Origin of the sequence: Pseudomonas sp. Z1-14 (assembly GCF_051132005.1) — a bacterium.
Taxonomy (GTDB): Bacteria; Pseudomonadota; Gammaproteobacteria; order Pseudomonadales; family Pseudomonadaceae; genus Aquipseudomonas.
The window spans coordinates 1182560-1294720 of record NZ_CP071646.1 but is presented as its reverse complement, the minus strand read 5'-3'; the positions used below and the strand labels follow the sequence as shown (position 1 = coordinate 1294720).

113 protein-coding genes, 2 tRNA genes and 1 pseudogene (2 of these 116 only partly in view) are annotated in these 112161 nt (G+C 61.4%); 45 read left to right on the top strand and 71 right to left on the bottom strand.

Annotated features, from left to right (window positions below):
• The 3 genes in view from J3P89_RS06135 to J3P89_RS06125 are tightly spaced (each overlapping or abutting the next) and all read left to right on the top strand, a layout consistent with a single transcriptional unit that may run on beyond the window.
• Positions 1-453, top strand: the end of a protein-coding gene (locus J3P89_RS06135; protein ID WP_434697008.1) for a high-affinity branched-chain amino acid ABC transporter permease LivM. It extends 804 nt beyond the left edge of the window; 453 of the gene's 1257 nt are visible here — the last part of the coding sequence; the start codon falls outside the window, past its left edge; its stop codon occupies positions 451-453.
• Positions 450-1217: a high-affinity branched-chain amino acid ABC transporter ATP-binding protein LivG gene (livG, locus tag J3P89_RS06130; protein WP_434558356.1), complete on the top strand. Its 768-nt coding sequence runs from the start codon at positions 450-452 to the stop codon at positions 1215-1217. Before J3P89_RS06135 ends, livG begins: the two co-directional genes overlap by 4 nt.
• Positions 1218-1919, top strand: coding sequence for an ABC transporter ATP-binding protein (locus J3P89_RS06125; protein ID WP_186613630.1), 702 nt, complete (start codon positions 1218-1220; stop codon positions 1917-1919). It abuts the gene before it with no gap.
• A gap of 169 nt (positions 1920-2088) precedes the next feature.
• Here J3P89_RS06125 and J3P89_RS06120 read toward each other — a convergent pair whose 3' ends face one another.
• Positions 2089-2997, bottom strand: a complete 909-nt coding sequence (locus J3P89_RS06120; RefSeq protein ID WP_434572255.1) for a LysR family transcriptional regulator — start codon at positions 2995-2997, stop codon at positions 2089-2091.
• Between the two features lie 105 nt (positions 2998-3102).
• Between J3P89_RS06120 and J3P89_RS06115 the strand changes: the two genes are divergently transcribed.
• From J3P89_RS06115 to J3P89_RS06105, 3 genes are all read left to right on the top strand, one after another.
• Positions 3103-3702 carry a short chain dehydrogenase gene (locus J3P89_RS06115; RefSeq protein ID WP_434697006.1) on the top strand — a complete coding sequence of 200 codons (600 nt, stop codon included), beginning with the start codon at positions 3103-3105 and terminating at the stop codon, positions 3700-3702.
• Positions 3703-3761: 59 nt separating this feature from the next.
• Positions 3762-4436: a COG3650 family protein gene (locus tag J3P89_RS06110; protein WP_434605197.1), complete on the top strand. Its 675-nt coding sequence runs from the start codon at positions 3762-3764 to the stop codon at positions 4434-4436.
• 110 nt (positions 4437-4546) lie between these two features.
• Complete coding sequence (locus J3P89_RS06105) at positions 4547-6160, top strand: NAD(P)/FAD-dependent oxidoreductase (protein WP_434697005.1); 1614 nt, start codon at positions 4547-4549, stop codon at positions 6158-6160.
• A 121-nt stretch (positions 6161-6281) separates the two neighbouring features.
• Here J3P89_RS06105 and J3P89_RS06100 read toward each other — a convergent pair whose 3' ends face one another.
• Positions 6282-7376 (bottom strand): PLP-dependent cysteine synthase family protein, encoded by a 1095-nt coding sequence (locus tag J3P89_RS06100; protein WP_434697003.1) that lies wholly within the window; start codon positions 7374-7376, stop codon positions 6282-6284.
• 266 nt (positions 7377-7642) lie between these two features.
• Here J3P89_RS06100 and nhaA point away from each other — a divergent pair, with 266 nt between their 5' ends.
• On the top strand, positions 7643-8830 hold the full coding sequence (gene nhaA, locus J3P89_RS06095; RefSeq protein WP_434697001.1) for a Na+/H+ antiporter NhaA: 1188 nt from the start codon (positions 7643-7645) through the stop codon (positions 8828-8830).
• 468 nt (positions 8831-9298) lie between these two features.
• On the opposite strand, the gene J3P89_RS06090 is transcribed toward nhaA, so the two are convergent.
• Positions 9299-9763 carry a glycine zipper 2TM domain-containing protein gene (locus J3P89_RS06090; protein ID WP_003184697.1) on the bottom strand — a complete coding sequence of 155 codons (465 nt, stop codon included), beginning with the start codon at positions 9761-9763 and terminating at the stop codon, positions 9299-9301.
• A 172-nt stretch (positions 9764-9935) separates the two neighbouring features.
• Between J3P89_RS06090 and J3P89_RS06085 the strand changes: the two genes are divergently transcribed.
• Positions 9936-10220, top strand: a complete 285-nt coding sequence (locus tag J3P89_RS06085) for a hypothetical protein (protein ID WP_434572245.1) — start codon at positions 9936-9938, stop codon at positions 10218-10220.
• On the opposite strand, the gene pdxH is transcribed toward J3P89_RS06085, so the two are convergent.
• From pdxH to dinG, 4 genes are all read right to left on the bottom strand, one after another.
• Positions 10168-10815 (bottom strand): pyridoxamine 5'-phosphate oxidase, encoded by a 648-nt coding sequence (pdxH, locus tag J3P89_RS06080; protein WP_434696999.1) that lies wholly within the window; start codon positions 10813-10815, stop codon positions 10168-10170. The two genes, J3P89_RS06085 and pdxH, sit on opposite strands and share 53 nt — an antisense overlap.
• Positions 10816-10839: 24 nt before the next feature.
• Positions 10840-11958 carry an OmpA family protein gene (locus J3P89_RS06075; protein WP_434656176.1) on the bottom strand — a complete coding sequence of 373 codons (1119 nt, stop codon included), beginning with the start codon at positions 11956-11958 and terminating at the stop codon, positions 10840-10842.
• Between the two features lie 118 nt (positions 11959-12076).
• Positions 12077-13222, bottom strand: coding sequence for a serine hydrolase domain-containing protein (locus tag J3P89_RS06070; protein ID WP_434572239.1), 1146 nt, complete (start codon positions 13220-13222; stop codon positions 12077-12079).
• Between the two features lie 258 nt (positions 13223-13480).
• Positions 13481-15625, bottom strand: coding sequence for an ATP-dependent DNA helicase DinG (gene dinG, locus J3P89_RS06065; protein ID WP_434696998.1), 2145 nt, complete (start codon positions 15623-15625; stop codon positions 13481-13483).
• Positions 15626-15724: 99 nt separating this feature from the next.
• On the opposite strand from dinG, the gene J3P89_RS06060 reads away from it, so the two are divergent.
• Positions 15725-16189: a CopD family protein gene (locus tag J3P89_RS06060; RefSeq protein ID WP_305499219.1), complete on the top strand. Its 465-nt coding sequence runs from the start codon at positions 15725-15727 to the stop codon at positions 16187-16189.
• Positions 16190-16313: 124 nt separating this feature from the next.
• On the opposite strand, the gene J3P89_RS06055 is transcribed toward J3P89_RS06060, so the two are convergent.
• The 4 genes from J3P89_RS06055 to J3P89_RS06040 form a co-directional block, all read right to left on the bottom strand.
• On the bottom strand, positions 16314-17072 hold the full coding sequence (locus J3P89_RS06055; protein WP_434696996.1) for a collagen-like protein: 759 nt from the start codon (positions 17070-17072) through the stop codon (positions 16314-16316).
• Positions 17065-17337, bottom strand: a complete 273-nt coding sequence (locus tag J3P89_RS06050; RefSeq protein WP_434628836.1) for a DUF1145 domain-containing protein — start codon at positions 17335-17337, stop codon at positions 17065-17067. The genes J3P89_RS06055 and J3P89_RS06050 overlap by 8 nt, the downstream gene beginning before the upstream one ends.
• Before the next feature lie 145 nt (positions 17338-17482).
• Entirely contained in the window at positions 17483-18208 is a 726-nt protein-coding gene (locus J3P89_RS06045) for an OmpA family protein (RefSeq protein WP_434696993.1), read from the bottom strand.
• A 90-nt stretch (positions 18209-18298) separates the two neighbouring features.
• Positions 18299-19000, bottom strand: a complete 702-nt coding sequence (locus J3P89_RS06040) for an OmpA family protein (RefSeq protein ID WP_434696991.1) — start codon at positions 18998-19000, stop codon at positions 18299-18301.
• A gap of 192 nt (positions 19001-19192) precedes the next feature.
• Here J3P89_RS06040 and J3P89_RS06035 point away from each other — a divergent pair, with 192 nt between their 5' ends.
• The 4 genes from J3P89_RS06035 to J3P89_RS06020 all read left to right on the top strand — a co-directional run bounded on the left by J3P89_RS06035 (position 19193) and on the right by J3P89_RS06020 (position 20946).
• The gene (locus tag J3P89_RS06035; RefSeq protein WP_434601665.1) at positions 19193-19690 is read left to right on the top strand and encodes a DUF6231 family protein; all 498 of its coding nucleotides are present in this window, start codon (positions 19193-19195) and stop codon (positions 19688-19690) included.
• 14 nt (positions 19691-19704) lie between these two features.
• Positions 19705-20181: a YchJ family protein gene (locus J3P89_RS06030; protein WP_434631174.1), complete on the top strand. Its 477-nt coding sequence runs from the start codon at positions 19705-19707 to the stop codon at positions 20179-20181.
• A 70-nt stretch (positions 20182-20251) separates the two neighbouring features.
• On the top strand, positions 20252-20737 hold the full coding sequence (locus J3P89_RS06025) for an LEA type 2 family protein (protein ID WP_434601666.1): 486 nt from the start codon (positions 20252-20254) through the stop codon (positions 20735-20737).
• 5 nt (positions 20738-20742) lie between these two features.
• On the top strand, positions 20743-20946 hold the full coding sequence (locus J3P89_RS06020; protein WP_003198420.1) for an SEC-C metal-binding domain-containing protein: 204 nt from the start codon (positions 20743-20745) through the stop codon (positions 20944-20946).
• Positions 20947-21086: 140 nt separating this feature from the next.
• Here the strand turns inward: J3P89_RS06020 and J3P89_RS06015 are convergent, their stop codons facing one another.
• Positions 21087-21644, bottom strand: a complete 558-nt coding sequence (locus J3P89_RS06015) for a cysteine hydrolase family protein (protein WP_434696989.1) — start codon at positions 21642-21644, stop codon at positions 21087-21089.
• Positions 21645-21829: 185 nt separating this feature from the next.
• On the opposite strand from J3P89_RS06015, the gene J3P89_RS06010 reads away from it, so the two are divergent.
• The 10 genes from J3P89_RS06010 to pdeM all read left to right on the top strand — a co-directional run bounded on the left by J3P89_RS06010 (position 21830) and on the right by pdeM (position 35214).
• Positions 21830-24280, top strand: a complete 2451-nt coding sequence (locus J3P89_RS06010; protein WP_434696988.1) for a penicillin acylase family protein — start codon at positions 21830-21832, stop codon at positions 24278-24280.
• Between the two features lie 324 nt (positions 24281-24604).
• Positions 24605-25636, top strand: a complete 1032-nt coding sequence (locus J3P89_RS06005) for a ligase-associated DNA damage response exonuclease (RefSeq protein ID WP_434696986.1) — start codon at positions 24605-24607, stop codon at positions 25634-25636.
• On the top strand, positions 25633-27321 hold the full coding sequence (locus J3P89_RS06000) for an ATP-dependent DNA ligase (protein WP_434696984.1): 1689 nt from the start codon (positions 25633-25635) through the stop codon (positions 27319-27321). Before J3P89_RS06005 ends, J3P89_RS06000 begins: the two co-directional genes overlap by 4 nt.
• A 340-nt stretch (positions 27322-27661) precedes the next feature.
• A complete protein-coding gene (locus tag J3P89_RS05995) occupies positions 27662-28444 on the top strand; it encodes a transporter substrate-binding domain-containing protein (RefSeq protein ID WP_434696982.1) in 783 nt (260 codons plus the stop codon).
• Positions 28445-28501: 57 nt separating this feature from the next.
• Positions 28502-29230, top strand: coding sequence for an ABC transporter permease (locus J3P89_RS05990; protein ID WP_434572215.1), 729 nt, complete (start codon positions 28502-28504; stop codon positions 29228-29230).
• Positions 29227-29937 (top strand): ABC transporter permease, encoded by a 711-nt coding sequence (locus J3P89_RS05985; RefSeq protein WP_434628821.1) that lies wholly within the window; start codon positions 29227-29229, stop codon positions 29935-29937. The genes J3P89_RS05990 and J3P89_RS05985 overlap by 4 nt, the downstream gene beginning before the upstream one ends.
• Before the next feature lie 28 nt (positions 29938-29965).
• On the top strand, positions 29966-31084 hold the full coding sequence (locus J3P89_RS05980; RefSeq protein ID WP_434628819.1) for a succinylglutamate desuccinylase/aspartoacylase family protein: 1119 nt from the start codon (positions 29966-29968) through the stop codon (positions 31082-31084).
• Between the two features lie 13 nt (positions 31085-31097).
• On the top strand, positions 31098-31862 hold the full coding sequence (locus J3P89_RS05975; protein WP_434696980.1) for an ABC transporter ATP-binding protein: 765 nt from the start codon (positions 31098-31100) through the stop codon (positions 31860-31862).
• Positions 31863-32071: 209 nt separating this feature from the next.
• Positions 32072-34558, top strand: coding sequence for a ligase-associated DNA damage response DEXH box helicase (locus J3P89_RS05970; RefSeq protein WP_434628817.1), 2487 nt, complete (start codon positions 32072-32074; stop codon positions 34556-34558).
• A complete protein-coding gene (pdeM, locus tag J3P89_RS05965; protein WP_434628815.1) occupies positions 34558-35214 on the top strand; it encodes a ligase-associated DNA damage response endonuclease PdeM in 657 nt (218 codons plus the stop codon). The genes J3P89_RS05970 and pdeM overlap by 1 nt, the downstream gene beginning before the upstream one ends.
• Positions 35215-35252: 38 nt before the next feature.
• On the opposite strand, the gene J3P89_RS05960 is transcribed toward pdeM, so the two are convergent.
• Together J3P89_RS05960 and dcd are read right to left on the bottom strand one after the other, a co-directional pair.
• A complete protein-coding gene (locus J3P89_RS05960; protein ID WP_305499193.1) occupies positions 35253-35459 on the bottom strand; it encodes a hypothetical protein in 207 nt (68 codons plus the stop codon).
• 100 nt (positions 35460-35559) lie between these two features.
• Positions 35560-36126, bottom strand: coding sequence for a dCTP deaminase (dcd, locus tag J3P89_RS05955; protein WP_434696979.1), 567 nt, complete (start codon positions 36124-36126; stop codon positions 35560-35562).
• A gap of 353 nt (positions 36127-36479) precedes the next feature.
• Here dcd and J3P89_RS05950 point away from each other — a divergent pair, with 353 nt between their 5' ends.
• Positions 36480-36689, top strand: coding sequence for a cold-shock protein (locus tag J3P89_RS05950; RefSeq protein WP_002554837.1), 210 nt, complete (start codon positions 36480-36482; stop codon positions 36687-36689).
• Positions 36690-36882: 193 nt separating this feature from the next.
• Here the strand turns inward: J3P89_RS05950 and J3P89_RS05945 are convergent, their stop codons facing one another.
• Positions 36883-37890, bottom strand: a complete 1008-nt coding sequence (locus tag J3P89_RS05945) for a DUF481 domain-containing protein (protein ID WP_305499191.1) — start codon at positions 37888-37890, stop codon at positions 36883-36885.
• A 146-nt stretch (positions 37891-38036) separates the two neighbouring features.
• Here J3P89_RS05945 and J3P89_RS05940 point away from each other — a divergent pair, with 146 nt between their 5' ends.
• The 4 genes from J3P89_RS05940 to J3P89_RS05925 all read left to right on the top strand — a co-directional run bounded on the left by J3P89_RS05940 (position 38037) and on the right by J3P89_RS05925 (position 42831).
• Complete coding sequence (locus tag J3P89_RS05940; RefSeq protein ID WP_434574110.1) at positions 38037-38399, top strand: MGMT family protein; 363 nt, start codon at positions 38037-38039, stop codon at positions 38397-38399.
• A gap of 44 nt (positions 38400-38443) precedes the next feature.
• Positions 38444-40015: an AmpG family muropeptide MFS transporter gene (locus tag J3P89_RS05935; protein WP_434572208.1), complete on the top strand. Its 1572-nt coding sequence runs from the start codon at positions 38444-38446 to the stop codon at positions 40013-40015.
• Positions 40016-40144: 129 nt separating this feature from the next.
• Positions 40145-41860, top strand: coding sequence for a proline--tRNA ligase (locus J3P89_RS05930; protein ID WP_434601678.1), 1716 nt, complete (start codon positions 40145-40147; stop codon positions 41858-41860).
• Positions 41861-41877: 17 nt separating this feature from the next.
• Positions 41878-42831: a hypothetical protein gene (locus J3P89_RS05925; RefSeq protein WP_434572207.1), complete on the top strand. Its 954-nt coding sequence runs from the start codon at positions 41878-41880 to the stop codon at positions 42829-42831.
• A 74-nt stretch (positions 42832-42905) separates the two neighbouring features.
• On the opposite strand, the gene dinB is transcribed toward J3P89_RS05925, so the two are convergent.
• Positions 42906-43967, bottom strand: coding sequence for a DNA polymerase IV (gene dinB / locus J3P89_RS05920; protein ID WP_434696977.1), 1062 nt, complete (start codon positions 43965-43967; stop codon positions 42906-42908).
• A gap of 282 nt (positions 43968-44249) precedes the next feature.
• On the opposite strand from dinB, the gene J3P89_RS05915 reads away from it, so the two are divergent.
• From J3P89_RS05915 to J3P89_RS05900, 4 genes are all read left to right on the top strand, one after another.
• Positions 44250-44326, top strand: a tRNA-Met gene (locus tag J3P89_RS05915).
• A gap of 219 nt (positions 44327-44545) precedes the next feature.
• Positions 44546-44622, top strand: a tRNA-Met gene (locus J3P89_RS05910).
• Between the two features lie 150 nt (positions 44623-44772).
• Positions 44773-47415, top strand: a complete 2643-nt coding sequence (gene mprF, locus J3P89_RS05905) for a bifunctional lysylphosphatidylglycerol flippase/synthetase MprF (RefSeq protein WP_434601680.1) — start codon at positions 44773-44775, stop codon at positions 47413-47415.
• Positions 47415-48704 carry a virulence factor family protein gene (locus tag J3P89_RS05900; RefSeq protein ID WP_434572203.1) on the top strand — a complete coding sequence of 430 codons (1290 nt, stop codon included), beginning with the start codon at positions 47415-47417 and terminating at the stop codon, positions 48702-48704. The genes mprF and J3P89_RS05900 overlap by 1 nt, the downstream gene beginning before the upstream one ends.
• Before the next feature lie 265 nt (positions 48705-48969).
• Here J3P89_RS05900 and J3P89_RS05895 read toward each other — a convergent pair.
• Positions 48970-50812, bottom strand: a pseudogene (locus tag J3P89_RS05895) (potassium transporter Kup).
• 335 nt (positions 50813-51147) lie between these two features.
• Here J3P89_RS05895 and rimO point away from each other — a divergent pair.
• From rimO to tsaA, 5 genes are all read left to right on the top strand, one after another.
• Complete coding sequence (gene rimO, locus J3P89_RS05890) at positions 51148-52488, top strand: 30S ribosomal protein S12 methylthiotransferase RimO (RefSeq protein WP_434696976.1); 1341 nt, start codon at positions 51148-51150, stop codon at positions 52486-52488.
• Between the two features lie 315 nt (positions 52489-52803).
• Entirely contained in the window at positions 52804-53277 is a 474-nt protein-coding gene (locus J3P89_RS05885) for a GNAT family N-acetyltransferase (protein ID WP_434628805.1), read from the top strand.
• 82 nt (positions 53278-53359) lie between these two features.
• Positions 53360-54070: an rRNA pseudouridine synthase gene (locus tag J3P89_RS05880; RefSeq protein ID WP_434628803.1), complete on the top strand. Its 711-nt coding sequence runs from the start codon at positions 53360-53362 to the stop codon at positions 54068-54070.
• 64 nt (positions 54071-54134) lie between these two features.
• Positions 54135-54596, top strand: coding sequence for a DUF1456 family protein (locus J3P89_RS05875; RefSeq protein WP_305499176.1), 462 nt, complete (start codon positions 54135-54137; stop codon positions 54594-54596).
• 197 nt (positions 54597-54793) lie between these two features.
• Positions 54794-55492, top strand: a complete 699-nt coding sequence (tsaA, locus tag J3P89_RS05870) for a tRNA (N6-threonylcarbamoyladenosine(37)-N6)-methyltransferase TrmO (RefSeq protein ID WP_434656137.1) — start codon at positions 54794-54796, stop codon at positions 55490-55492.
• Positions 55493-55679: 187 nt separating this feature from the next.
• Here tsaA and fpr read toward each other — a convergent pair whose 3' ends face one another.
• On the bottom strand, positions 55680-56459 hold the full coding sequence (gene fpr, locus J3P89_RS05865) for a ferredoxin-NADP reductase (protein WP_003198368.1): 780 nt from the start codon (positions 56457-56459) through the stop codon (positions 55680-55682).
• Between the two features lie 122 nt (positions 56460-56581).
• On the opposite strand from fpr, the gene J3P89_RS05860 reads away from it, so the two are divergent.
• Positions 56582-57508, top strand: a complete 927-nt coding sequence (locus tag J3P89_RS05860) for a LysR family transcriptional regulator (protein WP_181289263.1) — start codon at positions 56582-56584, stop codon at positions 57506-57508.
• A 3-nt stretch (positions 57509-57511) separates the two neighbouring features.
• Here J3P89_RS05860 and J3P89_RS05855 read toward each other — a convergent pair whose 3' ends face one another.
• From J3P89_RS05855 to J3P89_RS05845, 3 genes are all read right to left on the bottom strand, one after another.
• Positions 57512-57874: a diacylglycerol kinase gene (locus tag J3P89_RS05855; protein ID WP_305499171.1), complete on the bottom strand. Its 363-nt coding sequence runs from the start codon at positions 57872-57874 to the stop codon at positions 57512-57514.
• A 70-nt stretch (positions 57875-57944) separates the two neighbouring features.
• Complete coding sequence (erdR, locus tag J3P89_RS05850; protein WP_434628797.1) at positions 57945-58598, bottom strand: response regulator transcription factor ErdR; 654 nt, start codon at positions 58596-58598, stop codon at positions 57945-57947.
• Between the two features lie 213 nt (positions 58599-58811).
• A complete protein-coding gene (locus tag J3P89_RS05845; protein ID WP_434696974.1) occupies positions 58812-59558 on the bottom strand; it encodes a tRNA-uridine aminocarboxypropyltransferase in 747 nt (248 codons plus the stop codon).
• A gap of 183 nt (positions 59559-59741) precedes the next feature.
• Here J3P89_RS05845 and J3P89_RS05840 point away from each other — a divergent pair, with 183 nt between their 5' ends.
• Complete coding sequence (locus tag J3P89_RS05840) at positions 59742-60164, top strand: quorum-sensing-regulated virulence factor family protein (protein ID WP_305499165.1); 423 nt, start codon at positions 59742-59744, stop codon at positions 60162-60164.
• Here J3P89_RS05840 and J3P89_RS05835 read toward each other — a convergent pair whose 3' ends face one another.
• On the bottom strand, positions 60165-60359 hold the full coding sequence (locus tag J3P89_RS05835; protein ID WP_434696973.1) for a hypothetical protein: 195 nt from the start codon (positions 60357-60359) through the stop codon (positions 60165-60167).
• A 262-nt stretch (positions 60360-60621) separates the two neighbouring features.
• Here J3P89_RS05835 and J3P89_RS05830 point away from each other — a divergent pair, with 262 nt between their 5' ends.
• Together J3P89_RS05830 and J3P89_RS05825 are read left to right on the top strand one after the other, a co-directional pair.
• Entirely contained in the window at positions 60622-60954 is a 333-nt protein-coding gene (locus J3P89_RS05830) for a hypothetical protein (protein WP_434696972.1), read from the top strand.
• Positions 60935-62053, top strand: coding sequence for a TIGR00730 family Rossman fold protein (locus tag J3P89_RS05825; protein ID WP_434696970.1), 1119 nt, complete (start codon positions 60935-60937; stop codon positions 62051-62053). The genes J3P89_RS05830 and J3P89_RS05825 overlap by 20 nt, the downstream gene beginning before the upstream one ends.
• A gap of 44 nt (positions 62054-62097) precedes the next feature.
• Here the strand turns inward: J3P89_RS05825 and recX are convergent, their stop codons facing one another.
• The 26 genes from recX to J3P89_RS05695 form a co-directional block, all read right to left on the bottom strand.
• Positions 62098-62565 (bottom strand): recombination regulator RecX, encoded by a 468-nt coding sequence (gene recX, locus J3P89_RS05820; RefSeq protein WP_434696968.1) that lies wholly within the window; start codon positions 62563-62565, stop codon positions 62098-62100.
• An 8-nt stretch (positions 62566-62573) separates the two neighbouring features.
• Positions 62574-63626 carry a recombinase RecA gene (gene recA, locus J3P89_RS05815; RefSeq protein WP_079303629.1) on the bottom strand — a complete coding sequence of 351 codons (1053 nt, stop codon included), beginning with the start codon at positions 63624-63626 and terminating at the stop codon, positions 62574-62576.
• An 83-nt stretch (positions 63627-63709) separates the two neighbouring features.
• Positions 63710-64210: a CinA family protein gene (locus J3P89_RS05810; RefSeq protein ID WP_434696966.1), complete on the bottom strand. Its 501-nt coding sequence runs from the start codon at positions 64208-64210 to the stop codon at positions 63710-63712.
• Positions 64211-64281: 71 nt separating this feature from the next.
• On the bottom strand, positions 64282-64818 hold the full coding sequence (locus J3P89_RS05805) for a lysis system i-spanin subunit Rz (protein WP_434696965.1): 537 nt from the start codon (positions 64816-64818) through the stop codon (positions 64282-64284).
• A complete protein-coding gene (locus J3P89_RS05800; RefSeq protein ID WP_434696964.1) occupies positions 64800-65363 on the bottom strand; it encodes a glycoside hydrolase family 19 protein in 564 nt (187 codons plus the stop codon). The genes J3P89_RS05805 and J3P89_RS05800 overlap by 19 nt, the downstream gene beginning before the upstream one ends.
• A gap of 24 nt (positions 65364-65387) precedes the next feature.
• A complete protein-coding gene (locus J3P89_RS05795; protein ID WP_434696963.1) occupies positions 65388-65834 on the bottom strand; it encodes a phage tail assembly chaperone in 447 nt (148 codons plus the stop codon).
• A complete protein-coding gene (locus J3P89_RS05790) occupies positions 65835-66731 on the bottom strand; it encodes a gp53-like domain-containing protein (protein WP_434696962.1) in 897 nt (298 codons plus the stop codon).
• Between the two features lie 110 nt (positions 66732-66841).
• Positions 66842-67402, bottom strand: a complete 561-nt coding sequence (locus J3P89_RS05785) for a tail fiber assembly protein (RefSeq protein WP_434696960.1) — start codon at positions 67400-67402, stop codon at positions 66842-66844.
• Between the two features lie 7 nt (positions 67403-67409).
• A complete protein-coding gene (locus tag J3P89_RS05780) occupies positions 67410-68507 on the bottom strand; it encodes a phage tail protein (RefSeq protein WP_434696958.1) in 1098 nt (365 codons plus the stop codon).
• 25 nt (positions 68508-68532) lie between these two features.
• Positions 68533-69042, bottom strand: a complete 510-nt coding sequence (locus J3P89_RS05775; RefSeq protein WP_434696956.1) for a phage tail protein — start codon at positions 69040-69042, stop codon at positions 68533-68535.
• Complete coding sequence (locus J3P89_RS05770) at positions 69039-70208, bottom strand: phage tail protein (RefSeq protein ID WP_434696955.1); 1170 nt, start codon at positions 70206-70208, stop codon at positions 69039-69041. The genes J3P89_RS05775 and J3P89_RS05770 overlap by 4 nt, the downstream gene beginning before the upstream one ends.
• Before the next feature lie 11 nt (positions 70209-70219).
• Positions 70220-70819 carry a YmfQ family protein gene (locus J3P89_RS05765; RefSeq protein WP_434696954.1) on the bottom strand — a complete coding sequence of 200 codons (600 nt, stop codon included), beginning with the start codon at positions 70817-70819 and terminating at the stop codon, positions 70220-70222.
• A complete protein-coding gene (locus tag J3P89_RS05760) occupies positions 70807-71847 on the bottom strand; it encodes a baseplate J/gp47 family protein (RefSeq protein WP_434696953.1) in 1041 nt (346 codons plus the stop codon). Before J3P89_RS05760 ends, J3P89_RS05765 begins: the two co-directional genes overlap by 13 nt.
• Positions 71837-72235: a phage GP46 family protein gene (locus tag J3P89_RS05755; RefSeq protein WP_434572167.1), complete on the bottom strand. Its 399-nt coding sequence runs from the start codon at positions 72233-72235 to the stop codon at positions 71837-71839. The genes J3P89_RS05760 and J3P89_RS05755 overlap by 11 nt, the downstream gene beginning before the upstream one ends.
• Positions 72235-72744 carry a phage baseplate assembly protein V gene (locus J3P89_RS05750; RefSeq protein WP_434656101.1) on the bottom strand — a complete coding sequence of 170 codons (510 nt, stop codon included), beginning with the start codon at positions 72742-72744 and terminating at the stop codon, positions 72235-72237. The genes J3P89_RS05755 and J3P89_RS05750 overlap by 1 nt, the downstream gene beginning before the upstream one ends.
• A gap of 209 nt (positions 72745-72953) precedes the next feature.
• The gene (locus tag J3P89_RS05745) at positions 72954-73994 is read right to left on the bottom strand and encodes a phage baseplate assembly protein (RefSeq protein WP_434696952.1); all 1041 of its coding nucleotides are present in this window, start codon (positions 73992-73994) and stop codon (positions 72954-72956) included.
• A 3-nt stretch (positions 73995-73997) separates the two neighbouring features.
• Positions 73998-75236 (bottom strand): DNA circularization protein, encoded by a 1239-nt coding sequence (locus tag J3P89_RS05740; RefSeq protein ID WP_434696950.1) that lies wholly within the window; start codon positions 75234-75236, stop codon positions 73998-74000.
• Positions 75223-76797, bottom strand: coding sequence for a phage tail protein (locus J3P89_RS05735; RefSeq protein WP_434696949.1), 1575 nt, complete (start codon positions 76795-76797; stop codon positions 75223-75225). Before J3P89_RS05735 ends, J3P89_RS05740 begins: the two co-directional genes overlap by 14 nt.
• Positions 76798-76927: 130 nt before the next feature.
• Positions 76928-77224 (bottom strand): phage tail assembly protein, encoded by a 297-nt coding sequence (locus J3P89_RS05730; protein WP_434572159.1) that lies wholly within the window; start codon positions 77222-77224, stop codon positions 76928-76930.
• Positions 77221-77568, bottom strand: coding sequence for a phage tail tube protein (locus J3P89_RS05725; RefSeq protein WP_024780162.1), 348 nt, complete (start codon positions 77566-77568; stop codon positions 77221-77223). Before J3P89_RS05725 ends, J3P89_RS05730 begins: the two co-directional genes overlap by 4 nt.
• A gap of 66 nt (positions 77569-77634) precedes the next feature.
• The gene (locus J3P89_RS05720) at positions 77635-79131 is read right to left on the bottom strand and encodes a phage tail sheath subtilisin-like domain-containing protein (protein WP_434696948.1); all 1497 of its coding nucleotides are present in this window, start codon (positions 79129-79131) and stop codon (positions 77635-77637) included.
• Positions 79131-79313 carry a DUF2635 domain-containing protein gene (locus J3P89_RS05715; protein WP_434601704.1) on the bottom strand — a complete coding sequence of 61 codons (183 nt, stop codon included), beginning with the start codon at positions 79311-79313 and terminating at the stop codon, positions 79131-79133. Before J3P89_RS05715 ends, J3P89_RS05720 begins: the two co-directional genes overlap by 1 nt.
• A complete protein-coding gene (locus J3P89_RS05710) occupies positions 79310-79894 on the bottom strand; it encodes a phage tail terminator protein (protein ID WP_434696945.1) in 585 nt (194 codons plus the stop codon). Before J3P89_RS05710 ends, J3P89_RS05715 begins: the two co-directional genes overlap by 4 nt.
• A 195-nt stretch (positions 79895-80089) precedes the next feature.
• Positions 80090-80434, bottom strand: coding sequence for a phage holin family protein (locus J3P89_RS05705; protein WP_434572152.1), 345 nt, complete (start codon positions 80432-80434; stop codon positions 80090-80092).
• A gap of 131 nt (positions 80435-80565) precedes the next feature.
• Complete coding sequence (locus J3P89_RS05700; protein WP_434696943.1) at positions 80566-80994, bottom strand: hypothetical protein; 429 nt, start codon at positions 80992-80994, stop codon at positions 80566-80568.
• A gap of 532 nt (positions 80995-81526) precedes the next feature.
• A complete protein-coding gene (locus J3P89_RS05695; protein WP_305501185.1) occupies positions 81527-82261 on the bottom strand; it encodes a LexA family transcriptional regulator in 735 nt (244 codons plus the stop codon).
• A gap of 548 nt (positions 82262-82809) precedes the next feature.
• On the opposite strand from J3P89_RS05695, the gene J3P89_RS05690 reads away from it, so the two are divergent.
• From J3P89_RS05690 to fdxA, 3 genes are all read left to right on the top strand, one after another.
• Positions 82810-83085 (top strand): DUF6124 family protein, encoded by a 276-nt coding sequence (locus J3P89_RS05690; RefSeq protein WP_434628724.1) that lies wholly within the window; start codon positions 82810-82812, stop codon positions 83083-83085.
• 565 nt (positions 83086-83650) lie between these two features.
• Positions 83651-86218, top strand: coding sequence for a DNA mismatch repair protein MutS (gene mutS, locus J3P89_RS05685; protein WP_434628719.1), 2568 nt, complete (start codon positions 83651-83653; stop codon positions 86216-86218).
• A gap of 144 nt (positions 86219-86362) precedes the next feature.
• Entirely contained in the window at positions 86363-86686 is a 324-nt protein-coding gene (gene fdxA / locus J3P89_RS05680; protein WP_003184854.1) for a ferredoxin FdxA, read from the top strand.
• Positions 86687-87174: 488 nt separating this feature from the next.
• Here the strand turns inward: fdxA and rpoS are convergent, their stop codons facing one another.
• From rpoS to J3P89_RS05640, 8 genes are all read right to left on the bottom strand, one after another.
• Entirely contained in the window at positions 87175-88182 is a 1008-nt protein-coding gene (gene rpoS / locus J3P89_RS05675; protein WP_003198289.1) for an RNA polymerase sigma factor RpoS, read from the bottom strand.
• A gap of 106 nt (positions 88183-88288) precedes the next feature.
• Positions 88289-89134, bottom strand: coding sequence for a peptidoglycan DD-metalloendopeptidase family protein (locus tag J3P89_RS05670; RefSeq protein WP_305499117.1), 846 nt, complete (start codon positions 89132-89134; stop codon positions 88289-88291).
• A gap of 226 nt (positions 89135-89360) precedes the next feature.
• Positions 89361-89996 (bottom strand): protein-L-isoaspartate(D-aspartate) O-methyltransferase, encoded by a 636-nt coding sequence (locus tag J3P89_RS05665; protein WP_161796107.1) that lies wholly within the window; start codon positions 89994-89996, stop codon positions 89361-89363.
• A 41-nt stretch (positions 89997-90037) separates the two neighbouring features.
• Complete coding sequence (surE, locus tag J3P89_RS05660) at positions 90038-90787, bottom strand: 5'/3'-nucleotidase SurE (RefSeq protein WP_305499115.1); 750 nt, start codon at positions 90785-90787, stop codon at positions 90038-90040.
• Entirely contained in the window at positions 90775-91833 is a 1059-nt protein-coding gene (truD, locus tag J3P89_RS05655) for a tRNA pseudouridine(13) synthase TruD (RefSeq protein ID WP_434696941.1), read from the bottom strand. Before truD ends, surE begins: the two co-directional genes overlap by 13 nt.
• A complete protein-coding gene (gene ispF, locus J3P89_RS05650; protein WP_434696938.1) occupies positions 91830-92303 on the bottom strand; it encodes a 2-C-methyl-D-erythritol 2,4-cyclodiphosphate synthase in 474 nt (157 codons plus the stop codon). The genes truD and ispF overlap by 4 nt, the downstream gene beginning before the upstream one ends.
• Before the next feature lie 43 nt (positions 92304-92346).
• Entirely contained in the window at positions 92347-93192 is an 846-nt protein-coding gene (gene fghA / locus J3P89_RS05645; protein WP_434696935.1) for an S-formylglutathione hydrolase, read from the bottom strand.
• Between the two features lie 8 nt (positions 93193-93200).
• The gene (locus tag J3P89_RS05640; protein ID WP_214915574.1) at positions 93201-94313 is read right to left on the bottom strand and encodes an S-(hydroxymethyl)glutathione dehydrogenase/class III alcohol dehydrogenase; all 1113 of its coding nucleotides are present in this window, start codon (positions 94311-94313) and stop codon (positions 93201-93203) included.
• A 107-nt stretch (positions 94314-94420) separates the two neighbouring features.
• Here J3P89_RS05640 and J3P89_RS05635 point away from each other — a divergent pair, with 107 nt between their 5' ends.
• Positions 94421-95317 (top strand): LysR substrate-binding domain-containing protein, encoded by an 897-nt coding sequence (locus J3P89_RS05635; protein WP_434696933.1) that lies wholly within the window; start codon positions 94421-94423, stop codon positions 95315-95317.
• A gap of 168 nt (positions 95318-95485) precedes the next feature.
• Here J3P89_RS05635 and ispD read toward each other — a convergent pair whose 3' ends face one another.
• The 15 genes from ispD to bamA form a co-directional block, all read right to left on the bottom strand.
• Positions 95486-96193, bottom strand: a complete 708-nt coding sequence (gene ispD, locus J3P89_RS05630) for a 2-C-methyl-D-erythritol 4-phosphate cytidylyltransferase (RefSeq protein WP_434696931.1) — start codon at positions 96191-96193, stop codon at positions 95486-95488.
• Positions 96190-96468 carry a cell division protein FtsB gene (gene ftsB / locus J3P89_RS05625; RefSeq protein WP_003184873.1) on the bottom strand — a complete coding sequence of 93 codons (279 nt, stop codon included), beginning with the start codon at positions 96466-96468 and terminating at the stop codon, positions 96190-96192. Before ftsB ends, ispD begins: the two co-directional genes overlap by 4 nt.
• 168 nt (positions 96469-96636) lie before the next feature.
• Positions 96637-97926, bottom strand: a complete 1290-nt coding sequence (gene eno / locus J3P89_RS05620; RefSeq protein WP_258631378.1) for a phosphopyruvate hydratase — start codon at positions 97924-97926, stop codon at positions 96637-96639.
• Positions 97927-98080: 154 nt separating this feature from the next.
• On the bottom strand, positions 98081-98926 hold the full coding sequence (kdsA, locus tag J3P89_RS05615) for a 3-deoxy-8-phosphooctulonate synthase (protein ID WP_041022908.1): 846 nt from the start codon (positions 98924-98926) through the stop codon (positions 98081-98083).
• A gap of 4 nt (positions 98927-98930) precedes the next feature.
• A complete protein-coding gene (locus J3P89_RS05610; protein ID WP_434572132.1) occupies positions 98931-100562 on the bottom strand; it encodes a CTP synthase in 1632 nt (543 codons plus the stop codon).
• A gap of 274 nt (positions 100563-100836) precedes the next feature.
• Positions 100837-102162 carry a tRNA lysidine(34) synthetase TilS gene (gene tilS, locus J3P89_RS05605; protein ID WP_434696930.1) on the bottom strand — a complete coding sequence of 442 codons (1326 nt, stop codon included), beginning with the start codon at positions 102160-102162 and terminating at the stop codon, positions 100837-100839.
• Positions 102163-102295: 133 nt separating this feature from the next.
• Positions 102296-103243: an acetyl-CoA carboxylase carboxyltransferase subunit alpha gene (locus J3P89_RS05600; RefSeq protein WP_434696929.1), complete on the bottom strand. Its 948-nt coding sequence runs from the start codon at positions 103241-103243 to the stop codon at positions 102296-102298.
• A gap of 149 nt (positions 103244-103392) precedes the next feature.
• Entirely contained in the window at positions 103393-106914 is a 3522-nt protein-coding gene (dnaE, locus tag J3P89_RS05595) for a DNA polymerase III subunit alpha (RefSeq protein WP_305499098.1), read from the bottom strand.
• A gap of 190 nt (positions 106915-107104) precedes the next feature.
• A complete protein-coding gene (rnhB, locus tag J3P89_RS05590) occupies positions 107105-107743 on the bottom strand; it encodes a ribonuclease HII (RefSeq protein WP_434697950.1) in 639 nt (212 codons plus the stop codon).
• A gap of 11 nt (positions 107744-107754) precedes the next feature.
• Positions 107755-108885, bottom strand: a complete 1131-nt coding sequence (lpxB, locus tag J3P89_RS05585; protein WP_434696928.1) for a lipid-A-disaccharide synthase — start codon at positions 108883-108885, stop codon at positions 107755-107757.
• A 2-nt stretch (positions 108886-108887) separates the two neighbouring features.
• Entirely contained in the window at positions 108888-109664 is a 777-nt protein-coding gene (gene lpxA, locus J3P89_RS05580) for an acyl-ACP--UDP-N-acetylglucosamine O-acyltransferase (RefSeq protein ID WP_434572124.1), read from the bottom strand.
• Positions 109661-110101, bottom strand: coding sequence for a 3-hydroxyacyl-ACP dehydratase FabZ (gene fabZ, locus J3P89_RS05575; RefSeq protein ID WP_008154051.1), 441 nt, complete (start codon positions 110099-110101; stop codon positions 109661-109663). Before fabZ ends, lpxA begins: the two co-directional genes overlap by 4 nt.
• Before the next feature lie 111 nt (positions 110102-110212).
• Positions 110213-111268, bottom strand: a complete 1056-nt coding sequence (lpxD, locus tag J3P89_RS05570) for a UDP-3-O-(3-hydroxymyristoyl)glucosamine N-acyltransferase (RefSeq protein WP_434696927.1) — start codon at positions 111266-111268, stop codon at positions 110213-110215.
• A 3-nt stretch (positions 111269-111271) separates the two neighbouring features.
• A complete protein-coding gene (locus J3P89_RS05565; protein WP_003184901.1) occupies positions 111272-111775 on the bottom strand; it encodes an OmpH family outer membrane protein in 504 nt (167 codons plus the stop codon).
• Between the two features lie 45 nt (positions 111776-111820).
• Positions 111821-112161, bottom strand: partial view of an outer membrane protein assembly factor BamA gene (bamA, locus tag J3P89_RS05560; protein ID WP_434628705.1) — the 3' portion only. Its footprint extends 2047 nt past the window's final position; the window shows 341 of its 2388 coding nt (coding positions 2048-2388); the start codon falls outside the window, past its right edge; it ends in the stop codon at positions 111821-111823.

Below are 112161 nucleotides of genomic sequence, written 5' to 3'. Positions count from 1 at the left end.
GCCTTGTTGCTGGCCCTGGCCGCGTTGTTCGTCATCAACCGCCTGCTGCGCATGCCGATCGGCCGTGCGTGGGAAGCCTTGCGCGAAGACGAAATCGCCTGCCGTGCGCTGGGTCTCAACCCGACCGTGATCAAATTGTCGGCCTTTACCCTGGGGGCTGCTTTCGCCGGTTTCGCCGGTAGCTTCTTCGCCGCTCGCCAAGGCCTGGTGACGCCCGAATCCTTCACCTTCATCGAGTCGGCGATCATTCTCGCCATCGTCGTACTGGGCGGGATGGGCTCGCAGTTGGGTGTGATCCTGGCGGCGATCGTGATGATCCTGCTTCCCGAAATGATGCGTGAATTCAGCGAATACCGCATGTTGATGTTCGGCGCCTTGATGGTGCTGATGATGATCTGGCGTCCTCAAGGTCTGCTGCCTATGCAACGCCCGCACATGGAGCTGCGCAAATGAGCCGCGAGATCCTGAAAGTCGAAAATCTGAGCATGCGCTTCGGCGGACTGCTGGCGGTCAACGGCGTGGCCCTGACCGTGCAAGAGAAACAAGTGGTTGCCTTGATCGGGCCGAACGGCGCGGGCAAGACCACCGTGTTCAACTGCCTGACCGGTTTCTACCAGCCTACCGGCGGCACCATCCTGCTGGACGGCGAGCCGATCCAGGGCCTGCCCGGTCATCACATTGCCCGCAAGGGCGTGGTGCGGACCTTCCAGAACGTGCGGCTGTTCAAGGACATGACGGCGGTCGAAAACCTGCTGATCGCCCAGCATCGTCACTTGAACACCAACTTCTTTGCCGGTCTGTTCAAGACCCCGGCGTTCCGCAAGAGCGAACGCGAGGCCATGGAGTACGCCGAGTACTGGCTGGACAAGGTCAACCTCACCGAGTTCGCCAACCGTACCGCCGGGACCCTGGCCTACGGTCAGCAACGGCGCCTGGAAATCGCCCGCTGCATGATGACCCGTCCGCGGATCCTCATGCTCGACGAACCGGCCGCCGGCCTGAACCCGAAGGAAACCGAAGACCTGAAGGCGCTGATCAGCGTGCTGCGCGAGGAGCACAACGTGACCGTGCTGCTGATCGAGCATGACATGAAGCTGGTCATGAGCATTTCCGACCACATCGTCGTGATCAACCAGGGCACGCCCCTGGCCGACGGTACGCCGGAACAGATCCGCGACAATCCTGAAGTGATCAAAGCCTACCTGGGGGAAGCGTAAATGCTGCAGTTCGAAAACGTTTCCACCTTCTACGGTAAGATCCAGGCGCTGCACAGCGTCAACGTCGAGGTCCGCCAGGGCGAAATCGTCACGCTGATCGGTGCCAACGGTGCCGGCAAGTCCACCCTGCTGATGACACTCTGCGGTTCGCCGCAGGCCCACAGCGGCAGCATCCGCTACATGGGTGAGGAACTGGTGGGCCAGGACTCGGCGCAGATCATGCGCAAGAGCATCGCCGTGGTGCCTGAAGGCCGTCGGGTATTTGCCCGGCTGACCGTGGAAGAAAACCTCGCCATGGGCGGTTTTTTTACCGACAAGGGCGACTTTCAGGAACAGATGGACAAGGTGCTGCACCTTTTCCCACGCCTGAAAGAGCGTTTTACCCAGCGCGGCGGCACCATGTCCGGCGGCGAACAGCAGATGCTCGCCATCGGTCGTGCACTGATGAGCAAGCCCAAGCTGCTGCTGCTCGACGAGCCGTCGCTGGGCCTGGCGCCGATCATCATCCAGCAGATCTTCGACATCATCGAACAGCTGCGCAAGGATGGGGTGACGGTGTTCCTGGTGGAGCAGAACGCCAACCAGGCGCTGAAGATCGCTGACCGGGCGTACGTGCTGGAGAACGGTCGCGTGGTGATGCAAGGCACCGGTGAAGCACTGCTGACCGACCCGAAAGTGCGCGAGGCGTACCTGGGCGGTTGAGTCTGTCGCGATAGAAAAAACGGCCTTCGGGCCGTTTTTTTTTGCTCGGATGTTGGACGTAGATCCCTGTGGCGAGGGAGCTTGCTCCCGCTGGGCTGCGTAGCGGCCCTAAGATTTTTCGGTCGCTGCGCAACCGAGCGGGAGCAAGCTCCCTCGCCACAGGGACCGACTACAACCGATCCAGCGCCTCCCCGCTGCGTTTGAACCATTCAATCAGATAATCAGCCAGCACCTGCGTCCGCTTGGGCAACCCGCCCTGATATGGATGCACCAGGTACATCGGCATGCGACGGGTCTGAAAGTCCCGCAGCAACCAGCGCAGGCGGCCGTCGGCCAGTTCCTGGTCAAGCAGATACGACGGCAGACGGGCGATTCCAGCGCCGGCCAGGGCGGCTTTTTTCAACAGGCTGTAATGGTTGCTGGCAAACGGCCCGGACACCCGCACCCGCAGCAATTCATGTTGCTGGTGGTACAACCATTCCTCACGGCCGCTGTAATGACTGTTGAGCAGGCATTTGTGCTCCGCCAGGGCCTGGGGAACCGCGGGCTCACCGAAGCGTTCCAGATAGGCCGGGCTGGCGCAGGTCAGTTCATGCCAGGCCAGCAGCGGGCGAGCCACGAGCCGCTCGTCGATCGCCGCATCCGAGCGGATCGCCAGATCAAACCCATCGCGCGATAAATCGCGGTAACCGTTATTGAGCTCCAACTCGATCTGCACGTCGGGGTAGGCGAGAGCGAACTCGGTCAGCAGCCCTTCAAAAAAGGTTTCGCCCAACGAAACCGGCACCGTCATCCGCACCGGCCCGGAAATTTCACCCTTCAAGCGGGCCAACGCCTGACGCGCCCTTTCCACTTGCACCAACAAGGCCTGGGCCTGGGGCAACAGCGCCGCACCCGCCGCCGTCAGGCTCAGACGTCGCGTCGTGCGCTGGAGCAGGATCACTGAAAACCGCTCCTCCAGCAGGCTGATGCGCTTGGACAGTTGCCCCTTGCTGCATCCCAACCGCTGCGCCGCCAGGGTAAAACTGCCGGCCTCGACCAGCACGGCAAACGCTGCCAGATCATCGATCTCGCTCAATTGATTGTTTCCAAATGAAAACCAAAGGTTTCCTATTAGCACGCTTATCCCGAGGAAAATCCACTCTAGACTGCAACCTCGTCTACCCCATTTGAGGATCAGCCCATGAAAATCCTGTTGATCGGCGCCAACGGAACCATCGGTTCGGCCATCGCTAACGAGTTGTCGCCCCGTCATGAAATTGTCCGTATCGGCCGCCACAGCGGTGATGTGCAAGTGGATATCAGCGACAGCGCCTCGATCCGCGCCCTTTTCGAAAAAACCGGCCGCTTCGATGCTTTGGTTTGTGCGGCGGGCAACGTCACTTTCGCGCCGCTGGGCGACATGACCGAAGAAAGCTTCGCCCTCGGTTTGAAAGACAAGTTGATGGGTCAGGTCAATCTTGTATTGATCGGCCGCGAATTCGCCAATGACGGCGCAGCCTTTACCCTCACCACCGGCGTACTCAGCCACGACCCGATCAAGAGCGGCGCCTCGGCGGCCCTGGTGAACGGCGCCCTCGACAGTTTTGTGCGCGCTGCGGCAATCGAGCTGCCCCGGGGCCTCAGGCTCAACTCGGTAAGCCCGAACGTATTGCTGGAAGCGATGGACAAATATGCGCCGTACTTCCGCGGCTACAAGCCGGTTCCTGCGGCTGAAGTGGCATTGGCCTATGCCAAGAGCGTCGAAGGCCTGCAAACCGGGCAGACTTTTCACGTCGGCTGACCCCTTGTGATGAAGGATCAGTCTGAGTAACGTGGCGGCACTTGTCTGGAGACCCAATGATGCGTGCCGCCCGTTCCCTGTTGTGTATTGCCTCGCTTGCGCTTTTCGCCGGCTGCCAGTTGCTCGACGCCCCGCGCCAGAGCGCCTCCCATGCCGGCCAGACGCGCATGCAGGGCGAACTCACGGCGGCCGATGGCAAGCTGGTGTTCCAGCCATGCCAGGAACAGCGCCGCTACATCGTCAACGACACCGGCGGCACCAGTGTGCTGCAACAAGCCGCCACCCTGGCGGATGATCGCGGCAAACTCTTCGCCGATTTGCGCGGGCGTATCGTTTCCAGCGCGGCGGCCGGCACCGACAGCCAGCTGGACGTCGAGCAGCTGTATCGCCTGGAACGCTCCGGGACCGCTTGCGATGATGTTGACTTCAAACGAGTGATTCTGCGGGCAGCGGGACATGCCCCTGAATGGACACTCAAGGCCAGCGGCAAGGGCCTGGTCCTGGACCGCCAAGGGCAGCCGCCGCTGGCGGTGCCTTACGTCGAGGAGCAGTTGGGCGATGGCCGCTTCAACCTCGGCACCGAGGCCAACGGCCAGAAGGTCGAGTTGTGGGTCACGCCGCAACGCTGCGTCGACAGCACCAGTGGCAGCGTGCAGCACATGAGCGCCGAGTTGCGGGTCAACGGTCAGGTCCAGCGCGGTTGCGCCTACTTTGGTGGCGCGCGCGACGACTGATTCGACGCATGACGGGTTTTAACCTCACGGAAAACCGGGATTGCGGCTTATAATCGCCGGTTTGAAGAACGCCTTGGCGCAGTTGTGCGCCCCGCGAACCGGACCCCGTCATGTTACGAATCACCGAACTCAAGCTGCCGATCGACCATCCCGAAGAAGACTTGCGCCCTGCCATCGTGCAGCGGCTGGGCATCGCCAGTGATGACCTGCTCGACTTCACCCTGTTCAAGCGCAGCTACGACGCCCGCAAGAAATCCTCCGAGCTGTGCTTCATCTACACCATCGACCTGTCGGTGCGCGATGAAGCCGGTGTGCTGCGCAAGTTCGCCGATGACCGTAATGTCAACGAAGCGCCGGACATCAGCTACAAGGTGGTTGGCCAGGCACCGGCGGACTTGAGCGAGCGGCCGATCGTGGTCGGCTTCGGGCCGTGCGGCATCTTCGCCGCCATGCTGCTCGCGCAGATGGGCTTCAAGCCGATCATCCTTGAGCGCGGCCCGGAAGTACGCCAGCGCACCAAGGACACCTGGGGCCTGTGGCGTAAAAGCGTGCTCAACCCCGAGTCCAACGTGCAGTTCGGCGAAGGCGGCGCGGGGACATTCTCCGACGGCAAGCTCTACAGTCAGATCAAGGATCCGAAATTCCTTGGACGCAAGGTCCTGCATGAGTTCGTCAAGGCCGGGGCCCCTGAAGAAATCCTCTATGTCAGCAAGCCGCACATCGGTACGTTCCGTCTGACCGGCGTCGTCGAAAACATGCGTGAGCAGATTCGCGCCCTGGGCGGTGAAGTGCGCTTCGGCGAGCGAGTTACCGACGTTTTGATCGAGGACGGCCAACTGGTTGGCGTCGAGCTGGCCAGTGGTGAGCAGATCCGTTCGAAACACGTGATCCTTGCGCTGGGCCATAGCGCCCGGGATACCTTCCGCATGCTCCACGGCCGTGGCGTGTACATGGAAGCCAAGCCGTTCTCGGTGGGTTTTCGTATTGAACATCCGCAATCGCTGATCGACAGCGCACGCCTGGGCAAGTACGCCGGCCACCCGAAACTCGGCGCCGCCGACTACAAACTGGTGCACCACGCGAAGAATGGTCGCTCGGTGTACAGCTTCTGCATGTGCCCGGGCGGCACCGTGGTGGCGGCGACCTCCGAGCCGAACCGCGTCGTGACCAATGGCATGAGCCAATACTCGCGCAACGAGCGCAACGCCAACTCGGGCATCGTCGTCGGCATCACGCCGGAAGTGGATTATCCGGGTGGCCCGCTGGCGGGCATCGAGTTGCAGGAGCGCCTGGAGTCCCACGCCTTCGTGCTCGGTGGCAGCAACTATGAAGCCCCCGCGCAACTGGTGGGTGATTTCATCGCCGGCAAGCCGTCCACGGCGCTGGGCAGCGTCGAACCGTCCTACAAGCCTGGGGTTGCCCTGGGCGACCTGGCCCTGGCTCTGCCGGATTTCGCCATCGAGGCCATCCGTGAAGCGCTACCGGCGTTCGAGAAACAGATCCGTGGTTATTCACTGCATGATGCGGTACTCACCGGCATCGAGACTCGCACCTCATCGCCGCTGCGCATCACCCGCAACGAAACGCTGCAGAGCTTGAATGTCAAAGGCCTGTTCCCGGCTGGCGAAGGTGCCGGTTATGCCGGCGGGATCTTGTCGGCGGGCGTGGACGGGATCCGGATCGCCGAAGCGGTGGCGCGGGATATTCTTGGCTTGAAGGACTGACATCCATTCACTGTGGGAGCGAGCCTGCTCGGGAAAGCGATGAATCATTCAGCATGTATATTGAATGTTAATCCGCTTTCGCGAGCAGGCTCGCTCCCACAGGGTTTTCTGAGTGTTCCAGTCAGATATTGGCCCGCAACACGCTCTCCGGCAGCGCTTCTCCGCGCTCCGCACATGCCGCCACCGCATCGATCAATGGGTCCAACTCATGCCCCTGGGCCTTGAGCCACGCCGGATCGTAATAAGTCGTGGCATAACGCTCCCCGCCATCACACAGAATCGCCACGATCGACCCCGACTCACCGCCCTCCACCATTCGCTTCGCGGCGATCAGCGCGCCGATCAGGTTGGTGCCGCTGGATCCGCCGACCCGCCGTCCCAGCCGCTGGGCCAGGTAGTGCATGGCCGCGAGGGACAGGGCGTCCGGCACCTTGACCATCGCATCGATCACCTTGGGCAGGAACGAGGCTTCGACCCGTGGCCGACCGATCCCTTCGATCCGCGACCCGCAATCCAGGCGCAGGCTGGCATCGCCGCTGCGGTAGTAGTCGAAAAATACCGAACGCTCGGCGTCGGCACACAGCACACGGGTACTGTGCTGGCGGTAGCGTACGTAGCGCCCCAAGGTGGCCGTTGTACCGCCCGTGCCAGGGCTGGAGATCAGCCAGGTAGGCTCCGAATGCCGCTCGAAGCGCATCTGCTGGAAAATCGACTCGGCAATGTTGTTGTTCGCCCGCCAGTCCGTGGCCCGCTCGGCGTAGGTGAACTGGTCGATGAAATGCCCGTCATGCTCGCGGGCCAGACGTTCGGATTCGGCGTAGATCTGCGTAGGGTCATCCACCAGATGGCTTTGGCCACCATAGAAGGCGATCTGGGCGATTTTTTCCCGGGAGGTAGTGGCAGGCATCACCGCGATGGAAGGCAGGCCCAGCAACCGCGCAAAATACGCCTCGGAAATCGCCGTCGAGCCGCTGGAGGCCTCGATCACAGGTGCACCGGGCTTGAGCCAGCCATTGCACAATGCATACAGGAACAGCGAGCGGGCCAGTCTGTGCTTGAGGCTGCCGGTGGGATGGCTGGACTCATCCTTGAAATACAGCTCGATGCCCGGCAGTCCGGCCAACGGCAATGGGATCAGATGCGTATCGGCACTGCGTTGGAAATCCGCCTCGATGATACGGATGGCTTCACGCGCCCATTGGCGGGGATTGTTCATGGTGTTTTCTCGCAGGGCCGGTAGGACTTTCAGGCAGACCGATGGCCGGGGGCACGATCTATTCAGGAAATACGAGACACCAGCTTAGGAAAAAACCGACATCCCGCACAGGTACAGCTAAGGTCCAATGTGCCCGGCAACTGCCAGAATGCCCGGCGCAGGCGCTGTAACGACATATAACAAAAAAGAATATAACTTTTGTTTTAACAACAAACAGTACGGGTTAGGGTGTGCCATCTTTTTGATTTGATGAATGGAGAGCAACCTTGGCTCTACGTAACTCACTGACGCGGTTTTTCCAGCTGGAAGCTGCCAGCGGCCTGCTCTTGATTGCCGCCGCCGTGCTGGCCCTGGTCATCAACAACTCTCCGCTGTCCTGGCTGTATGGCGGCCTGCTGGACACGCCCGTGGTCGTCCAGGTCGGTGCGTTGAAGATCGCCAAACCGTTGCTGCTATGGATCAATGACGGCCTGATGGCGCTGTTCTTCCTGCTTATTGGCCTGGAGGTCAAACGCGAGGTGCTCGACGGGCAACTGTCGAAACCTTCGCAGATCGTCCTGCCTGGGGCCGCGGCCATAGGCGGCATGCTGGTGCCGGCGCTGATCTACTGGTTTCTCAATCGCGACAACCCCGCCGCGCTCGCTGGCTGGGCGATTCCTACGGCTACTGATATTGCCTTTGCCCTCGGCGTGCTGGCCTTGCTTGGCAAGCGTGTACCGGTATCGCTCAAGCTGTTCCTGATGACGCTGGCGATCATTGATGACCTGGGCGCCATCGTCATTATCGCGATGTTCTACTCCGGCGAGCTGTCGACCCTGTCGTTGGGGCTGGCCGCGGCCTGCATCGCAACCCTGGTGGCAATGAATCGGCTGGGCGTGGTCAAGCTCGGGCCGTACATGGTGGTCGGCTTGATTCTCTGGGTCTGTGTGCTAAAGAGCGGCGTGCATGCCACGCTGGCGGGGGTGACGCTGGCATTCTGCATCCCACTGCGCACGAGAAACGCTGAAACCTCCCCCCTGCTGACGCTTGAGCATGCGCTGCATCCTTGGGTGGCCTACATTATCTTGCCGCTGTTCGCATTCGCCAACGCTGGCCTTTCGCTGAGCGGCGTCACGGTCGAGAGCTTTACCCATCATGTCCCGATGGGCATCGCAATCGGCCTGTTGCTGGGCAAGACTGTCGGCGTGTTCAGCCTGACCTGGCTGGCGGTGAAAATCGGCATCGCCAGTCTGCCTGCCGGGGCCAATTGGGGGCAGATACTTGGCGTGGCGATTCTTTGTGGCATTGGTTTTACCATGAGCCTGTTCGTCGGCTCCCTGGCGTTCGTGCCGGAGGTGAGTGAGTATGCGGGAATGGATCGGATGGGGATTCTCACCGGGTCGATCCTGGCGGCGCTGATTGGATATGGGGTGACGGCGATGGCTAGTCGCAGGTCTGCTGTGGTGGCTTCCTGATGGGGTGTATATCCGTTGCTGCGGTCACGGCTGCTTAGGGTTTCGCCCTTACGGCGAGTCACTTTTGGAGAGCGCCAAAAGTAACCAAAAACGCTCTGCCCCACCACTCGGCACCTCGCTTGGGCTCGGTGTGCCGAGATCAAAGTCAAAAGCAGAGCAACAGCAACAGCAACAGCAACAGCAACAGCAACAGCGCGACAAGCGCTTAGCATCTCCGTAGCTGAGCCACCGCCATCGCGACCGGGATGGAATCCCTGTGGGAGCGAGCCTGCTCGCGAAGGGGCCAGCCCTACCAATATATTCATTGGCTGACACACCGTCTTCGCAAGCAAGCCCGCCCCTACTGCGAAAACGCAAACCTATCAAACCAGGTCGGTTTTATATTTTTGCGCTCTTCAAGAATGACCCGCTGTAAGAGCGGAACCTCCAGCAGCCATTACCGCAGCAACGGATACATACCGATAGCCTTTAGTGCGATACGCGACTCGTACCATCGACAGTCGAAATCCGCACCCGCTCACCTACACGGAACACTTCGTTCTCCTGAACCTGCTGGACATAGGCACGCATGCTGCCGTCATCCTCACGCACAGTGATCTCTACACCCTGGGTACGGGTCAGGCCTTCTTCAGTGGCGGAGCCGATCAGGCCACCGGCCACGGCGCCGATCACGGCTGCCACGATGCTGCCACGACCACCGCCGATAGCGCTGCCGCCAACACCGCCCACCACCGCGCCGGCTGCGCCGCCGATCGGGGTCTTGGTGCCTTCGATCTTGACCGGGCGCAGGGACTCGATGGTGCCCATGCGAATCGTCTGCACGCGACGCGCTTCGTCACGGGAATAGGAGTCACCGGTCAGGCTTGACTGGCAGCCTGTCAGTAACATCGCCATCGTGGAAAAGGAAGCAACCAGCAAAACAGACTTGCGCATAGCATCAAACTCCAAAAGACAGTGATCCATTAAACTCCCCCGGCTTGATGCCTGTCACGGCCTTGCCGGGGAAAAATTGTTTTCATTCAGGTGGGATACAGGCGCACCCGAAAAATTCACCCAACAGTAGCGCCAATTTCGAAAGTTCGCGTCATCGATACCGGGATTTTCCATGGATTACTTCATCATAGTCGCCACCACCGTCGCCGGTCTGTACTTTCATGGATGGCTCTACGTACGTATCAAACGCTGGATGGACCGCGACCTGGCCTTGTCGTTGGCGGGGCAGGATGGACGGAAGCGAGACTACATGCTGCAACAACTGGCCCTCGCCCGCGAACAAGGGATCAAGCGTCGGGACCTGCCGCACTGGCTCCAGGCCGCTGCGGCAGGTTACTCCGACGTCAGGGCGCCAGACGCTCGCGAATCCAGTCCGCGCCTTGCAGGCGATAGTTGAGGCGATCGTGCAGGCGGCTCGGGCGGCCTTGCCAGAATTCGATGCGCTCGGGCAACAGGCGATAGCCGCCCCAATGCTCGGGGCAATGGGGTTGGCTGTCGCTGAAGCGTTGCTCAGTGGCCTTGAGCAAGTCTTCCAGCTCACCGCGCCCGGCGATCACCCGGCTCTGGGGTGAGGCCCAGGCACCGAGACGGCTGCCCAGCGGTCGTACCTGGTAATAAGCGTCCGACTCTTGTGGGGTGACCTTCACGACCTTGCCTTCAATGCGCACCTGGCGCTCCAGCGTCGGCCAGAAAAACGTCATGGCCGCGAACGGATTCGCGGCCAGTTGCTGGCCCTTGGCGCTGTCGTAGTTGGTGAAGAACGTGAAGCCCTCGGCATCGAGCCCCTTGAGCAGCAGGATCCGGCAGTGAGGCCTGCCGTCTGCGTCCACCGTCGCCAGGGTCATGGCGTTGGCTTCCACCGGTGCCTGTTCGGTTTTCACCGCCTCGGCAAACCATTGGTGAAACAAGGCGAACGGCTCGGCTGGGGCTTGCGCCTCGGTCAGGCCATCGCGGGTGTAGTCACGGCGCATATCAGCCAGGGTTTGGGTCATGGCGCGTTCCTTGTGTTCAGCCAATCACTGTTTGGCGGTATCGGCGGCAGCGACTTTCTTGCCGTCGGCAGCGGCCTTGGCCGGCTCGGGCTTCTTCGCGGGCGTAGCCTTCTTGGCCGGGGTCTTCTTCGCGGGTGCCTTCGCCGGAGCCTTCTTGGCCGCTGCTTTCTTGGCAGCCGGAGCGGCAGCCTTTTTCGTCGCCGGGGCCGGGGCCGGCGCGGCGGGTTTCACGTCCTGGGCAGCTACCATGGTTACTGGCGCGGGGGCCGGCATGTTGTACTTGCTCAGCAATGCAACCATGGTGTTCGCTGGCGTAACCAGCAACTCGACGCGACGGTTCAAGGCCCGGCCTTCAACGCTGTCGTTGGCCGCACGCGGAGCCACCGAGCCCATGCCACGCAGCATCAGGCGATCACGCTGCAAACCGCTGAGACGGAAAATCGCCGCCACCGATTGAGCACGTTCCTGGCTGAGCTTCAGGTTGGCCGGCGCCGCGCCCGACGTATCGGCGTGACCGAGGATCAGTACGGCGGTTTTCGGATCGGCTTCAAGAATCTTGGCGACGCGAGTGAACGGACCGAGTGTCACCGGCAGCAGCATGGCCGGACGATCAGGGTTGAACGAACCGTCCGCGGGAGCGGTAACCACCAGCACGTTATCGCGACGCTCGAGTTCGAGCTTGCTGTCCTTGATCGCCGTACGCAGCTTCGGCTCATAGTCGTCGAGCCAGGCCTGGGTGACTTTCGGGTCGGGCATCGGCACCGCCTTGGCGGTCTCCTGTTCCTTGCCGCCGAACGGCCACCACCATTTGCCGTTGCTTTCGGCTTCGGCCTTGGCCACGGCTGGCGCCTTGGCTTCAGGTTTGGCTTCAGGTTTCAGCGGTTCTTTTTTGGCGACATCATCCGCGGCGGATTCATCCGAAGAGAACGGCCACCACCAGTGTGTGGCTCCCTCGGCCTTGGCCTGCGGTGCCTGGGCGGTGGGTTTCAAAGGAGCCGGTGGCGCCGCATCCTTGCTCGCAACCTTGTCGGACGAGCCGAACGGCCACCAGCCACCGCCGCCCTCGGCATCATTTTGTGGGTTTTGTGCGCAACCGGTAATAGCGAAGCACAGCGCCAGAGCGAGGGTTTTATTCGATGACATTGGATATCCACAAAATGATCAGGATGAAAAAACAGAGGCCATGTTCCGGCCGCATAAACAGACGCTTGGAAACCGCAAAGGAGCCGAGGTTCCTGTATGCATTACCGACAACCACTATTTACAGACAAGTGGCAAGCACCCGCGCGAGATTCTGCGCGCGCGGGTCCATCAGGACGTAAGGTCCCAATGTGTTGGTCACGAAACCGAACGCAACGTCATGCTCGGGATCGGCAAAACCGATGGAGCCCCCTGCCCCAGGGTGACCAAACGCCCGCGGCCCGAGGCCGTAGGTCGCGTTGGGCACATCCGCCTGGTCGAGCATGCAACCCAGGCCGAAACGGGTCTGGGTCAATAAAGTCTTGTCCTCGCCGAAGCTGTGCTGGCGGGTCAGTTCGTCGAGCATTTCGCCTTCCAGCAGGCTGCCGTCGAGCAGACCGGCGTAGAACCCGGCGATGCTCCGGGCATTGCCGTGGCCGTTGGCGGCCGGTTGCTGCATGCGGCGCCACTCGGGTTTGTTGGTGCTGGTCATGATCGATGGCGGGTTGGTGAAGGCTCGGGTGGTCATGGCCGAAGGTTCACGCATCGTCACCTGCAACAGGCGCTGTGCCGCCGCATCTCCGGCGTTGCCTTTGCCACGGGCGATATGCGCCACGCGATGAAATTCTTCGTCCGCCAGGCCGACATGAAAATCCAGCCCCAGCGGTCTGGCGACCCGAGCCACGATGGACTCACCCGGCCCTCGGCCATCAGCCCTGCGCAGCAACTCGCCGATCAACCAGCCGTAGGTGATCGCGGCATAACCGTGGCCCTCGCCAGGCGTCCACCAAGGCGTTTCAGCCGCCAGGGCATCGGTCATGGCCTGCCAGTCATAAAGTGCTTCAGGCGCCATCAACTCTCTCAGCGCCGGTAGTCCGGCCTGATGGCAGAGCAATTGCCGCAGGGTGACGGACTCCTTGCCGGCGGCCGCGAACTCGGGCCAGTAGCGGGCGACCGGCGCATCGAGCTGCAGCTTGCCCTCGGCTACCAGTTGCAAGGCAGTTACGGCGGCGAATGTCTTGGTGCAGGAAAACAGATTGGCGATGGTGTCGCTGTGCCAGGCTTCATGACCATCCTTGTCGGCGGTGCCGGCCCAGATGTCGACGACGGTGCGGCCGCTCACCTGAATGCATAACGCCGCGCCGCGCTCCTGGGAATTGTCGAACAGCGCCGCAAACGCTTCACGCACGGCCTCGAACTGAAGCTCGTAATGACCTTGAATTTGCACCCGTAACTCCCTTGGAACAAAAGCTTTTTTGTCAATGGCTGGCATTGTTTCAGCGATTGGGGCTTTTGGGAACCGCCGCAAGACGGCTGGTTGAACGCAGCCCCCTGTGGCGAGGGAGCTTGCTCCCGCTGGACTGCGTAGCAGGCCTTGGAAAATTCAACGCGTTTGGCCTGATACACCACCGCGTCAGGTTTTGGGGCTGCTGCGCAACCCAGCGGGAGCAAGCTCCCTCGCCACGCAAGCCCCCTCGCCAGACGTCTAGGAAATCTCCCGCCGAAACGGCGGCAGCGCGTTGAGGATCGCCTTGCCGTAGCGTTGAGTCACCAGCCGGCGATCGAGCAGGGTGATGGTGCCGCGGTCTTCCTCGGTACGCAGCAAGCGGCCACAGGCCTGGACCAGCTTCAGCGAGGCATCCGGCACGGAAATCTCCATGAAGGGGTTGCCGCCACGGGCTTCGATCCATTCGGCCAACGCGGCTTCCACCGGATCGTCCGGCACCGAGAATGGAATCTTCGCGATCACCACGTGTTCGCAATAGGCCCCCGGCAAATCGACGCCTTCGGCAAAGCTCGCCAGGCCGAACAGCACGCTGGAATCGCCGCCATCGACCCGGGCCTTGTGCTTGTTCAAGGTTTCCTGCTTCGACAGGTTGCCCTGGATGAACACCTGCTTGCGCCAGTCACGATCGAGACCGTCAAAGACGTCCTGCATCTGTTTGCGCGAGGAAAACAGCACCAGGGTGCCGCGCGAACCTTCCACCAGCGCAGGCAGCTCGCGAATGATCGCGGCAGTGTGGGCGGCGGCATCGCGCGGATCGGCCTTGAGGTCCGGCACTCGCAGCACGCCGGCGTCGGCATGGTGGAAGGGGCTCGGGACCACGGCGGTCACGGCTTTTTTCGGCAGGCCGGCGCGCATGCGGAAACGGTCGAAAGTGCCCAGGGCCGTCAGCGTGGCGGAGGTTACCAGCGCGCCGTAGGCGACGTTCCACAGGTTGCGCCGCAGCATGTCCGCCGCCAGGATCGGACTGGCATTGACCTCGATGTCGAACAGCGAGCCGCTCTCGGCCAGCGTCAGCCAACGCGCCATCGGCGGATTGTCTTCCGGGTCTTCGGTGGTGAACGCGGTCCACAGCTCCCAGTTACCCTGGGAGCGGGACAGCAAGCTGCCGAACAATGGATACCACTCCTCGGCCTGGTTGCTGGCGATGCCGATATTGACCTCGCCATCCATGCCTTCCTTGAGCAGATCGGTCAGGCGCGTGAACAGGTCGGTCAGGCGCGCGAAGCCCTTCTTGAGTTCGATGCCCATCTCGCGCATATGCTCGGGGATCACCCCGCCGACAAACCGATGGCGTGGCCGCTCGCGGCCCTCGACATCTTCGCCGGGCTTGAAGTCGGCCACCTGCTCGCAGGCGGTGAACATGAACTGCTGGTTCGTCTTGATCTCCCGCGCCAGCTCCGGCACCTGCTCGATGAACTTGCCCAGGTCGCCGGGCAACGGATGCTGGGCGAGCAGTTTGGTGAGATTCTTGGCAGTGGTTTCCAGCCAGTCGGCGGTTGAGCGCAGCCGGGTGTAATGGGCGAAATGGCCGATGGCCTTGTCCGGCAGGTGATGACCTTCGTCGAACACATAGATCGTGTCGCGCGGGTCCGGCAGCACGGCGCCGCCGCCCAGGGCCAGGTCGGCCAGGACCATATCGTGGTTGGTGACGATCACGTCGACCTTGCCCATGCCTTCGCGAGCCTTGTAGAAAGCGCACTGGCCGAAGTTCGGGCAATGGCGATTGGTGCATTGGCTGTGGTCGGTGGTCAGGCGCGACCAGTCAGCGTCTTCCAGGGCCGTGGACCAGCTGTCGCGGTCGCCGTCCCACTTATTGCCGGCGAGCTTTTCGATCATGCTGGTGAACAGCTTCTGGCTGGCCTCGTCGACCTCGATCTTGAAACCTTCCTCCTCGAACAGCTGGGCGGTGGCGGTCTGCGCGTGGCCTTCCTGCAACAGCATGTCGAGTTTGGACAGGCACATGTAGCGCCCACGACCCTTGGCCAGCGCGAAACTGAAATTCAGCCCGCTGTTGCGCATCAGGTCGGGAAGGTCCTTGTAGACGATCTGCTCCTGCAGGGCGACGGTGGCCGTGGCGATCACCAGGCGCTTGCCGGCGGCCTTGGCGGTGGGGATCGCCGCCAGGCTGTAGGCCACGGTCTTGCCGGTACCGGTGCCGGCCTCCACCGCGACGACGGCAGGCTCGCCGCTGCGCCGGCCTTCGTCGTCGGTGTCGATGTCACCTAGGACTTTTGTCACTTCGGCAATCATCAGGCGCTGGCCATATCGCGGCTTGAGGCTCTTGGCTTCGAGAAAACGCGAATAGGCGCCCTGGATCGTGGTTTTGAGTTCGGTGCTGATCATGAATGGTCGGGCGCAAAAAACGCTGGATAAATTTTCAGTGGTTCGGATCGGCGGCTATCATACCCCGCTAATTAATCCTGCGCAGAACGGAGTGACCCAATGACACCCTTTGCCCTCGTCTACACCCTGCATTTGCTGGCGGCCCTGGTCTGGGTTGGCGGTATGTTTTTCGCCTGGATGATCCTGCGACCCGCCGCAATCACGGCGCTTGAGGGTCCTGCCCGGCTCAAGTTGTGGGTAGAAGTGTTTCAGCGTTTTTTCGTCTGGGTCTGGGTGGCCGTAGTGCTTTTGCCGATCAGCGGCGTGGGGCTGATCCACATGCGCTTCGCCGGTTTTGAAACCGCGCCGCGTTACGTGCAGGTAATGATGGGGTTGTATGTGGTGATGGCGGCTTTGTTCATCCGTATCCAGGGCCTGCAACTGCCAGCATTGCGTAACGCTGTGACGGCGCAGGATTGGCCGACGGGTGCGGCGGTGCTGGGGAAGATTCGCAGGCTGGTGGGGATCAATCTGTTGATCGGGTTGCTGGTGGTGGCGATCGGCGCGGCTCGGCCGATGTTCTGAAACAGTTATCCAACCCTGTGGGAGCGAGCTTGCTCGCGATGGCGTTTTGTCAGTCAGTGGAATATTGACTGATACACCGTCATCGCGAGCAAGCTCGCTCCCACAGGTTCAGGGCAAGTTTTCTTCAGAACCGCTGCACCGTCACCGCACCCGCCGCGCCGGCAGGCCCTGGCTGGCCATCGGCACCGGGACGGCCGCTCTTGCCGCCGTCGGCGGTGTAGACCAGGCAGCCCTTGGCCTTGCCTCCCGCGCCAGGCTTGCCGCCAGGCCCGGCCGCGCCACCAGCGCCGCCATCTACCATTACCTTGATCTGTTCGTCGGGATAAGCGCGGGGCAATTGCAGCCGAACCAGCGCGCCGGCCGCGCCCGGCTGGCCATCCGCGCCGTTGCTGCCGTCGGCGCCGCGACCGGCCGAACCCCAGGTGCAACCCGGTGCCTGGCCGTTGGCGCCGTCAAGGCCCACGTAACCTGGCGCACCGGTACCGCCGCGGGCATCCACCGACAGCAGCGGCGCGTTCAACGCCTCGAAGCGCAGATTGAGGTTACGCCCCGGGCGCGCCGCCTTGGTATAGGTTCCCGGCGCGCCACGGGCGGTGATCTGGCTGCCTTCAGCCAGTTCGGCCTGGGTGACTTTCATCTCCAGCGCCTGTTGTGCCGGAACGATCGCGATCCTTGCCTCCCGCCCCAGGTGCAATTGGCCAATGGACAGCTCAGTGACGTTCGAAGGCACCAGCAGCGTGCCGTAGTCGGCCACGTCCAATCGCTCCAGGGCAAGCGTGCTGGTGGTGTTGGGCAAGCGCATCAACGAGTGGCTTTCCACCTGGACCACTTGAGCGCTGGCCCACGGGCATACGAGTAATGCGAGCAGACACAGTTTACGCATGGGAGGCCTCTGGCGCGGTCGGGAGGGTTTGCAGGTGAAAGATGCCGAACAGCAGCACCCTGAGGCGATCACGGCCAGGAGCGGGACGACCACGAAACCGAGCCCTGAACAATAGAAGTTCGAGCAGATGGATCGCCAGTAACGACACCCCGGCCAGATTGACCAACAGATGCAGCGGATGGACGAACGGCATGACCAGATTGACCAGCACCACCAGCCAGAACAGCAGGGTCAGCACGCGCCCCAGCCACCAAAACACCTTCATACGCCCCCCGTTCGAGAATTATTCTTTGCGCGCACAGTAACGGCTTGCGCGCAGGATATGCCAGAGGGCCCGGCAAATTTAATCCAGGCCCAGCGGACCGCCTTCCTGGCGATCCGACGGCTCTGGCCCGCTTGGGCGATGATGTTTAACGCTGGATATGCAATTCGACCCGACGGTTCTGGGCCCGCCCCTCATCAGTCTCGTTGTCGGCCACCGGTTGGCTTTCGCCCTTGCCTTCACTCGTGAGTTTTGCCGGGGCCACGCCCTGGGTCAGCAAATACTCCACCACGCTACCGGCCCGACGTTCCGAGAGGCCCTCGTTATACGCCTCGGTACCGACACTGTCGGTGTGGCCCACCACGCGGATACTGGCGACGTTGGCGTGACTCAGTTTTGCCGTCAGCTCATCGAGCTGGCTTCTGGCCGCGGCGGTGAGGTCGGACTTGTCAAAATCGAACAGCACCTTGCCAGCGTCGTTCAGGGTAATGACTTCGCTGGTAGGCATGTCCGGCTCGGCCGGTGGCGTGCTGGCCGGGTATTGCGGCAGCGGGCAGCCGTGATGTTCGACGGGGGTATTGGCCGGTGTATCGGGACAACGGTCGCGACGATCGAATACACCATCGTCGTCTTCGTCGCCGTCCTGGGCGTAACAGATCAAACCACCGCCCAGCAGCCCCAAGGCAGCGCCACCGGCGGCCCAGCCACCGCTTTCGATGGCCCCGAGACCACCGCCGACAAGCCCGCCGATCAAGCTGCAGATCGGCCAGGTACGCTGATTGAGCGAGGCACTGCCATCACTGTGAGTGGCGCATCCGGACAGCAGGCTGCTTGCCAGCAGTAGCGGTAAGGCGGCCTTGATTAGAACGTTCATGGTGAATGCTCCTGTGTCACCGGCCCATACCGGTCACACAGGAGTAAAGACCCGCATCCGCGACTGTACAAGCCGCGGAGAACGAGGGGTTCAGCGGTTTATCTTGATTTCGGTGCGACGGTTCATTGCGCGACCATCGGCGGTTTTGTTATCCGCCACCGGTTGGCTTTCCCCGGCGCCGGCCACCGAGACGAAACTGGCGCGAGGCACGCCGCTTTCGACCAGGTATTGAACCACCGAGTTGGCGCGTTTTTCCGACAGTTTCTGGTTATAGGCATCGCTGCCGACGCTGTCGGTGTGCCCGGTCACTCGCAGTTGTGCGGTGGAGGTTTCCTGCTTCAGCCGGGTCGCGATGGTGCTCAGCACTTCTTTATCCGTCTGCGTGAGGGTGGCCTTGTTGAATTCGAAATGCACGTCGCGGACCACGATCGTTTCTTCCTGGACCATCACGGGCGCTTCAGCCACCGGTGTCGGTGCGGGTGCCGGTGGTGGGCAGCCGTCGGCATCAACCTGCACGCCCTTCGGCGTGCCCGGGCATTTGTCACGACTGTCCGGCACGCCATCGCCGTCCTCGTCGCCATCGCCATGGGCCCAGCACCAGCCTGCCGCCACCGTACCGGCGACCAGTGCGCCCGGGCCGATCCAGGAACTGCTTTCGATGGCGCCCAATCCTGCGCCGACCACACCACCGGTGGCCGCACAGATCGGCCAGTCGGTTTTTTGCAAACCTGCGCAACCAGTCAACACACTGGTTAGCAGAACCAGGGGTAACGCTGTCCGAACTATGCTCATCGGGTTTTCTCCTTGAAGGATCGGCTTCGCGCCGATTCAGGGGAGTAAAGACCCGACTCGGGTTCTGCGCCAGCGTGACGCAACCACAGCTTTGGCCGCCTGTTTACGGCGGATCGCGGCGTTCGAAGACAAACCGCTCTAGGCCCGTGCGTCCACGCGCGCTATCGTGGCGGTTCTGACTGAGGAACTTCGATGACCGTTGCCATTTCTTCGCGCACGCCCCAGCAGGCGCTGGCCGCCGTGCTTGACCGCTATGCCCCGCAAAAGCTGCTGCTGATCGGCGCCGGCAGCTTCCCCGCGCTCGAGGCATTCCAGCAGGCGCATCCCGACACCGAGGTGGTCCATGCTGCCCCCGGCCCCTTGCCGGCGGATCTGGCTGCGCGGCGTTTCGACCTGGCCCTGGCGCTCGATTGCCTGGAGCATTTGCCCAAGCGCGACGGTCTGAACCTGTTGGGCGGCATTCGCAACCTCAACGCCAGCCGGATTGCCGTGCTGGCCGACCTCAACGCGTGCGGCTGGCAGGAAACCGACTTCTTCTCCCTGGCCCTGCAGGCCAGCGAACGCTTCCAGCGCGAAGATCAGGTGCTGACCCTGTTTACCTACGATCTGCTTGAATACAAGCAGGTCCCCGACTGGCTCAACTCACGTTTCTGGGCCAACCCGGAAAACTTTGGAAAATATTGGTGGTAGCTGTGGACACTAGCCTGCATACAACCATTTGCCCCTGCGGCAGCGGCAACCCGTTGGACGCCTGCTGCGGCCATTATCACGACGGTCATCCGGCGCCCTGCGCCGAAGCCTTGATGCGCTCGCGCTACAGCGCTTATGTGCTGGGCCTGGTGGATTATCTGGTGAGCACCACCCTGCCCGCCCAGCAGGATGGCCTCGACCGCCAGGCCATCAGCGAATGGAGCGCCGGCAGCACCTGGCTGGGCTTGGAGGTGGAGAGCAGCGAGGTATTCGGCGGCCAGCCGGAACATGCCTTCGTCACTTTCACCGCACGCTGGCACGACGGCCAGGGCGAACACAGCCACCGCGAACAATCTTCGTTTGTGCAGAACGGCGGGCGCTGGTATTTCATCGACCCGACCGTGCCGGTCAAGACGGGACGCAACGACAGCTGCCCGTGCGGTAGCGGGCAGAAATTCAAGAAGTGCTGCGCCAGTTACTTCATTCGTTGATTTTCGGAAACGTCCGACGCTCGTCCACCGACCAAGGGGGCTAGACTGGAAACAAACCAGAGGCACGGACATGACCCAGACATCTCGATTGCTGCGCATCACTTGCCTGCTGCTGTTCGTCGGGCTAGGGGCGTGTGCGTCCTGGCGAGGTGAAGAGGCACCCGAACCACAGGTGCATCTGGTCAAGGTGGAGGTGGTGCGGGCCCGGTTGCTGGAGCAGAAGTTCATGTTGCACTTTCGCGTCGACAACCCCGGCGAAGACGACCTCACCGTACGCGGCCTGACCTACCGGATCCACCTGGACGACTTGCTGCTGACCGAAGGAGAACATGAACACTGGTTTACGGTGCGCCCCGGACACAGCGCCTATTTCAAGGTGCCGATCCGCACCAACCTGTGGCCGCAGGTGCGCGAACTGGTGAAAATGCTGAAGAAACCCCGGCAACAGATTCCCTATCGTCTGGAGGGGGAGCTGGAAACCGGTTTATTCATCGCCGACTACGTGCACCTGGAGCGCAATGGCGTGATAATCGCCGCCGATCTAATTGCGGAGTAACCCCGATGACCCAACAACCCCACGTCCATGGCCCTGATTGCAACCACGACCATGATCATCACCACGACCATGATCACGGCCATGTCCACGGCCCGAACTGCGGCCACGCCCATCAGGAACCCGTGCGCAACGCCCTGAAGGACGTCGGTCGCAACGACCCTTGCCCGTGCGGCAATGGCAAGAAATTCAAGAAGTGCCACGGGGCTTGATGGACCAGGCAAAAAAATTTTTCGCCTGCTAGGCCGCCTTGGCGAGCAGGCTCGCTCCCACACTGGTTCTGCGGTGCACCACTTTTCCCTGTGGGAGCGAGCCTGCTCGCGAAGAGGCCAGCACATTCAATCTCGGTTTATCAGCCCGCCGCCAGAATCCGCTCCACGCTGATCACCGTCGCATACTCCCCATGCAGATTCCCCAGGGACATCGCATGCACCTCGGCAGCCGAACGGGCATAACCGAAGAAGTCGGGCTTGTCGAAGGTGTAACAGGCATTCTCGGCTACCCACGTATCGAACCCCAGGTTGCCAGCCGTGCGCGCGGTGGACTCCACCGAATTGTTCGTGGCCACGCCAACAATCACCAGTTGCCCGATACCCGCACTGCGCAAATCCGCCTCCAGGGTCGTGCCGCAAAACGCATCGGGCATCTGCTTCTGGACCAGCCCTTCCCCAGCCATGGGCCTGAACCGCTCCTGAACCTCCACGCCTGATTGTCCAGGCCAGAAGACTGACGCCTCGGACCGGGACAAATGGTGGACATGGATGATTGGCCGCGCCGACTCTCGCCAGCATCCGAGCAATTCCAGCATGCGCAGCTCCGCCCCGGGATTGTTGCGCGGGCCAAGCCTGGGATGGAGGATGCCTTTCTGCTGATCGATAAGGATCAGCGCCGCGTTTTTCTGTAGCTCCATTCCGGATCTCTCGGTCGTCGGTTTTTCCCACACTTGAGCACCACCTTCTCTTACAAGCAAGTCTCTGGTGGCCCGGGCTTTCATCGCAAAACATCAAATAACCCCAAAGCCCGCTTGCGCGCCCTTCTCCTGCTCACTAACGTAGCGCCTTTATTGGTGCCACCCCCTCCCGCAGGAGCTTTGCCATGGCCTCGCCAGCCTCGATTTCTTTCTTTCCCAAGCTCGGCGTTGCCGCAGCAGTGGCCAGCCTGCTCGGTTTGAGCGGTTGCCAGGCCTGGAATACCCAGGACACGGTCGCGCCCACCACCGGCGTACAACCGCTCAAGGGGCTGGCGCAGAATGTCTCGGTCCGGCGTAATGCCTTGGGCATGCCGCTGATCGAGAGCAACAGTTTTCATGACGCCCTGTTTGCCCTCGGCTATGTGCATGCCAGCGACCGGATCACACAGATGGCCACCCTGCGCCTGCTCGCCCAGGGCCGCCTGGCGGAAATGTCCGGCGCCGAACGGCTGGACGTCGACCGCTACATGCGCGCCGTCAACCTGAAGAAAAGCGCAGATGAGCTGTACAAGGCATCTTCGCCACGCCTGAAGCGCTTTTTCGAAGTCTATGCGCGAGGCGTCAACGCCTACCTGTTCCGCTACCGCGACAAGCTGCCGGCGGACCTGGCCGCCACCGGCTACAAACCCGAATACTGGAAACCGGAAGATTCGGCGCTGCTGTTCTGCCTGCTTAACTTCACCCAATCGGCGAACCTGCCGGAAGAAGTCGCCGCCCTGGTGCTGGCCCAGAGCGTAACCAACGATAAACTGGCCTGGCTGAGCCCGTCCTACCCGGACGAGCCATTGCCCTTGACCGAAGCCGAAAAGCTGCAGGGCGTCCGGCTCAATGGGCAGATTCCCGGTTTGAACGAAATCAGCAAGGCCAGCGCCGAGTTGGCCAACCTGAACCTGCTGGGCGCAGCGTCTTCGAGCAACTGGGCCATCGGCCCGCAGCGCAGCCGCAACGGCAAGAGCCTGTTGGCCGGCGACAGCCATGGCCCGCTGGGCGTGCCGTCGCTCTGGAGCCCGGTGCAGATTCGCGCGCCCAAATATCAGGCTGCCGGGCTTTCCGTGGCGGGCATCCCGATGATCCTCGCGGGCTTCAACGGTAACGTCGCGTGGAGCATGACCAGTGTTCTCGGCGACAACCAGGACCTGTACCTGGAAAAGATCCGACGCCAGGGCAACGGGCTCTCCTACGAAGCCAACGGCAAGTGGGAGCAGGCGACCGTGCGCAACGAGACCTACTTCATCAAGGGCCAACGGTCGATCAGAGAAGCGGTGTACGAAACCCGCCACGGTCCGTTGCTCAACAGCGCCCAAGGTCCGGCCATGGCCAACGGTCTGGGCCTGGCCCTGCAATTGCCGAGCTTCACCGACGACAAGACCCTGGACGCGCTCTTCGATCTGTCGCGCGCGCAGAACGTCGAGAAAGCCTCCGACGCGAGCCGGGAGATCCGCGCCCTGGCAGTGAACATGGTGTTCGCCGACGCCCGCAATATAGGCTGGCAGGTCACCGGTCGCTACCCGAACCGCCGCGAGGGCGAAGGCCTGTTGCCGTCGCCGGGCTGGGACAGCCGTTACGATTGGGACGGTTACGCCGATCCGATGCTGCACCCCTACGACCAGGATCCGGCGCAGGGTTGGCTCGGCACCGCCAACCAGCGCGTCATTCCTCATGGCTACGGCATGCAACTGTCCAACTCCTGGGCGGCGCCGGAACGTGGCGAGCGCCTGGCCGAACTGGCCGGCGCAGGCAAGCACGACGCGCGCAGCCTGATCGCCATGCAATACGACCAGACCACGACATTCGCCGCCAAGCTGAAAAAGGTCTTCGAAGCCCCGGGCATGGCCCAGCCACTCAAGCAAGCCATCGAAGCCCTGCCGGTGGCGGACCGCACCAAGGCACGCGAGGCCTATACCCGCCTGATGGCGTTCGATGGCAGGCTCAGTCCGGTTTCTGCCGACGCAGCGATCTATGAGTTGTTCCTGCAAGAAAGCATGAAGCAGACGTTCCTGGATGAACTGGGCCCCGAGGGCAGTCCGGCGTGGAAAGCGCTGGTCGCCAACGGCCAGCTGTCTTATTCGGCCCAGGCCGATCATTTGCTTGGTCGTGAGGACAGTCCGTTCTGGGACGATGTGCGCACGCCGCAAAAAGAAGACAAGGCCGTTATCCTGGCTCGCAGCCTCGCGGCGGCCGTCAGCGCCGGTGACAGTCTGCTGGGCACTGACCACAGCGCCTGGCAGTGGGGCAAGCTGCACCGCCAGGAATGGAAAAACGCCAGCGGCCAGACCGTACGCGGCCCGCTGGCAGCCGGCGGCGATGGCAGCACGCTCAATACCGCCGCGTTCGCCTGGGGCCAGGATTTCAACACGACCCTGGCGCCGGCCACGCGCTTTATCGTTGATTTCAGCCAGCCTGAGCCATTGACGATCCAGGGCGGCGCCGGCCAGTCGGGCAACCCGGCCAGCCCGAACTATCTGAACGGCCTCGACCCGTGGCTCAAGGGTCAATATCAAAGCCTGCCCTTGCAACCGCAGAATTTTGATCGGGCGTATGGCAAGACTCGTTTGACCTTGGTGCCGGGAAAATAGGCCGATCTGCCTCTAATGCTATTCACTTAAGGCAATCGAGGATCCCGTGGCGAGGGAGCTTGCTCCCGCTGGGCCGCGAAGCGGCCCCAAAAACCTGCCATGTGCGGAGCATCAGGCACACCGCACCCGCCGGTTCACGACTGCTTCGCAGCCGAGCGGGAGCAAGCTCCCTCGCCACAAGTGCATCCTTTCTTAAATGAACCGAATTAACCTGTGGGAGCGAGCTTGCTCGCGATGGCGTCAGCCCATCCCACCAGGAAAACCGATCGAACTTCTCCCTCCTCCGTTGCCTCTACCGGACAAACCCATCGCCCCGGTAACCGCATGGATCTGGTCATTGCCCGCCCCGAAGGCCTGTATTGTCCGCAGGGAGATTTCTACATCGACCCATGGCGTCCGGTGGACCGCTCGGTCATCACCCACGCCCACGGCGACCACGCCCGCGGCGGCAACCAGCACTACCTGGCAGCGGCACCCGGCGAAGGCATCCTGCGCTCCCGGCTGGGCCAGGACATCAATCTGCAAACCCTGCCCTACGGCGAACGGCTGCTGCACCATGGCGTGACCTTGAGCTTTCATCCCGCCGGCCATGTGTTGGGTTCTGCCCAGGTGCGGTTGGAATACCAAGGCGAGGTGTGGGTCGCGTCCGGCGATTACAAAGTCGAGCCCGACGGCACCTGCGCACCGTTCGAGCCGGTGAAGTGTCATACGTTCATCACCGAATCCACCTTCGGCCTGCCGATCTATCGCTGGCAGCCCCAGGCGCAGGTGTTCGATCAGATCAACCAGTGGTGGCGCGGGAACATCGCCGCCGGCCGGGCCAGCGTGTTGTTCTGCTATTCCTTTGGCAAGGCCCAGCGAATCCTCCACGGCATCGACGCGAGCCTGGGGCCGATACTCGCCCATGGCGCGGTGGAGCCGCTGAACCGGGTCTATCGCGAAGCCGGCGTGCACCTGCCGCCGACGATCTATGCCGGCGATGTGAAAAAGACTGATCCGATCATGAGCCAGGCGCTGGTCATCGCCCCGCCCTCCGCCGGTGGCAGCACCTGGATGCGACGTTTTGGCGATTACAGCGACGCCTTCGCCAGCGGCTGGATGCGCTTGCGCGGCACCCGTCGGCGACGGGGCGTGGATCGGGGCTTCGTGCTTTCCGATCACGCCGACTGGCCCGGCCTGCTCTGGGCCATCGAACAGACCGGCGCCGAACGGGTCATGGTCACCCATGGATCGGTGGCCGTGCTGGTGCGTCATCTCTGCGAACAAGGCCTCGACGCCCAGGGCTTCACCACGGAATACGGCGATGACGAAGAGGACGTCGCGGTGGCGAGCGACAGCGGCGAGGACGCTTCATGAAAGCCTTTGCCGAGCTGTACGCCGAACTCGACGCCACCACCTCAAGCAACGCCAAGCTCGCGGCCATGCAGGATTACTTCAGCAAGGCGCCACCCGAGGACGCCGCCTGGGCGGTGTATTTTCTCTCGGGCGGGCGTCCCAGGCAGTTGGTACCGGTGAAAATCCTCCGGGAGCTGGCGGTCCAGGTGTCCGGCCTGTCTCTTTGGCTGTTCGAAGAAAGTTACCAGGCCGTGGGCGACCTGGCCGAAACCATTTCGCTGGTACTGCCCGAATCGCCCCACAGTTCCGATGAAGGCCTGGCGGTGTGGATCGAGGAAAAACTCCTGCCGTTGCGCGGTGAGTCGCCAGAGGTACTGGCGCAGCGGCTTCCGGCGCTGTGGGCAGAACTTGACCGATCCAGCCTGATGCTCTGCATCAAGCTCATCACCGGCAGTTTCCGCGTCGGGGTGTCCAAGCTGTTGGTCACCCGGGCGCTGGCTACGATGGCCGGGCTCGACAGCAAACGGGTGGCCCAGCGGCTGGTGGGCTACACCGATCTGTCCCATCGCCCGACCGCGGCCAGTTACCTCAAGCTGATCGCCGGCGAATCCGCCGATGAACATGCCCAGCGCGGCGGCCAGCCTTATCCGTTTTTCCTGGCCCATGCCTTGTCACAACCGATTGAGCAATTCGACACCTTGTTGGGGCCGGCCAGCGACTGGCAGGTGGAGTGGAAATGGGACGGAATCCGCGCCCAGGTGATCAAGCGTGACGGCCATTTGTGGGTCTGGTCCCGTGGCGAGGACCTGGTGACCGAGCGCTTTCCTGAATTGCATTGCCTGGCGCAGGCGTTGCCCGACGGCACGGTGATCGATGGCGAAATCGTGGTCTGGAAAGCCCCGCAGGCGATCACCGAGGATGCCTTTGATCCGGACGCGCCGCTGCAGCCGGCGGTGCAACCTTTCGCCCTGTTGCAACAGCGCATCGGTCGCAAGACCTTGAGCAAGAAAGTGCTGGAAGACGCTCCCGTGGTGGTGATGGCCTACGACCTGTTGGAATGGCAAGGCGAGGACTGGCGCAGCCGGCCCCAGGCCGAGCGTCGCGAGCAACTGGAGGCCCTGATTGCCCGCTGCCACAGTCCGGTGCTGTTGCCGTCGCCCATCGTCACTGGCCAGGATTGGTTCGACCTTGCCCGCCAGCGCGAAGCGTCCCGCAGCCTCGGCGTCGAAGGCATGATGCTCAAGGCGCGCAACGCGCTGTACGGCGTCGGCCGGACCAAGGACATGGGCGTGTGGTGGAAATGGAAGATCGACCCGTTCAGTGTCGACGCGGTGCTGATCTATGCCCAGCGCGGCCATGGCCGGCGCGCCAGCCTCTACAGCGACTACACCTTCGCCGTGTGGGACAACCCGCCCGGCAGCCGCGAACGCACGCTGGTGCCTTTCGCCAAGGCCTATTCAGGGCTGACCGATGCAGAAATGCGCCAGGTCGACAGCATCGTGCGCAAGACCACGGTGGAAAAGTTCGGCCCGGTGAGCAGCGTCACGCCGACCCTGGTTTTCGAGCTGGGCTTCGAAGGCATCGCCTTGTCCAAGCGCCACAAGAGCGGGATCGCGGTACGTTTCCCACGGATGCTGCGCTGGCGCCAGGACAAGACCGTCGAAGAGGCGGACACGCTGGCGACGCTTCAGGATCTTCTCAAGTAACCCCGCTCTCGTGGCGAGGGAGCTTGCTCCCGCTGGGCGCGAAGCGCCCCCTGATTCTGAAGGACGCACCGCAGAGGGAGGCTGCGCCTCCAGCGGGAGCAAGCTCCCTCGCCACGAAGAGCAAAACCGGACAAACGCACGCTCCATCCCGGTGCGCTTTTTGATGTACGCTCACCCCCGCGCACCATTGCGTTCCGTCTCTCGCCGCCAGTGCTTTTAAAACACTTGTTCGGCACTATGGTTCGGAAATTGCTACCTTTATGCCGTCATACCGTTCAGACCTTCACCGGTAACAATCTTACGCGCCACAAGCGCTCAAATTGGTTTTAGGGACTCAATAATGAAAAAAGCACTGCTGACCCTTTCTGCACTGGCGTTGTGCATGGCCGCCGGCGTCGCCACGGCCAAGGAATACAAGGAACTGCGTTTTGGTGTCGACCCGTCCTACGCCCCGTTCGAATCCAAGGCCGCCGATGGCAGCCTGGTGGGTTTCGACATCGACCTGGGCAATGCGATCTGTGAAGAACTGAAGGTCAAATGCAAATGGGTCGAAAGCGATTTCGACGGAATGATTCCGGGCCTCAAGGCCAATAAATTCGACGGCGTGATCTCCTCCATGACCGTTACCCCGGCCCGTGAAAAGGCTATCGACTTCTCCAGCGAGTTGTTCTCCGGCCCAACGGCCTATGTATTCAAGAAGGGTTCGGGCCTGAGCGCAGACGTTGCCTCGCTCAAGGGCAAGACCGTTGGCTACGAGCAAGGCACCATCCAGGAAGCCTACGCCAAGGCCGTGCTGGACAAGGCCGGCGTCAAGACCCAGGCCTACCAGAACCAGGACCTGGTCTATGCCGACCTGACCTCGGGTCGCCTCGATGCCGCGATCCAGGACATGCTCCAGGCCGAACTGGGCTTCCTGAAGTCGCCAAAAGGTGAAGGCTACGAAATCAGCCAGCCGGTAGACAGCGAACTGCTGCCATCCAAGACCGCCATCGGTATCAAGAAAGGTAACAAAGAGCTGAAGGCACTTTTGGATAAAGGTATCAAAGCGTTACACGACGACGGCAAATACGCCGAGATCCAGAAAAAACACTTTGGCGATCTGAATCTGTACAGCGGCAAATAATGCGCGGCGCCCACCCTGAACCGGGTGGGCGCTTTTTTCCTGCCAAAGGCAATGTCCATGTTCGAACAATTCCTACAAAGTCTGGGGCTCTCGGCCTTCAGCCTGCAGGGCTTTGGCCCGCTGCTGATGCAAGGCACCTGGATGACCATCAAGCTGTCGGCCCTGTCCTTGCTGCTTAGCGTCCTGCTCGGGTTGCTCGGCGCCAGCGCCAAATTGTCCAGCGTCAAACTGCTGCGTATTCCGGCCCAGCTCTACACCACGCTGATTCGCGGCGTACCCGACCTGGTGCTGATGCTGCTGATCTTCTACAGCCTGCAAACCTGGCTGACGTCTTTTACCGATTTCATGGAATGGGAATACATCGAGATCAACCCGTTCGGCGCCGGGGTCATCACCCTGGGCTTCATTTACGGTGCGTACTTCACCGAAACCTTTCGCGGCGCGATCCTCGCGGTGCCTCGCGGGCAGGTCGAAGCGGCCACGGCCTACGGTCTCAAGCGTGGCCAACGTTTCCGTTACGTGGTGTTCCCGCAAATGATGCGCTTTGCCCTGCCGGGGATCGGCAACAACTGGATGGTCATGCTCAAGGCCACCGCCCTGGTGTCGATCATCGGCCTGGCCGACCTGGTCAAGGCCGCCCAGGATGCGGGCAAAAGCACCTACCAGCTGTTTTATTTCCTGGTGCTGGCGGCGCTCATCTATCTGCTGATCACCAGTGCATCCAACTTTATCCTGCGCTGGCTTGAACGCCGCTACGCCGCCGGAGCCCGGGAGGCCGTGCGATGATCGAACTCCTGCAAGAATACTGGCGACCGTTTCTCTACAGCGACGGCGTCCACATCACCGGCCTGGCAATGACCCTGTGGCTGCTCAGCGCCGCGCTGTTGATCGGCTTTGTGGTGTCGATTCCGCTGTCCATTGCCCGGGTTTCACCCAAGGTCTACGTGCGCTGGCCGGTGCAGTTCTACACCTATCTGTTTCGCGGTACGCCGCTCTATATCCAATTGCTGATCTGCTACACCGGCATCTACAGCATCGAGGCGGTGCGTGCCCAACCCGTGCTCGACAGCTTCTTTCGCGACGCGATGAACTGCACCATCCTGGCGTTCGCGTTGAACACCTGCGCCTACACCACGGAGATCTTTGCCGGGGCGATTCGCAGCATGAACCACGGCGAAGTCGAAGCGGCCAAGGCTTACGGATTGACCGGCTGGAAGCTCTACACGTACGTGATCATGCCGTCAGCGCTGCGTCGTTCGCTGCCTTATTACAGCAACGAAGTGATATTGATGCTGCATTCGACGACCGTGGCGTTCACCGCTACCGTTCCAGACGTGCTGAAGGTCGCCCGGGACGCCAACTCGGCCACCTTCCTGACGTTCCAGTCGTTCGGGATCGCCGCGTTGATCTACCTGACCGTCACGTTTGCACTGGTGGGCCTCTTCCGTCTCGCCGAACGCCGCTGGCTGGCCTTTCTCGGGCCGACCCACTAAGGCTTCCGTTCCCAGGACATACATGTAAATGCGCCACCAGATTCATGACCTGCTGGCCCCGCTGCCGGGGACCGCACGCAAGATCCACAGCTTTCACTTCGGCCCGGAAAAAGCCGTCGGCAAAATCTATATCCAGTCGTCCCTGCATGCCGATGAATTGCCCGGCATGCTGGTCGCCTGGCACCTCAAGCAGCGCCTGGCCGAACTCGAGGCTTCGGGCCACCTGCGGCACGAAATCGTGCTGGTGCCGGTCGCCAACCCGATCGGCCTCGAACAGGTACTGATGGACGTGCCCCTGGGCCGTTACGAACTGGAGAGCGGGCAAAATTTCAACCGCCGGTTCGTCGACCTGAGCGAAGAGATCGGCAACGAAATCGAAGGCCTGCTGACCGACGACCCGCAGCACAACCTGATGCTGATCCGCACCAGCCTGCGCGACGCCCTGAGTCGGCAGACCGCCAGCACCCAACTGCAATCCCAGCGCCTGGTCCTGCAACGCCTGGCGTGTGATGCCGACATGGTGCTTGACCTGCATTGCGATTTCGAAGCCGTCGCCCATCTCTACACCACGCCCGAGGCCTGGCCGCGGGTCGAGCCGCTGGCGCGCTACATCGGCGCCGAGGCCAGCCTGTTGGCGACCGACTCGGGCGGCCAATCGTTCGACGAATGCTTCACGCTGCTCTGGTGGCAGCTCAAGGAGCGTTTCGGTGAGCGCTTCGAAATTCCCCTGGGCAGCTTTTCGGTAACTGTCGAATTGCGCGGCCAGGGTGACGTCAACCATGGCCTGGCGAGTCTCGACTGTCAGGCCCTGATCGAATACCTGATCCACTTCGGCGCCATTGACGGTGAGCCGGTGCCGGTGCCCGACCTGCCCTACCCGGCCACGCCGCTGGCCGGCGTCGAACCGGTGGCGACACCGGTCGGCGGCCTGCTGGTGTACAGCGCCCTACCCGGTGAGTACCTGGAGGCGGGACAGCTGATCGCCGAAATCATCGACCCGGTCAACGATACCGTCACCCCCGTTCATTGCCGTAATGCCGGGCTGCTGTACGCCCGCTCGCTGCGTCGCATGGCCACCGCCGGCATGGTCATCGCCCATGTCGCCGGGACCGAAGCCTACCGCAGCGGCTACCTACTTTCGCCTTGAGGATGCCTGTTCCATGTACAAACTGACCATCGAAGGCCTGCACAAAAGCTATGGCCACCATGAGGTGCTCAAAGGGGTTTCGCTCAAGGCCAGGGCCGGCGACGTGATCAGCCTGATCGGCGCGAGCGGCTCGGGCAAAAGCACCTTCCTGCGCTGCATCAATTTCCTTGAACAACCCAACGACGGCGCCATGAGCCTGGACGGCCAATCGATCCAGATGATCAAGGATCACCACGGCATGCGCGTGGCCGACGCCGACGAGCTGCAACGCATCCGCACGCGCCTGGCCATGGTGTTCCAGCACTTCAACCTGTGGAGCCACATGACCGTGCTGGAAAACATCACCATGGCGCCGCGCCGGGTGCTGGGCGTCAGCAAGCAGGAAGCCGAGGATCGCGCCCGCCGTTATCTCGACAAGGTCGGCCTGCCGGCACGTGTTGCCGAGCAATACCCGGCGTTCCTGTCCGGTGGCCAGCAACAACGCGTGGCGATTGCCCGCGCCTTGGCCATGGAGCCTGAGGTCATGCTGTTTGACGAACCGACCTCGGCCTTGGACCCGGAACTGGTAGGTGAAGTATTAAAAGTGATCCAAGGCCTGGCCGAAGAAGGCCGGACCATGATCATGGTGACCCACGAAATGAGCTTCGCCCGCAAGGTGTCCAATCAGGTGCTGTTCCTGCACCAGGGCCTGGTGGAAGAAGAAGGCGCGCCGGAAGACGTGCTGGGCAGCCCGAAGAGCGAACGGCTCAAGCAGTTCCTCAGTGGCAATCTGAAATAACCCCCCGCCACCCGTGGCGAGGGAGCTTGCTCCCGCTGGGCCGCGAAACGGCCCCCCTGGCCTTGGCTGACAAGCTGCTGGGGAGGCTGCGCCTCCAGCGGGAGCAAGCTCCCTCGCCACAACAGCGCGCCTGCCACAACCAGGTCATAAAACCTTTCATCTCCTGCCGTGGTCTCTGAAGAAGGACTTTCAGGGCATGCACGGCACCCATGGCGACATCCAGCAACTTCGCGAAACAGTGGTTCGATGCCCGCGGCTGGAAGCCGTTCGCCTTTCAAAAGCAGGTATGGGCTGCGGTCAAGCGTGGCGAGTCGGGGCTGTTGCATGCCAATACCGGCGCCGGCAAGACCTACGCCGTCTGGTTTGCCGCACTCAACCGTTTCGCCCGCAGCGTGCCGCCACCGGACAAGCCTCGTAAACGCAAACCGCCGAGCGAACCGCTGACGGTCTTGTGGATAACGCCGATGCGCGCGCTGGCCGCCGACACCGGCAAGGCTCTCGAAGCGCCCCTCGATCCGCTGCAGATTCCCTGGAGCGTAGGCCTGCGCACCGGTGACACCAGCGCCAGCGAACGCGCCCGGCAAGGCCGGCGCTTGCCCACGGCGCTGATCACCACGCCCGAAAGCCTGACGCTGATGCTCGCCCGCGCTGATGCGCAAACGGCCGTGTCGACCCTGCGCATGGTCGTGGTAGATGAGTGGCACGAATTGCTCGGCAACAAGCGCGGCGTGCAATTGCAACTGGCCCTGGCTCGCTTGCGCTACTGGCACCCCGACCTGATCGTCTGGGGCGTATCCGCGACCCTGGGCAACCAGGCCCACGCCGAGCAGGTATTGATCCCACAAGGCAGCGGAATTAGTGTGCAGGGCGCCGATGCCAAGGCGTTGCAGGTCGATACGCTGTTGCCGCCAACCCTCGAACGGTTTCCATGGGCGGGGCATATCGGCCTGAAAATGTTGCCCCAGGTGGTCACTGAAATCGACACCAGCAGCAGTTGCCTGGTCTTTACCAATACTCGCGCGCAAGCGGAAATCTGGTACCAGGCCATTCTTGAGGCGCGCCCGGATTGGGCCGGGCTCATCGCGTTGCACCATAGTTCTCTGTCCCGCGACACCCGCGACTGGGTGGAACGGGCGTTGAAGGACGGCCAGCTCAAGGCAGTCGTGTGTACCTCCAGCCTCGACCTGGGGGTGGATTTTCTGCCCGTGGAACGCGTGCTGCAGATTGGCTCGGCTAAAGGCGTCGCCCGCTTGATGCAACGCGCCGGACGCTCCGGTCATGCGCCGGGGCGGACCTCGCGAATAACCTTGGTGCCAACCCACAGCCTGGAACTGATTGAGGCCGCCGCCGCCCAGGACGCCGTGGCGCAGCGGCGAATCGAGCCGCGTGAATCGCCCCACAAGCCTTTGGATGTACTGGTCCAACATCTTGTCAGCATGGCCCTGGGTGGCGGTTTTGTTCCAGATGAGCTGTTTGATGAGGTACGCGGCGCCTGGGCCTACCGCGACCTGAACCCGGCCGAGTGGGCCTGGGCGCTGGCGTTCGTGCGCCACGGCGGCCTGTCGCTGACCGCCTACCCTGATTATCGGCGGGTCGAACCGGATGAACAGGGGATCTGGCGCGTGCCTGACGCCCGTCTGGCACGGCGCCATCGCATGAGCATCGGCACTATCGTCAGTGACGCCAGCCTGCAACTGAAATTCTGGAGCAAGGGCGGCGGCGGCAAGACCCTGGGCAGCGTGGAAGAAGGCTTCATCGCACGCTTGCGCCCCGGCGACGGATTCCTCTTTGCCGGGCGGTTGCTGGAGTTGGTCCGGGTCGAGGACATGACCGCTTACGTACGCCGCAGCCAGGCGAAAAAAGCCGCCGTGCCGCGCTGGAATGGCGGACGCATGCCGCTTTCCAGCGAGCTCGCTGCCGCGGTCGTCGCGCGCTTGAGCGAAGCCGCCAAGGGCCGTTTCGACGGACCGGAAATGCAGGCCGTAGAGCCGCTGCTGTCAACGCAGCTACGTTGGTCCGGCCTGCCGACGCAGGGAACGCTGCTGGCCGAAGCGCTCAAATCCCGGGAAGGTTGGCACCTGTTCCTGTATCCGTTCGCCGGGCGCCAGGTACATCTGGGTCTGGCCAGCCTGTTGGCCTGGCGCGTCAGCCAGCGCCAACCGGTGACGTTCTCGATTGCGGTCAATGACTACGGCCTGGAATTGCTCAGCGCCACCGAACTGGATTGGTCAACGCATCTGAACCCGGCGCTGTTGCGCACCGATGGCTTGCTGGCCGACGTTCTCGCCAGCCTGAACGCCGGAGAACTGGCCCTGCGCCGCTTCCGCGAAATCGCCCGGATCGCCGGGCTGGTGTTCGCCGGCTACCCCGGCGCACCGAAGAGCACCCGCCAAGTGCAGGCTTCCAGCGGGTTGTTCTATCAAGTGTTCAAGCAATATGACGCCGATAACCTGCTGCTGGCCCAGGCCGGCGAGGAAGTTTTGCGCGAAGAATTGGATATACGCCGACTGGAGCAGACCTTGGAACGGCTCGATACCTTGAAGCTCGACCTGCATCTCATCAAGCGCCCTACTCCGCTGGGCTTCCCCTTGCTGGTGGAGCGATTTCGCGAAAGCATGAGCTCGGAAAAGCTCGCCGATCGTATCCGGCGCATGGTCAGCGAACTGGAAAAAACCGCTGATCGAGGAAGCGCCTGATGCCCGCGCCGTATCCCGTCAACCTCGCGGGCGAAGAGCTCTGGCTGTTGCCGCAAAAAGCCCTGTACTGGCCGGCCCAGGAAACCCTGATGGTGGCCGATGTGCATTTCGGCAAGGCCGCGGCCTACCGTAGCCTCGGCCAACCGGTACCCCACGGCACCACGGCGAACAACATCGCCATGCTTGACGAGTTGCTGGCGAGCCTGCCGTGCCGACTGCTGATATTCCTCGGGGACTTCCTGCATGGGCCCGGTTCTCATGCCCCAGGCACTTTGAAGGCCCTTGCCGACTGGCGTGAACGGCATCGCAAACTAGCCATCACGCTGATCCGCGGCAATCACGACAAGCGCGCCGGCGATCCGCCAGCGGCACTCGATATCCGCGTCGTCCCCGAGCCGTTGCTGTTGGGCCCTTTCGCCGTGCAACACGAGCCTACCCCGCATCCAAGTCGACACGTGCTCGCCGGTCACGTACACCCGGTCTACCACCTGAGCGGCAAGGGGCGTCAACGCCTGCGCCTGCCATGTTTCCGCCTCGGTAGCGAGATCAGCCTGCTACCGGCCTTCGGTGCCTTCACGGGAGGCTATCGGGTCGATCAGGACAACGACTGCAAGATCTTCGTGGTGGGCGACAACGAAATATGGCCCGTCAGTTGAAGCGATCAGGCTTCAACAACTGAGGGGCCATTGGCTGATCAGGCTACGGGCGCGGGAGGCGGTTCGTCCGGAAGAGTCGGTTCGCCGGGTTCGGTAGGCTGTTCGTTAGGGGTATCGGGATCGGGCTGGCCAGGGATGCCGCCCGCCGCTTCAGCAGGGTGGGCCAGTAATGACCAAGCCAGGACGCCGATCTGATTGGGCTCAAGCCTTGCCAGTTCGGCACTGATTCGCGGATCGATCTTCATAGAGCAACTCCTGAGCGAAGGCCCGTTGCGCAGACGCAAAAACGGGCAGTACACCCAATAGAGTGCCTGCCCGCTCAGGAATTCCAACAGCTCGTCAGAATCAGGTACGCGGCAGGGTCACACCGCGCTGGCCCTGGTATTTACCGCCACGGTCCTTGTAGGAAACTTCACATTCCTCATCGGACTCAAGGAACAACATCTGCGCCACGCCCTCGTTGGCGTAGATCTTCGCCGGCAGGGTCGTGGTGTTGGAGAACTCCAGGGTCACGTGGCCTTCCCATTCAGGTTCCAGAGGTGTCACGTTGACGATGATGCCGCAGCGGGCGTAGGTGCTTTTACCCAGGCAGATGGTCAGCACGTTGCGCGGGATGCGGAAGTACTCGACGGTGCGGGCCAGGGCGAAAGAGTTCGGCGGAATGATGCAAACGTCGCTCTTGATGTCGACGAAGCTCTTCTCATCGAAATTCTTCGGGTCGACGGTGGCCGAATTGATGTTGGTGAACACCTTGAATTCATCGGCGCAGCGCACATCGTAGCCGTAGCTGGAAACGCCGAAGGAAATCAGCCGCTCGGCGCCTTCGCCACGCATCTGGCGCTCTACGAAGGGCTCGATCATGCCGTGCTCTTGCGCCATGCGGCGAATCCACTTGTCCGATTTGATGCTCATGGCGGGTTTCCTGAAATAGCGAGGTGGAAAAAACTGTCCGGCATCTTACCGGGCCGCGGGGCGGGTTCAAAGTGCGAGACGCAACTCTCGCCGATCCGCCTTGATTTCCGGGCTCTGACGGCTATCGCCATTGCCGTCAGTCATTAAAACCGAGAAACCTTCGCAAAGACCATTGGCACGTTTCGGAAAAAGGGGTAAGGTGGCGTCACTGTGTTGCTTGTGTCACTGAGAATCTCTACACGATATGTTGAATTTCGATCCAACCATCTACAAGAATTTTTCCTGCTCTTTGCACTCAGTCTCGGCCAGGGTTCTTCCTGAGTCGCAGTTATCTTTGTTCAAGGAGTTACACCATGTCTAATCGCCAAACCGGTACCGTTAAGTGGTTCAACGATGAAAAAGGCTTCGGCTTCATCACCCCACAGTCCGGTGACGATCTGTTCGTTCACTTCAAAGCTATCCAATCCGACGGCTTCAAAAGCCTGAAAGAAGGCCAACAGGTTTCTTTCATCGCTACCCGCGGTCAGAAAGGCATGCAAGCTGAAGAAGTTCAAGTTATCTAACTTGTCCTTGCTTTAGTAAGAAGCCCCGCCCTCAAAAGCGGGGCTTTTTTGTGCCTGGGTGTTTTTGGAAACCGAAAACAGTGTGGGAGCGAGCCTGCTCGCGAAAGCGACGGACCAATTGCATCTGTGACAACTGGTGTACCGCTTTCGCGAGCAGGCTCGCTCCCACAGGGTCTGGTGGTGGATACCGCGGTTACCAGGTCACGCCAAACCCGGCGGTGTAGCGCGTCTTGCTCAGGTCGCTGTCTTCGGTCCCTTCGATGACGTCCTTCTCGGCCTTGAGATTGAGCGACGCCCAGTCAGTGACCTTGTAGCGCAACCCGATTTCGGCGTCATAGGCGTATTCAGCCACGCCGGACAGCGGCTTGCCCACTTCGCCGTTGGTAAACAGCTCGACGCGCTTGCCGATCAGGTAACGGTTGTAGTCCCACTTCATCGCCACGGAATAGAAGTTGTCCTTGCCGCCATCGCGGTATTCATAATCGGTGCGGTTGAGCAGCGAACCCAGGGAGAAAGCGCCCAGTTCGTCGTCCCAGAACTGATAACCCGGACCAGTACCAACCACGCGCTGGCGTGCCAGGTCTTCGACCTTGTCACGCTTGTAGTTCAGGCGACCTTGCCAAAACCATTTTTCCGTGAGGAAGCGGTCGAGGGAATACTCCAGCCGCCAGTTGTCAGCCGACACCACATCATCCTGAAATTCGCGGTTGTATTCGCCTTCGGCGGTGTGCCGCCATCTGCCGTGGCGCGCCGAGGTCTTGAAGTCGATGTCGTAATCGTCGGTATCGGCTTCCGCGCGCTGGTAATCCAGTGCAGCGTCGATGTTGCCCTTCCACACGAGGTCCTCGACCACCGGCTTGGGCTTGAGGATCTGCTGGATGCTTGCCAGCTCGACGGTCTTGGGCGCATCACCGTTGGCCAGGGTCACCTTGCCATCCTCGGCCGCCTGCAACGCCTTGGCTTTTTCGCCGGTATAGGCATCCTGCTTGACCAGCAGTTGCTGGTCGCTCTCAAGCGTCTTGACCTGCTTCCAATCAATCGGGATCGCGCCCGCGTAATCGGTCTGGATCAACAATTTGCCGCCGTCGAAAACGGTTATCTTGCCACTGAGCTTGTCGCCGTTCTTCAACCAGACGGTATCGGCAAGCAAAGGCATGGAGGCACTGGTAACAGCTAGGCACAACAGGGTTCTGGACAACATAAGCGATAATGGGCTCAGGTTTGCGAGGAAAAGGCGGCATTATCCCCCAGGATGACACCTCAGCAACGACTGACCTGCATAAGAATGATGAGTTCATTTATCAATTGGCCCGGCAGGCACTAATCTACAGACGGACATTTCCAGGAATCCTCTACGTGACCGACACCCCAGCGGCCCCCGAAAACGCCGCCCAGATCCGCCGCACCACGCTTTACCTGACCCTGGCCCAAGTGCCGGCCGGCCAGGTCGTCACCTATGGTCAGCTCGCCGAAATGGCGGGTCTGGGCCGCGCCGCGCGCTGGGTCGGACGAACGCTCAGCCAGTTGCCGAACGACACGAAGCTGCCGTGGCATCGAGTCCTCGGTGCCGGTGGTCGGATCAGCCTGCCGGCAGGCAGCGCCTCGGGGGACGAACAGCGCGCACGCCTGCGCATGGAAGGGATCAGTGTCCTGAATAATCGTGTTGATATTCAGCGTCATGGCTGGCGCCCGGTAGAGCACAGCGGTTAGAGTGCGCGCTTTGTTTTCGCAATTTTTGAGGCAGACTCCAGCCCATGCCCCGTAAAACCTGGCGCGCCGCCCTTGCCGCCTATGCCAGTCCTTCGACGCTCGTGCTGTTGCTGCTTGGCTTCGCCGCCGGCCTGCCTTACATGCTGGTGTTTTCCACGCTGTCGGTCTGGTTGCGCGAGGCCGGCGTGGCCCGCGAAACCATTGGTTATGCAAGCCTGATCGGCCTGGCCTATGCCTTCAAATGGGTCTGGTCGCCTCTTCTCGACCAATGGCGTCTGCCATTGCTCGGCAAACTGGGACGTCGACGCTCGTGGCTGGTGCTCTCCCAGGCTTTGGTGATCCTCGGCCTGGTCGGCATGGGTTTCTGTGACCCACAAAAACACTTGTCCTGGCTGATCGCGATTGCCGTCATCGTGGCCTTCGCCTCGGCCACCCAGGACATCGCCGTCGATGCCTACCGATTGGAAATCGCCGACGACACCCGCCAGGCCGCCCTGGCTGCCAGCTATATGTCCGGCTACCGCGTCGCCGCGTTGCTGGCCACCGCCGGCGCGCTGTTTTTCGCCGAGGGGTTCGGCTCCACCGGGTTCAGCTACAAGCATTCGGCCTGGGCCGGTACGTACCTGCTGTTTGGCGTACTGATGGTCCCGGCGCTGCTGACCTCGCTGTTCATGCGCGAGCCGCCAGTACCGTTGCGTACTCAATTGCAGGCCGGCCGCTATACCTTCGTTCATCAGTTGGCTTCGGTATTCGTATTGATCGTGCTGCTGGTGTCGGTCCCGGCGATGTTCACCCAGCTCTACAACACCGACTTTGCCAGCGTGCTGTTCGAAGGCGTCAGCCTGCTCGACCTGCTGCTCCAGGACCGCGCCTTCCTGCGCGCCATCCTCTATATCATCCTGACCGCCCTGTGCCTGTCGTCCATGGGGCGTCGCGGCCTGGCGCCGGTGCTGACGCCGGTCAACGATTTCATCCTGCGCTACCGCTGGCAGGCCCTGCTGCTGCTCGGCCTGATCGCGACCTATCGCATGTCCGACACGGTCATGGGCGTCATGGCCAACGTTTTTTATATCGACCAGGGTTTCACCAAGGACCAGATCGCCAGCGTCAGCAAGATCTTCGGGCTGATCATGACCCTTGTCGGCGCCGGCATGGGCGGCCTGCTGATCGTGCGTTTCGGCATCCTGCCGATCCTGTTCATCGGCGGCGTGTCGTCGGCCGCCACCAACATCCTGTTCCTGATGCTGACGGACATGGGTGCCAACCTGAAGATGCTGATCGTCACGATCTCCCTCGACAACTTCAGCTCCGGCCTGGCCACCTCGGCGTTCGTCGCCTATCTGTCGAGCCTGACCAACCTGAAATTCTCCGCGACCCAATACGCCCTGCTCAGCTCGATCATGCTCTTGTTGCCGCGCCTGATCGGCGGGTACTCAGGGGTCATGGTGGAAAAATTTGGCTATCACGATTTCTTCCTGATCACCGCGTTGCTCGGCGTTCCGACCTTGCTGCTGATCGCCTTGCATTGGTATCAGGAGAATCGCCGAGAGGGCTCGACGCCTGAATCGGCGCCAGAGTCGGAATCGCCGCCGACCCGGCCCGCTCAAGAGTTGTAGGAAATCTCAACAGGCGCCGACGAAAGCGGCGCCTGAATCCGGCGACCGGCCACGCGCCTGTACGCCAGGGCATCTCGCCCGTACAATGCTGCGTCACTTCTCGTCATCAGCAACCGACAACGGCCAACCATGCGCACCAGTCAATTTTTGCTCGCCACACAGAAAGAAACGCCTTCCGACGCCGTCGTGATCAGCCACCAGCTGATGCTGCGCGCAGGCATGATCCGCAAGCTCGCCTCCGGCCTGTACACCTGGCTGCCGATGGGCCTGCGGGTGATGCGCAAGGTCGAAGCCATCGTCCGCGAAGAAATGGACGCCGCCGGCTCTCTGGAAGTGTTGATGCCGAGCACCCAGCCGGCCGAGCTGTGGCAGGAGTCGGGGCGCTGGGAGGAATACGGCCCGGAGCTGCTGCGCATCAAGGACCGCCATGGTCGCGATTTCTGCGCGGGCCCGACTCACGAAGAAGTGATCACCGACCTGATGCGCAACGAGTTGAGCAGCTACAAGCAACTGCCAATCAACCTGTATCAGATCCAGACCAAGTTCCGTGACGAGATCCGTCCACGCTTCGGCCTGATGCGCGGTCGCGAATTCATCATGAAGGATTCTTATTCGTTCCACGCCGACCTGGCCTCGCTGCAAGTCACTTACGACCGCATGCACCAGGCGTACTGCAACGTGTTCACCCGCCTGGGCCTGAAGTTCCGCCCGGTTGAAGCCGACAACGGCTCCATCGGCGGTGCCGGCTCCCACGAATTCCATGTGCTGGCCGAGTCCGGCGAAGACGACATCGTCTTCAGCAACGGCTCCGACTACGCCGCGAACATCGAGAAAGCCGAAGCCGTGCCACGGGAAACCTCCCGCGCCGCACCGGCCGAAGAATTGCGCCTGGTAGACACGCCGAACGCCAAGACCATTGCCCAATTGGTGGAAGGCTACAACCTGCCCATCGAACGCACCATCAAGACCCTGATCGTGCGCGCGGAAGAAGAAGGCAAGCTGATTGCCCTGATCATCCGCGGCGATCACGAGCTGAACGAAATCAAGGCCGCCAACCAGCCTGGCGTCGCCAGCCCGCTGGTCATGGCCACCGATGCCGAGCTGCGCGATGCCATTGGTGCCGGTGCCGGCTCCCTCGGCCCGTTGAACCTGCCGTTGCCGATCATCATTGACCGCTCGGTGGAATTGATGAGCGACTTCGCCATCGGTGCCAACATCGATGACAAGCACTATTTCGGCGTGAACTGGGAACGCGACCTGCCGGTCCCAACCGTCGCCGATCTGCGCAACGTCGTGGCCGGCGACCCGAGCCCGGACGGCAAAGGCACGCTGGAAATCAAGCGCGGCATCGAAGTCGGGCATATCTTCCAGCTGGGCGACAAGTACAGCAAGGCGATGAAGTGCGAAGTGCTCGGCGAGAACGGTAAGCCCGTCACGCTGCAGATGGGCTGCTACGGCATCGGCGTGTCCCGCGTGGTGGCTGCGGCCATCGAGCAGAACAACGACGAGAACGGCATCATCTGGAGCGACACGCTGGCGCCGTTCCAGGTTGCCCTCGTGCCGCTACGCTACGAAACCGAACAGGTTCGCGAAGCGACCGACAAGCTCTACGCCGAACTGACGGCCGCCGGCTTCGAAGTACTGCTGGACGACCGCGACAAGAAAACCAGCCCCGGCATCAAGTTCGCGGACATGGAACTGATCGGCATCCCGCACCGGATCGTCGTCAGTGACCGTGGCCTGGCCGATGGCAACCTGGAATACAAGAGCCGTACCGAGGCCGAGGCGCAAGCGCTGCCGGTCGCCGACGTGCTGTCCTTCCTTCAGGCCCGTATCCGCCGCTGAGACCAGATAGAGACGTCATGTTCAAGCGAAACACCTTAGGCCTCGGGGGCGCCGCACTGTGCGGCGCCCTGCTGGTCAGCGGCTGCGCCAACCAGATGTCGCAACGCAACGAGCACGAAGAACGGATCGAGCGCAAATTGCTCGACCATAGCCTGCAGATCGATGTGGGCGAACCCAAGGTGCTCGACCTGCCGCAGCGTCGGGTGCGGATCAACGAGCAGAAGACCTTCGAGGTCACCGAGTTCGAGGTCACTCGCCATTACGATCGCTACACGCCGTACCAGCCTTGGCGGGAGGTCTACGAGATCCCGCTGGGCGCGGTGGCGGTAGTGGCCGGCGTCGGCGCGAACGTGGTCAATGTGTTCGCCCTCGGCAGCTTGCCGGACAGTGCGACCCGCGACTGGATCAGCTACGGTTTTGCCGGACTCAATCCGTTCATGAACGTGCCTTCCAATGGCCGTGCCCAGCAGAACCTGGCAGGTATCGATGAGGTCCAGCGCGACAAACGCACGGAGCATTCGAGCCTGCCCTGGAGCGAGCGTCCGGTACAGGTGAAAGCCGCCCGGCAGACCTTCGAGCTGAGCACCGACCGTAACGGCGTGCTGCGCTTGAACCTGCTGGAAAGCCCGTTCGCCGAGCATGACCTGAGCCAGTTTGGCAAACTGCAGATCAGTGTGACGGACGCCCAGGACGAGGTGCACACCGACTCATCCCTGAGCGTCAGCAGTACGTTGCGCAGCAAACTGGTCGAAGCCCACGCCTTGATCTACGACGATCTGGAAGACGACGAAGTGAGCCAATGGGTTCATCGGGTCAAGCGTCTCTCGGAGCTGGGGCTTGAAGAAGAGGCCAGCGAACTCGAACAGAGCCTGATCGAACTGACCCGCAACGATCCGGAACTGCAGGCCGAATTCATCAAAGCCCTGACCAAGGATGGCGGGCGGTTGGTGGCGGACCCGGGCGCGAGCTGACTCTGGATGCTCCCCCCGTGGCGCGGGAGCAAGCTCCCTCGCCACGGGGGTCGTTTATTTGCGCAGTGGCGGCTTTACCGCTCAAACAACTCCAACTGCTCAAACCCGCCCCGCAAATCCTCCAACCTCACCCCTATCCCCAACAATCGCACCGGCTTGCCGCCGCGGTTGAACGCCTGGGTCAACAGTAGCTGGTAACTGCCCAGGTCCCGCCCTGCCCCGGCCTGCTCAAGGGTGGTCTGGGTGAAGTCATGGAATTTCACTTTGACGAACGGCTTGCCCGGTCGATAGCTGCTGTCGATCCGCGCCATGCGCCCGCCCAGGGTTTCCATCAGTTCGGGCAGTTTGTCGAGGCAGCTCTGCAGATCGGGCAAATCGACGTCGTAGGTGTTTTCCACGCTGATGGATTGCCGCCGGCTGTCGTTGTGCACCAGGCGCTCGTCAATTCCACGGGCGAGGCTCCAGAGTCGCTCGCCGAAACTGCCGAATTCACGCACCAGTGCCAACTTGTCCCACTCGCGCAAGTGCAGGCAGTCAATAATCCCGAGCCTGTTCAACTTGTCGGCGGTGACCTTGCCGACGCCGTGCAGCTTGCTCACCGGCAGCGCCGAGACGAAATCTTCCACTTGGTCCGGAGTGATGACGAACAGGCCGTTGGGCTTTTTCCAGTCACTGGCGATCTTGGCGAGAAACTTGTTCGGCGCCACGCCTGCGGAAACGGTGATGTGCAACTGGTTGGAAACACGCCGGCGAATATCCTGGGCGATGCGCGTGGCACTGCCGCCGAAATGCGGACTGGCGGAGACGTCCAGATAAGCCTCGTCCAGCGACAGCGGTTCGATCAGGTCGGTGTAATCGCTGAAAATCGTCTGAATTTCCCTGGAGGCCTCCCGATAGGCGTCCATCCGCGGCTTGACGATGGTCAGGTCGGGGCAGAGCTTCAGCGCGTGGCCAGAAGACATGGCTGAGCGCACACCGTAGGCCCGCGCCTCGTAATTGCAGGTCGCGATGACCCCACGCCGGTCCGCCGAGCCACCGACCGCCAGGGGTATGCCGGCTAGCCGCGGATCATCGCGCATTTCGATCGCGGCGTAGAAGCAGTCGCAGTCGACGTGGATGATTTTGCGTTGCGTCATATAAGCAGCGGTACATGCGATGGATCGGAGCGCCAGTATCTCACTCGAACCTGTACATAGCACCAGTAGTTTGAAAGATCCTTCGACAGATCTGGAAAATGCCTACATGAATGTGTTTCTTCAATCGCAGCGAACCGCCCAATAGAGCGCCAGGCCTTGCCAGGCCTGCGTCACAGCGCTGTCATATTGTCTTGGCGCAGGCTAACCGATTGAAGCTGAACAGGTTTTTCCAGCAAAGGGGTTGACAGTCGGGCGATTCGCTGTAGAATGCCGCCACACAGACGCGGGATGGAGCAGTCTGGTAGCTCGTCGGGCTCATAACCCGAAGGTCGTCGGTTCAAATCCGGCTCCCGCAACCAAACATCAGAAAAGGCTACTCGAAAGAGTGGCCTTTTTTGTGCGCGCCTGTTTTCCCCTGCCGGTGCATTCCATGTCACTACGGCCGTCGCAAAACGTGGAAGTTGTAGGACGATTTCCGTTTGTTTTCGCGCATTTAGGTGAACCGGCCGTTTATTTCATCCGGCGCTCTATTAACGGTTGACAGTCCGGCGTTCGCCTGTAGAATGCCGCCACACAGACGCGGGATGGAGCAGTCTGGTAGCTCGTCGGGCTCATAACCCGAAGGTCGTCGGTTCAAATCCGGCTCCCGCAACCAAATATCAAGAAAGGCTGCTCGAAAGAGTGGCCTTTTTTGTGTGTGCCGAAAAAGCCTCATTACAAATATTTTGTAATTATTTTCCGCCGCAGGGATTGGTAACTTGGCTGGATACCCCCATCCTGTCGCGCATAGCTCAAGAGGTGATTGATGCGCGCCCACTCGTCTGACCCACAAGACACTGTCAATGCGACACAACCGATCAAGGCCGAGCGATTGCGCTGGCTGGACCGGATCAGCCAGTACCGGCAACCGATCGGCCTCGCCGTCACGCTGCTGCTGTTTGCGATTGCCTTGATCGCCTGCCGTCACCTCTTGAGCGAACTCGACCTCTACGCCCTTCACGACTCGATCCTCGAGGTGCCGAGGCCGGCGCTGCTCGGTGCGATAGCCGCCACCGTGGCCGGCTTCATCATTCTGCTGGGCTATGAATGGTCCGCCACTCGCTACGCCGGCGTGAAGCTGCCCACCCAAACCCTGATCCTCGGCGGCTTCAGCGCGTTTGCGATCGGCAATGCGATTGGCCTGTCGCTGCTGTCGGGCGGTTCGGTTCGCTACCGCCTGTATGCCCGCCACGGCCTGGGGGCGGCGGATGTCGCCCACATGACATTGTTCGCCAGCCTGTCACTGGGTTGCGCGCTACCGCCACTGGCGGCCCTGGCGACGTTGAGCAATCTGCCTGCCGCCTCTGCCGCCCTGCACCTTCCCGCCACTTTGCTGGGGGTGATCGCCGTTGCCGTGCTGCTGCTGACCAGTGCGCTGGCCATCGGCATCTATCGCCGCCGCCTGCCGGAACAACCCTATCGGGATGCCCTGCTGGTCAAGGCCGGTCGCCGCACGCTGCGTCTGCCGGGCCGCCGTCTGACGTTCCTGCAACTGATCATCACCGCGCTGGATGTCGCCGCCGCTGCAACGGTGCTCTATCTGTTGCTGCCGGAGGCGCCACCGTTCGGCCCCTTCCTGCTGGTTTACCTGCTGGCGCTGGCCGCCGGCGTCCTCAGCCATGTGCCGGGCGGCGTCGGGGTGTTCGAAGCGATCCTGCTGGCCGCGTTCGCCGACAAACTCGGGGCTGCGCCGCTGGCGGCCGCCCTGCTGCTGTATCGCCTGATCTACGTGCTGCTGCCGATGCTGGTGGCGTGCGTATTGTTGTTGATCAATGAGGCGCAACGGCTGTTCCAGACCCGCCAAACCCTGCGGGCGGCGTCCGGTTTCGCGGCGCCAATCCTGGCAGTGCTGGTGTTCCTGTCCGGCGTGGTGCTGCTGTTTTCCGGCGTGACGCCGGAGATCGACACGCGCCTGGAGCACATCGGTTTCCTGATCCCGCATCGCCTGGTGGACGCCTCGCACTTTGGCGCCAGCCTGGTGGGCGTGTTGTGCCTGTTGCTCGCCCAAGGCCTGCGTCGCCGCTTGTCCGCAGCCTGGATGCTGACCACTGTCCTGTTGCTGGTGGGCGCCCTCCTCTCGCTGCTCAAGGGTTTCGACTGGGAAGAAGCCACCCTGCTGACGCTGACCGCAGCCCTGCTGGCGGTCTTCCGGCGTTCCTTTTACCGCCCAAGTCGCCTGACCGAGCTGCCCTTCTCGCCGTTGTTCCTGATTGCCAGCCTGTGCGTGCTGGGTGCGTCGATCTGGCTGCTGCTGTTTGCCTATCAGGATGTGCCCTACAGCCATCAACTGTGGTGGCAGTTCACCCTGGATGCCGACGCGCCGCGTGGCCTGCGCTCGCTGCTGGGTGCCGCGGTGCTGTTGGTGGTGGTGTCGCTGACCTGGCTGCTGCGCACCGCTCGGCCGGTGATTCATCTGCCTACGGCTGAAGAGCTGGAGCGCGCCAGGACGATTCTCATGGCGTCTTCGCAACCCGACGGCGGCCTGGCCCTGACCGGCGACAAGGCGCTGCTGTTTCATCCCAACGATGAAGCCTTCCTGATGTATGCCCGCCGTGGCCGCAGCCTGGTCGCGCTGTACGACCCGATCGGGCCGACCCAGCAACGGGCGGAAATGATCTGGCAGTTTCGTGACCTTTGCGACATCTACCACGCCAGGCCAGTGTTCTATCAGGTGCGTGCCGAGAACCTGCCTTATTACATGGACATCGGCCTGACCGCGATCAAGCTCGGCGAAGAGGCGCGGGTCGATCTCAAGCGTTTTGATCTCGAAGCCAAGGGCAAGGAGATGAAGGACCTGCGCTACACCTGGAATCGCGGCACCCGTGACGGCCTGTCACTGGAGATCCATGAACCGGGCCAGGCGCCGATGGACGAACTCAAGGTTATTTCCGATGCCTGGCTGACCGGCAAGAATGTGCGCGAGAAAGGTTTCTCCCTGGGGCGATTCAGCCATGATTACCTCAAGCACTTCCGCATCGCGGTGATTCGTTTCGAGGGGCGTCCGGTGGCGTTCGCCAACCTGCTGGAAACCCATAGCCATGAGCTGGCCAGCCTTGACCTGATGCGTGCTCATCCAGAAGCCCCGAAGCTGACCATGGAGTTCATGATGGTCGGCCTCATCCAGCATTACAAAAACCATGACTACGCCCGCTTCAGCCTCGGCATGGTCCCGCTCTCGGGCCTGCAACCGCGTCGCGGCGCTCCATTGACCCAGCGCCTGGGTTCGATGGTGTTTCGCCGTGGCGAGCAGCTCTACAATTTCCAGGGCCTGCGCCGCTTCAAAGACAAATTCCAGCCTGACTGGGAACCTCGTTACATGGCCGTGCCCGCCGGACTCGATCCGCTGGTGGCGCTGGCCGATACCGCCGCCCTGATTGCGGGCGGCCTGACTGGATTGGTGAAACGCTGATGATGCAACGCTCCTGGCGATACGTAGTGGCCGCCCTGCTGGTGCTGGCGGTGATTCTCGGTGGCGGCTACTGGTACTGGAACCGCCCGGCCCCGCAACCGACCCTGGAACAACTGGAGCCGGCCGATGGCGTGCCGATGACCCGAGTCATCCCCGGCACCAAGGCACGCGCCCAGGTGCTGGTGGCGGTCAACGAGGACCAGAAGCTCAGCGACACCCAATTGACGACCCTCAGCCGCAGCGGCTCGGCGCAGATCGTCCAGGTGATCCTGCCCAAGGACTGCATGCTCCAGGGGCGCGCCTTGCAAGCCGGCCTGCGGCAGCTGCACGGCCCGGCCACGCTGGTCAGCGGCATCGGTCCCGGCGCGGTGCTGGCCTGGCGCTGGCTGGCTGAACAGAAGGACGACAAGGCCCAGGCCGTCTCGGTCGACTTGGCCCTGGAAAAACCCGGCTGCACCCACCTGCTGCCCAAAAGCGCCGCCCATGGTCGCTGGCTGGTGGCCTGGAACGATAACCCCGACGATACCAGCGCCGCTTTCGTGCGCGACCAGAAGAATGCCGAAACCAGCATCAGCGACTACGACATCAACCTGGCGCAGGTACTCAACAACGAGCTGCGCAAGATCCTGGTGGGCGCCGACAAGGGCAAGGGCGGCCTGAGCATTCCGGTGGTGGAAGTCCCCGCCAGCCAGGCCCGGGACACCGTGACGCTGTTTCTCTCCGGCGACGGTGGCTGGCGTGACCTGGACCGCGACGTGGCCGATGAAATGGCCAAGGTCGGTTACCCGGTGGTCGGCATCGACACCCTGCGCTATTACTGGCAGCACAAGAGCCCCGAACAGAGCGCGACCGACCTGACCGAGCTGATGCAACACTATCGCCAGATCTGGGGCACCAAACGCTTCATCCTGACCGGCTATTCCTTCGGAGCCGATGTCCTGCCGGCAATCTACAACCGCCTGCCGGCGACAGAACAGCAACGGGTCGATGCGATTATCCTGCTCGCCTTTGCCCGCACCGGCAGCTTCGAAATCGAAGTCGAGGGCTGGCTCGGCAACGCCGGCACCGAAGCCGCCACCGGCCCGGAAATGGCCAAGCTGCCGGCGGAAAAAGTGGTGTGCATCTATGGCGCGGAAGAAGCCAACGAAAGTGGCTGCACCGACAAGACCGCCGTAGGCGAAGCCATAAAGCTGCCCGGCGGCCATCACTTCGATGAAAACTACCCGGCCCTGGCCAAGCGGTTGATCGATGAGATCAACAAACGGCAGACCACACCTGCCGCGCAGTGAGCTGATACACAGCTGACAAAAAGCCCCTGCAACCTCACGGTGCAGGGGCTTTTTTGTTGCCCGCTTGATGCCCCCCCTCTGTGGGAGCGAGCCTGTGTGGGAGCGGGCTTGCTCGCGAAGACATCGGCACAGTCGACATCAATACAACCTGACCCACCGCCTTCGCGAGCAAGCCCGCTCCCACAAGGGTTTCGCCCCGGCATCAGCAGCAGTAGCCAAAAAGCCCCTGCCGCCGCAAGGCAATAGGGGTTTTCAGTCTACAAGCCTACATCTCCACCTGCGTCCCCAACTCGATCACTCGGTTCAACGGCAGATTGAAGAAGCGCAGGTTGCCGTTGGCGTTCTTAAGCATGAAGGCGAACAGCGACTCGCGCCAGCGGGCCATGCCTTCGAGCTTGGAGGCGATGACGGTCTCGCGGCTGAGGAAGTACGTCGTGCGCATCGGGCTGAAATCCAGTTCATCCAGATGGCAGAGCTTGAGCGCCTGGGGCACGTCCGGTTCGTCGGTGAAGCCGAAATGCAGGATGACCCGGAAGAAGCCCTCGCCGTAGGCATCGACCTCGAAGCGCCGCTGCGACGGTACGCGGGGAATGTCCTCGTAGACCACAGTCAACAACACCACTTGCTCGTGCAGCACCTGGTTGTGCAACAGGTTATGCAACAGCGCGTGGGGCACGGCATCCGAGCGCGCGGTCAGGAACACCGCGGTGCCCTGCACACGATAGGGAGGTTGCACGCGGATGCTGCTGATGAAAACCGGCAACGGCAACGCACCTTCGTCCAGGCGCTCCACCAGCAGTTGTTTGCCGCGCTTCCAGGTAGTCATCAGCACGAACAAGGCGATACCGGCAATGACCGGGAACGCGCCGCCCTGGATGATCTTCGGCACGTTGGCGGCGAAGTACAGCCCATCTACCAGCAGGAAACCGAACAGCACCGGCACCGCTAGCAGCGGCGGCCATTTCCATAACAACAGGATCACGGCGGAGACCAGGATCGTGGTCATCAACATCGTACCGGTCACCGCCACGCCGTAGGCCGAAGCCAGCGCTCCGGACGACTCGAAGCCCAGCACCAGCAGCACCACGCCGACCATCAACGACCAATTCACCGCACCGATGTAGATCTGGCCCTGTTCGGCACTGGAGGTGTGCTGGATGTACATGCGCGGGATGTAGCCGAGCTGGATTGCCTGGCGCGTCAGCGAGAACGCGCCGGAAATCACCGCTTGCGAAGCGATCACCGTCGCCAGGGTCGACAGGCCCACCAATGGCAGTAATGCCCAGCTCGGCGCCAGCAGATAGAACGGGTTGCGCGCCGCTTCAGGGTCGCCGAGCAGCAAGGCGCCCTGGCCGAAATAGTTGAGCATAAGGCCCGGCAGCACGAGGATAAACCAGGCGCGAGCGATCGGCTTGCGACCGAAATGCCCCATGTCGGCATACAGCGCTTCAGCCCCGGTCAGCGCCAGCACCACCGCGCCAAGGATCGCCACGCCCATGCCCGGGTGGACGACAAAAAAAACGCACGGCCCAGGCCGGATTCACCGCCTGCACCACCTCCGGATGTTGAACGATGCCGTACACGCCCAAGGCGCCGAGCACGAGGAACCAGGTCACCATGATCGGGCCGAACAGAATGCCGATCCGCGCGGTGCCGTGGCGCTGGATCAGGAACAACGCGACCAGCACCACCACCGAAAGCGGCACCACCCAGTGATCGATGCCTTCAAATGCCAGGCCGAGGCCTTCCACCGCCGACAGTACCGAGATCGCCGGGGTGATCATGCTATCGCCATAGAACAGCGCCGCACCGATCAGGCCGCAGATCACCAGCAACGTGCGCAACCGCGCCCTGCCGGCCGCCGCCCGCCGCGCCAGGGCGGTCAGGGCCATGATCCCGCCCTCGCCCTGGTTGTCGGCGCGCAGGACGAACATCATGTATTTGATCGACACGACCCAGATCAGCGACCAGAAAATCAGCGACAGAATCCCCAGCACCCCGTCATGGTTGACCGGCACGCCATAGCCGCCGGAAAACACTTCCTTCAGGGTATACAGGGGGCTTGTGCCGATGTCGCCATATACCACTCCGACCGCCGCGACCAGCATGCTCAGCGGCTTCGTTGCCGAATGCTCGGCAGTCGCCGCCTGACTACTTGCATGACCCATCCAACACTCCTGATTCCCGATCTGTCTTCTCTGTAAAAGAAGCCGTACGCTTTGTGCCGCAGCATGCGCTGTTTTACGCTTTGTTACAGACGTTTTGTTGACTGTAGCAATCGCCAGAAGGCAAAGGCGCGAAGCATAGCGCAGCACTCGTCGTTTTTCCCTGCATAAAGCTGGTCAAGTGCGCCCGCCATGGATAGAATTGCGCACTTTTTGATCAGAGGCGCGTCAGGCGCCCTGTCTCGCACGAGACGATCCCCCTTATACCGAGGTTAGACATGTCCACCACTCCCGCGCCAGCCAACCCGAAGGTTGGCTTCGTATCCCTGGGTTGCCCGAAGGCTCTGGTCGACTCCGAGCGCATCCTGACCCAACTGCGCATGGAAGGTTATGACGTGGTGTCCACCTACCAGGACGCCGACGTGGTAGTGGTCAACACCTGCGGCTTCATCGACTCCGCCAAGGCCGAATCCCTCGAAGTCATCGGCGAAGCCATCAAGGAAAACGGCAAGGTCATCGTGACCGGCTGCATGGGCGTGGAAGAAGGCAACATCCGCAACGTGCACCCGAGCGTGTTGTCGGTGACCGGTCCGCAGCAGTACGAACAAGTGGTCAATGCCGTGCACCAAGTCGTGCCGCCGCGCCAGGACCACAACCCGCTGATCGACCTGGTGCCGCCGCAAGGCATCAAGCTGACCCCGCGTCACTACGCCTACCTGAAGATTTCCGAAGGCTGCAACCACAGTTGCAGCTTCTGCATCATCCCGTCGATGCGCGGCAAGCTGGTGAGCCGTCCGGTCGGTGATGTACTCGACGAAGCCCAGCGCCTGGTCAAGTCTGGCGTCAAGGAGCTGCTGGTGATTTCCCAGGACACCAGTGCCTATGGTGTCGACGTGAAATACCGCACCGGTTTCTGGAACGGCGCGCCGGTGAAAACCCGCATGACCGAGCTGTGCGAAGCGCTCAGCAGCCTCGGCGTCTGGGTCCGCCTGCATTACGTCTACCCGTATCCGCATGTCGACGAGCTGATCCCGCTGATGGCCGCCGGCAAGATCCTGCCGTACCTCGACATCCCGTTCCAGCACGCCAGCCCGAAAGTGCTCAAGGCGATGAAGCGCCCGGCCTTTGAAGACAAGACCCTGGCACGTATCAAGAACTGGCGCGAAATCTGCCCGGACCTGATCATCCGCTCGACCTTCATCGTCGGCTTCCCCGGCGAAACCGAGGAAGACTTCCAATACCTGCTGAATTGGCTGACCGAAGCCCAGCTCGACCGCGTCGGTTGCTTCCAGTACTCGCCGGTCGAAGGCGCACCGGCCAACGACCTAGACCTGGACGTGGTCCCGGACGAAGTCAAGCAGGACCGTTGGGAACGCTTCATGGCGCACCAGCAGGCGATCAGCTCGGCCCGCCTGCAAATGCGCATCGGCCGTGAAATCGAAGTGCTCGTGGACGAAGTCGACGAGCAAGGCGCCGTGGGCCGCTGCTTCTTCGACGCCCCGGAAATCGACGGCAACGTCTTCATCGACAACGGCAGCAACCTCAAGCCGGGCGACAAGGTCTGGTGCAAGGTCACCGACGCCGACGAGTATGATTTGTGGGCTGAGCAGATCGGTTGAGCAGGGCCTGGACTCAAGGGGTAATGCGGTTCACTCAGGGAAAATGCTGTACCCGTGGCGAGGGAGCTTGCTCCCGCTCGGCTGCGAAGCGGTCGTAAACCGGCGGGTGCGGTGTGACTGACGCTCCGCATGCGACAGTTTTTGGGGCCGCTTCGCGGCCCAGCGGGAGCAAGCTCCCTCGCCACGGGAATGTGCATACTTTTCCGGGTGCCCTGGACTTAAAAAATCATGAAGCCCTGCTCTGTAACAAGATGCGGGGCTTTTTTACGGCTATCGTATGCAGACATAACATTCCACCATAAGGAACAGGCGGACATGCGTCAGCATTCGGTCATCCACACACCGAAACCGAGCGATTACGAGGAATTGACCCGGGTCTGGGAAGCGTCGGTACGCGCTACCCATGACTTCCTGCCGGACAGCTACATCGAGCTGCTGAAGAACCTGGTACTCACCCGTTACCTGGACGCGGTGATGCTGATCTGTACTCGCGACCACCGTCAACGCATCACCGGGTTTGCCGGTGTGGCGGCCGGCAAGATCGAAATGCTCTTCATCGACCCGCAACACCGGGGCCAAGGCCTGGGCAAACAACTGCTGCGCTATGCCATGGAGCACCTGAACGCCAACGAGCTGGACGTCAACGAACAGAACCCGCAAGCCCTGGGCTTTTATCTCAAGCAAGGCTTTGAAGTGGTCGGGCGTTCCGCACGGGATGGCATGAACCAGCCGTACCCGTTGCTGCACATGCGCTACAAACAAGCCGACCTGAAGGCCGGACGCGGCTAAAAGCTGCCTGAGGCAAATGGACCCGCGATTAACCGGCGCCAGACAGGTACAATGCCCACCCTCTTTTTGTTACGGCCCCGTCATGACTGACCCGATTCGTCTCTCCAAACGCCTCATCGAACTCGTCGGCTGCTCCCGTCGGGAGGCTGAGCTGTTCATCGAGGGCGGCTGGGTCACCGTGGACGGCGAAGTGATCGACGAGCCGCAGTTCAAGGTCACCGGCCAGAAGGTCGAACTCGACCCGCAAGCCAAGGCCACTGCGCCGGAGCCGGTGACGATCCTGCTCAACGTCCCGGCGGGCATGGACGTCGACACCGCCATGGCAACCCTCGGACCGGAGACCCTGAGCGACGAACATCGCTTCGGCAAGCGCCCGCTCAAGGGCCACTTTCTGCGCCTGACCGCCAGCGCCGACTTGCAGGCCAATGCCAGCGGCCTGCTGGTGTTCACCCAGGATTGGAAGATCCTGCGCAAGCTCACCGCCGACGCGGCCAAGATCGAGCAGGAATACGTGGTCGAAGTCGAGGGTGAAATGGTCGCCCACGGTCTTAATCGCCTGAACCACGGCCTGACCTACAAAGGCAAGGAATTGCCTGCGGTCAAGGCCAGCTGGCAGAACGAAAACCGCCTGCGCTTCGCCATGAAAAATCCGCAACCAGGCGCCATTGCACTGTTTTGCCAGGCGGTCGGCCTCAAGGTCGTCGCTATCCGCCGCATTCGCATCGGCGGCGTGTCCATCGGCAAGGTGCCGTTGGGCCAATGGCGCTATCTGTCCGCCAAAGAAAAATTCTAGATACGACTTTACTGGCGCCACACCGAGCTGGGGCGCCCACTGCCGATTGATCAGGACTGCACTCATGATTCACAACGACGTACTGCGCAGCGTGCGCTACATGCTCGACATCAGCGACAAGAAAGTCATCGAGATCATCAAGCTGGGCGGCCTGGATGTTTCCCTGGAAGACCTGACTGGCTACCTCAAGAAAGACGAGGAAGAAGGCTTTGTGTTCTGCCCGGACCTGGTCATGGCGCATTTTCTCGATGGCCTGGTGATCTTCAAGCGCGGCAAGGACGAAAGCCGTCCGCCGCAGCCGATCGAAGTGCCGGTGACCAACAACATCATCCTGAAGAAACTGCGCGTGGCGTTCGAGCTGAAGGAAGACGACATGCACGCCATTCTCAAGGCCGCCGAATTCCCGGTATCAAAGCCGGAGTTGAGCGCGCTGTTCCGCAAATTCGGCCACACCAACTATCGCCCATGCGGCGACCAGTTGCTGCGCAATTTCCTCAAGGGCCTGACGCTGCGCGTGCGCGGCTGACTTTCCAGACCTCCTGGGCCTTTGTGGCGAGGGAGCTTGCTCCCGCTGGACGCGCAGCGTCCCCTCGCAGTATGTCAGACAAAACCAGGGGGGCTGCTTCGCAGCCCAGCGGGAGCAAGCTCCCTCGCCACAGAGAACAGAGCCAACCTGGCCCTTCGCGTTATGATGTCTTTTCAACCTCGCTCCGATTCCAACCCATGAGCTACAACGTCTCCCCCATCGGCTTCGTCCGCTCCTGCTTCAAGGAGAAGTTCGCCATTCCGCGCCAGCCACACCTGGCCCCGGCCGCGCGTGGCGTGCTGGAGCTGGTGGCGCCGTTCGACCAGGGCGAAGCGGTGCAGGGCCTGGAGCAGGTCAGTCATGTCTGGCTGCTGTTCCTGTTCCACCAGGCCCTGGAGGAAAAACCAAGATTGAAGGTACGTCCGCCCCGACTGGGCGGCAACAAGTCCATGGGCGTATTCGCCACCCGCGCCACCCATCGCCCCAACGGCATCGGTCAGTCAGTGGTGAAGCTGGAACGGGTCGAAGCGGGTCGGCTGTGGATTTCGGGCATCGATCTGCTGGACGCGACGCCAGTGCTGGACATCAAGCCCTACGTGCCCTACGCCGACATCATCGGCTCGGCGACGAACAGCATCGCCAGCGCAGCGCCTGCATTGATTCCGGTGCAATGGGCGGACTCAGCCCTGCTTCAAGCCCGCGAGCATGCCCTGCGTCTCGAAGAGCCGTTGGTGGAGTTGATCGAACAATGCCTGGCCCAGGATCCACGTCCGGCGTATCAGGTCCCCGCAGCCGAACGGGAATACGGCGCGCAGTTCTGGGACCTGGATGTGCGCTGGCATTATCCGCAGCCGGGATTGATTCGGGTACTGGAAGTGATTCCGGCGCAGGAATAATCGCCGGAAACGAAAAAGCCCGCGCGGCCTGGATCAGGCGGCGCGGGCTTTTTTGTGGGCTACTGCCGAACCGAGTTGCTTTCTTCGCGAGCAGGCTCGCTCCCACATTTGGTCGAGTTGTTACAAAACCTTGTGGGAGCGAGCCTGCTCGCGAAGGCGGTAGGTCAGCCACCGCATGAACCGCGGTTTATTTCTCTACAAACGCCCTCTCGATCAGGTAATCACCCGGCTCACGCATACGCGGCGAAACGGTCAGGCCGAAGCTGTTGAGCACTTCGCTGGTCTCGTCGAGCATGCTTGGGCTGCCGCACAACATGGCGCGGTCGTCCTGCGGGTTGATCGGTGGCAGGCCGATGTCGCGGAACAGCTTGCCGCTGCGCATCAGGTCGGTCAGGCGGCCTTCGTTCTCGAAGGGCTCGCGGGTCACGGTCGGGTAGTAGATCAGCTTTTCGCGGAGCGCTTCGCCGAAGAATTCGTTCTGTGGCAGATGCTCGGTAATGAATTCGCGGTAGGCGACTTCATTGACGTAACGCACGCCGTGGCACAGGATCACTTTCTCGAAACGCTCGTAGGTTTCCGGATCCTGGATCACGCTCATGAATGGCGCCAGCCCGGTGCCGGTGCTGAGCAGATACAAATGCTTGCCAGGCTTGAGGTCGTCGAGCACCAGCGTGCCGGTAGGCTTCTTGCTGATGATGATCTCGTCACCTTCCTTCAGGTGCTGCAGTTGGGAAGTCAGCGGACCGTCGGGAACCTTGATGCTGAAAAATTCGAGATGCTCTTCCCAGTTCGGGCTGGCAATCGAGTAAGCGCGCATAAGCGGGCGGCCGTTGGGCTGCTGCAGGCCGATCATCACGAACTGACCGTTCTCGAAGCGCAGGCCCGGATCGCGGGTGCACTTGAAGCTGAACAGAGTGTCGTTCCAGTGATGAACACTGAGGACACGCTCGTGGTTCATGTTGCTCATGTACGGGGGACTCCTGGAAATGATGCCTGCGCCGATAATCTGCGCAATTGCATCGCATTCTAATCGCGGCGACAATATCTGTTAAATGGATTATTAAGATAAGGGTTATCGGTTATATCGATATGCGATTTACTCTACGTCAACTTCAAGTCTTCGTCGCCGTCGCCCAGCAGGAAAGCGTGTCCCGTGCCGCGGGCCTGCTCAACCTGTCGCAGTCGGCCGCCAGCACTTCCATCACCGAATTGGAGCGCCAGTCCAGCTGCCAGCTCTTCGACCGCGCCGGCAAACGCCTGAGCCTCAACGCCCTCGGCAAGCAATTGCTGCCCCAGGCAGTGGCGCTGCTGGACCAGGCCAAGGAGATCGAAGACCTGCTCAACGGCAAGTCCGGCTTCGGCTCACTGGCGGTCGGCGCCACCCTGACCATCGGCAATTACCTGGCGACCCTGTTGATCGGCGGCTTCATGCAGCGCCATCCGGAAAGCCAGGTGAAGCTGCATGTGCAAAACACTGCCAACATCGTGCACCAGGTTGCTCACTATGAAATTGATCTGGGTCTGATCGAAGGCGACTGCAGCCACCCGGACATCGAGGTGCAGAGCTGGGTCGAGGACGAATTGGTGGTGTTCTGCGCGCCCCAGCATCCATTGGCCAAACGCGGCCAGGCGACCATGGAGGAGTTGACCCGCGAAGCCTGGATACTGCGGGAACAGGGCTCCGGCACCCGCCTGACCTTCGACCAGGCCATGCGTCACCACCGTAGCGCGTTGAATATCCGCCTGGAGCTGGAACACACCGAAGCGATCAAGCGCGCCGTGGAGTCCGGCCTGGGGATTGGCTGTATCTCGCGCCTGGCTCTGCGTGACGCCTTTCGCCGCGGCAGCCTGGTGGCCGTGGAGACCCCGGACATGGATCTGGCGCGGCAATTTTATTTCATCTGGCACAAACAGAAATACCAGACATCAGCCATGCGTGAGTTTCTTGATCTGTGCCGGGCGTTCACCGCCGGGGTGCAGCGTAGCGACGAGATCGTCCTTCCCGCCATCGCCTGAAACTCAGAGCAGTATCAGGCCCCAAACCAACGCAATCATCGTCAGGGCGACCAACTGGGCGGCGCTGCCCATGTCCTTGGCGTTTTTCGACAGTGGGTGCAGCTCCAGGGAAATGCGGTCGATGGCCGCTTCCACCGCCGAGTTCAGCAACTCCACGATCAGGGCCAGCAGGCACACCGCAATCAGCAAGGCCTGCTCGACGCGGCTGACGTTCAGGAAGAACGACAGCGGAATCAGGATGACATTGAGCAGCACCAGTTGACGGAAAGCGGCTTCGCCAACGAACGCCGCACGCAGGCCGTCCAGGGAATAGCCGGAGGCATTGAGGATGCGTTTCAGGCCGGTTTGGCCTTTAAAAGGTGACATAAGGTAGGCACTGATCGAAAGGAATGGAGAAGCTAATGGAACCGCAGTCAAAAAAGCGTGAATTCAGACACTACGACTGCGGCGAAATTGACTCGAGTTGTTGCAGCAACAACGCCGCCTGCGTTCGGGTGCGCACGTTGAGTTTACGAAAGATCGCCGTAACGTGGGCCTTGATAGTCGCCTCGGACACGTTCAGCTCATAGGCAATCTGCTTGTTCAGCAGGCCTTCGCAGACCATGGTCAGCACCCGGAATTGCTGCGGTGTGAGGCTGGCCAGCCCTTCGCTGGCGGCCTTGGCTTCCGCGGAAACACTCACTGCCTCGAACGCCTGGGGCGGCCAGGATACATCGCCATCGAGGACGGCCTTCACCGCTCTTTGAATCATTTCCAGGGAGCTGGATTTGGGAATGAACCCGCTGGCGCCGAACTCGCGGGCCTTGACCATCACCGAGGCCTCTTCCTGGGCCGAGACCATCACCACCGGAATCTGCGGGTATTGCCCACGCAACAGCACCAGGCCAGAAAAACCATACGCACCGGGCATGTTCAGATCCAGCAGCACCAGGTCCCAGTCGGCCTTTTCAGCCAATCGGCTTTCCAGTTCTGCGATGCTGGCCACCTCCGTCAACCGGACATCCGAGCCAAGGCCCAGGGTCACTGCCTGATGCAACGCGCTGCGAAAGAGCGGGTGGTCATCGGCAATCAGGATTTCGTATGTGGCCATTTTTCCAATGATCCTGTTTTTAGTGGCAGGCCCGATGCATTCGCGCCTCGCCGAACAACTCAAGACACCGCCATGCAGCGGTATCAACAGGGGGCACGTTCAACGCCAATCACAGCGTTTCAAACTCCAGCCGCACCCTGGTCGGCGCCCAGCATGCCCAGCGAAGCCGGGGTGGTCAAGCAGCACGGTCACGGCCTTATCCAGTATGGGCCACTACTCGGCCAACAGCGCAGGAGCCGCGCGAACGAAGGGCTGCAGCTCGGCATGGGCCGGCGTGGACTCGTTCACCTCCTGCTGGCGCTTGGCGCCGAGGTAATGCTGGCTGAACACATCGAAATAGGCGTCCAGGGCCGACGCCGCGTCGCTGTCCCCCGCCAGTTCCAGGCACAGCGCCGCCACTTCGGCGGTACACAGGTGTTCGCTGCGGGTCGAGCGACGCAAGCGATAACGAGACAACTTGTCGGGCAACAGGCTCAGAATGGGCAATCGATCGAAATACGGGCTTTTTCGAAACATCTTGCGCGCTTCCGTCCAGGTCGCGTCCAGCAGAATGAACAACGGACGCTTGCCCTGATCGAGCGCCACCGTGTGGGTGACACGGGACGGTTCGACATACTCGCCTGGAAACACCAGATAAGGCTGCCACTGCGAGTCATTCAGCAAAGCCAGCAATTGCCCGTCGACCTCGGTACGCGACCAGATGAAGGCATGGTTGTCGCGCACCACATCGGCGATCAGCCAACCGGTATTGCTCGGCTTGAAGACTTCTTTGTTGGTCATGATCAGGCAGACCCCGGAACGGGTCTCGACGCTCGGGCGCCAGGCACACAAGCAATGGCTTTCGATCACCCGACACGCGCTGCAACGAGGCGCGCGCCAGCCACGGGCCTGGAGCGGCTTGATGCCATCGTCGACGCGCTGGTCGCGCAGGCGGGCTACGGCGTTGGGGGCATGGGTCATAGCGGGCGACGCCCACGGACAAGAGAACTCGACACGAACAACACTCGGCAGGACAACAGAGCCCGGCAGTCTACCAGAGCGCGCAAGCCTGTACCGTCTACCCGGGCTCCCCTATAATCGCCGCCACTGAACGCACAGTCACGTGACCGGTCGAACCCCCTGTCACTGAACCAGGAGAGTTTCATGCTGCGCCTTATCGTCCCAACCGTTGCCGTTCTGCTGGCGACGTCCATCAGCGCTCAGGCCGCGTCGCTGAAAGAACTCGAACTGAACAAGATGCTGCAGAACGTGGCCACGCAAAGCAGCGTCGGCACTCCGCGCGCCATCAACGAAGACATTCTCGACCAGGGTTATACCGTCGAAGGCACCGAGCTGATCAACCATCTCAGCGTGCAAAGCAGCCACGCCCAGAAAATGCGCGCCGACCCCAAGGCGGTCTACTTCCAGCTGGGCTCCACGGTGTGCACCAACCCAGGCTTTCGCAAGCTGATGGCCAAGGGCGCAACCATGCGTTACGAATTCACCGAAGTTAAGACCAATCGTCCGGTCGCCACCGAACGCTTCCAGGAATCGGACTGCCCGAAACCGGCCAAGACCAAGAAATAATCAACCCGAGCTGGCGCGCCGCTGCTCATCGTCGGCGCGCAGTTCCGCCACCAGCGCCTGCAAATAGCGCGAGCGCCATTCCCTGCCCTCCAGCCGACGGCAGCACTCCTCTTCAAGGCTCAACTGATTGGCCTGAGCCGCTTCCAACAGCATCAGGTACAACTGCTTGTCGAATTCCAGAGTTACCCTGGTCATTTCTCCCGCCTCCCTGCCCCCGAAAATGCTTAACTCCCCGGCGTGGACGCCCAACCCTGGACGTCGAATAACGTCAGCACGCTTGTTATTGAGTAAATCAGAGCGGGACGTAGCCAGTCGGTGAACTGACGAGCGGCGCATTACCCACTATCAGAGCTGGAGCGCCGGACGCCTTCGCGAGCAGGCTCGCTCCCATAGGAATTTTGCCGAACGCACACCTGATGTTCACTGGAGATCAATTGTGGGAGCGAGCCTGCTCGTGATGACGGGTTCCAACAAGGCCAGGTTACGGTTGCAAACCGTCATCTGCGAGCGCCATGATCAACAAGAGGCTAGATTCAAAATATCGCCTGTTACCGGGCAGAACGAGGCTGCCCTTGCCAATACCCTGACGCTTGATTTTTTCATCCAAGGGAAACAGCAGAATCCGTTGGCTGGCTTGATCGCCTTGCTGCAATTTGCGTCGAGCCAGGTTGAATGCCCGAGCATACGCCGGGCTGACGACGGCACAGGAAGTGCCGTGGCCCTGACGAATCTCTCGTTCGGGCCAGGTTCTGTTCAGAAGGAGAAGCTGAATGCCTTACAAACCGAATGACCTGCTCAGTCGGCATTTTGAGAACCATGGCCACGACCTCACCCGCAAGGTCGAAGAGCAACTCAACCTGGTATCACCCAACAGTCCCAATCTTCCCATTTACCGCGACATGATCCTGACCGTGCTGCGCATGGCCCAGGAAGATCACAACCGCTGGAACGCCAAAATCACGCTGCAGGCCCTGCGCGAACTGGAACATGCCTTCCGCACCCTCGAACAATTCAAGGGCCGTCGCAAAGTCACGGTCTTTGGCTCGGCCCGAACGCCCATCGAGCATCCGCTGTATGGCTTGGCGCGAGAACTGGGGGCGGCGCTGGCCCGGTCGGACATGATGGTCATCACCGGCGCAGGCGGAGGCATCATGGCCGCCGCCCATGAAGGCGCAGGCCGCGAGCACAGCCTGGGTTTCAACATCACCCTACCCTTCGAACAACATGCGAACCCGACCGTCGAAGGCACGCAGAACCTCCTCCCGTTCCATTTCTTCTTCACCCGCAAGCTGTTCTTCGTCAAGGAAGCAGACGCGTTAGTGCTCTGCCCAGGTGGTTTCGGCACCCTTGATGAAGCATTGGAAGTCTTGACGCTGGTGCAGACGGGCAAGAGCCCATTGGTACCGATAGTGCTGCTGGATGTGCCGGGAGGTAAATTCTGGCAGAGCGCCCTGGATTTCATCCATGAACAATTGGGAGAAAACCGCTACATCCTGCCTACCGACATGAAGTTGATGCGCCTGGTGTACACCGCCGAGGATGCGGTGGAAGAAATCAATCAGTTCTATCGCAACTTCCACTCCAGCCGCTGGCTCAAGCATCAGTTCGTGATCCGCATCAATCATGCGCTCACCGAACAGGCGATGCAGCAGATGCAGGTCCAATTTGCCGATCTATGCCTGAACGACTGCTTCCATCAGCATGCCTACAGCGGCGAGGAGCCGGAGGAGGCGCCTTTCAGCCACCTGACGCGCCTGGCATTCACCTTCAACGCCCGCGATCATGGTCGACTTAGAGAACTGGTTGACTATATCAACCTACCGGAAAACTGGGCCCAGCCTGCCGCCCAGCCCCACCCGTTGACCTGGGAACCAATCGAGGTGACTTGAGCCCAAAAAAAACGGCCCGCTATCGAAATAGCGGGCCGTTTTATCTAGTCATCCATGCTACGACCGCTGAACAGCCGATTGATCATTTCCATGGAGTATCCTCGATACGCCAGGAAACGCCCTTGCCTGGCCCGCTCCTTCGCATCAATGGGCAGATGCCCTAAGAACTTGCGACGCCAGGTATCGATTAACTGTTCCTGCCAATCGATACCGCTTTCACGCAAGGCAAGTTCGATATCCGGTCGTTGCAAGCCACGCTGGCCAAGTTCTTCGCGAATTCGCATCGGGCCATAACCAGAGCGGGCGCGATAAGAAACAAAGCTTTCAAGGTAGCGCGACTCCGACAACAGCCCTTCTTCCGTCAAACGGTCGAGGGCCGTGTCGATCAATTCGTCAGGAGCGCCACGCTGGCGCAGTTTACGCGTCAGCTCGACTCGACCGTGCTCGCGTCTTGCGAGCAGGTCCATCGCGGTTCGCCGCACTGCGACGAGGGTATCGAGTACGGCGGTCATCGGATCGATCAGATGTCAGCGTCAGCCAGATCGTCTGCAGTCTCGCGGTTGGCCACGGCCTTGACGTCTGCAACCGGGCTCAACAGTTTGTCGCGCAGTTGCTTCTCGAGAGCTGCCGCGACTTCCGGGTTGTCCGCCAGGAACTTGGCCGAGTTGGCCTTGCCCTGACCGATCTTGGTACCGTTGTAAGCATACCAGGCGCCGGATTTCTCGACGAAACCGTGCAACACACCCAGGTCGATCATTTCACCGTTGAGGTAGATGCCCTTGCCGTACAGGATCTGGAATTCGGCCTGACGGAACGGCGATGCCACCTTGTTTTTCACGACCTTGACGCGGGTTTCACTGCCGACAACCTCGTCACCCTCTTTCACCGCGCCGGTACGACGGATGTCCAGGCGAACCGAGGCGTAGAACTTCAGCGCGTTACCACCGGTGGTGGTTTCAGGACTGCCGAACATCACGCCAATTTTCATGCGGATCTGGTTGATGAAAATCACCAGGCAGTTGGCATTCTTGATGTTACCGGTGATTTTGCGCAGGGCCTGGGACATCAGGCGAGCCTGGAGGCCCACGTGCATGTCGCCCATTTCACCTTCGATTTCCGCTTTGGGTACCAGTGCCGCTACGGAGTCGACGATGATCACATCAACCGCGTTGGAGCGCACCAGCATGTCGGTGATTTCCAGGGCCTGTTCGCCAGTGTCCGGCTGGGAAACCAGCAGGTCATCGACGTTGACGCCCAGCTTGCCGGCGTATTCCGGGTCCAGGGCGTGTTCGGCGTCGACGAAGGCGCAGGTCGCACCGGCTTTTTGAGCCTGGGCGATCACGGACAGGGTCAGCGTGGTTTTACCGGAGGATTCAGGACCGTAGATTTCAACAATACGACCTTTTGGCAAGCCGCCGATGCCAAGCGCGATGTCCAGGCCCAGGGAGCCGGTAGAGATGGAAGGAATAGCCTGGCGGTCCTGATCGCCCATACGCATTACGGCACCCTTGCCGAATTGACGTTCGATCTGACCCAAGGCCGCAGCCAAGGCTTTCTTCTTGTTGTCGTCCATTAAAGTCCTCACGTAATCAATAAGGCCTGACGGCCAACACCTGTATAAGTAGCCAGTATTATTCCACAGCGATTCAGGATCGCCTACCCCTGATTTGAGATTTCTGTGGCGGCATGTTGTAACAGCCCGTCTAGCGCGGCCTTCACCGTTTGTCGGCGGACCTCGTCGCGGTTGCCTGGAAAGAAGCGCTGCTCGCTGAACACCGCCTCGCCAACACCCCAGGCGAGCCATACGGTGCCCACCGGCTTGCTCGGCGAGCCTCCGTCCGGCCCGGCCACGCCGCTGACCGCCACGGCGAAGCGCGCCAGGCTTTTCTGCTGGGCGCCCCGCGCCATCGCCTCCACCACCTCGCGACTGACCGCGCCGACTTTATCGAACAATTCGGGAGGCACACCCAACTGCTGGGTTTTCTGGCGATTGGAATAGGTGACGTAACCGGCTTCGAACCAGGCCGAACTCCCCGGAATCCGCGTGATCGCCTCGGCAATCCCGCCACCGGTACAGGATTCGGCGGTAGTGACATGGGCATTGAGCACCTGCAAGCGCCTGCCCAGTTCGGCGGCCAGTCCGGTAATGTCATCCATGCTGCTCTCCTGATTCGACGCGGTTGGCGCCTACCGTACACCAGCAGCCGCAGCTTGCAAGGTCCGGCAGATTACCGGCCCAACGCTCTGACATAGGCCTGGCAGGCCTGCAAGGCGATCAGTCCACGGTCGCCCTCGTTGGTGATGGCGATAATTCGTTGAGCATGCGCCGGGTCAAGTCGGGCGCGTGGGGCGCCATGATCCATGCCGCCGGTGCCGGTGGCGGCAGGCATTGCACAACCGGCGGCAACATCGTCGGCGTCGAGGAGGACTGACAGCCGGACATCGGCAGTAGCAAGGCGATCGCGCAGGCGATCCTGGTCACGTTGGGCATCGCTCAAGGCTCGGTAGTGGGTTTGTTCGCTGGCGGAGAGTTGTTGTTCCAGGGCGAGGCGTTTGTCCTGCTCGGCCTTTTGCTGCTTCGCTGCGGCCTGGGTCATTCGATTGAGCGTCTCGGACTGCGACTGCGCCAGTTGCGCCAGTTGCCTGCCGTACCGCCAGTCCTGGAGCCGCCACGCCAACATGGCCGGACCACCGATCAGCAGCGCCACCAATACAACGACACCTAGCGTCCGGCAGGAAAACAGCATCAGGCTGAAGGCTGGCATAACACTTCCCTCGCCCGCGCCCAGAGTTGCAAGCGATCCTGTAAGCCATTCAAGCCGCCATTGATGCGTCGGGTAATGCTGTTGAACTGGTCACGATCAGCCAGCTCGTTCAGGCCGTTCTGCGCCCAGAACCAGGCGGCGGATTGCGCGGCCCATTGCGGTTGTTCGAGCAGTTCGGGCAAGGCCAGCAAGCGCTCGTCACCAAACAACCCCAGGCTGCAACGAAGGTAATTGTCGTGGCCGGTAATCTGGATCAAGCCCCGGCCGCGATACTTCTGACCGTCACCGTCGGGCTGGGGCGAGTTGCCCAGGCGAACGGCCAGGGTTCCGGTGTCGTATTTGCTCAGGTAGTGCTCGCTGCCCAGCTCTCGTACATAACGCAACTGCCCCGATTCGTGACCGACCTGGGCCAGAAATGCGGCGATGCGCTTGGGAGTGTCAATGCGGTAACGAGACATTGCGGTGTTCAACGCTGGAATAAAAACGCCCGCTTGGGCGCGGGCGTCGGGCATGATCTTGATGAGTTGCTGTTGCGTAAGGTCCATGTTCGGGTCATCGCACATACATGATCAAAGCCGCCCGGCCAGCCAGGACGGCGCGGCCGGACGGTGTTCGGCGGCTGGAAAGTGCTCGTCCTGCGGCCATTCCCTCAGGGCCCGGCGATAAGCCTGCAACTGCGTGTACTGCGCCTGGTCCAGCGTCGTGCCACCGCCGTCGTCCATTTCGTCGCGATCGCGCGCTATGAGGCGGTCGGTTGCGGTGAGTTGGGCGTTGCGCCACGCATATTCATTTTCCGAAGCCTGGGCCAATGTCAGAGCAGGGGGATCAACGAGAATGGGATAACCGTTATCGGGGTTGGCTGAAACACGCTTGGGTGAAATGGCGAGTTGCTGAAGCAGCGACAGCCAGTAGGCCCTGGGGATTTCGATCACATCGTCCGGAATATCGGAAACATTGATTCCAAGAGCATAGGCTCCACACGTGCTTGGACTGAACAACAAAGTGAATTCATTCATTCAATAACCCTTCGCAAAATAGTAAACGCCCCATCCCGCGTTGACGTGCCCAGCATAGTCCCGGACTTTCAGGCGCACGCCTTGGCGGGTAGCGGTTCCACTTACCACCATCACCATCGCTCCATCACCGCCCACATGGTTCGCCACAACCGAAACAAAAGTATTGGGGAATGAAATCGGGAACGTAACAAACACCTCCCCATTAGCGTCAGTTGTACCGTAACCCCATTGATCGATGTTTCCGCTCGCGTACCTTTGGTAACCCGGATTTCCTAACTGACCTGAAAACAACGAGGTGTATTTCAAAAGGACGGTGCCGCCTATCAACCGCCATTGATTGTCCAGCTTGACGAACTCTGCCGTTTCGCCACGGCCCAGATCGATGGGTCCAAGAGCTGAAGATGAAGGTCCCAGAGTATCGGTAGGCGAGGCTGTCGATACCTTCACCGCGGTCCCTACGTTGATAAGCGTGAGCGTCGCCCCATGCAAGATTCCCACTGTGTTGGGAAGCGTGACGTCGATTGCGGTGGTACTGGAAAAGCTGACGGCACCGCCGACATGGGCCGGTGTCAACGCTGTACTGACTGCGTACGCGAAAAAACCGGAGTATTGAATCCCGCTGCGCCTTACGAACTCAGTCGTCGCCACGGATCTGTCGTTATCAAATTGAGGCGCCGTGGTGAACAATTCGCTGCCACGCAAGGCCGTTAACAACTGATTGTTCAATTGTTCCGACGGCGTCTGACCGGCAGCTTGAATAACATTAAGCAACTCCAGCGTTACACCATTGCCCCAACTGGCGGGAATCAACGATCCCGGCGTTCCCGCCAAAGGATCTTCATCCACGAACCTGCCGTTCGATAGACCTGCGCTGGGCACACTTTTTGGATAGTCCACTTTTCACTCCTGATGGGCCAAAGACAAAAAACAGGCGAGACAAAGCCTCACCGGCAATACGTGATGGCGTGGGATTGTTTGGGAAATTCTGAGAGGCTGCCCCAGGCTGGTTAAAGGGCAGGCTCGGGCAGGACAGGCCAGGTGATAGCGGTTGGAAAACCAGCTTGATGCTGGATGCGATTCAACTCGACGCTATAAAGCTTCCACTCCATCAGGGCCAGTTGCTCCTGGTCGCTGGCGTCGCCGATGTCTTCGGCGTACTGAAGCGGGGCAATTTTCTGAACAGCCTCACGCAGCAGTTTGTCGCGTTTTGCCAAGACCTCGCGCTTGAGATCAGCCTGCTGAAGCGTCTCGTCAAATACCCAGCTGTTCTCTCGCCAGACATGATAATTGCCAGGCCACGGTTCGGCGGTATAGGTGTCCGGCAACTCGCCGAATTCGGTCCACTGCAGTAGAACGCCGTTGTCCTTGCGGTACACCGCGCCGCGCCAGTCGACCATTTCTCGCGGAACGCCATTAACCATGACCCATGAATGATGATCCTGGGCAGCGGGCAACTGAAAGGAGAGCTGGACGCCGTTGCTTGGAATCTGGATGCCCATGCCCGGCGTGACCGGAAGTTCAACCGGGCCGGACAGAACACCATCGTCGTCAAATAAATAAATGAACATAGTGGCCTCAGATCAACTTGATTCGAGCGGGATAGGCGACGTTTCTGGGGCGAGTTTCGCTGCTGAAACTGCCGATACTGCCGACAGAATCGCCGCCGCTATAAGCCGGATTAGGAAATGTCGTGCCAAGGGTGCCTGACACAGGGGCCGAATTAACGTCATGCGTCAAGTCCCATAGGCTGTCGGGAATACTCGGCGTTGGGCGCACAGTACTGCCCGAACTGGTGGGCAAAAAGTGGTTGTGGTTTTCAAGGGCGTACATTTGCCTGCTGCCCGGCGAACGATCGATATCCACGCCTCTGGCTTCATCCAGCACACGCAGGAATTCGCCACGAATATCGGGAACCCGAAAAGTTGTCGCCCCGTCACCGGTCGTCCACGCGCCTTCATTTCCCGGTCTGCTGGCTTCGCTCACCAACGCACCGGACGACTGCGCGTAATCCCACAACCACGGCCAATCGCTACGCACCAGCAGGTTGCCGTTGAGCACGGCATACCCACCGGGAATGACTTGGCGTGTGCTCTCGAACGAGACGCGCCCCAGCGCCGTTGCATCAAACCGGCCCACCGGCCACCAGGATCCGCTTTCATCACTGCGCAAATGCCACCAATCGCCGCTGCCCATCAACACCAGAAATGGATAACCGCTGGCCGCCAGGTGCGTGTGAAACCGTATCCTGTCGGTACCGGCGGCGCGCACCGTCAGGCGGTTACCACTGTTATCGACGCGTCGCACAATCACATCACGAATGCCTAGCGCCGCGTTGGCCGCCGGCAAGGTCAAGGTACTCGCGCCTGCGCTCGCGTCGATCAACACAAGGCCTGACTCCTCGGCCTTCAGGACTTGAGAGGTGCTGATCCGCGTGATGACTGAACGCATCGGACTGCTACGCCCGATAATGCTTTGCAGCGCCTTGATCAACTGCCCGGTGTCCGCTTCGGACGGGGTCAGGTTTGCGGCGGAAATAACGCCCAGGATCTCCTGCGTGACGCTGTTTCCCCACACAGCCGGAATCAAGGATCCCGGCGAGCCTTCGACGGGATTTTCATCCACGAACCGACCGTCCACCAGCCCGACGCTGGGAACACTTTTTGGATAATCCATGTTTTGTCTCTCTATGAGATGGGAATCAAGCCCGAAGGCGTAGCGTCCGGATGGCCGCGAGCGCGTCATCGGCGGCTTGAGTGGCAAGATCCGATTTGCCCTTGGCTAGGTGCGCGCGAATCTGCGTCTTGGACTTGAGGCGTAACTCGCGAAGCGCCAGCAGGTTCGCGTCGAATTCAGCGGCCTTGGCGAGGATCTGGTCCGCCGCCTGCCTGGCTGTGCGGCCCTTGACGACCCAGGCAGAAACCGACAACGGAACAGCTTTTTTCGGGTAGCCCTGATCCTTGAACGCCTGCGCTTGCAGGGCCGCTTGTTGATATTCCAGGGCCCGTAACGGATCACCGGCCAAAACGCGACGGGCGCTGTCGGCAGCGGCATCGATCTTGTCGCACAGGCGCTCGCCTTCCAGGCGCAGCAGTTCAGCAGCGCTCTCGTCGGTCAGTATCCATGTACCGTCCTCCCAGAAGTGGGCCGCAGAAGGTGGAGGCGGACGCAGTCCCTCTTCGTACTGGTGCAGTTCTTGAACGACTTTCATCGGATCAGCTCCCAGGACAGATGGACATTGACGGCGGTGGTGAAGTTGATGGCGATACCGGCGCTGTAGTCGGTTAACGCCTGATGTCCTTTGATCCCCATGCTAAAGAGCAATTCGTCACTTTCCGCACTGGTTGAGCCCAATGTGTGCTCGGCCTGGTAGGACTGCCAAAGCGAACGCAATTGGTTATGGTCGAAACTCGCGGTGACCGTGGAAACCGTGACGTCATTGACAACGTTGTTGGAAAAGATCGCGCACATTGCCATCGGCACACTTGTAGGGTTCGCCCAACCCACTGAGTTGTTGCCGGGATTTTCCGAGACGGGGGACAGGTAGCTGTAATTGCCCCCAACCCATCCAGCCGGAGCGAACGTCACCGTTGTCACCCCATTCGGTGGGGGTGTCGGATTACCCGCCACAAGCCGCCCCGCACGCGCATGCGGATCCAGCGGCAGGTACACCACCCCGGTGCCATTTACCGTTTGCGTCCAGCTCAATTGAGCACGGTTGTAAATCGTGCGGATCGTCGGCAGGGAGCCAGGCGTCCCGGTCACCACCCAGGCCAGGCACATGTCCAGGGGGGTCGATGGGAACCCACCGCCTGCCGCTCCGTTGACGGTGCCTTTCAGGGATTCCGGAGCAAGGTCATACAGGCTTCCTCGCTGCACATAGAACGTCAGCGCATCACCGACTATCTGCGCCCGCAAAAAATAACTGGCGCTGGGCAACAGATCGGCGCTGCTCCAGGCCGTCGTCACGTAGGTACGTGTCCGCCCCAACCGTCCTGCCACCACCTCTTGCCCGATGCTGACGTACACACCCGCCGGAATCGAGACACGTCCGCCGCTGGTGGACAGCGCTGCTGGAGTGACGGCCAAACGGCTGTCCGCCGTGGCAATCGTCGGCAGCGGCAACGCTGCGATCGGCAGAGCGAAGTCCTGGTTCCAGCCCTTGGCGGTTACCGTCCGAATCGCCGCGAGCAATTGATCGCTGCGGGTCTCATCCGGCGTCAGATCTCCCGCCTTGATGACATTCACGATCTCCTGCGTCACCCCATTCCCCCAATCCGCCGGAATCAACGATCCCGGCGTCCCGGTCAACGGGTTTTCATCGACGAACCTCCCATTCACCAAGCCGGCGCTGGGTACACTTTTCGGATAATCCATCCGTCTACTCCCTAGTCATAGTTGATGTGAACCTTGGTATGCGCCGGTGCACTGCGGTGAATAAGGCACTCCAGCGCCGACCCCGGATTGACGCCAAAACGTTCGCCCCAATAGCTCGCACCAAAGCGCCGTCCCAGCAGCAGCCGGCCGCCGGTGTTGAGGGTCCACATGAACTGCGCCTGCCACGTTCCGAAGTGCGCTTCGCCAAACCGTGCGCGGCCCATGCGCGGCGCCTTGAGTTCGGTAATCGTTGCGTTGGGGTAGCCCTGGCTCCTGGCGATTTCCACGTAATAGGCGATGGCCTGGCTGCCCACCGCCAGCAACCGCCGCCGCACCGCCAGACGGCGATCGTCATACAGCGGCGTGGCGCCAAGGCACGGATCCGGCAGCTCCATCACCCGTTCCCAATCCGGCACCAGCTCGCTCACTCCCGCCGGGTCCATCTCGTTGAGCAGGTCGGCGGCGCGGGCATCCAGGCGCGCCAGCTCCTGGGCGATGCCTTGCAGCACTTCGTCCAGTTCCGGCACGCGCTCCGGGTCCCACGCCGGGCCGCTGGGCAGCAGGCTGCGCAGTTGGGCCTGGTATTGTTCGACGGTTCTTATCCCAGCCATGTGCAGCCTCCGAAGGTCAGCAGCTGGTTGCTGGCGGCGACGACATCGGCGGCGGGTGCGCTGAGCTTGTGGTCGGTTTCGCCGGTGGCGCTGCTGATCGCTTCGGCGATATGACTCAGCAACAGCGTTTCGCCGAGGCCGGCTTCGCGGTTATGCAGGTCGCGCAACTGGGCCTCGATGGCGGCGCGCACGGCGCTGGTGTCCGGGGTGATGCGCAGCTTGTAGTTCACCGGCACCTGGGTCGGGGCCAGCACATGCAGTTCGGCGGTCACCGGGCGCAAGGGCTCGATGTAGGCCTGCACTTCCTCCAGTTGCTCGGTGTTGGGGATCGGTTGCGGATCGTCGTCGCGCATCACGAACAGGCCGACGGTCCCCGGCCCCAGATAACTGCCGCGACACCAGGCGCGGGTAACGCCGGGACACTCCAGAGCCCAGGTCTCGTAGTCCTGGGCCGAACCGCCGTGAGGGATGACCCGATAGGAACGGATCACCCTCGACCGCAGGGATTCAAGGCTTTCCCGGGCGACACCGCCGGTCAGCCCTGGCGCCAGGACGGTGAAGCTGTTGCCGATACCCAACAGCGGCTGCACCGGCGTGAGCACCAGGCCGGCATCGGCATTGCCCAGGCTACCGGCCTCCAGTGCCGCAATGGCGGCGGTGTTCAGGCCATTGCTGGTGGTTCGCGCGGTGGTCACTTTATAAGTACGGCCATCGGCCGCTTGCAGCAGCGTGTCGGCATCCAGCACGGCACCCGCCGTGGCGGTGAAGCTGACGCTGCCGGTGGCCACCTGGGCGGCCTTGCGCGCCTGGTTCAGGCGCAGCGCGGCGATGCGTTCCAGGGTCGATTCATCGGCCTTGTCCGGGAGGATCTGCTCGGCGATCCAATCCAGATAGCCATAAAGGCCATAGGCGGCGCCGCCGAGGGTACGCGCCAGGACCTGGGCGTCGGACTGGCGCAGCGAATCGCTGGCCAGGTCGCTTTGGGCGCGCTTGATCAGCACCGGCAGCGAAGGGGTTTCAAACGGCATAGGTCACCTGCCAGCTGTGGTCGGGGTTGATGTCCAGGCGCTCGCCATTGGCCAGGGTCAGGACCGTGCGCAGGTTCAGACGCTGGGCGTCGAGGCGTTCGCTGATGATGTCGATGGCGCTGCAATGACCGTCATCGATCAACCATTGCAGCGCCTCGCGGGCATAGAATTCGGCGTCGAGTTGGGTCTGGCGGGTCAGCTTGACCCGCCGCAACAGCCACAGCCGTGAGCCGATGCGATCGTCGGCGACCGTGGGAAAGGTGTCGCCCCACCAGCCGAAACGCTCGTCGTCATCGACAGCATCGCCAGCCGCGGCGCGGCGCCAGGTGAACAGGCTGATCAGCACCGAGCGGGTCAGCGCGGCGTGCAGGTTCTGGCTGATGAACATCACTGGCCTCCCGCCGGCGCACCGGTCTGGCCGTTGCCGGCCTGTACGCCGACGTGCACGTGCTTGATCTGGCTGATACCGCCGGCGATCTGGTCGCCCTGGGAAACGATCTTGCCGGTGTGGTTGATGACCGGGCTGTCGATGTTCACCGCGCTGCTGGCGCGGATGTTCAGCGTCGCGGTCTCGATGTCGATGACCCGGCCGCGCTTGAAGTGGAGCTTGTCGCCTTCATCGGTGTAGAGCGCGACTTCGCCCGGGGCCAGGGCCTTGAGACGAAAGCGCCGATCGGCGACCACCAGCACCACCGCGTGGGAGCGGTCGCCGCCGAGAAACGTGGCGATGCCCTCGGCGCCGGCCAGCGGGTTGCTGGTGAAGCCGTAGGGCTCGAAATGCTCCATGTCGTCGCTTACTTCGCCAGCGGTGAGGCGCATTTGCAGTGATTGCAATTTATTCGCCGAATGGGCGAGCACGACAGTGCCGCGCGCCAGGAGGCGGGTCAGTAGGCTCATTGAGTTTTTCCTTCGGAATCGGGTTTAACGGCAGAGCACTGTGGGAGCGAGCCTGCTCGCGAAGGCACCGGCACATTCAACATCGATGCAAGCCGAACCACCGCTTTCGCGAGCAGGCTCGCTCCCACAAGGAATCTGTGCTGGGCAGGAATCTGGGGGCGGGCTCGCTCCCACAAGGGATTTGCCCAGGGCGGGTATCGGCGTCGGGCTCAGGCCTTGGGCGGCACCGGGTTCGCGTCGAAGGTGTGCGGCGGGGCGACTTGCAAGGTGGTGACGGAACCCTGGGCGGACAGCGAATAGGTGACCTTGGAGATCAGCATGTCAGCGTCAAACCCCAGCACCGGATCGATCACCCGCACCAGGGTGTTATGCCGCCAGAGATCGCCGTTGGCCTGGCGCCAGCCCTGCACGCGGTAGGTGGTGGTCAGGGCGCGGCCGCTGCGAATCGCGCTTTCCCAGTCGGCCCGTTGCTGGGCCAGCGCCGGGGTCAACTGAGCACTTTCGCTGATGACGGTCACCCGCTTGCGCTTGAAGCCCAGGTCAGTGGCGGTGCCCGAGACCTCGCTCACCGCCGCCCCGCTCTGCTGGTCATTGCCTTTGTGCTGGCCAATGACCCGGTATTCGGAAAATACCTGGCTGTAGTCCATCGGCGCGTTGCCCGAAAGAATATTCTTGCCCAGTTCCAACACATCGCTGGCCCGCCCACCGCTGCCGGGCTTGGCCAGCAGCACCCGGCCCTGCGGGTCATCGGTGGAGAACACCCGGAACAATGTCAGCAAACGGTCGATGGATTGAAACACCGTTTCTCCAGGCACGATGCTGTGCTCGCTCAGGCGCGCGGTTTCCGGGATCTCGCTGACCACCCCCACGGCATAGGGCGATGCCAGCGCCTGGACGATGCTCAGCAATGTTTGCCCGCGCCATTGCGTCGGGCGGTTGATCGCCGCGCAGTCCACCAGGTCCTGGGTCTTGGAGCCGCCTTCGATGCTCAGGCTGATCTGCCGGCCGTCGTAGCTGATGGGCGCCTTGAACACGTAGCCGCTGAGCAGCAGGTCGGCGCCGATGCGCACCTGGCATTCGTCACCGGGACGAATCGGCACCGCCTGGGTCTGCCCCGGCCATTGCCAGGTGATGTCGAGTTTGAAGGTGCGGAACTGGCGCTCCAGGTCCGCACTGATTTCCACGCTTTTCCAGCCGCCGTAATCCAGCCCGCCGACGGTGAGCGTGACAGCGTTGTCGAGCTCATTCATGGCTCACTCCCCGGAGACTTTCAGGTCGTTGGGCGGCAGGAAGCCAGGATGCGCCACGCCATTGCGCTGGGTCACCTCGGTCACCCGGGTAGCGTCAGCAAATTGCTGATACGCCACCACCAGCGCCGGCAGGCTTTGCTTGAACGACAGGTTGATCAGCCGGACACCGGACGACGCCACGGCCGTCAAGTGCGCGGCCATTTGCTGACGCAGGTTGTTCATTGTCTGGTAGTGATCCGGAGCGGCCTTGAGGGAAGCCTGCCAGATGGCTTCGTTGAGGGCATCGCGCAAGGCGAGCACGTCATCGGCCACCGGCACGTCTCGGCGCTGGACCGGTTGCACCGCCTGTTGCGCCACCGATGGAGTGGCGTCCAGCTTGACCACCGGCGCCGCCACCGGCATCGCCGCAATCCATTGCGCCGCTTGCACCAGCAAGGTGTCCTGGACCAGATCGGCAACCGCCTGGGCCGCCGCCGTGGTGTCCTTGCCGGTGGTGAGTTTGGGCGCGTCCGCCTGACGGATGGCTTCCACCTGTTGCGACACGCTGGCAATCACGCCGCGATAGCCGTCACGGGCAAAATCCTTCAGCTCCCGAATGTCACCCAGCAGTCCCTTGAATTCCGCCGCCACTTCCTTGGGCAGCTCCTTGACCGCCTTGACCAGATCGCTGAGTTGCCGATAGGTCTCGATCAATGGTTTGAGCTCCTGCTCGATGACGCCATAAACCTCCTTGAGGCTGTTGCGCAGATCCGCGATGCCGATCCGCGCCGCCTTGATCAGGCTCATGGCGTCTTCGAAACGCCGCACCGCCGAGCCGAGGAAACTGTCGGCCGAGACCAGCAGCAGTTTCTGGCTATTGATCGCCGCCGAAGGAAACTGCAGCGGCTGGTCGGGGTAGAACTTCAGGGCAAACGTGACCAGCCCGCCGTCCTGGCGGGTCTGGGTCATGTCGCATTCGCCCACTTTGACCTGCAAGCGCCCCAGCCACGGGTGCACCAGTTCACCGCTGCCCTGCTCCAGGGCTGCGAGCAGTTTGTCGCGCTGCTCCAGGCAATCGGGGCCGACGATGAACGCCGTCAACTCGTGGATGCGTGCCTGCCGGCCGAGCCCCTCGAAATACGGCAGGTCACGCTGCGGGTACTCATGCAACTGGCCTTTATGACCGATCGGGGTTTTCGCCTGGTCGACCCAGAACCCGACGCCACGAAACGACGCCGGCAACAAACGATCACGCCAGCTCATTGGAACCTCCTGCGGAAAGTGAGCGATAACCGATGCGCGAACTCACCGCCAGGCCCGGTTGATTGGTCTGGGGCGGGTCGGCGCGCAACCCCGCCGGCGCGTTTTCGAAGCGCACCGTCAGGCCGCCTTCCAGTTGCGTGCGGTTGTTGGCGGCGCTTTGTTGCACCAGGGCTCCGGAAGTTTGCGGCAATGCCCCTGGGGTCAAGGACGCTCCGGGAGACGCCGTGGCAGGCGTCGGCGCAAGGCTTGAAGACAGCCCCGAAGGCTGCTCGCTGGCACCGCCAAAAAACGCCGGTGCCAGCTCACCCTTGCCTTCGGCATTGGTGGCGCGCTGCGCCTCGGCCAATCCCTCGACCTTGCCGGTGAACGAGGCAATCACCTCGCCAAAGCCGCCATTGAAGAACGCCTTGATTGGCGCGATCACGCCCTGCAGCTCGTCCCACCATTGGCTGAACCATTCGCCCACCGGTCCCCACTGCCGGGTCAAGCCCTCGATGGGCGACCAGTCGAACAGGCCGCTGAACACCGCCAGCATGATCGAAACCTGATTGCGAATGCCCTCCCAGATCCCGGCGAAGACTTCGCCAATCGTGCCCCAGTTGGCCATGATCAGCCCCAACGGTGTCCAGTCGAACAGGCCTTTCAGCGCGTCCATCACCGGCACGGTCAAGGCCTTGAGCAAATTCCAGATTGCCGCGAACATCCCGCTCAGGGGCGTCCAGTTGGCAATGATCAACCCCAGGGGCGACCAGGCGAACAGCGTCTGCATGAAACCGATGATCGGCGTCGCCGCCGCCACGATCACATTCCAGAGTGCGCCAAAAAAGCTGCTGATCGGCCCCCAGTTGCTGATCACCTGCCCCATCGGGGTAAAGGCGAACAGCGTCTTGAAGAACTCGACCATTGGCAGGACGATCGGCGCCAACCGTTGCCAGAGCCCGGCAAAAAACGCCGAGATCGGCGTCCAGTGGGCGATGATCATCCCTGCCGCCAAGGCGATGCCCATGGCAATCAAGCCGATGGGGTTCATCTTCAAGGCCAGGTTGATCACTTCCATTGCCTGGCTCGCGCCGCTGACCGCCGTCTGGATCGCGTTGAACGCGACGACGCCATTTGCCAGGCCCTGGACCAGTTGCGGGTTGTCCTGCAGTACCTGGGCCACGCCGCTGACCATCGGCTGCAAACCGACCGCCACCGCGTTGACCGCAGGCCCCAGCGCCGAGCCGAACTGCACCGACACATTGCTGATGGAAGTCTTCAATCCCTCCAGGTTCTGTGCCGCTACGCGAGGCGCTTCCGGCGCCTGGACGGCACTGGCTGCCGCGCTCGCTGCACCAGCTTCGTCCTTGAAGGCCAGTGCCGACTTGAGCCCGTCCATGAACGGTTGGGCCAGGCCGCCGCTGGGCAGCAGCCCGGAAATATCCAGGCTGCCCAGGCCCGTGGCATCGAGGTTCTGCTTGAAACTCGCGACCTTCGCTCGCAGGCTGGCGAGCTTGGGCGACAGCTCGTCGATACCGGTCAGCAGTAGCGCTTTTTTCTCTACCTTCTGTGTCTCTGCCATCACTGCACCTGCTGCATCGCATTGATCCGTTGCGCGTGCTCCAGGGATTCGCGGAGCACATCCAGTGGCCTGGCCATCATCTGTTCGGGGTCAACCTTCCAGAACCAGGCCAGGTCATAGGTGGCGGTGATCAGGTCGCCGATGGCTGCGACGCCGCACTCATGAAAAAACTCGCGACGGCCCAGCTCAGCGCGTTGAGGTCAGCCAGGTCCAACTGGTTGACCGACGATGGTGGAATACCGGCGCAGACCGCGATGTATCTGGCCGCGACATCCATGTCCAGGCTGACCTCCTCGCTCTTGTCGATCTTGTACGGCAGCGCCTTGATCGCACGGACCTCCTGCACCGTCGGACGGCGCAGAGTCAGTTCGCTCAATGGCTCGCCGTGGGCCTCGATGGCCACGCGCAACGCCACGACATCAGTCATTGCCAGGTCCCCTTGATGCCTTCGAATTTCAGCTCGATGGTAGCGTCGTCACCTTTGGATACCGGCTCTTCCACCAGATACGCGCCAGCCAGCACGTAGACCTTGCCGTTGCTGAATTCGCAGGTGACGGTCATGTCAGTGCCGGCGACCAGCTGCTTGAGCGGGAAGTCGGCGGTGTGCAGCGCGGTGACCTTGAACGACGGCGCGATGTCGGTTTCCTTGTAGAAACCCGGTACGACGGTCTCGCGTTTGGTAAACATCAGTGGCGCTTCGCAGCCGCCGTTGATGGTCAGTTGAGCGCCGTCCACTTTGACGTAGCAGGTGCCCGCAATCAGTTGACCCATGGTGTTTCTCCCTTCAATAAAAAGCCCACGCCAGGTGGGCTGAATTCATGCAACTGAGTGCCACTGTCAGGCGGCGGCGTCGTATTGCAGGCGGAATTGGTTGAGCAGCGCGAACACGCGCAGGCCGTTGATGTAATCCGGTGGGAACAGCACGTTGACCCGGCTCGGGTCCTGGCTGTCGCGTTCGACGATCAAGTGCTCGGCAAACAGCTCGGCGTTTTCCACATGGCCTTCCAACTCAAGCTTGGCGTACTGGGCGATCAACTCACCGCGAATGGTGCTCGGGGTGACGATGGGCTGGCCGGCGCCGAAACGAGTGCCGTCGGAGGCCAGTTTGTGGCGACCGTATTTGCTGGTGATCACGCTTTGCAGGCGCCGCACGATGAACGCCGACTGGTGCATGGTTTCGCTGTCCAGGTAGGAGTTGTCCGCCTGGCCGAAGGCATTCTTCTGATAGGTGGTGATGGAACGCTGGATACGAACGTAGCCGCCTTCGTAGTAAGCGGTCGCGATGCCGTAGTTGAGCAACGACTGTCGCTCGGTCAGGGTGAAACGCTCGCTGGCCGATGCCGGATCGAGCCCCGGCAGGCTGCCGCTTTGGGTCGGGCGGCTGGCGTCGGCGGAAATGAACACCGCAGTGCGCGCGGCCAGCGCAGCGGCCTGGACCCAGAACGGTTGCGGCACGCCTGGCTCCAGGGCCTGGATGGTCATGTGCTGGTCGTTGCGGGCCTGCCCGGCGGCGACAAGAGTGCCGAGGGTGCCGCGCTTGGCGCTGTAGACGTGACCGAACAACTGCTTGGCCCAGGACCAGCGACCGGTGCTGTCATCCATGACCGTTTGCCAAGTGTCGAGGCTCGACACGTCGGACCACGGCATGGCGATGAATTCGAACGGCTCATCGCCCAGGGCGGCGACGGCGGCGGTCTGGTCCGGCACGCCGGCGCCGCCGGCCATGGCAGTGATGGCCGTGGTCAAGCCGGCCGGGGTGTCTTCGCCGTTGCTCTTGCCCAAGCGATTGAATTGCAGGCTGATGTCATTGCCGCTGGCGCCGGTCCATTTGGCACTCAGGGTCACCACGCCTTCGGCGGCCGCGGCGGTCACCGGCAGGTCGGCGGATGCGTTGATCTTGAGGGTCAGCGCCGTGGCCGCCTGGGCAGCGCTGGCACCTTTGACGACGGCGGCCTGGACACGCACACCACCGACGTACAGGTTGAGCACGCCGCTCTCCGCAGCGCTGCCGGTCAGCGTCAGCGTACCTTGGGCAATCGCCCCTTCGACGTTATGCAGCGGCAGGCACCAGATCTCACCGATCGGGTCGGTCTTGCGCCAGGTTTCGTACATTGACGCCAGCATCGAGCCTTGCCCGCCAATGCTCTTGGCCAGCGCGACGCTGGACACCAGCACCAGCTTGCCGGCTTCGGCCGGGGCGATGTTGTCGTTGACCTGGGCGACGATCAACCGGCGCATGGCCGACGACGCGCTATTGGCGGCCGAATTGTCCATCTCGGCGTAGAACAGCGGAACACGAATGTCCGCGGGAATGTTGCTGAATCCAATCGCCATTATTTGGCTCCCTTTGGTTTTGCCGCTTGCACGGCTTTGGTAGTGATATCGCCATCGGCCAGACGTCGACGCCACCAGGCGTTGTCCGGCACTTCACGGCCTTCGAGGGGCAACAGATCGCCCGCTTCCGGGTCCGGTACGGCGCGGCCAGGGGCCGGCAGCACGGTGATGCGTTTGCTCATGGGGTTACGTCTCCAGAAAAAGTCAGTTCCAGGCGCCCGTCGGGGCCGGGACGTTTCAGGTTGGGGTCCGCCGGGTCGATGGCATCGACGCGCACGGTGGCCCCGGTAAAGGACGACAAGCCGTCCAGTTCACGCTCATGCCAGCTTTCGGCAAGCTGGCCCGGCAGATTGCGGCCCAGCTGGAACTCGGCGAAAAAGCGCAGCCGGTACAACACGCGACTGCTATTGATGGAAACCAGCTCGCTGCCGTCGTACTCGACGCCGGTGTACTCAGCGCCCGGCTTGAACCCCACCAGCGCGCGCCACAGTTCAGCCCGTAGGTCGTGCAACAGATCCAGCGCTTTTGTCGCGTCAGTCGCGTCGAGCACCAGCACGGCATCGAAACGATCACGCACCGCTTGCAGCGTGACGTTCTGCGCCGCGTTCTTGCTGGCAACGTCGGCGGTTGGCAGGACATAGGCGCAGGGGAGTTGCAGCGGGGCCTCGGCTTGCAGCGTGGCGAGGTCAAAGCCTGCCGCCACGCGACGGGCGAGCGTGGGGCACTGCTCACGCAGTTGCGTGAGGATCGGGGTGATCTTCATGGGGGAATTCCAGTGGTATGGAAAGTAGCGTCAGGGAAACCTGTGGGCGCGAGCCTGCTCGCGAAAGCGGTGTATCAGTCGATGGAGATGTTGGATGTCAGAGTGCAATCGCGAGCAAGCTCGCTCCCACAGGAGATAAGTGGCAGGCCCTGGCATCCAGGCAAGTCGCCTCGATCTTGCAGCGGCGGCGGGAAATCAGTCGGAACGGGAATCGCGCGGCGGTAGCTCACTGATGCCCATCCGCTTGGCGGCCCAACGCTCGTAAAGCCCGATGGCCACGTCAGCCCCGGCCATCGCGGTCAGGCAACCGAAGGCACCGGCGGCCCAGATCGACAGGCCCATGGCGTACAACAGCATGATCGCCGAGACGCCACAGATCATGCAGGCGCCGGAGCGCAGGGCCAGGCGCCGCAGCAGTGACCAGCCACGGGCGCCCTCCTTGTCGGCACGCCACATCTCGCCAGTCACCCCGCCCACCAGGGCGAGCACGATGACCAGCCAGATCGGCATGTCCAGCAACGCTTGTTGCTCGTTTGTCATGTCTCGTTTCCTGGGGGTGATTAAGATTGGGCGGGCAGGTTGTTTGAAGTTGAATGAGATGTGGGTCGGTGCAACCCACTAAGTTGCTAGAAACAACGTTCAACCCTTTGTCAGGTCATTGAAAGCTGACATCACTTTGGCGGAGCGCAGGTCGCGCCTTTGTAAGTCATGGTGTAGGTGTAGTGCCGGTCCCAAGGCAGCGGTAGCGCACTCGGTGCTGCCCATTCCGCGTAGTTGCCCGACATCGAACCAGCCACAACCAACTTACTCGTGCCTATGGTCGCGAGATTGTTGGCGCTCCCGGCACCCGGCATTGGCACACTCCCGTTCCATTGGAAATTGTCCCCATTCTGGAACCATGCGCCCTTCCAACCGGCCTGCGAACTCGAGTACCAGGTATTGTCTGCTTTGAAACAGTACGTTTGGTTGGCATAAAAACCGCCGCCCGGAACGTGGTAGAAAGCGGATTGCCAGGAACCGACAGGTGAAGTTTCGGCAAGCGCGTTAAGAGACTGGGAGGCCAAGACAGCTACGACCAGCACATTGAAAATTTTTTTCATCTGCTACGTCCTTTTAGATAGGTGAGTTTGTTGAAACCATTTTTATCTGGGCATTTCCTTGGCTTCACGGATAAGTGCATGGAAATGCCCCTGCCTGTTTGATGTACCTCGCGGCACAGGCATTCCAAAAAGCCCGGTCGCCCAGGCTTTTCAGTAATGCGCTTGATCTTTCGGCGCGACTGGCGCGGTACGGATCCATTCAAATTGTTCCTCCGACCGCGGTCCCTGCCCGCCGGATAACTGCTTCTGGTGCTTTACGCTGCACACCCGGGTCAGTTGCCAACCCTCTGAACCGTTAAGGCCGGTTCATCGCTGCCTGTTGGTGGAACTAAAGAGCTTTGTTGCCAGCCGCTTTGTCGAGCGGCTTGGACACAGAATATGCATGGATGCATATACAGTCAATGCGTAAATGCATTTATTTATGCGCAAGGAATGCGTAAATGCATGGAGCCCGCGTAAGTACCGGGTTGAAGGTTTTCAGATGGCGAAAAAAAACCCGCACGACGGCGGGTTTTATCTGACAGCGGAAGGATTAACGGGCGTACATGCCCCACCAGAAGACGTGACCGAGGATGACGATCTGCTCGTCCTGCATTTCCTGGAACGTGTAGTCCTCGTCCGGATGCTCATCGCGGTTGAAGCTGCGCAGGCGAATGCCGGTGGGCAGGCGATATAGCTGCTTCACCCGCAGTTGGCCGTTGTGATTGATGGCGTAGAGGTCACCGTCGACGATGTCGCCGATGCCGCATTTGCCCGCGTTCACCCCGACCGTGGCGCCGTCGCGCAGCACCGGCAACATGCTGTTGCCACGCACCGTCACGCACTTGGCCTGGTCGAACTGCACGCCGTTATGGCGCAGGCTGCGCTTGCCGAAACGCAGGCTAGAGCGCTCGCTTTCCTCGATGACGAATCTTCCTGATCCAGCAGCCAATTCAACCTCACGCAGAAAAGGAACGGACACCTCGTCTTCCTCGACGGGCGTGTCATCGTCCCACAGGCTTATGTCCTTGAGTTCGGAATGTGGCTCTTCGCGGCGGCTGTTGCCGGCAGGCGCAACGTCGACCCGCCCACGCAACTGGTCGGTGCTCACGGCGAAATATTCGGCGATCTTCGAGATGTGTTTATCCGAAGGGTCGACGATCTTGCCGCTGAGGATCCGCGAGAGGGTGGACTGAGGCACGCCGGTACGCCGGTGAAGCTCCGTGGGGGAGATCCCGTGCTGATCGAGCAATGCTCTTAATACGGTAGAAACGTTGCGTTTTTGCATAACGCGCATAATGCTTGTTCTTTTCGCGGAAGACAAATGCTGTTTTGCATAAATACGCAAACACTGTGCTTAAGCTCTGCCAGATGCTTTTGTGGCGAGGGAGCTTGCTCCCGCTTGAGTGCGCAGCGCTCACAAAAGGGGCTGCTGCGCAGCCCAGCGGGAGCAAGCTCCCTCGCCACGGGATTTGCCCTACAAAGTTCTAGGAAAAACCTCCCACCCCGTCCTTCAAATGCGAATCGCGAGACTACGTTGCCTTGCGCCTCTGCCTACAACTACGCCAGAATCCGCCGGCTTGTGCGCCTTGGGCCCCAGCGGTACTTTTGATCTTGTCACTGCCCATCAGTGATCGGGTTTAGTCGCTCGGCATTCCAAGGCGCTCATTGCTCCATTCAGTCAGGAACTCATATCCCTGCACTTGATGGTAGCTGTGCGCAGGGCGCCCTCGGGCGCGCCGGTTCCTTGGATCCCCGGTCGACTAACCTGCGTACAGCTGCCACCCCTCGTTTAGTCGCGAGTGAGTGGTGGCTCAACCTCAAGGATCCGAAAAGATGCCCCAGCACACACCCAACTCCCCGGACGAAGACCTCAAGCCAAAAGCCGACGAGGAAAGGTCCGATACCCTCTATCTAATTGCTCCCAACATCGACACCGAATGCCTGCTCGCCAACCTCAGCGAAACCCTGGCCTCGGCCAACGCCATGGTCAGCGATCTCGCGTTTGACCTGGAAGGCTCGCGACGACATATCGCACTAGGGATTTTGCAGATGATCGAGCTGAGCCAGTTGCTGGCGAATCGGGCATTGGATGTGGTGGATCCCAGGTAGCCGCTGTTGACGCGAACCCAAGCGATGCGTCAGCAACAGAGGTGTTGAATTCGCTGCCGTCATCGCGAGCAGGCTCGCTCCCACAGGAGAAACGCGAACCAACCGAAATCAGGTCGGCTATCAGGCCTCCTCGCGGTGGACGTTGATCTCGACGCCCCGTTAACCACGCTGGCTGAACGAAGGTATTGCGCAGTGGGCAACCCGGCATGGATGCCGGGTTAGCCGCGCTGGGCCAAGGATGGCCCTTCGCGGCGTGCCCACGGAGCAATACCTTCGTTCAGGCATGCCGAGCCTAGGCGAGGCACCGAGTGGTGGGGCAAAAGCGTTTTGCTTACTTTTACGCTTCATAAAAGTGAGCCGCCGTAAGGGCGGAACCTTAAGTCGCCGTGACCTAAGAAACGGATATGCACGCATCCTCATCAACCCAATCCCAAAAACCACTCACATATGGGTCGCACCAGACCGCCCATGTTAACCTTGCGCCCATCGCGGAAAAGCCGGGCCAATGCCCCACTTTTGCCCCACACCTTTCAACGAGCTTTGCCTGACACCCATGAATACAGCCGTGAACGACCTGTCCTCCCACACGCCGATGATGCAGCAATACTGGCGCCTGAAGAACCAGCACCCCGATCAGCTGATGTTCTATCGCATGGGCGACTTCTACGAGATCTTCTACGAGGACGCGAAGAAGGCCGCCAAGCTGCTGGACATCACCCTGACGGCGCGTGGGCAATCGGCGGGCATGGCGATTCCGATGTGTGGGATTCCTTACCACGCGGCGGAAGGCTACCTGGCGAAACTGGTCAAGCTGGGCGAGTCCGTGGTGATTTGCGAACAAGTCGGCGATCCGGCCACCAGCAAGGGCCCGGTGGAGCGCCAGGTCGTGCGGATCATCACCCCGGGCACAGTCAGTGACGAGGCATTGCTGGATGAACGTCGGGACAACCTGATCGCCGCCGTCCTCGGCGACGAGCGCCTGTTCGGCCTGGCCGTGCTGGACATCACCAGCGGCAACTTCTCGGTATTGGAAATCAAGGGCTGGGAAAACCTGCTGGCGGAACTGGAGCGGGTCAATCCGGTGGAGTTGTTGATCCCGGATGACTGGCCCAAAGACCTGCCAGCGGAAAAACGCCGTGGCGTACGTCGCCGGGCGCCGTGGGATTTCGAGCGCGACTCGGCGTTGAAAAGTCTCTGCCAGCAGTTTTCCACCCAGGACCTCAAGGGCTTCGGCTGCGAGAACCTGACCCTGGCCATCGGCGCCGCCGGCTGCCTGCTGGCCTACGCCAAGGAAACCCAGCGCACCGCCCTGCCCCATCTGCGCAGCCTGCGTCACGAACGCCTGGATGACACGGTCGTGCTGGACGGCGCGAGCCGACGCAACCTGGAACTGGACACCAACCTCGCCGGTGGCCGCGATAACACCCTGCAATCGGTCGTCGATCGCTGCCAGACCGCCATGGGCAGCCGCCTGCTGACCCGCTGGCTGAACCGACCGCTGCGGGACCTGACGGTACTGCAAGCACGCCAGTCTTCCATTACTTGCCTGCTGGACCGGTATCGTTTCGAGCAGCTGCAACCGCAGCTCAAGGAAATCGGCGATATCGAGCGGATCCTCGCGCGGATCGGCCTGCGCAACGCCCGTCCTCGCGACCTGGCGCGCCTGCGCGACGCCCTCGGCGCGCTGCCCGAACTTCAGCTGGCGATGACCGACCTTGAAGCACCTCACCTGCAGCAGCTGGCGTGCACCACCAGCACCTACCCGGAACTGGCCGCGCTGCTGGAAAAAGCCATTATCGACAATCCGCCAGCGGTAATTCGGGACGGCGGCGTGCTGAAAACCGGTTACGACGCCGAACTCGACGAGCTGCAATCGCTGAGCGAAAACGCCGGCCAATTCCTGATCGACCTCGAAGCCCGGGAAAAGGCCCGTACCGGCCTTGCCAACCTCAAGGTCGGCTACAACCGCATCCATGGCTACTTCATCGAGCTGCCGAGCAAGCAGGCCGAGCAAGCCCCGGCCGATTACATTCGCCGCCAGACCCTCAAGGGCGCCGAGCGTTTCATCACGCCGGAACTCAAGGCTTTCGAAGACAAGGCCCTGTCAGCCAAGAGTCGTGCCCTCGCCCGGGAAAAGATGCTCTACGAAGCGCTGCTCGAAGACCTGATCAGCCAGCTCCCACCGTTGCAGGACACCGCCGCCGCCCTGGCGGAACTGGACGTGTTGAGTAACCTGGCCGAACGCGCGCTGAACCTGGACCTCAATTGCCCACGCTTCGTCAGCGAGCCGTGCATGCGCATCAGCCAGGGTCGTCACCCGGTGGTCGAGCAGGTATTGACCACGCCGTTCGTGGCCAACGACCTGAGCCTGGACGACAATACCCGCATGCTGGTGATCACCGGTCCGAACATGGGCGGTAAATCCACCTACATGCGCCAGACCGCGCTGATCGTGCTACTGGCTCACATCGGCAGCTTCGTCCCGGCGGCCAGTTGCGAACTGTCCCTGGTGGACCGGATCTTCACCCGGATCGGCTCCAGCGATGACCTGGCCGGTGGGCGTTCGACCTTCATGGTGGAAATGAGCGAAACCGCGAACATCCTGCACAATGCCACCGAGCGCAGCCTGGTGCTGATGGACGAAGTCGGTCGCGGCACCAGCACCTTCGACGGCCTGTCCCTGGCCTGGGCGGCCGCTGAACGTCTGGCCCAGTTGCGCGCTTATACGCTGTTCGCCACGCACTATTTCGAATTGACGGTGTTGCCGGAGAGCCAGCCGCTGGTGGCCAACGTCCACCTCAACGCCACCGAGCACAACGAACGCATCGTGTTCCTTCACCACGTACTGCCCGGCCCGGCCAGCCAGAGCTACGGCCTGGCGGTGGCACAACTGGCCGGTGTGCCGAGCGACGTCATCACCCGCGCTCGCGAGCACCTCAGTCGCCTGGAGACCACCAGCTTGCCGCACGAGGTACCGCGCCCGACCAAAGGCAAACCGGCCGCGCCGCAGCAAAGCGACCTGTTCGCCAGCCTGCCGCATCCGGTGCTCGACGAACTGGCCAAGCTCGACCTCGACGACATGACCCCGCGCCGGGCGCTGGATTTACTCTATACATTGAAGACACGGGTCTAACGCACAGGCTTTCAAGCTGTTAGAATCTCGCGCGGTTTGGGATGCTGTGGCCTATTAGCCTGGGTTTGCAGACAATCGCTCCCGAACCTCGCGACCCCTACCGTGATGGGGCTTCGCCGCAGCCGCCTGAGGAGAGAATTAGAAATGACCTTCGTCGTCACCGACAACTGCATCAAGTGCAAGTACACCGACTGCGTAGAAGTCTGTCCGGTGGACTGCTTTTACGAAGGCCCGAACTTCCTGGTCATTCATCCGGACGAGTGCATCGACTGCGCCCTGTGTGAACCGGAATGCCCGGCGAACGCCATTTTCTCGGAAGACGAAGTGCCAGCCGGTATGGAAAACTTCATCGAGCTGAACGCCGAACTGGCGGATATCTGGCCGAACATCACCGAGAAGAAAGACGCCCTGCCCGACGCCGAAGAATGGGATGGCAAGCCTGGCAAGATCGCAGACCTGGAACGCTGATTACCCAGCGTTCGCTGAAAAGGCCCCTTGCGGGCCTTTTTGCTGCCTGGAACAAAATCGCGGGCAAAAAAAAGGGGCGGTTTGACCCGCCCACATTTTTTCCATAATCCCTTTAATCCTTTTCATCGTCCTGATGAATCGCGTCCTGCGATGTCCTTCCTGTCCCATCGTCCTTGACGGGTGTGTCTGTCCGTCGACACAGGATTGATATTAGTGTTTTCCCAAACGAGTGCAATGCCTCGGCGGCGCTCCGCCGGCACTGTCACGAGCCATTCACACTTATGAAAATCTTTTAAAAACAGTTACTTGCATGTTTATGAAACGCTTTATTAGCAATCTGTCCCATCGTCGTGGAACCGAACGCTTACGTAACACTAGGCAAAAGCTTACAAACTGAAGCTACAAAATGGGCTGATGAGAAGTTCTCTCTGCGGCAAAAGCAAAAGCCCCGAACTCAGTCGGGGCTTTCTCTGCTGCGCTTGCCTGATTTACTGGAACAACGACTCGCTAGACAGGCCGTTCTTCTCCAGGATCTCCCGGAGGCGCTTGAGGCCTTCGACCTGGATCTGCCTGACCCGCTCACGGGTCAAACCAATCTCCAGACCCACGTCTTCAAGGGTGCTGCTTTCATGACCGCGCAAGCCGAAGCGGCGGATCACCACTTCCCGTTGCTTGTCCGTGAGCTCCGAAAGCCATTGGTCGATGCTTTGGGACAAGTCATCATCCTGGAGCAACTCGCATGGATCGGTCGGACGATCGTCGGTAAGGGTGTCGAGCAGCGTCTTGTCCGAGTCTGGCCCCAGTGAAACGTCAACCGATGAGACCCGCTCGTTGAGACCGAGCATGCGCTTGACCTCGCCCACCGGTTTTTCCAGCAGGTTGGCGATTTCCTCGGGTGAAGGTTCGTGATCGAGCTTCTGGGTCAACTCGCGGGCGGCTCGCAGGTAGACGTTGAGCTCCTTGACCACGTGGATCGGCAGCCGGATGGTCCGGGTCTGATTCATGATCGCCCGTTCGATGGTCTGGCGGATCCACCAGGTCGCATAGGTCGAGAAACGGAAGCCGCGCTCGGGGTCGAACTTCTCGACGGCGCGAATCAGGCCCAGGTTGCCCTCTTCGATCAGGTCCAGCAGCGAAAGCCCACGATTGACGTAGCGTCGGGCGATTTTCACCACCAGGCGCAGGTTGCTTTCAATCATGCGTTTTCGACCCGCCGGGTCGCCACTTTGCGACAAGCGCGCAAAATGAACTTCTTCCTCGGGGGAGAGCAATGGTGAGAAGCCGATTTCGTTGAGGTACAGCTGAGTGGCGTCCAGCGCCCGGGTGTAATCGATGTACTTATGTTGTTTAAGTGAAGCGGAGTGTTTGGATTTGGCACGAACGGAAGGTGGAGTCGCCCCTTCATCATTCGACATCGAATCCATAGCGATGCCGGTCTCCATAAGGAGGACCTCATCGTCGATGTCAAACTCCGGCACTTCTTTACTGAGAGCCATTGTTATAGTCCTTTGGTGAGTTCGACCTCAAGCTCAAGCGACGCCTTTATCCTTGGCAACGCTGGAGCCTGTTCCCTCTACGCGACGGAACAGGCTGACAAGCAAATCAACGACGTGGCAGGAATTGCAGCGGATCCACAGGTTTACCTTGTCGGCGAATCTCAAAATGCAGTTTCACTCGATCCGTACCCGTTGAGCCCATTTCGGCAATTGTCTGTCCGACCTTGACCTGCTGCCCCTCCCGAACCAACAGCCTGCGGTTGTGACCGTAGGCACTGACGTAGGTATCGCTGTGTTTGATGATCACGAGTTCGCCGTAGCCCCTTAAACCACTCCCGGCGTACACGACCGTGCCATCAGACGCTGCCAAAACAGGCTGTCCCAAATCCCCGGCGATATCAATTCCTTTATTCAAACTACCGTTTGAAGAGAATTTTCCAATGAGAACGCCATTAGAAGGCCATCCCCAGCCGGTCGGGGCGGGGCCCGCCGGAGGCATCGGAGCGGGTGCCGGCTTGTTCGCGACGGACGGTACAGTCGCCGTTGCGGCACCGGCCGGACGACGGATAACCGTGGTTTTGCTCGAGGATGACGGGGTCGAACCCGACTGCGTCACGACCGCGGTAGGCGTTGAGGCACTGCGACCGTCAAAGCGAATTGTCTGACCCGGATGGATCGTATAAGGCGCAGGAATGTTGTTGCGAGCCGCGAGGGCTTTGTAGTCCCAGCCGTAGCGAAACGCGATGGAAAACAGCGTATCGCCGCGACGGACTACATACTGGCCGGTCGTCACTGTAGGCCGCTGCGGTGTCGCATTGTTGCGATCGACCACCCGGACATTACCCGACGGAGTACTGGAACAACCGACCAGCAAGGTACTCAAGAGAAGGCCAGTCACCAGGCGCTTGAAGCTCGTGATACCCATACGCTGCGCAATGACTGTGAGACTCACCCGCCGCTCCCTTTGTGGTGGCTGAAAAAATTGCACACTGCCTGTCCAGGCAGAAATATTGCCCCGTGGCGAGCCGACACCACGCTTCTATATAGGAAGCGCGAAAAGCTGCCGCACACGTTTGCTCGACGCTGTTGAACGCTGTTTGGCAAACCAGCGCTTGTCGAACAGCTGCTGCCGTAAGACACATGTCGTGCCCCGGAATTCAGCGTCTGTCTATAAATGCTCAGGCCAATGGCCCGTTGAGCAACGGCACGAAACGCACCGCCCCGAGGACGTGTCGTGAAAAACCGTGTTCTTCACGCACGATCAACATCAGTTGCTGGACTTCGCCCGCACCCACCGGAATCACCAGTCGCCCGCCGGGAGCGAGTTGGTCCAGCAGAGCCTGGGGAACATCGGTGGCAACGGCCGTGACGATGATGCCGTTATAAGGCGCCAGTGCCGGCCAGCCTTCCCAACCGTCGCCCCAGCGAAACACCACGTTGCGCAGGTTCAGCTCCACCAGGCGCTCCTTGGCGCGATCCTGCAGGACCTTGATTCGCTCCACGGAAAACACCCGCTCCACCAACTGCGACAATACCGCGGTCTGGTAACCCGAGCCCGTGCCGATCTCCAGCACCTTGTCCAGCGGCCCCGCCTCCAGCAGCAACTCGCTCATGCGAGCCACCATGTAGGGCTGGGAAATGGTCTGGTTGTGGCCGATCGGCAACGCCGTGTCTTCATAGGCGCGATGGGCCAACGCTTCATCGACGAAAAGATGACGCGGCGTACGGCGAATCACCTCGAGCACCTGGGCGTTGGACAAGCCTTCTTCGTACAGCCGCTGGATCAACCGCTCCCGAGTCCGCTGGGAGGTCATGCCAATTCCGCGGCGCAGCATATCGTCTTGTTCACGACCCATCAGCGCAGCCCCTCCAGCCAGCCATCGAGACTTCGAAAGGCATCGTTGAAAGTGCGATCGAGCTGCAAGGGTGTGATCGAGACATAGCCCTGCATCACTGCATGGAAGTCGGTGCCAGGCCCGCCGTCTTCGGCATCCCCGGCGGCGGCGATCCAGTAGCCGGCCTTGCCGCGCGGGTCGACGACATGCATCGGCCTGGCGGCACGGGCGCGGTGGCCCAGGCGAGTGAGCTGGATGCCACGGATATGATCAAGCGGCAGATTCGGGATATTCACGTTCAGCACCGTACGCGGCGGCAGGTCCAGCTCGCCGTGGGCCTGCACCAGTTTGCGGGCGAAGTAGGCGGCAGTGGGCAAATTGTCGACCTGCCGTGAAACAAACGAAAAGGCAAACGACGTATGGTTGAGGAAACGACCTTCCAGGGCGGCGGCGACCGTTCCGGAATACAGTACGTCATCGCCCAGGTTGGCCCCCAGGTTTATCCCGGAAACCACCATGTCGGGCTCGCGCTCCAGCAGGCCGTTCAGGCCCAGGTGCACGCAATCGGTCGGCGTACCGTTGAGGCTGATGAAACCGTTGTCCAGGTAGCAGGGATGCAGCGGACGGTCGAGCGTCAGCGAGCTGCTCGCGCCGCTTTTGTCCTGGTCCGGGGCGATGACCACGCACTCGGCAAAATCCGCCAGCGCAGCATAAAGCGCGGCAAGACCGGGTGCTGTCACCCCGTCGTCGTTAGAAATCAGAATACGCATGGGCTGTCCGTCTGCCCCACCGGCACCAGATCGACGAGTTCGCGCACCAAGACAGTGGCGAAACATCCGGCCGGCAGGACGAATTCCAATTGCAGAATGTCAGGCGAGGGATAATGCCACGACAGCCCGCCAATGGGCAGTCGCAGGATGCGACGTTCGTGACTCATTCCCGCGTTTATCAACCAGTCCCGCAGATCGGCCTCGTCAGCGGCGATGGCTTGCTCCAATTCGAAGGTTGCCCCGGCGGCGGGCGAAGGTCCTTCGCCCCACTGCGGCCCGGTCGGGTGCAGATCGAGAATGGCCAGGCGCGGATCGCTGCACTCAGCCTCACCGGCAGGGAAAAAACTGCGGCTGTCGGTAAAGGCGAGCAAGTCGCCCACCTGCGCTTGCCGCCAGGTACCGTCGGCGACTCGCGCCGCCAGCACCCGGTTGAACAGAAAGCTGCGCGCGGTGGACAACAGCCGAGAACGCACGTTGCGCTGCTCCGGCAAAGCCTTGCGCGCCGCCCAGGCACGGGCATCGACGACGTTGCCGCCGTCATGGCCAAAGCGCTGGGCACCAAAATAATTCGGAATGCCTTGAAGGGCGATGTGTTGCAGGCGTGTCTCGATAGACTCTTTGTCGCCTGAGAATTGGGTCAGGCGCAAGGTAAAGCCATTGGCCGAGTGCGCGCCGCGCTGCAGCTTGCGTCTGTGGCGTGCGGTCTTGAGGATCTTCAGCGTATCGTTTTCTGCCGTCGACAGGTCTGGGTCGGCCTTGCCGGGTAATTGCACGCTGAACCATTGCCGGGTCAGGGCCTGACGATCCTTGAGCCCGGCGTAGCTGACCGTGCGCAAAGGCACGCCGGCGGCCTTGGAGATTCGCCGGGCAGCCTCCTCGGTATTCAAGCCGCGTTTTTCCACCCAGATCCACAGATGCTCGCCATCACCGGACAACGGGATATCAAGCACTTCGTCGACCTGGAAATCCTCGGCGGTAGCCTTCAGTACCGCACGGCCCAATGTCTCACCGTAGGCCCGCGGGCCCAAGAGTTCCAGTTCGGTCATGGGCGCTGCAACAAGGCGACGGAATGAACGGCGATGCCTTCTTCGCGGCCAACGAAGCCAAGCTTCTCGGTCGTGGTGGCCTTGACGTTCACCTGGTCCAGCTCAACCTGGAGATCCTCGGCAATCCGCTGGCGCATCGCTTCGATGTGCGGCGCCATCTTGGGGGCCTGGGCAATAATGGTGTTGTCGACATTGGCGACGACCCAGCCCTTGGCGTGGATCAACGCGAGCACGTGGCGCAGCAGTACACGGCTGTCAGCGCCCTTGAATTGCGGGTCGGTGTCCGGGAAATGCTTGCCGATGTCGCCCAGGGCAGCCGCGCCGAGCAGAGCGTCGCTCAAGGCGTGCAGCAACACGTCACCGTCAGAATGCGCAAGCAGCCCGAAGCCGTGTGCGATACGCACGCCGCCCAGAGTAATGAAGTCGCCTTCAGCGAAACGGTGAACATCGTAGCCGTGGCCAATACGCATAAAAAAACGCCCCGATTTTTGTCAGGGCGTGATTCTACCTGCATTAGGCGTTCAGAGCGCGCGCATGATGCTGCAAGTGCTCATCAATAAAGCTGGCGATGAAGAAATAGCTGTGGTCGTAGCCTGGTTGCAGGCGCAACTCCAGCGGATGACCGGCCGCTTTGGCCGCCTGCTGCAGCGCTTCGGGCTTGAGCTGATTGGCCAGGAAATCATCGCGATCACCCTGATCCACCAGCAGTGGCAGCTTTTCCTGCGCCTCGGCAATCAATGCACAGGCATCCCACTCACGCCATTTCGAGCGGTCTTCCCCCAGATAGCGGGAAAAAGCCTTCTGCCCCCACGGGCAATCCATCGGGTTGTTGATTGGCGAAAAAGCCGACACCGAACGGTAGCGCCCAGGGTTGCGCAAGGCGCAGACCAGCGCGCCATGGCCGCCCATGGAATGACCGCTGATGCCGCGTTTATCCGAGGCAGGGAAATGTGCTTCGACCAAGGTCGGCAATTCCTGCACCACATAATCATGCATCCGATAGTGCCGCGCCCAAGGATCCTGCGTGGCGTTCACATAAAAACCCGCGCCCAGGCCAAAATCCCAGGCGCCGTCCGGATCGCCCGGCACGTCGGCCCCACGGGGGCTGGTGTCCGGCGCAACGATGATCAGCCCCAACTCGGCGGCCATGCGCTGGGCACCGGCCTTGTGCATGAAGTTTTCATCGGTGCAGGTCAGTCCGGACAACCAGTACAGCACCGGCAGCTTACCGCCCTGCTCGGCTTGCGGCGGCAGGTAGACGGCAAAGACCATGTCACAACCGAGCACTTCGGAACGGTGGCGGTAACGTTTGTGCCAGCCGCCGAAGCTTTTCTGGCAGGAGATGTTTTCCAGGCTCATGACCGACCTCAGAAATGAATAACGGTACGGATGCTCTTGCCTTCGTGCATCAGGTCGAAGGCCTTGTTGATATCTTCCAGGCCCATGGTGTGGGTGATGAAAGTATCCAGCGGGATCTCGCCCTTTTCGGCCATTTCCACATAGCTTGGCAACTCGCTGCGACCACGCACGCCGCCAAAGGCCGAACCGCGCCAGACGCGGCCGGTCACCAGCTGGAATGGACGGGTGGCAATTTCCTGGCCGGCCCCGGCCACGCCGATAATCACCGACTCGCCCCAGCCCTTGTGGCAGCATTCCAGCGCGGCGCGCATCAACTGGACATTGCCGATGCATTCAAAGGAGAAGTCCACGCCGCCATCGGTCATGTCGACGATGACTTCCTGGATCGGGCGATCGAAGTCTTTCGGGTTGACGCAATCGGTCGCGCCGAGCTGCCTGGCGATTTCGAACTTGGCCGGGTTGATGTCGATAGCGATGATGCGCGAGGCCTTGGCTTTCACCGCGCCGATCACTGCCGACAGGCCGATGCCGCCCAGGCCGAAGATTGCCACGGTGTCCCCTGGCTTGACCTTGGCGGTGTTGAGCACGGCGCCGATGCCGGTGGTGACGCCGCAGCCCAGCAGGCAGACTTTTTCCAGCGGCGCTTCTTTTGGAATCTTCGCTACGGAGATTTCCGGCAGCACGGTGTATTCAGAGAACGTCGAAGTGCCCATGTAGTGGAAAATCGTCTCGCCCTTGTAGGAAAAGCGCGAAGTGCCGTCCGGCATCAGGCCTTTGCCCTGGGTGGCGCGAATCGCCTGACACAGGTTGGTCTTGCCCGACTTGCAGAATTTGCACTGGCCGCACTCCGGTGTGTACAGCGGAATCACATGGTCACCCACCGCCACCGAAGTCACGCCTTCGCCAATCGCCTCGACGATCGCGCCGCCTTCGTGTCCGAGGATCGACGGGAAGATCCCCTCCGGGTCGGCGCCCGACAACGTATAGGCGTCGGTATGGCAAACGCCCGAAGCCACCACGCGCAAAAGCACCTCGCCGGCTTTCGGCATGGCGACGTCGACTTCAACGATTTCCAGGGGTTTCTTGGCCTCGAAGGCAACGGCGGCGCGCGACTTGATCATTCGGATTCTCCGGCAAATAAAAACAAGACCGGGAGTGTAATCCTTCGCCGAACGATGAATAATCCAACCAAAAGCAAAACATTATTGCTGTATAGGGACAATCTTCCATGTCTGACAATCGCTGGGAAGGCATCGACGAGTTCGTCGCCGTGGCCGAATGCAGCCAGTTCACCGCGGCGGCCGAGCGCCTTGGGGTTTCGTCTTCTCACATCAGTCGACAAATCGTACGGCTGGAAGAGCGTCTGCAGACACGATTGCTCTATCGCAGTACCCGGCGTGTGACCCTCACCGAGGCTGGTCAGACTTTTCTCCAGCATTGCCAACGCCTGCAGGACGGACGCGAGGAAGCACTGCGGGCGGTGGGTGATCTCACCAGCGAACCCAAGGGCATGCTGCGAATGACCTGCGCCGTGGCCTACGGCGAGCGCTTTATCGTGCCACTGGTGACGCGGTTCATGGGGCTGTACCCGCAACTGCGAATAGACATCGAACTGAGCAATCGCCCACTGGACCTGGTTCACGAAAGTCTTGATCTGGCGATTCGCCTCGGCCGCCTGCAGGACTCGCGCCTGGTCGCGACACGCCTGGCGCCGCGGCGCATGTACCTCTGCGCTTCACCGTCCTATCTGGAACGCTACGGTCGGCCCCACAGTGTGTCGGAACTGAGCCGTCACAACTGCCTCATCGGCAGCTCCGACATTTGGCAACTGGAGCAGAACGGGCGGGAATTTTCTCAACGGGTGCAGGGAAACTGGCGTTGTAACAGTGGGCAAGCGGTGCTTGATGCGGCGCTGCAAGGGGTGGGTTTGTGCCAATTGCCGGATTATTACGTGCTTGAACATCTGCACAGCGGTGCGTTGATCTCTTTGCTGGAGGCTCATCAGCCGCCGAACACAGCGGTTTGGGCGTTGTACCCGCAGCAACGGCATCTGTCGCCCAAGGTGCGCAAGTTGGTGGATTACTTGAAGGAGGGGTTGGCTGAGCGGCCGGAGTATCGGGGGTGAGCGGGGTCTTTGTTGCCTGGGCCGACGCCATCGCGAGCAAGCTCGCTCCCACAGGGGATTTTAGCTGTACACAAAATTTGTGTCTGCTGAAGATCCAATGTGGGAGCGAGCTTGCTCGCGATAGCGTCGGCCCAGATGATGGCGATCTAAAGAGGAAACAGACTCAGCTCAGCGCCGATTCGCCCAGCGCTGGCGCAACCACTCCAGGTCTTCCGGCCGGGTGACCTTGATGTTGTCCGATCGCCCTTCGATCAGCCGAGGCGCCTGCCCCGCCCATTCCATGGCCGAAGCTTCGTCGGTGATCAGTGCATCCGCCACCAGGCTGTCGGCCAGGGCCCGATGCAAGGCGCCGAGGCGGAACATCTGTGGCGTGTAGGCTTGCCAGATCACGCTGCGATCAATTGTTTCCAGCACACGGCCATGCTTGTCGACGCGCTTGAGCGTATCGCGGGCGGGCACTGCCAATAGTCCTCCGACCGGATCGTTCGCCAGCTCATGGAGCAATGTGTCGAGATCGCCCCGCGCCAGATTGGGCCGCGCGGCGTCATGCACCAGCACCCAATCGAAATCGTCGGCGCCGTGTTCATGAAGGTGCAACAAGGCATTGAGCACCGAATCGGAACGCTGCTCACCGCCGTCCACACGCTGGATTCGAGGATCGCTGGCGCAGGCCAGTGCCGGCCAGTAAGGATCATCCTGTGCAACGCTGACCACCACGCCCTTGACGGTTGGGTGGTCGAGAAAGCAGCCAAGGCTGTGTTCGAGAATGGTATGTCCGCCCAGCTGCAGATATTGCTTGGGACGGTCCGCGGCCATGCGGGCACCAACGCCCGCGGCAGGAATCACGGCCCAGAAGGCCGGCAAACGAATACTCATTGGGCCAACTGGTAGAGGGTTTCGCCCTCCTTGACCATGCCCAGCTCATGTCGAGCCCGCTCTTCAACGGTCTCCATGCCTTTTTTCAGCTCTGTCACTTCGGCGTCCATTACCCGGTTACGCTCCAGCAGCGCCTCGTTTTCAGCGTGCTGGTCGGCAATTTGCTGAGTCAGGTCGGCCACTTGCGCCAGGCTGCCATTACCCACCCACAGGCGGTACTGCAAGCCGGCCAGCAAGAGAAGCAAGACAAGAAACAACCAATTTGGACTGCGCATCGAATATCAGTATCCAGTGAAAAAAGACCGCCATGCCAAACTTGAAGGTCTGATAGCACGAAGCCTGGAAAATCCAGGCTTGTGCTTGATAAGGCATCAGATTAGAGGCAAAACCGTCGCCTTGGCGACCTTTGCGACACAATCCGCTGTCTTTTTACCATTTACCGCTTAGCCGCGAAACTCGGCACGGCCGTTGTACTTGGCCTTGCCATTCAACTGCTCTTCGATACGCAGCAGTTGGTTGTACTTGGAAACGCGGTCGGAACGGCACAGGGAACCGGTCTTGATCTGGCCTGCCGCAGTACCCACGGCCAGGTCGGCAATGGTCGAATCTTCGGTTTCACCGGAACGGTGGGAGATGACCGCGGTGTAGCCGGCAGCCTTGGCCATCTGGATGGCTTCCAGGGTTTCGGTCAGGGTACCGATCTGGTTGAACTTGATCAGGATCGAGTTGGCGATCTTCTTGTCGATGCCCTCTTTCAGGATCTTGGTGTTGGTCACGAACAGGTCGTCACCCACCAGCTGGGTTTTCTCGCCGATCTTGTCGGTGAGGATTTTCCAGCCAGCCCAGTCGGACTCGTCCAGGCCATCTTCGATGGAGATGATCGGGTAGCGCTCGGTCAGGCCCTTGAGGTAGTCGGCAAAACCTTCGGCGGTGAACACCTGGCCTTCGCCGGACAGGTTGTATTTACCGTCTTCGAAGAACTCACTGGCCGCGCAGTCCAGGGCCAGGGTCACGTCGGTGCCCAGCTTGTAGCCAGCGTTGGCCACGGCTTCGGAGATCACTTTCAGCGCGTCTTCGTTGGACGCCAGGTTCGGCGCGAAGCCGCCCTCGTCGCCAACTGCGGTGCTCAGGCCACGGGCCTTCAGCACAGCCTTGAGGTGATGGAAAATCTCGGTGCCCATACGCAGGCCTTCGGAGAAGGACTTGGCGCCAACCGGCTGGACCATGAACTCCTGGATGTCGACGTTGTTATCGGCATGCTCGCCGCCGTTGATGATGTTCATCATCGGCACCGGCATCGAGTAGACGCCCGGGGTACCGTTCAGGTTGGCGATGTGCGCGTACAGCGGCAGGTCCTGGTCCTGGGCGGCAGCCTTGGCGGCGGCCAGGGAAACGGCGAGGATCGCGTTGGCGCCCAGGGTCGCTTTGTTTTCGGTACCGTCGAGTTTGATCATGGCCTGGTCGAGGGCTTTCTGGTCGGCAGGGTCCTTGCCCAGCAACAGGTCGCGGATCGGACCATTGATGTTGGCGACGGCTTTCAGCACGCCCTTGCCCAGGTAACGGCTCTTGTCGCCATCACGCAGCTCCAGCGCTTCGCGCGAGCCAGTGGAAGCACCGGACGGCGCGCAGGCGCTGCCGATGATGCCGTTGTCGAGAAGCACGTCCGCTTCGACAGTGGGGTTGCCACGGGAGTCGAGAACTTCACGACCTTTGATGTCGACGATTTTTGCCATTGTTGTGAACACTCCAAAGTTGACGAAAACGACGCAGCGAGAGGAAATCTTTTACCGTCGGCGGGTACAGAGCAGCGGGCAGGTTCGCCGACGATAACGCCCGGCCCGCAGGCCAGAGCGTTTATCGAGCGGTACTTTACCGGAGAAAGCCGTGTTACGCGGTTTCTATCGTCGGAAAACCCTTGACCAGCTCGTCCAGCGCCTTGAGCTGAGACAGGAAAGGTTCCAGCTTGTTCAAGCGCAGGGCACAAGGGCCGTCGCACTTGGCGTTGTCCGGATCAGGGTGGGCTTCGAGGAACAGGCCCGCCAAGGACTGGCTCATGCCGGCCTTGGCCAGGTCGGTTACCTGGGCGCGACGACCGCCGGCGGAATCGGACCGACCACCGGGCATCTGCAGCGCATGAGTGACGTCGAAGAATACCGGGTACTCGAACTGCTTCATGATGCCGAAGCCGAGCATGTCTACCACCAGGTTGTTGTAGCCGAAGCTCGAACCGCGCTCGCAGAGGATCAGTTGATCGTTGCCGGCCTCTTCGCACTTGCTCAGGATGTGTTTCATTTCCTGAGGCGCGAGGAACTGGGCTTTCTTGATGTTGATCACCGCGCCGGTCTTGGCCATCGCGACCACGAGATCGGTCTGGCGCGACAGGAAGGCCGGCAGCTGGATGATGTCACAGACCTCGGCGACAACCGCGGCCTGGTCAGGCTCGTGCACGTCGGTGATGATCGGCACGCCGAACGCTTGCTTGATGTCCTGGAAGATCCGCATGCCCTCTTCCAGGCCCGGACCACGGTAGGACGTCACGGATGAGCGGTTGGCCTTGTCGAAGCTGGCCTTGAACACGTAAGGGATGCCCAGCTTCTGGGTGACCTTGACGTATTCCTCACAGACCTGCATTGCCATGTCGCGGCTTTCAAGCACGTTCATGCCGCCGAACAGCACCATGGGTTTGTCGTTGGCAATCTCGATGTCGCCGACGCGGATGATCTTCTGGGCCATGGTCTTATGCCTTCTTCTGGTGTTGAGCCAAAGCGGCTTTCACGAAACCGCTGAACAACGGATGACCGTCACGCGGTGTCGAGGTGAACTCCGGGTGGAACTGGCAAGCGACGAACCACGGGTGATCCGCGGCCTCGACCACTTCAACCAACGCACCGTCACCGGAGCGGCCGGAGATTTTCAGGCCGGCTTCGATCAGTTGTGGCAGCAGGTTGTTGTTGACTTCATAGCGGTGGCGGTGACGCTCGACGATCACGTCCTTGGCGTAGCAATCGTGCACCTTGGAGCCAGCTTCAAGCAGGCATTCCTGGGCACCGAGGCGCATGGTACCGCCCAGATCGGAAGTTTCGGTACGCACTTCGACCGAGCCGGTGGCGTCTTCCCACTCAGTGATCAGGCCCACGACCGGGTGGCCGCTGGCGCGATCGAATTCGGTGGAGTTGGCGTCCTTCCAGCCCATCACATTACGCGCGAACTCGATGACGGCCACTTGCATGCCCAGGCAGATACCCAGGTAAGGCACCTTGTTCTCGCGAGCGTATTGCACCGCGGTGATCTTGCCTTCCACGCCCCGCAGGCCAAAGCCGCCCGGCACGAGGATCGCATCGGCGCCTTCGAGCAGGCCGGTGCCCTGGTTCTCGATATCTTCGGAATCGATGTAGCGCAGGTTGACCTTGGTGCGGTTGCTGATGCCGGCATGACTCATCGCCTCGATCAGCGACTTGTAAGCGTCCAGCAGCTCCATGTACTTGCCGACCATGGCGATGGTGACTTCGTGCTCCGGGTTCAGCTTGGCATCGACCACCGCGTCCCATTCGGACAGGTCGGCACTGGCGCATTGCAGGCCGAAGCGCTCGACGACGAAGTCATCCAGGCCCTGGGAATGCAGGATGCCGGGGATCTTGTAGATGGTGTCGGCGTCTTCCAGGCCGATCACCGCACGCTCTTCGACGTTGGTGAACTGGGCGATCTTGCGGCGCGAGGAAATATCGATCGGGTGGTCTGAGCGGCAGATCAGCACGTCCGGCTGCAGGCCGATGGAGCGCAGCTCCTTGACCGAGTGCTGGGTCGGCTTGGTCTTGGTTTCACCGGCGGTAGCGATGTAGGGAACCAGTGTCAGGTGCATCAGCATCGCGCGCTTGGCGCCGATTTCGAAACGCAGCTGGCGGATGGCCTCGAGGAACGGCTGGGATTCGATGTCGCCCACGGTACCGCCGATCTCGACCATCGCCACGTCGGCGTCGCCGGCACCCTTGATGATGCGGCGCTTGATTTCGTCGGTGATGTGCGGAATGACCTGGATGGTCGCGCCCAGGTAGTCACCCCGACGCTCCTTGCGCAACACGTGCTCGTAGACACGGCCGGTGGTGAAGTTGTTGTTCTGGGTCATGGTCGTGCGGATGAACCGCTCGTAGTGGCCCAGGTCCAGGTCGGTCTCGGCGCCGTCGTGGGTGACGAACACTTCACCGTGCTGGAACGGGCTCATGGTGCCCGGGTCGACATTGATGTACGGGTCCAGCTTGAGCATGGTGACCTTAAGTCCCCGCGCCTCCAGGATGGCCGCCAATGAAGCCGAGGCAATGCCTTTCCCCAATGAAGAAACAACACCGCCCGTGACGAATATGTAGCGCGTCATGAAAAACCCTAGAAGTCTGCGTTAAAGCGGTCCGAGCCGCCGGGGAGAGCGAAGGAAGGCCGAAGCCCCCGATCACCTGCATTAATCACAGTGCACCTTTCAAAAAAACCGCCGCGTCGGGACAGACCGGAGGTGAAATCACCGGTACGTTGCTCGCTACACATTTTTTGGAATCGCCCAGCAAAGACTGCTTGGTAATCGGCAACTCCTGCAATTCAGGCGAATCCACAGAAGTTGTATCAAGAAGGGAGCGTAGTCTACCGGAAAGCCCCTTTCAGCTCAAACCCAGATCTTGGCTTCCTGGCGTCCAGATCAATTGCCAGCTGCCATCAACCTGCGCGTCGAGCCCGGCCAGATTGGCCACCGCCAATAATTGTTCACCTTGATAAAGCAGCGGCAATCGACCGCGGACGAACGCCGGCAGGCCGCTTTCATTGAGCAGGCGCTTGAGATCACGGTGACCACGGCCGGGAACGTCAAGCACTTCGCCGCCTTGGCGATAACGAATACAGAGTGGGCCGACAGGGCCCTTGCCGCGCAGGATCACCCTGCCGTTATCGGGCAATGACAGGGGCTGATCAACCCGTTCCCAGGCTACGGAGCCCGAGACCGGGCGCAGCCAGTGGTCGGATAACCACCAGACTCTTGCGCCGGCCCGGTGCAGTTCGCCGCCGGCCAGTCGCCAGATCGGGCGGGCGTCCTCTTGCGCGTCACGCAGTGAGTCCCAGCCGACCCAATGATCGCTGTCGGGAAGGGTCGTAAGCGGCGCCAGCCAATGACTCAGCGCATTGCGCTGGCGAGCCGGCGAGAGGGCCCGCAATGGCGCCAGTTCAAGCGACTGCAGCCCGAGCCAGTCGAATGCGCCCGGGATGCGGGCGCGGTGCAGATCAAGCTGCGCCAGCTCGTCCAGCAAGCCCTGGGCCTCGCTCAAATGCGCGGCGCTGCGGGCCAGGGTCAACGACGCTTGGGGCCACTGCGCGGACAACAGCGGGAAGACCCGCTGGCGCAGATAATTGCGCGCGTACCGGAGATCGTTGTTGGAGGGATCCTCGATCCAGTCCAGGCCTTGCTCCGCCGCGTAGTTTTCCAACTCTGCCCGGGACACGTCGAGCAATGGCCGCAACAAATGCCCCTGGCCCAGGGCTCGCTGCCGGGGCATCGCCGCCAAGCCCCTCGCCCCTGCCCCGCGCAGCAAACGAAACAACAGGGTTTCTGCCTGATCATCACGATGCTGGCCAGTGAGCAACACTTCGTTGCCCTGCGTCGCGGCAATGAACGCCGCATACCGCGCGTCACGGGCGGCTCGTTCGATGCTGGCGCCGGGGCGGACTTGCACACTGACCACCTCCAGAGCCACGCCAAGGGCTGCGCAAACCCGATGACAATGTTCAGGCCAGGCATCGGCCACAGCCTGGAGGCCATGATGGACGTGGATGGCGCTCAGCGCAGGCAACGAATGGTTTTTCGAAAGGGTCGCGAGCAGATGCAACAGGACAGTGGAATCGAGGCCACCGGAGAAAGCGATGCGCCAGGTGGCGGCGTTGCGCCAGGGGGATAGTTGGGTGAGGAGCCGGGTTGGCAGATCCGCGCTGGAGTTCATAGGAGTCAGCCTGGGCACAAACAATTGTGGGAGCGAGCTTGCTCGCGATGGCGGTATATCAGTCAACTCATCTGTTGAATGTTAAACCGCCATCGCGAGCAAGCTCGCTCCCACACAGGGTACAGCGCTTGAGTCAGAGACCGTAGCTCATCAACCGCTCGTAGCGACGCGCCAGCAGCGCGTCGTTATCGAAGTTCTTGAGCATCGACAGCTGGGAGCTCAGCTCCGCGCGAATCAGCGCTGCGGCCGCGGCCGGGTCGCGATGGGCGCCGCCCACTGGCTCGTTGATCACCTTGTCGACGATACCCAGGCCCTTCAGGCGTTCGGCGGTGATACCCATGGCTTCTGCGGCGTCCGGCGCCTTCTCGGCGGTTTTCCACAGGATCGAGGCGCAGCCTTCCGGCGAGATCACCGCGTAGGTGGAATATTGCAGCATGTTCAATTGGTCGCAGACGCCGATGGCCAACGCCCCGCCGGAACCGCCCTCGCCGATCACGGTAGCGATGATCGGGGTCTTCAGGCGAGCCATCACGCGCAGGTTCCAGGCAATCGCCTCGCTCTGGTTGCGCTCTTCGGCGTCGATACCCGGGTAGGCGCCCGGCGTGTCGATGAACGTCAGGATCGGCATCTTGAAGCGCTCGGCCATTTCCATCAGGCGGCAGGCCTTGCGGTAGCCTTCCGGACGCGGCATGCCGAAGTTGCGGCGTACTTTCTCGCGCACTTCGCGGCCTTTCTGGTGGCCGATAATCATCACCGGCTGGTCATCCAGACGGGCGACACCGCCGACGATCGCGGCGTCATCGGAGAAGTGACGGTCGCCGTGAAGCTCATCGAACTCGGTGAAGATGTGTTCAATGTAGTCCAAGGTGTAGGGACGACGCGGATGCCGCGCCAGACGCGCGATCTGCCAGCTGGTCAGCTTGCCGAAGATGTCTTCGGTCAGCGTGCGGCTTTTGTCCTGCAGCCGAGAGATTTCATCGCCGATATTCAGCGAATTGTCGTTACCGACCAAGCGCAACTCTTCGATCTTGGCTTGAAGGTCGGCGATCGGCTGTTCGAAATCTAGAAAATTCGGGTTCATAGGCGTCCGTCTTGGGTCGACGACCAAGTGAGCTTGGGCCGGCCGGTTGTCTATTCGCGCCTACCTTAAGGGAGAGGCGCGTTCAGGTCGAGATTAAAAATTCGAGTCGAGGTCAGGGGCGCTCCAGGTTCAGGAGTGGCCCCTGGCCGTCAACGGTATTGGAGGAAGACGTTGTCTTTGCCGAACTGGTCACGCAAGGCTTGAATCAACGCATCCGCCGGGTCGATCCGCCAGCCCTCGCCGAACTGCAGCACGGCCTTGGCATCGGGGCGCACGTATTCCATAGTGATCGGGCACGCACCACGGTGGCGCTTGAACAACTCGCCCAACCAGCGTAGCTGATCGCCCTTGAGGTCTTGGGTCTGCAACTTCAGGCGCAGGCTCTCGGCCAGGTTGGTACGGGCATCCTCCATGCTCATCACCCGCTTGACCCGCAGCCGCAGGCCACCGGAGAAGTCGTCGTTGCTGACCTCGCCTTCCACCACAACCATTGCATCGGTCTGCAACAGCGACTGCGCCGAATGGAACGCATCGGCAAACAACGACGCTTCGATACGCCCGGAGCGGTCGTCGAGGGTGATGAAGCCCATCTTGTCGCCCTTTTTGTTCTTCATTACCCGCAGGGCGATGATCATGCCGGCGACGGTTTGCGTATCGCGAGCGGGCTTGAGGTCGATGATGCGCTGGCGAGCGAAGCGGCGGATTTCGCCCTCGTATTCGTCGATCGGGTGGCCGGTCAGGTACAGGCCCAAGGTATCTTTCTCGCCCTTGAGGCGCTCCTTGAGGGTCAGCTCCTTGGCCTTGCGATGGTTGGCATACACATCGGCGTCTTCCTCGACAAACAGCCCGCCAAACAGGTCGGCGTGGCCGCTGTCGTGGGTACGGGCGGTCTGCTCAGCAGCCTTGATCGCCTCCTCCATCGCCGCCAGCAACACCGCGCGGTTGCGGTCGATGTTGGCCTGGTAGGCCTTGGGCTCATCCTGGAAGTACGGGCCCAAGCGGTCCAGCGCGCCACTGCGGATCAGCCCGTCGAGGGTGCGCTTGTTGATGCGCTTGAGGTCGACCCGCGCGCAAAAATCGAACAGGTCCTTGAACGGCCCGTCCTGGCGCGCTTCGGTGATCGCCTCCACCGGACCCTCGCCCACGCCCTTGATCGCGCCAAGACCGTAGATGATGCGGCCTTCGTCGTTGACCGTGAATTTGAACTCCGAAGCGTTCACATCCGGCGCGTCGAGGCGCAGCTTCATGGTCCGCACTTCTTCGATCAAGGTCACGACCTTGTCGGTGTTGTGCATGTCCGCCGAGAGTACCGCGGCCATGAACGGCGCCGGGTAGTGCGCCTTCAGCCACGCGGTCTGGTACGAAACCAGGCCATAGGCGGCGGAGTGGGATTTGTTGAAGCCGTAGCCGGCGAACTTTTCCACCAGGTCGAAGATGTTGCCCGCCAGGTCCGCATCGATGCCGTTGTTCGCACAACCCTCGATGAAACCCCCGCGTTGCTTGGCCATCTCCTCGGGCTTTTTCTTACCCATGGCTCGACGCAGCATGTCCGCGCCGCCGAGGGTATAACCGGCCATCACCTGGGCGATCTGCATCACCTGTTCCTGATACAGGATGATGCCGTAGGTCGGCGCCAGCACCGGCTTGAGGCCGTCATACTGGTAGTCGGGGTGCGGGTACGCCAGCTCGGCGCGCCCGTGCTTGCGGTTGATGAAGTCATCGACCATGCCCGATTGCAGAGGGCCCGGACGGAACAGGGCCACCAGTGCGATCAGGTCTTCGAGGCAGTCGGGCTTGAGCTTCTTGATCAGCTCCTTCATGCCGCGCGATTCAAGCTGGAACACCGCGGTGGTTTCGGCTTTTTGCAACAGGCTGTAGGTCGGCTTGTCGTCCAGCGGAATAAACGCGATGTCCAGCGGCTCTTCGCCGACCTTGGCCCGGTCGCGGTTGATGGTCTTGAGCGCCCAATCGATGATCGTCAGGGTCCGCAGGCCGAGGAAGTCGAACTTCACCAGGCCGGCCGCCTCGACGTCATCCTTGTCGAACTGGGTCACCAGGCCGTCGCCCTCTTCGTCGCAATAGATCGGCGAAAAGTCAGTCAGTTTGGTCGGCGCGATCACCACGCCACCGGCGTGCTTGCCGACGTTACGCACCACGCCTTCGAGCTTGCGCGCCATCTCCCAGATTTCCGCCGCTTCCTCATCGACCTTGATGAAATCGCGCAGGATCTCTTCCTGCTCGTAGGCTTTTTCCAGGGTCATGCCGACTTCGAAGGGGATCATCTTCGACAGGCGATCCGCCAGGCCGTAGGACTTGCCCTGCACCCGCGCCACGTCACGCACCACCGCCTTGGCGGCCATGGAACCGAAGGTGATGATCTGGCTTACCGCGTTGCGGCCGTACTTCTCGGCGACGTAATCGATCACCCGGTCGCGACCGTCCATGCAGAAGTCGACGTCGAAGTCGGGCATGGAGACCCGTTCCGGGTTGAGGAAACGTTCGAACAGCAGGTCATATTCCAGCGGGTCGAGGTCGGTGATCTTCTGCACATAGGCCACCAGCGACCCGGCACCCGACCCCCGCCCTGGGCCGACGGGCACGCCGTTGCTCTTGGCCCACTGGATAAAATCCATCACGATCAGGAAGTAACCGGGGAAGCCCATCTGGATGATGATATCCAGCTCGAAATTCAGCCGGTCGACATAGACCTGGCGCTTGGCTTCGTAATCTTCGGTGGTGTCCTTGGGCAGCAGGACCTTGAGGCGCTCGTCCAGGCCGTCGAACGACACCTTGCGAAAATACTCATCGATGGTCATGCCATCGGGAATCGGGAAGTTGGGCAGGAAGTGCTTGCCCAGCTTCACTTCGATGTTGCAGCGCTTGGCAATCTCGACGGTGTTTTCCAGCGCTTCGGGCAGGTCGCTGAACAGCTCCGCCATCTCCTCGGCGCTCTTGAGGTACTGCTGGTCGCTGTAGTTCTTTGACCGACGAGGATCATCAAGGGCCCGCCCCTCACCGATGCAGACACGGGTTTCGTGGGCTTCGAAATCTTCCTGCTTGATGAACCGCACGTCGTTGGTCGCCACCAGCGGCGCGCCCAGCTTGTCGGCCAGGGCCACGGCGGCGTGCAGGTGCTCTTCGTCATTCGGACGGTTGGTGCGTTGCACCTCGATATAGAAGCGGTCCGGGAACACCGTCATCCAGTCGCGAGCCAGTTGCTCGGCTTCCTCGGTGTTGTCGCTGAGCAGGGCCAGGCCGATCTCACCTTCCTTGGCCGCCGACAGCATGATCAGGCCTTCGCTCGCCTCGGCCACCCACTCGCGCTCGATGATGATCGAGCCATTGCGCTGGCCCTCGATAAAGCCGCGGGAAATCAGCTCGGTGAGGTTGCGGTAGCCGACGGCGTTCATCACCAGCAGGCTGATACGGCTCAGCGGCGCATCCGGGTCCTTGTTCGCCAGCCACAGGTCGGCACCGCAGATCGGCTTGATCCCGGCGCCCATGGCGTTCTTGTAGAACTTGACCAGCGAACACATGTTGTTCTGGTCGGTAACGGCCACGGCAGGCATGTTCATGCCGACCAGGGTCTTGACCAATGGCTTGATCCGCACCAGGCCGTCGACCAGGGAATATTCAGTGTGCAGGCGTAGATGAACGAATGAAGCCGGCATAGTGATCCTGCGTTAAGTCATGAAAACAACAAGGCCCGGATTGTACCGGGCCTTGGGTAAAACATCAGCCAGCAACCGCGCTGTCCACTCGAACCCGTGGCGAGGGAGCTTGCTCCCGCTGGGCTGCGCAGCAGCCCCTTCTTATGGGCGCTTCGCACCCAAGCGGGAGCAGCTCCCTCGCCACGATGAATCAGGTGAACCCCTCGCTTTCGATCAACCCATCACGGGCTTCATAAGCCAGCCGCACCGGGGCGAACGAGCGCCGGTGGATGGGCGTCGGCCCGAGGCGCGCCAAGGCCTCCAGATGAACGGGGGTCGGATAGCCCTTGTGGCTGCCGATGCCATAGCCCGGGTAAATCAATTCGAACGCGGCCATTTCCCGGTCGCGGCTGACCTTGGCCAGGATCGAGGCCGCTGCGATAGCCGGCACCTTGCCGTCGCCCTGGATGACCGCTTCAGCGCGCATCGACAGCTGGGGGCAACGGTTGCCGTCGATCATCGCCAGCTTCGGCGTGACGTGCAGGCCGTGTACCGCCCGCTGCATCGCCAGCATGGTGGCATGCAGGATGTTCAACTCGTCGATCTCTTCGACCTCGGCCCGGGCAATGCACCAGCTCAAGGCTTTTTCGCAGATCTCGTCGTAGAGTTTTTCACGCCGGGCCTCGGTGAGCTTCTTGGAGTCATCGAGCCCCAGGATCGGCCGCTTCGGATCGAGGATCACCGCCGCCGTCACCACCGCACCGCACAACGGGCCACGGCCCACCTCATCAACACCCGCGACCAACTCTTCGACTTCGGCGACCAGGTTGAAATCCAGGCCCATCTGCAGCTTCACGTTGCTCATCGTCTGGCGCCGATCAAGGTCAGTACCGCGTCTGCTGCCTGGTTGGAAGCATCGCGACGCAAGGTACGGTGGATTTCGTCAAAACCCCGGGTCTGTTCCTCGCCGCCATCGATCAACGGCAAAAGCGTGCTGGCCAGGGACTCGGCGGTCGCGTCATCCTGCAGCAGTTCAGGCACCAGCAGGCGCTGGGCCAGCAGGTTCGGCAGGGAAACGTAAGGGCTCTTGACCATGCGCTTGAGAATCCAGAACGTCAACGGCGCCAGGCGATAGGCAACCACCATCGGGCGCTTGTACAACAATGCCTCAAGGGTAGCAGTGCCGGAGGCAATCAACACGGCATCGCAGGCCGCCAGCGCTTGATGGGATTGGCCGTCAAGCAGCGTGACCGACAAATCGCGATCGGCCAGGAGCGCTTCGAGCTGGACCCGCCGCTGTGGACTGGCGCACGGCAAGATGAATCGTACGTCCGGACGCATCGCCCGCAGACGCTCGGCGGCGTCGAAGAACAGCCCGCCCAGGCGACTCACTTCGCCGCCTCGGCTACCGGGCATCAACGCCACCAGCGGGCCCGCGGCCAGGCCCAGCGCCTGGCGAGCCGCCTCGCGGTCCGCCTCCAGGGGAATGGTGTCGGCCAGGGTGTGACCGACAAATCGCACGGGCACGCCTTTTTCTTCGTAGAACCGGGCTTCGAACGGCAGCAGCGTGAGCATCAGGTCGCAGCCCTCGCGGATCTTCAACACGCGCTTCTGTCGCCAGGCCCAGACCGACGGGCTGACGTAATGCACGGTCTTGATCCCTGCCTGGCGCAGCTTGAGTTCGATATTGAGGGTGAAATCCGGCGCATCGATACCGATGAACACATCCGGTTTTTCTTCGATCAGCGTCTGGATCAGCTTCTTGCGCCGGGCCAGCAGCTCACGCAAGCGGCCGAGCACTTCCACCAGCCCCATCACCGACAGGCGCTCCATCGGGAAGTAGGACACCAGTCCCTCGGCTTCCATCAATGGCCCACCCACCCCGATGAACTCGACCGCCGGGTGCTGCGCCTTGAGCGCGAGCATCAGGCCGGCGCCCAGGATGTCACCGGAAGCTTCGCCCGCCACCAGTGCGATACGCAGGTTCGCCATGATCAGCGGGTGATGCCGCGGGTCGAAGACAGGATGGAATCGCGGAATATTGCGACTTCCGGAAACTGTGCCGCTGCCTCGGCCAGTTCGGCGAGCGCCTGCTCGACCGTCAGGCCCTGGCGATACACAACCTTGTAGGCGCGACGCAGGGCAGTTATGGCCTCTTCGCTGAAACCACGCCGACGCATGCCTTCGAAGTTCATGCTGCGAGCCTCGGCCGGATTGCCGAACACGGTGACGTAGGCAGGGACGTCCTTGCCGATGGCGGTGCCCATGCCGGAGAAGCTATGGGCGCCAATGTGGCAATACTGATGGACCAGGGTGAAACCGGACAGGATCGCCCAGTCGTCCACGTGCACATGTCCGGCCAACGCGGTGTTGTTGACCAGGATGCAATGGTTGCCGATGACACTGTCGTGGCCGATGTGGGCATAGGCCATGATCAGGTTATGGTCGCCCAGCGTCGTTTCGGAACGGTCCTGGACGGTGCCACGGTGAATCGTCACGCCTTCGCGGATCACGTTGTGATCGCCAATCACCAGGCGGGTTTCTTCACCTTTGTACTTGAGGTCGGGCGTGTCCTCGCCTACCGATGAGAACTGGTAGATGCGGTTGTGCCGGCCGATCCGGGTCGGCCCCTTGAGGATCACATGGGGCCCGATCACCGTGCCCTCGCCGATTTCCACACCTGCGCCGATGATCGACCAAGGGCCAACCTCGACATCGGCGGCCAGTACGGCCGTCGGATCGATGATTGCGCGAGGGTCAATCAAACTCATAGCTTGCGTTCCGCACAGATGATTTCAGCGGAGCAGACCGGCTTGCCATCGACCGAAGCCTGACATTCGAATTTCCAGATCTGGCGCTTGCAACTGATGAACCTGGCTTCGAGGATCAACTGATCGCCCGGAGTGACCGGCTGGCGGAAGCGCAGCTTGTCCGAGCCAACAAAGTAGTAAAGCGTACCGTCGGCAGGCTTCACGTCGAGCATTTTGAAACCAAGGATCCCGGCAGCCTGAGCCATCGCCTCGATGATCAATACGCCCGGCATGATTGGATGCGCGGGGAAGTGACCATTGAAGAAGGGTTCGTTGATGCTGACATTCTTGTAGGCGCGAATGCGCTTGCCTTCAACATCCAGGTCCACGACCCGATCCACCAGCAGGAACGGGTAACGGTGAGGCAGGTATTCGCGAATCTCGTTGATGTCCATCATTTCGGGGGGAAGCCTATGTAAAGATTGGGAGCGCACGATTGACGCGCACCCCGCTAGCAAATCAAGGAGGCCAGGGCCTAGCGGCTGTGCACACTTGATATGGAAATGGTATCAGCCATCTGATGAAGCATTACCGCCAGGGGTCACGTCCCCTACACGCTTTTCCACCTGCTTGAGGCGCCGCGCGATGTCGTCGAGCTGGCGGATACGCGCCGCGCTCTTGCGCCACTCGGCTGCCGGTTGCATGGCTGTGCCGGAAGAATAGGCACCTGGCTCGGTAATCGAGTGGGTCACCATGGTCATTCCGGTCAGGAACACGTTGTCACAGATATCGATATGGCCCACCAGGCCCACGCCACCGGCCAGCATGCAGTGCTTGCCGATTTTGGTACTGCCGGAGATGCCCACGCAGGCGGCCATGGCGGTGTGGTCACCGACCTGGACGTTGTGGGCGATCTGGATCTGGTTGTCGAGTTTGACGCCATTGCCAATGACCGTATCGGCCAGCGCGCCACGGTCGATGGCGGTGTTGACGCCGATCTCCACGTCATCGCCGACGGTTACGCCACCGATCTGGGCAATCTTTTGCCAGACGCCTTTCTCATTGGCAAAACCGAAGCCTTCGCCACCGAGCACTGCGCCAGACTGGATCACTACCCGCTTGCCGATGCGCACATCGTGATACAGCGTCACCCGGGGCGCCAGCCAGCCACCTTCGCCAATCTCGCAGCGCGCGCCGATGAAGCAATGGGCGCCCAGCGTCACACCGGCGCCAATCCGGGCCCCGCTTTCAATCACGACAAACGGGCCAACGCTGGCCGAGGGATCCACCACGGCGTCCGCTGCGATCACTGCAGTCGGGTGAATACCGGCAGCCGACTTGGGCTTGGGATCGAACAGATGGGAAATCCGCGCATACGCAAGGTAGGGGTCGGCCACGATCAGCGAATCACCGGCAAACCCTTCGGCATCACCGGCCTTGAGCAACAGCGCGGCAGCCCGGCTATCAGCCAGGTATTTGCGGTATTGAGGATTTGCCAGGAAGCTCAACTGAGCTGGGCCAGCCTCTTGCAAAGTGGCTAGCCCAGTGATGACCTTCTCCGGGTCGCCACGCAGGGTGGCGCCGAGGAACTCGGCCAACTGGCCGAGCTTGATAGTCGCTGTCATGGATTACTTCAGCTGATTCATGCGCTCGATAACCTGGCGCGTGATGTCGTACTGAGGCTTGACATCAATCACTGCACCACGCTCGAACACCAGGTCAAAACCACCCTTCTTGATGACTTCTTCCACAGCGCTGTCGAGTTTCGGCTTGAGCTGCTTGAGCATTTCGCGGTCGGCAACGGCTTTCGCTTCGTTCAGTTCCTTGGACTGGAACTGGAAATCGCGGGCCTTTTGCTTGAATTCAAGCTCAAGGCGCTCGCGCTCACCCTGGGCCATTTTGTCGCCACCGGCCACCAGACGATCCTGGATACCCTTGGCGCTGCTTTCCAGGCCTTTGAGCTTGGTCAGTTGCGGGCCGAATTTTTTCTCGGCGTCCACAGCGTATTTCTTCGCCGCGTCGGATTCCAGCAGGGCCATCTGATAGTTCAGGACGGCGATCTTCATGTCGGCAAAAGCCGGACCTGCGACCAGTACGGTCGCCAGGAGAACCAATTGAGTCAACTTACGCACGATGTACTCCTACAAAATCCATTGTCGTTATCTTGGGTCAGACGCTTAGAACGTCTGACCGAGGGAGAATTGGAAAACCTGGGTTTCAGCGTCATCCGGTTTCTTGATCGGCATCGCCAACGCGAAGCTCAACGGGCCCAGCGCGGTGACCCAGGTCACGCCGACGCCGACGGAGCTGGCGAGGTTGCTCAGGCTGATGTCGTTGCACTCTGCGTTGGATGACGTGCCATTGTTGTTAGTAGGCTTATCGCAGCTGGAGTCGAATACGTTACCCACGTCCCAGAATACCGAGGTACGCAGGGAGCGCTGATCCTTGACGAACGGCATCGGGAACAGGAGTTCGGCACCGCCCTGGATCAGGACGTTACCACCGAACGGCAGTGGAT

Coding starts and splice junctions, on each gene's coding strand:
- fpr (WP_003198368.1), bottom strand. CDS start 56,459: ATGAGCAACATGAACCACGAGCGTGTCCTCAGTGTTCATCACTGGAAC.
- J3P89_RS06085 (WP_434572245.1), top strand. CDS start 9,936: ATGGATTACTTCATCATAGTCGCCACCACCGTCGCCGGTCTGTACTTT.
- J3P89_RS05885 (WP_434628805.1), top strand. CDS start 52,804: ATGCGTCAGCATTCGGTCATCCACACACCGAAACCGAGCGATTACGAG.
- J3P89_RS06005 (WP_434696986.1), top strand. CDS start 24,605: ATGGATCTGGTCATTGCCCGCCCCGAAGGCCTGTATTGTCCGCAGGGA.
- livG (WP_434558356.1), top strand. CDS start 450: ATGAGCCGCGAGATCCTGAAAGTCGAAAATCTGAGCATGCGCTTCGGC.
- J3P89_RS06105 (WP_434697005.1), top strand. CDS start 4,547: ATGTTACGAATCACCGAACTCAAGCTGCCGATCGACCATCCCGAAGAA.
- J3P89_RS05810 (WP_434696966.1), bottom strand. CDS start 64,210: ATGGATGACATTACCGGACTGGCCGCCGAACTGGGCAGGCGCTTGCAG.
- J3P89_RS05805 (WP_434696965.1), bottom strand. CDS start 64,818: ATGCCAGCCTTCAGCCTGATGCTGTTTTCCTGCCGGACGCTAGGTGTC.
- J3P89_RS06060 (WP_305499219.1), top strand. CDS start 15,725: ATGACACCCTTTGCCCTCGTCTACACCCTGCATTTGCTGGCGGCCCTG.
- J3P89_RS05640 (WP_214915574.1), bottom strand. CDS start 94,313: ATGATCAAGTCGCGCGCCGCCGTTGCCTTCGAGGCCAAGAAACCCCTG.
- surE (WP_305499115.1), bottom strand. CDS start 90,787: ATGCGTATTCTGATTTCTAACGACGACGGGGTGACAGCACCCGGTCTT.
- J3P89_RS05705 (WP_434572152.1), bottom strand. CDS start 80,434: ATGACAAACGAGCAACAAGCGTTGCTGGACATGCCGATCTGGCTGGTC.
- J3P89_RS05755 (WP_434572167.1), bottom strand. CDS start 72,235: ATGTTCATCAGCCAGAACCTGCACGCCGCGCTGACCCGCTCGGTGCTG.
- J3P89_RS05760 (WP_434696953.1), bottom strand. CDS start 71,847: ATGCCGTTTGAAACCCCTTCGCTGCCGGTGCTGATCAAGCGCGCCCAA.
- J3P89_RS05945 (WP_305499191.1), bottom strand. CDS start 37,890: ATGTTGTCCAGAACCCTGTTGTGCCTAGCTGTTACCAGTGCCTCCATG.
- lpxD (WP_434696927.1), bottom strand. CDS start 111,268: ATGACAGCGACTATCAAGCTCGGCCAGTTGGCCGAGTTCCTCGGCGCC.
- J3P89_RS06125 (WP_186613630.1), top strand. CDS start 1,218: ATGCTGCAGTTCGAAAACGTTTCCACCTTCTACGGTAAGATCCAGGCG.
- dinB (WP_434696977.1), bottom strand. CDS start 43,967: ATGACGCAACGCAAAATCATCCACGTCGACTGCGACTGCTTCTACGCC.
- J3P89_RS05665 (WP_161796107.1), bottom strand. CDS start 89,996: ATGACCTCCCAGCGGACTCGGGAGCGGTTGATCCAGCGGCTGTACGAA.
- J3P89_RS05825 (WP_434696970.1), top strand. CDS start 60,935: ATGCCTTACAAACCGAATGACCTGCTCAGTCGGCATTTTGAGAACCAT.
- J3P89_RS06000 (WP_434696984.1), top strand. CDS start 25,633: ATGAAAGCCTTTGCCGAGCTGTACGCCGAACTCGACGCCACCACCTCA.
- tsaA (WP_434656137.1), top strand. CDS start 54,794: ATGAGCTACAACGTCTCCCCCATCGGCTTCGTCCGCTCCTGCTTCAAG.
- J3P89_RS05720 (WP_434696948.1), bottom strand. CDS start 79,131: ATGGCGATTGGATTCAGCAACATTCCCGCGGACATTCGTGTTCCGCTG.
- J3P89_RS05875 (WP_305499176.1), top strand. CDS start 54,135: ATGATTCACAACGACGTACTGCGCAGCGTGCGCTACATGCTCGACATC.
- erdR (WP_434628797.1), bottom strand. CDS start 58,598: ATGGCCACATACGAAATCCTGATTGCCGATGACCACCCGCTCTTTCGC.
- ftsB (WP_003184873.1), bottom strand. CDS start 96,468: ATGCGCAGTCCAAATTGGTTGTTTCTTGTCTTGCTTCTCTTGCTGGCC.
- rimO (WP_434696976.1), top strand. CDS start 51,148: ATGTCCACCACTCCCGCGCCAGCCAACCCGAAGGTTGGCTTCGTATCC.
- J3P89_RS05845 (WP_434696974.1), bottom strand. CDS start 59,558: ATGACCCATGCCCCCAACGCCGTAGCCCGCCTGCGCGACCAGCGCGTC.
- J3P89_RS05985 (WP_434628821.1), top strand. CDS start 29,227: ATGATCGAACTCCTGCAAGAATACTGGCGACCGTTTCTCTACAGCGAC.
- J3P89_RS05735 (WP_434696949.1), bottom strand. CDS start 76,797: ATGGCAGAGACACAGAAGGTAGAGAAAAAAGCGCTACTGCTGACCGGT.
- J3P89_RS06100 (WP_434697003.1), bottom strand. CDS start 7,376: ATGAACAATCCCCGCCAATGGGCGCGTGAAGCCATCCGTATCATCGAG.
- recX (WP_434696968.1), bottom strand. CDS start 62,565: ATGACCGCCGTACTCGATACCCTCGTCGCAGTGCGGCGAACCGCGATG.
- mprF (WP_434601680.1), top strand. CDS start 44,773: ATGCGCGCCCACTCGTCTGACCCACAAGACACTGTCAATGCGACACAA.
- J3P89_RS05830 (WP_434696972.1), top strand. CDS start 60,622: ATGACGGGTTCCAACAAGGCCAGGTTACGGTTGCAAACCGTCATCTGC.
- J3P89_RS05795 (WP_434696963.1), bottom strand. CDS start 65,834: ATGAATGAATTCACTTTGTTGTTCAGTCCAAGCACGTGTGGAGCCTAT.
- J3P89_RS05840 (WP_305499165.1), top strand. CDS start 59,742: ATGCTGCGCCTTATCGTCCCAACCGTTGCCGTTCTGCTGGCGACGTCC.
- J3P89_RS06040 (WP_434696991.1), bottom strand. CDS start 19,000: ATGAGCATAGTTCGGACAGCGTTACCCCTGGTTCTGCTAACCAGTGTG.
- J3P89_RS06035 (WP_434601665.1), top strand. CDS start 19,193: ATGACCGTTGCCATTTCTTCGCGCACGCCCCAGCAGGCGCTGGCCGCC.
- J3P89_RS05975 (WP_434696980.1), top strand. CDS start 31,098: ATGTACAAACTGACCATCGAAGGCCTGCACAAAAGCTATGGCCACCAT.
- J3P89_RS05730 (WP_434572159.1), bottom strand. CDS start 77,224: ATGACTGATGTCGTGGCGTTGCGCGTGGCCATCGAGGCCCACGGCGAG.
- dinG (WP_434696998.1), bottom strand. CDS start 15,625: ATGATCAGCACCGAACTCAAAACCACGATCCAGGGCGCCTATTCGCGT.
- pdxH (WP_434696999.1), bottom strand. CDS start 10,815: ATGACCCAAACCCTGGCTGATATGCGCCGTGACTACACCCGCGATGGC.
- J3P89_RS05800 (WP_434696964.1), bottom strand. CDS start 65,363: ATGGACCTTACGCAACAGCAACTCATCAAGATCATGCCCGACGCCCGC.
- J3P89_RS05600 (WP_434696929.1), bottom strand. CDS start 103,243: ATGAACCCGAATTTTCTAGATTTCGAACAGCCGATCGCCGACCTTCAA.
- J3P89_RS05995 (WP_434696982.1), top strand. CDS start 27,662: ATGAAAAAAGCACTGCTGACCCTTTCTGCACTGGCGTTGTGCATGGCC.
- ispF (WP_434696938.1), bottom strand. CDS start 92,303: ATGCGTATTGGCCACGGCTACGATGTTCACCGTTTCGCTGAAGGCGAC.
- J3P89_RS05635 (WP_434696933.1), top strand. CDS start 94,421: ATGTCTGACAATCGCTGGGAAGGCATCGACGAGTTCGTCGCCGTGGCC.
- J3P89_RS06050 (WP_434628836.1), bottom strand. CDS start 17,337: ATGAAGGTGTTTTGGTGGCTGGGGCGCGTGCTGACCCTGCTGTTCTGG.
- J3P89_RS05695 (WP_305501185.1), bottom strand. CDS start 82,261: ATGCAAAAACGCAACGTTTCTACCGTATTAAGAGCATTGCTCGATCAG.
- fabZ (WP_008154051.1), bottom strand. CDS start 110,101: ATGATGGACATCAACGAGATTCGCGAATACCTGCCTCACCGTTACCCG.
- J3P89_RS05725 (WP_024780162.1), bottom strand. CDS start 77,568: ATGGGTCAACTGATTGCGGGCACCTGCTACGTCAAAGTGGACGGCGCT.
- J3P89_RS06055 (WP_434696996.1), bottom strand. CDS start 17,072: ATGCGTAAACTGTGTCTGCTCGCATTACTCGTATGCCCGTGGGCCAGC.
- J3P89_RS06090 (WP_003184697.1), bottom strand. CDS start 9,763: ATGCGCAAGTCTGTTTTGCTGGTTGCTTCCTTTTCCACGATGGCGATG.
- eno (WP_258631378.1), bottom strand. CDS start 97,926: ATGGCAAAAATCGTCGACATCAAAGGTCGTGAAGTTCTCGACTCCCGT.
- dcd (WP_434696979.1), bottom strand. CDS start 36,126: ATGAGCATCAAATCGGACAAGTGGATTCGCCGCATGGCGCAAGAGCAC.
- fdxA (WP_003184854.1), top strand. CDS start 86,363: ATGACCTTCGTCGTCACCGACAACTGCATCAAGTGCAAGTACACCGAC.
- J3P89_RS05960 (WP_305499193.1), bottom strand. CDS start 35,459: ATGAAGATCGATCCGCGAATCAGTGCCGAACTGGCAAGGCTTGAGCCC.
- J3P89_RS06115 (WP_434697006.1), top strand. CDS start 3,103: ATGAAAATCCTGTTGATCGGCGCCAACGGAACCATCGGTTCGGCCATC.
- J3P89_RS05855 (WP_305499171.1), bottom strand. CDS start 57,874: ATGTCACCTTTTAAAGGCCAAACCGGCCTGAAACGCATCCTCAATGCC.
- J3P89_RS05775 (WP_434696956.1), bottom strand. CDS start 69,042: ATGAAAGTCGTTCAAGAACTGCACCAGTACGAAGAGGGACTGCGTCCG.
- lpxB (WP_434696928.1), bottom strand. CDS start 108,885: ATGGCGAACCTGCGTATCGCACTGGTGGCGGGCGAAGCTTCCGGTGAC.
- J3P89_RS05780 (WP_434696958.1), bottom strand. CDS start 68,507: ATGGATTATCCAAAAAGTGTTCCCAGCGTCGGGCTGGTGGACGGTCGG.
- J3P89_RS05740 (WP_434696950.1), bottom strand. CDS start 75,236: ATGAGCTGGCGTGATCGTTTGTTGCCGGCGTCGTTTCGTGGCGTCGGG.
- J3P89_RS06025 (WP_434601666.1), top strand. CDS start 20,252: ATGACCCAGACATCTCGATTGCTGCGCATCACTTGCCTGCTGCTGTTC.
- J3P89_RS06015 (WP_434696989.1), bottom strand. CDS start 21,644: ATGGAGCTACAGAAAAACGCGGCGCTGATCCTTATCGATCAGCAGAAA.
- kdsA (WP_041022908.1), bottom strand. CDS start 98,926: ATGGCCCAGAAGATCATCCGCGTCGGCGACATCGAGATTGCCAACGAC.
- recA (WP_079303629.1), bottom strand. CDS start 63,626: ATGGACGACAACAAGAAGAAAGCCTTGGCTGCGGCCTTGGGTCAGATC.
- J3P89_RS05860 (WP_181289263.1), top strand. CDS start 56,582: ATGCGATTTACTCTACGTCAACTTCAAGTCTTCGTCGCCGTCGCCCAG.
- pdeM (WP_434628815.1), top strand. CDS start 34,558: ATGCCCGCGCCGTATCCCGTCAACCTCGCGGGCGAAGAGCTCTGGCTG.
- J3P89_RS05930 (WP_434601678.1), top strand. CDS start 40,145: ATGCGCACCAGTCAATTTTTGCTCGCCACACAGAAAGAAACGCCTTCC.
- J3P89_RS05770 (WP_434696955.1), bottom strand. CDS start 70,208: ATGGATTATCCGAAAAGTGTACCCAGCGCCGGCTTGGTGAATGGGAGG.
- J3P89_RS05990 (WP_434572215.1), top strand. CDS start 28,502: ATGTTCGAACAATTCCTACAAAGTCTGGGGCTCTCGGCCTTCAGCCTG.
- J3P89_RS06020 (WP_003198420.1), top strand. CDS start 20,743: ATGACCCAACAACCCCACGTCCATGGCCCTGATTGCAACCACGACCAT.
- ispD (WP_434696931.1), bottom strand. CDS start 96,193: ATGAGTATTCGTTTGCCGGCCTTCTGGGCCGTGATTCCTGCCGCGGGC.
- rpoS (WP_003198289.1), bottom strand. CDS start 88,182: ATGGCTCTCAGTAAAGAAGTGCCGGAGTTTGACATCGACGATGAGGTC.
- J3P89_RS06010 (WP_434696988.1), top strand. CDS start 21,830: ATGGCCTCGCCAGCCTCGATTTCTTTCTTTCCCAAGCTCGGCGTTGCC.
- J3P89_RS05880 (WP_434628803.1), top strand. CDS start 53,360: ATGACTGACCCGATTCGTCTCTCCAAACGCCTCATCGAACTCGTCGGC.
- J3P89_RS05610 (WP_434572132.1), bottom strand. CDS start 100,562: ATGACGCGCTACATATTCGTCACGGGCGGTGTTGTTTCTTCATTGGGG.
- J3P89_RS05750 (WP_434656101.1), bottom strand. CDS start 72,744: ATGAGCCTACTGACCCGCCTCCTGGCGCGCGGCACTGTCGTGCTCGCC.
- J3P89_RS05900 (WP_434572203.1), top strand. CDS start 47,415: ATGATGCAACGCTCCTGGCGATACGTAGTGGCCGCCCTGCTGGTGCTG.
- J3P89_RS06045 (WP_434696993.1), bottom strand. CDS start 18,208: ATGAACGTTCTAATCAAGGCCGCCTTACCGCTACTGCTGGCAAGCAGC.
- J3P89_RS06110 (WP_434605197.1), top strand. CDS start 3,762: ATGCGTGCCGCCCGTTCCCTGTTGTGTATTGCCTCGCTTGCGCTTTTC.
- truD (WP_434696941.1), bottom strand. CDS start 91,833: ATGACCGAACTGGAACTCTTGGGCCCGCGGGCCTACGGTGAGACATTG.
- J3P89_RS05980 (WP_434628819.1), top strand. CDS start 29,966: ATGCGCCACCAGATTCATGACCTGCTGGCCCCGCTGCCGGGGACCGCA.
- J3P89_RS05950 (WP_002554837.1), top strand. CDS start 36,480: ATGTCTAATCGCCAAACCGGTACCGTTAAGTGGTTCAACGATGAAAAA.
- dnaE (WP_305499098.1), bottom strand. CDS start 106,914: ATGCCGGCTTCATTCGTTCATCTACGCCTGCACACTGAATATTCCCTG.
- J3P89_RS05715 (WP_434601704.1), bottom strand. CDS start 79,313: ATGAGCAAACGCATCACCGTGCTGCCGGCCCCTGGCCGCGCCGTACCG.
- J3P89_RS05765 (WP_434696954.1), bottom strand. CDS start 70,819: ATGGCTGGGATAAGAACCGTCGAACAATACCAGGCCCAACTGCGCAGC.
- J3P89_RS06075 (WP_434656176.1), bottom strand. CDS start 11,958: ATGTCATCGAATAAAACCCTCGCTCTGGCGCTGTGCTTCGCTATTACC.
- J3P89_RS05745 (WP_434696952.1), bottom strand. CDS start 73,994: ATGAATGAGCTCGACAACGCTGTCACGCTCACCGTCGGCGGGCTGGAT.
- J3P89_RS05935 (WP_434572208.1), top strand. CDS start 38,444: ATGCCCCGTAAAACCTGGCGCGCCGCCCTTGCCGCCTATGCCAGTCCT.
- J3P89_RS05710 (WP_434696945.1), bottom strand. CDS start 79,894: ATGAAGATCACCCCGATCCTCACGCAACTGCGTGAGCAGTGCCCCACG.
- fghA (WP_434696935.1), bottom strand. CDS start 93,192: ATGAGCCTGGAAAACATCTCCTGCCAGAAAAGCTTCGGCGGCTGGCAC.
- lpxA (WP_434572124.1), bottom strand. CDS start 109,664: ATGAGTTTGATTGACCCTCGCGCAATCATCGATCCGACGGCCGTACTG.
- tilS (WP_434696930.1), bottom strand. CDS start 102,162: ATGAACTCCAGCGCGGATCTGCCAACCCGGCTCCTCACCCAACTATCC.
- J3P89_RS05700 (WP_434696943.1), bottom strand. CDS start 80,994: ATGAAAAAAATTTTCAATGTGCTGGTCGTAGCTGTCTTGGCCTCCCAG.
- J3P89_RS05690 (WP_434628724.1), top strand. CDS start 82,810: ATGCCCCAGCACACACCCAACTCCCCGGACGAAGACCTCAAGCCAAAA.
- J3P89_RS05970 (WP_434628817.1), top strand. CDS start 32,072: ATGGCGACATCCAGCAACTTCGCGAAACAGTGGTTCGATGCCCGCGGC.
- J3P89_RS05925 (WP_434572207.1), top strand. CDS start 41,878: ATGTTCAAGCGAAACACCTTAGGCCTCGGGGGCGCCGCACTGTGCGGC.
- J3P89_RS05835 (WP_434696973.1), bottom strand. CDS start 60,359: ATGACCAGGGTAACTCTGGAATTCGACAAGCAGTTGTACCTGATGCTG.
- J3P89_RS05785 (WP_434696960.1), bottom strand. CDS start 67,402: ATGTTCATTTATTTATTTGACGACGATGGTGTTCTGTCCGGCCCGGTT.